General features: G+C 39.3%; 98 protein-coding genes and 1 riboswitch (2 of these 99 running past the window's edge). Of the genes, 38 read left to right on the top strand and 60 right to left on the bottom strand.

The window, feature by feature from the left end:
* A protein-coding gene (locus SanaruYs_RS12255) for an amidohydrolase family protein (protein ID WP_127122851.1) crosses the window boundary here: on the top strand, positions 1–6 show its end. It extends 1272 nt beyond the left edge of the window; only the last 6 of its 1278 coding nucleotides appear in the window; the start codon falls outside the window, past its left edge; the stop codon is at positions 4–6.
* 154 nt (positions 7–160) lie between these two features.
* On the opposite strand, the gene SanaruYs_RS12250 is transcribed toward SanaruYs_RS12255, so the two are convergent.
* The 3 genes from SanaruYs_RS12250 to murI all read right to left on the bottom strand — a co-directional run bounded on the left by SanaruYs_RS12250 (position 161) and on the right by murI (position 4195).
* Entirely contained in the window at positions 161–2158 is a 1998-nt protein-coding gene (locus SanaruYs_RS12250; RefSeq protein ID WP_160118651.1) for a tetratricopeptide repeat protein, read from the bottom strand.
* A gap of 11 nt (positions 2159–2169) precedes the next feature.
* Positions 2170–3246 (bottom strand): complex I subunit 1/NuoH family protein, encoded by a 1077-nt coding sequence (locus SanaruYs_RS12245; RefSeq protein ID WP_127122849.1) that lies wholly within the window; start codon positions 3244–3246, stop codon positions 2170–2172.
* Between the two features lie 145 nt (positions 3247–3391).
* A complete protein-coding gene (murI, locus tag SanaruYs_RS12240) occupies positions 3392–4195 on the bottom strand; it encodes a glutamate racemase (protein WP_127122848.1) in 804 nt (267 codons plus the stop codon).
* 140 nt (positions 4196–4335) lie between these two features.
* On the opposite strand from murI, the gene ispE reads away from it, so the two are divergent.
* Complete coding sequence (ispE, locus tag SanaruYs_RS12235; RefSeq protein WP_127122847.1) at positions 4336–5142, top strand: 4-(cytidine 5'-diphospho)-2-C-methyl-D-erythritol kinase; 807 nt, start codon at positions 4336–4338, stop codon at positions 5140–5142.
* On the opposite strand, the gene SanaruYs_RS12230 is transcribed toward ispE, so the two are convergent.
* The 3 genes from SanaruYs_RS12230 to tgt form a co-directional block, all read right to left on the bottom strand.
* Complete coding sequence (locus SanaruYs_RS12230; RefSeq protein WP_127122846.1) at positions 5131–6030, bottom strand: DMT family transporter; 900 nt, start codon at positions 6028–6030, stop codon at positions 5131–5133. The genes ispE and SanaruYs_RS12230 overlap by 12 nt on opposite strands.
* Entirely contained in the window at positions 6030–7166 is a 1137-nt protein-coding gene (locus SanaruYs_RS12225; protein ID WP_127122845.1) for an LptF/LptG family permease, read from the bottom strand. The genes SanaruYs_RS12230 and SanaruYs_RS12225 overlap by 1 nt, the downstream gene beginning before the upstream one ends.
* A gap of 192 nt (positions 7167–7358) precedes the next feature.
* Complete coding sequence (tgt, locus tag SanaruYs_RS12220; protein WP_127122844.1) at positions 7359–8489, bottom strand: tRNA guanosine(34) transglycosylase Tgt; 1131 nt, start codon at positions 8487–8489, stop codon at positions 7359–7361.
* Positions 8490–8804: 315 nt separating this feature from the next.
* Between tgt and SanaruYs_RS12215 the strand changes: the two genes are divergently transcribed.
* Positions 8805–9446, top strand: a complete 642-nt coding sequence (locus tag SanaruYs_RS12215; RefSeq protein ID WP_127122843.1) for a hypothetical protein — start codon at positions 8805–8807, stop codon at positions 9444–9446.
* A 97-nt stretch (positions 9447–9543) separates the two neighbouring features.
* Here the strand turns inward: SanaruYs_RS12215 and SanaruYs_RS12210 are convergent, their stop codons facing one another.
* Positions 9544–15129, bottom strand: coding sequence for an alpha-2-macroglobulin family protein (locus SanaruYs_RS12210; RefSeq protein WP_127122842.1), 5586 nt, complete (start codon positions 15127–15129; stop codon positions 9544–9546).
* Positions 15130–15352: 223 nt separating this feature from the next.
* On the opposite strand from SanaruYs_RS12210, the gene SanaruYs_RS12205 reads away from it, so the two are divergent.
* The 4 genes from SanaruYs_RS12205 to SanaruYs_RS12190 all read left to right on the top strand — a co-directional run bounded on the left by SanaruYs_RS12205 (position 15353) and on the right by SanaruYs_RS12190 (position 21428).
* A complete protein-coding gene (locus SanaruYs_RS12205; protein WP_160118650.1) occupies positions 15353–15745 on the top strand; it encodes an IPT/TIG domain-containing protein in 393 nt (130 codons plus the stop codon).
* 20 nt (positions 15746–15765) lie between these two features.
* Complete coding sequence (locus SanaruYs_RS12200) at positions 15766–17631, top strand: IPT/TIG domain-containing protein (RefSeq protein WP_127122840.1); 1866 nt, start codon at positions 15766–15768, stop codon at positions 17629–17631.
* 106 nt (positions 17632–17737) lie between these two features.
* Positions 17738–20659: a sensor histidine kinase gene (locus SanaruYs_RS12195; protein WP_127122839.1), complete on the top strand. Its 2922-nt coding sequence runs from the start codon at positions 17738–17740 to the stop codon at positions 20657–20659.
* On the top strand, positions 20652–21428 hold the full coding sequence (locus SanaruYs_RS12190; protein WP_127122838.1) for a LytR/AlgR family response regulator transcription factor: 777 nt from the start codon (positions 20652–20654) through the stop codon (positions 21426–21428). The genes SanaruYs_RS12195 and SanaruYs_RS12190 overlap by 8 nt, the downstream gene beginning before the upstream one ends.
* On the opposite strand, the gene SanaruYs_RS12185 is transcribed toward SanaruYs_RS12190, so the two are convergent.
* The gene (locus SanaruYs_RS12185) at positions 21425–22810 is read right to left on the bottom strand and encodes an MBL fold metallo-hydrolase (RefSeq protein ID WP_127122837.1); all 1386 of its coding nucleotides are present in this window, start codon (positions 22808–22810) and stop codon (positions 21425–21427) included. The genes SanaruYs_RS12190 and SanaruYs_RS12185 overlap by 4 nt on opposite strands.
* Positions 22811–22895: 85 nt before the next feature.
* Here SanaruYs_RS12185 and SanaruYs_RS12180 point away from each other — a divergent pair, with 85 nt between their 5' ends.
* Entirely contained in the window at positions 22896–24875 is a 1980-nt protein-coding gene (locus SanaruYs_RS12180; RefSeq protein WP_127122836.1) for a WG repeat-containing protein, read from the top strand.
* Between the two features lie 60 nt (positions 24876–24935).
* Here SanaruYs_RS12180 and SanaruYs_RS12175 read toward each other — a convergent pair whose 3' ends face one another.
* A complete protein-coding gene (locus SanaruYs_RS12175; protein WP_127122835.1) occupies positions 24936–25427 on the bottom strand; it encodes a putative outer membrane beta-barrel protein in 492 nt (163 codons plus the stop codon).
* Positions 25428–25667: 240 nt separating this feature from the next.
* Here SanaruYs_RS12175 and SanaruYs_RS12170 point away from each other — a divergent pair, with 240 nt between their 5' ends.
* A complete protein-coding gene (locus SanaruYs_RS12170) occupies positions 25668–26204 on the top strand; it encodes a DUF3575 domain-containing protein (RefSeq protein ID WP_127122834.1) in 537 nt (178 codons plus the stop codon).
* A gap of 181 nt (positions 26205–26385) precedes the next feature.
* Here SanaruYs_RS12170 and SanaruYs_RS12165 read toward each other — a convergent pair whose 3' ends face one another.
* The 14 genes from SanaruYs_RS12165 to SanaruYs_RS12100 all read right to left on the bottom strand — a co-directional run bounded on the left by SanaruYs_RS12165 (position 26386) and on the right by SanaruYs_RS12100 (position 40349).
* The gene (locus SanaruYs_RS12165; RefSeq protein ID WP_127122833.1) at positions 26386–26805 is read right to left on the bottom strand and encodes a TM2 domain-containing protein; all 420 of its coding nucleotides are present in this window, start codon (positions 26803–26805) and stop codon (positions 26386–26388) included.
* A 378-nt stretch (positions 26806–27183) separates the two neighbouring features.
* The gene (atpC, locus tag SanaruYs_RS12160; RefSeq protein ID WP_127122832.1) at positions 27184–27429 is read right to left on the bottom strand and encodes an ATP synthase F1 subunit epsilon; all 246 of its coding nucleotides are present in this window, start codon (positions 27427–27429) and stop codon (positions 27184–27186) included.
* Between the two features lie 82 nt (positions 27430–27511).
* Positions 27512–29020 carry a F0F1 ATP synthase subunit beta gene (gene atpD / locus SanaruYs_RS12155; RefSeq protein ID WP_127122831.1) on the bottom strand — a complete coding sequence of 503 codons (1509 nt, stop codon included), beginning with the start codon at positions 29018–29020 and terminating at the stop codon, positions 27512–27514.
* Between the two features lie 264 nt (positions 29021–29284).
* Entirely contained in the window at positions 29285–29977 is a 693-nt protein-coding gene (locus SanaruYs_RS12150; RefSeq protein WP_127122830.1) for an SDR family NAD(P)-dependent oxidoreductase, read from the bottom strand.
* Entirely contained in the window at positions 29977–31218 is a 1242-nt protein-coding gene (locus SanaruYs_RS12145; RefSeq protein WP_127122829.1) for a sensor histidine kinase, read from the bottom strand. Before SanaruYs_RS12145 ends, SanaruYs_RS12150 begins: the two co-directional genes overlap by 1 nt.
* 279 nt (positions 31219–31497) lie before the next feature.
* Entirely contained in the window at positions 31498–32826 is a 1329-nt protein-coding gene (locus SanaruYs_RS12140) for an ABC transporter permease (RefSeq protein WP_127122828.1), read from the bottom strand.
* Positions 32827–32852: 26 nt separating this feature from the next.
* The gene (locus SanaruYs_RS12135; protein WP_246011904.1) at positions 32853–33764 is read right to left on the bottom strand and encodes an ABC transporter ATP-binding protein; all 912 of its coding nucleotides are present in this window, start codon (positions 33762–33764) and stop codon (positions 32853–32855) included.
* Between the two features lie 97 nt (positions 33765–33861).
* Positions 33862–34767 (bottom strand): toast rack family protein, encoded by a 906-nt coding sequence (locus SanaruYs_RS12130; protein ID WP_127122826.1) that lies wholly within the window; start codon positions 34765–34767, stop codon positions 33862–33864.
* A 233-nt stretch (positions 34768–35000) separates the two neighbouring features.
* Positions 35001–36125 (bottom strand): molecular chaperone DnaJ, encoded by a 1125-nt coding sequence (dnaJ, locus tag SanaruYs_RS12125; RefSeq protein WP_127122825.1) that lies wholly within the window; start codon positions 36123–36125, stop codon positions 35001–35003.
* A gap of 87 nt (positions 36126–36212) precedes the next feature.
* Complete coding sequence (locus SanaruYs_RS12120; RefSeq protein ID WP_127122824.1) at positions 36213–36746, bottom strand: nucleotide exchange factor GrpE; 534 nt, start codon at positions 36744–36746, stop codon at positions 36213–36215.
* A 122-nt stretch (positions 36747–36868) separates the two neighbouring features.
* A complete protein-coding gene (obgE, locus tag SanaruYs_RS12115; protein ID WP_127122823.1) occupies positions 36869–37858 on the bottom strand; it encodes a GTPase ObgE in 990 nt (329 codons plus the stop codon).
* Between the two features lie 214 nt (positions 37859–38072).
* The gene (locus tag SanaruYs_RS12110; RefSeq protein WP_127122822.1) at positions 38073–38639 is read right to left on the bottom strand and encodes an adenylate kinase; all 567 of its coding nucleotides are present in this window, start codon (positions 38637–38639) and stop codon (positions 38073–38075) included.
* A gap of 70 nt (positions 38640–38709) precedes the next feature.
* Positions 38710–39237, bottom strand: coding sequence for a hypoxanthine phosphoribosyltransferase (gene hpt, locus SanaruYs_RS12105; RefSeq protein ID WP_127122821.1), 528 nt, complete (start codon positions 39235–39237; stop codon positions 38710–38712).
* 155 nt (positions 39238–39392) lie between these two features.
* Positions 39393–40349: a M20/M25/M40 family metallo-hydrolase gene (locus SanaruYs_RS12100; protein ID WP_127122820.1), complete on the bottom strand. Its 957-nt coding sequence runs from the start codon at positions 40347–40349 to the stop codon at positions 39393–39395.
* 42 nt (positions 40350–40391) lie between these two features.
* On the opposite strand from SanaruYs_RS12100, the gene upp reads away from it, so the two are divergent.
* Together upp and SanaruYs_RS12090 are read left to right on the top strand one after the other, a co-directional pair.
* A complete protein-coding gene (gene upp, locus SanaruYs_RS12095; protein WP_127123043.1) occupies positions 40392–41033 on the top strand; it encodes a uracil phosphoribosyltransferase in 642 nt (213 codons plus the stop codon).
* Between the two features lie 5 nt (positions 41034–41038).
* Positions 41039–41494 (top strand): hypothetical protein, encoded by a 456-nt coding sequence (locus SanaruYs_RS12090; RefSeq protein ID WP_127122819.1) that lies wholly within the window; start codon positions 41039–41041, stop codon positions 41492–41494.
* A 59-nt stretch (positions 41495–41553) separates the two neighbouring features.
* Here SanaruYs_RS12090 and sdaAA read toward each other — a convergent pair whose 3' ends face one another.
* The gene (gene sdaAA, locus SanaruYs_RS12085) at positions 41554–42456 is read right to left on the bottom strand and encodes an L-serine ammonia-lyase, iron-sulfur-dependent, subunit alpha (protein WP_127122818.1); all 903 of its coding nucleotides are present in this window, start codon (positions 42454–42456) and stop codon (positions 41554–41556) included.
* Positions 42457–42632: 176 nt separating this feature from the next.
* On the opposite strand from sdaAA, the gene SanaruYs_RS12080 reads away from it, so the two are divergent.
* Entirely contained in the window at positions 42633–43064 is a 432-nt protein-coding gene (locus SanaruYs_RS12080; RefSeq protein ID WP_127122817.1) for a hypothetical protein, read from the top strand.
* Positions 43065–43066: 2 nt separating this feature from the next.
* Positions 43067–44446: a M28 family peptidase gene (locus SanaruYs_RS12075; RefSeq protein ID WP_127122816.1), complete on the top strand. Its 1380-nt coding sequence runs from the start codon at positions 43067–43069 to the stop codon at positions 44444–44446.
* 55 nt (positions 44447–44501) lie between these two features.
* Here the strand turns inward: SanaruYs_RS12075 and SanaruYs_RS12070 are convergent, their stop codons facing one another.
* From SanaruYs_RS12070 to gcvP, 5 genes are all read right to left on the bottom strand, one after another.
* On the bottom strand, positions 44502–45353 hold the full coding sequence (locus tag SanaruYs_RS12070; protein WP_127122815.1) for a DUF4440 domain-containing protein: 852 nt from the start codon (positions 45351–45353) through the stop codon (positions 44502–44504).
* A 10-nt stretch (positions 45354–45363) separates the two neighbouring features.
* Positions 45364–47388: an OmpA family protein gene (locus SanaruYs_RS12065; protein ID WP_127122814.1), complete on the bottom strand. Its 2025-nt coding sequence runs from the start codon at positions 47386–47388 to the stop codon at positions 45364–45366.
* 95 nt (positions 47389–47483) lie between these two features.
* Positions 47484–51260, bottom strand: a complete 3777-nt coding sequence (locus tag SanaruYs_RS12060) for a CHAT domain-containing tetratricopeptide repeat protein (protein WP_127122813.1) — start codon at positions 51258–51260, stop codon at positions 47484–47486.
* Between the two features lie 114 nt (positions 51261–51374).
* Positions 51375–51887, bottom strand: coding sequence for a hypothetical protein (locus SanaruYs_RS12055; RefSeq protein WP_127122812.1), 513 nt, complete (start codon positions 51885–51887; stop codon positions 51375–51377).
* A gap of 1 nt (position 51888) precedes the next feature.
* Positions 51889–54765 (bottom strand): aminomethyl-transferring glycine dehydrogenase, encoded by a 2877-nt coding sequence (gene gcvP, locus SanaruYs_RS12050; RefSeq protein ID WP_127122811.1) that lies wholly within the window; start codon positions 54763–54765, stop codon positions 51889–51891.
* Positions 54766–54979: 214 nt separating this feature from the next.
* On the opposite strand from gcvP, the gene SanaruYs_RS12045 reads away from it, so the two are divergent.
* Positions 54980–56464 carry a M28 family peptidase gene (locus tag SanaruYs_RS12045; protein ID WP_127122810.1) on the top strand — a complete coding sequence of 495 codons (1485 nt, stop codon included), beginning with the start codon at positions 54980–54982 and terminating at the stop codon, positions 56462–56464.
* Between the two features lie 241 nt (positions 56465–56705).
* Here SanaruYs_RS12045 and SanaruYs_RS12040 read toward each other — a convergent pair whose 3' ends face one another.
* The 5 genes from SanaruYs_RS12040 to proS all read right to left on the bottom strand — a co-directional run bounded on the left by SanaruYs_RS12040 (position 56706) and on the right by proS (position 60764).
* Positions 56706–57308 (bottom strand): hypothetical protein, encoded by a 603-nt coding sequence (locus SanaruYs_RS12040; RefSeq protein WP_127122809.1) that lies wholly within the window; start codon positions 57306–57308, stop codon positions 56706–56708.
* Positions 57286–57795: an RNA polymerase sigma factor gene (locus SanaruYs_RS12035; protein WP_127122808.1), complete on the bottom strand. Its 510-nt coding sequence runs from the start codon at positions 57793–57795 to the stop codon at positions 57286–57288. Before SanaruYs_RS12035 ends, SanaruYs_RS12040 begins: the two co-directional genes overlap by 23 nt.
* Positions 57792–58625, bottom strand: a complete 834-nt coding sequence (locus SanaruYs_RS12030) for an alpha/beta fold hydrolase (protein ID WP_127122807.1) — start codon at positions 58623–58625, stop codon at positions 57792–57794. The genes SanaruYs_RS12035 and SanaruYs_RS12030 overlap by 4 nt, the downstream gene beginning before the upstream one ends.
* A 248-nt stretch (positions 58626–58873) precedes the next feature.
* Positions 58874–59281 carry a DoxX family protein gene (locus SanaruYs_RS12025; RefSeq protein WP_127122806.1) on the bottom strand — a complete coding sequence of 136 codons (408 nt, stop codon included), beginning with the start codon at positions 59279–59281 and terminating at the stop codon, positions 58874–58876.
* 4 nt (positions 59282–59285) lie between these two features.
* Positions 59286–60764 carry a proline--tRNA ligase gene (gene proS / locus SanaruYs_RS12020; RefSeq protein ID WP_127122805.1) on the bottom strand — a complete coding sequence of 493 codons (1479 nt, stop codon included), beginning with the start codon at positions 60762–60764 and terminating at the stop codon, positions 59286–59288.
* Positions 60765–60919: 155 nt separating this feature from the next.
* Between proS and SanaruYs_RS12015 the strand changes: the two genes are divergently transcribed.
* Together SanaruYs_RS12015 and SanaruYs_RS12010 are read left to right on the top strand one after the other, a co-directional pair.
* Positions 60920–61990 carry a hypothetical protein gene (locus SanaruYs_RS12015; RefSeq protein ID WP_127122804.1) on the top strand — a complete coding sequence of 357 codons (1071 nt, stop codon included), beginning with the start codon at positions 60920–60922 and terminating at the stop codon, positions 61988–61990.
* 24 nt (positions 61991–62014) lie between these two features.
* Positions 62015–63541, top strand: a complete 1527-nt coding sequence (locus SanaruYs_RS12010) for an OmpP1/FadL family transporter (protein ID WP_127122803.1) — start codon at positions 62015–62017, stop codon at positions 63539–63541.
* Here SanaruYs_RS12010 and SanaruYs_RS12005 read toward each other — a convergent pair.
* From SanaruYs_RS12005 to SanaruYs_RS11995, 3 genes are read right to left on the bottom strand one after another with little or no spacing between them, the layout of a single operon-like run.
* Positions 63519–64034: a shikimate kinase gene (locus SanaruYs_RS12005; RefSeq protein WP_127122802.1), complete on the bottom strand. Its 516-nt coding sequence runs from the start codon at positions 64032–64034 to the stop codon at positions 63519–63521. The genes SanaruYs_RS12010 and SanaruYs_RS12005 overlap by 23 nt on opposite strands.
* Positions 64031–65137 carry a BT_3928 family protein gene (locus SanaruYs_RS12000; RefSeq protein WP_127122801.1) on the bottom strand — a complete coding sequence of 369 codons (1107 nt, stop codon included), beginning with the start codon at positions 65135–65137 and terminating at the stop codon, positions 64031–64033. The genes SanaruYs_RS12005 and SanaruYs_RS12000 overlap by 4 nt, the downstream gene beginning before the upstream one ends.
* A 10-nt stretch (positions 65138–65147) precedes the next feature.
* Complete coding sequence (locus SanaruYs_RS11995) at positions 65148–65693, bottom strand: DUF1599 domain-containing protein (RefSeq protein WP_127122800.1); 546 nt, start codon at positions 65691–65693, stop codon at positions 65148–65150.
* Positions 65694–65746: 53 nt separating this feature from the next.
* Here SanaruYs_RS11995 and folP point away from each other — a divergent pair, with 53 nt between their 5' ends.
* The 6 genes from folP (at position 65747) to SanaruYs_RS11965 (ending at position 72005) form a co-directional block, all read left to right on the top strand.
* Positions 65747–66604, top strand: a complete 858-nt coding sequence (gene folP, locus SanaruYs_RS11990) for a dihydropteroate synthase (RefSeq protein ID WP_127122799.1) — start codon at positions 65747–65749, stop codon at positions 66602–66604.
* Positions 66605–66717: 113 nt separating this feature from the next.
* Positions 66718–67575, top strand: coding sequence for a diadenylate cyclase CdaA (gene cdaA / locus SanaruYs_RS11985; RefSeq protein ID WP_127122798.1), 858 nt, complete (start codon positions 66718–66720; stop codon positions 67573–67575).
* A gap of 65 nt (positions 67576–67640) precedes the next feature.
* Positions 67641–68081: a hypothetical protein gene (locus SanaruYs_RS11980; RefSeq protein WP_127122797.1), complete on the top strand. Its 441-nt coding sequence runs from the start codon at positions 67641–67643 to the stop codon at positions 68079–68081.
* Between the two features lie 380 nt (positions 68082–68461).
* Entirely contained in the window at positions 68462–69559 is a 1098-nt protein-coding gene (locus SanaruYs_RS11975; protein WP_127122796.1) for a vWA domain-containing protein, read from the top strand.
* A 33-nt stretch (positions 69560–69592) separates the two neighbouring features.
* Complete coding sequence (locus tag SanaruYs_RS11970; RefSeq protein ID WP_127122795.1) at positions 69593–71104, top strand: P-loop NTPase family protein; 1512 nt, start codon at positions 69593–69595, stop codon at positions 71102–71104.
* Between the two features lie 235 nt (positions 71105–71339).
* On the top strand, positions 71340–72005 hold the full coding sequence (locus SanaruYs_RS11965) for an AlbA family DNA-binding domain-containing protein (RefSeq protein WP_127122794.1): 666 nt from the start codon (positions 71340–71342) through the stop codon (positions 72003–72005).
* Here SanaruYs_RS11965 and SanaruYs_RS11960 read toward each other — a convergent pair whose 3' ends face one another.
* Positions 72006–72722, bottom strand: a complete 717-nt coding sequence (locus SanaruYs_RS11960; RefSeq protein ID WP_127122793.1) for a DUF547 domain-containing protein — start codon at positions 72720–72722, stop codon at positions 72006–72008. It abuts the gene before it with no gap.
* A 367-nt stretch (positions 72723–73089) separates the two neighbouring features.
* On the opposite strand from SanaruYs_RS11960, the gene SanaruYs_RS11955 reads away from it, so the two are divergent.
* The 5 genes from SanaruYs_RS11955 (at position 73090) to SanaruYs_RS11935 (ending at position 79580) form a co-directional block, all read left to right on the top strand.
* Positions 73090–74394 carry an NAD(P)/FAD-dependent oxidoreductase gene (locus SanaruYs_RS11955; RefSeq protein WP_127122792.1) on the top strand — a complete coding sequence of 435 codons (1305 nt, stop codon included), beginning with the start codon at positions 73090–73092 and terminating at the stop codon, positions 74392–74394.
* Between the two features lie 6 nt (positions 74395–74400).
* Positions 74401–75954 (top strand): 4Fe-4S binding protein, encoded by a 1554-nt coding sequence (locus tag SanaruYs_RS11950; protein WP_127122791.1) that lies wholly within the window; start codon positions 74401–74403, stop codon positions 75952–75954.
* 68 nt (positions 75955–76022) lie between these two features.
* Entirely contained in the window at positions 76023–76712 is a 690-nt protein-coding gene (locus SanaruYs_RS11945) for a glycosyltransferase family 2 protein (protein WP_127122790.1), read from the top strand.
* Positions 76713–76758: 46 nt separating this feature from the next.
* Positions 76759–78228, top strand: a complete 1470-nt coding sequence (locus SanaruYs_RS11940) for a cellulose synthase family protein (protein ID WP_127122789.1) — start codon at positions 76759–76761, stop codon at positions 78226–78228.
* Positions 78225–79580 carry an MptA/MptB family glycosyltransferase gene (locus tag SanaruYs_RS11935; protein WP_127122788.1) on the top strand — a complete coding sequence of 452 codons (1356 nt, stop codon included), beginning with the start codon at positions 78225–78227 and terminating at the stop codon, positions 79578–79580. Before SanaruYs_RS11940 ends, SanaruYs_RS11935 begins: the two co-directional genes overlap by 4 nt.
* On the opposite strand, the gene recO is transcribed toward SanaruYs_RS11935, so the two are convergent.
* From recO to SanaruYs_RS11915, 4 genes are read right to left on the bottom strand one after another with little or no spacing between them, the layout of a single operon-like run.
* Positions 79548–80213 (bottom strand): DNA repair protein RecO, encoded by a 666-nt coding sequence (gene recO, locus SanaruYs_RS11930; RefSeq protein ID WP_127122787.1) that lies wholly within the window; start codon positions 80211–80213, stop codon positions 79548–79550. The two genes, SanaruYs_RS11935 and recO, sit on opposite strands and share 33 nt — an antisense overlap.
* 9 nt (positions 80214–80222) lie before the next feature.
* Positions 80223–82409 carry a type IX secretion system anionic LPS delivery protein PorZ gene (porZ, locus tag SanaruYs_RS11925; RefSeq protein WP_127122786.1) on the bottom strand — a complete coding sequence of 729 codons (2187 nt, stop codon included), beginning with the start codon at positions 82407–82409 and terminating at the stop codon, positions 80223–80225.
* A gap of 42 nt (positions 82410–82451) precedes the next feature.
* Positions 82452–83039, bottom strand: coding sequence for a thymidine kinase (locus SanaruYs_RS11920; protein ID WP_127122785.1), 588 nt, complete (start codon positions 83037–83039; stop codon positions 82452–82454).
* Positions 83040–83093: 54 nt separating this feature from the next.
* Positions 83094–83417 carry a 2Fe-2S iron-sulfur cluster-binding protein gene (locus tag SanaruYs_RS11915; protein ID WP_160118649.1) on the bottom strand — a complete coding sequence of 108 codons (324 nt, stop codon included), beginning with the start codon at positions 83415–83417 and terminating at the stop codon, positions 83094–83096.
* Positions 83418–83465: 48 nt separating this feature from the next.
* Here SanaruYs_RS11915 and SanaruYs_RS11910 point away from each other — a divergent pair, with 48 nt between their 5' ends.
* The 4 genes from SanaruYs_RS11910 (at position 83466) to SanaruYs_RS11895 (ending at position 86871) form a co-directional block, all read left to right on the top strand.
* On the top strand, positions 83466–84416 hold the full coding sequence (locus tag SanaruYs_RS11910) for a DUF8457 domain-containing protein (protein ID WP_127122783.1): 951 nt from the start codon (positions 83466–83468) through the stop codon (positions 84414–84416).
* Between the two features lie 11 nt (positions 84417–84427).
* Positions 84428–84895, top strand: a complete 468-nt coding sequence (locus SanaruYs_RS11905) for a hypothetical protein (RefSeq protein WP_127122782.1) — start codon at positions 84428–84430, stop codon at positions 84893–84895.
* Between the two features lie 84 nt (positions 84896–84979).
* A complete protein-coding gene (locus SanaruYs_RS11900) occupies positions 84980–86317 on the top strand; it encodes a PhoH family protein (RefSeq protein ID WP_127122781.1) in 1338 nt (445 codons plus the stop codon).
* Between the two features lie 296 nt (positions 86318–86613).
* Positions 86614–86871 carry a hypothetical protein gene (locus tag SanaruYs_RS11895; RefSeq protein ID WP_127122780.1) on the top strand — a complete coding sequence of 86 codons (258 nt, stop codon included), beginning with the start codon at positions 86614–86616 and terminating at the stop codon, positions 86869–86871.
* On the opposite strand, the gene sucD is transcribed toward SanaruYs_RS11895, so the two are convergent.
* The 3 genes from sucD to SanaruYs_RS11880 all read right to left on the bottom strand — a co-directional run bounded on the left by sucD (position 86872) and on the right by SanaruYs_RS11880 (position 90133).
* Positions 86872–87750 (bottom strand): succinate--CoA ligase subunit alpha, encoded by an 879-nt coding sequence (gene sucD / locus SanaruYs_RS11890; protein WP_127122779.1) that lies wholly within the window; start codon positions 87748–87750, stop codon positions 86872–86874. It lies immediately after the preceding gene.
* Positions 87751–87848: 98 nt separating this feature from the next.
* A complete protein-coding gene (locus SanaruYs_RS11885) occupies positions 87849–88757 on the bottom strand; it encodes a hypothetical protein (RefSeq protein ID WP_127122778.1) in 909 nt (302 codons plus the stop codon).
* Between the two features lie 11 nt (positions 88758–88768).
* A complete protein-coding gene (locus SanaruYs_RS11880; RefSeq protein ID WP_127122777.1) occupies positions 88769–90133 on the bottom strand; it encodes a CHASE2 domain-containing protein in 1365 nt (454 codons plus the stop codon).
* 54 nt (positions 90134–90187) lie between these two features.
* Between SanaruYs_RS11880 and meaB the strand changes: the two genes are divergently transcribed.
* Entirely contained in the window at positions 90188–91174 is a 987-nt protein-coding gene (gene meaB / locus SanaruYs_RS11875; protein ID WP_127122776.1) for a methylmalonyl Co-A mutase-associated GTPase MeaB, read from the top strand.
* Here meaB and SanaruYs_RS20105 read toward each other — a convergent pair.
* From SanaruYs_RS20105 to SanaruYs_RS11865, 3 genes are all read right to left on the bottom strand, one after another.
* Entirely contained in the window at positions 91161–91283 is a 123-nt protein-coding gene (locus SanaruYs_RS20105; RefSeq protein WP_160118661.1) for a C1orf53 family protein, read from the bottom strand. The genes meaB and SanaruYs_RS20105 overlap by 14 nt on opposite strands.
* 151 nt (positions 91284–91434) lie before the next feature.
* The gene (locus tag SanaruYs_RS11870; RefSeq protein ID WP_127122775.1) at positions 91435–92475 is read right to left on the bottom strand and encodes a YncE family protein; all 1041 of its coding nucleotides are present in this window, start codon (positions 92473–92475) and stop codon (positions 91435–91437) included.
* Positions 92472–94364: a TonB-dependent receptor plug domain-containing protein gene (locus SanaruYs_RS11865; RefSeq protein ID WP_127122774.1), complete on the bottom strand. Its 1893-nt coding sequence runs from the start codon at positions 94362–94364 to the stop codon at positions 92472–92474. The genes SanaruYs_RS11870 and SanaruYs_RS11865 overlap by 4 nt, the downstream gene beginning before the upstream one ends.
* Before the next feature lie 87 nt (positions 94365–94451).
* Positions 94452–94676, bottom strand: a riboswitch (cobalamin riboswitch).
* A 77-nt stretch (positions 94677–94753) separates the two neighbouring features.
* Here SanaruYs_RS11865 and SanaruYs_RS11860 point away from each other — a divergent pair.
* Both SanaruYs_RS11860 and SanaruYs_RS11855 read left to right on the top strand, forming a co-directional pair.
* Entirely contained in the window at positions 94754–95884 is a 1131-nt protein-coding gene (locus tag SanaruYs_RS11860; protein WP_127122773.1) for an ABC transporter substrate-binding protein, read from the top strand.
* Between the two features lie 136 nt (positions 95885–96020).
* Positions 96021–98975, top strand: coding sequence for a glycosyltransferase family 117 protein (locus SanaruYs_RS11855; protein WP_127122772.1), 2955 nt, complete (start codon positions 96021–96023; stop codon positions 98973–98975).
* A 54-nt stretch (positions 98976–99029) separates the two neighbouring features.
* On the opposite strand, the gene SanaruYs_RS11850 is transcribed toward SanaruYs_RS11855, so the two are convergent.
* Entirely contained in the window at positions 99030–99806 is a 777-nt protein-coding gene (locus tag SanaruYs_RS11850; protein WP_127122771.1) for a class I SAM-dependent methyltransferase, read from the bottom strand.
* 79 nt (positions 99807–99885) lie between these two features.
* Between SanaruYs_RS11850 and SanaruYs_RS11845 the strand changes: the two genes are divergently transcribed.
* Positions 99886–101049, top strand: a complete 1164-nt coding sequence (locus SanaruYs_RS11845; RefSeq protein ID WP_127122770.1) for a GWxTD domain-containing protein — start codon at positions 99886–99888, stop codon at positions 101047–101049.
* Between the two features lie 47 nt (positions 101050–101096).
* Positions 101097–101831, top strand: a complete 735-nt coding sequence (gene rlmB / locus SanaruYs_RS11840) for a 23S rRNA (guanosine(2251)-2'-O)-methyltransferase RlmB (protein ID WP_127122769.1) — start codon at positions 101097–101099, stop codon at positions 101829–101831.
* Here rlmB and SanaruYs_RS11835 read toward each other — a convergent pair whose 3' ends face one another.
* A complete protein-coding gene (locus SanaruYs_RS11835) occupies positions 101832–102974 on the bottom strand; it encodes a tetratricopeptide repeat protein (protein WP_246011903.1) in 1143 nt (380 codons plus the stop codon).
* 96 nt (positions 102975–103070) lie between these two features.
* Here SanaruYs_RS11835 and SanaruYs_RS11830 point away from each other — a divergent pair, with 96 nt between their 5' ends.
* On the top strand, positions 103071–103706 hold the full coding sequence (locus SanaruYs_RS11830; RefSeq protein ID WP_127122768.1) for a hypothetical protein: 636 nt from the start codon (positions 103071–103073) through the stop codon (positions 103704–103706).
* Between the two features lie 237 nt (positions 103707–103943).
* Here SanaruYs_RS11830 and rpsJ read toward each other — a convergent pair whose 3' ends face one another.
* The 10 genes from rpsJ to SanaruYs_RS11780 form a co-directional block, all read right to left on the bottom strand.
* Positions 103944–104249, bottom strand: coding sequence for a 30S ribosomal protein S10 (rpsJ, locus tag SanaruYs_RS11825; RefSeq protein WP_127122767.1), 306 nt, complete (start codon positions 104247–104249; stop codon positions 103944–103946).
* Between the two features lie 37 nt (positions 104250–104286).
* A complete protein-coding gene (gene fusA / locus SanaruYs_RS11820) occupies positions 104287–106401 on the bottom strand; it encodes an elongation factor G (protein WP_127122766.1) in 2115 nt (704 codons plus the stop codon).
* A gap of 18 nt (positions 106402–106419) precedes the next feature.
* A complete protein-coding gene (gene rpsG / locus SanaruYs_RS11815; protein WP_127122765.1) occupies positions 106420–106887 on the bottom strand; it encodes a 30S ribosomal protein S7 in 468 nt (155 codons plus the stop codon).
* Positions 106888–106899: 12 nt separating this feature from the next.
* The gene (gene rpsL / locus SanaruYs_RS11810; RefSeq protein ID WP_127122764.1) at positions 106900–107316 is read right to left on the bottom strand and encodes a 30S ribosomal protein S12; all 417 of its coding nucleotides are present in this window, start codon (positions 107314–107316) and stop codon (positions 106900–106902) included.
* A gap of 282 nt (positions 107317–107598) precedes the next feature.
* Positions 107599–108312: a purine-nucleoside phosphorylase gene (deoD, locus tag SanaruYs_RS11805; RefSeq protein WP_127122763.1), complete on the bottom strand. Its 714-nt coding sequence runs from the start codon at positions 108310–108312 to the stop codon at positions 107599–107601.
* A 236-nt stretch (positions 108313–108548) separates the two neighbouring features.
* Positions 108549–109802, bottom strand: coding sequence for a 7TM diverse intracellular signaling domain-containing protein (locus tag SanaruYs_RS11800; protein ID WP_127122762.1), 1254 nt, complete (start codon positions 109800–109802; stop codon positions 108549–108551).
* A gap of 358 nt (positions 109803–110160) precedes the next feature.
* Positions 110161–110943 carry a DUF2490 domain-containing protein gene (locus tag SanaruYs_RS11795; RefSeq protein ID WP_127122761.1) on the bottom strand — a complete coding sequence of 261 codons (783 nt, stop codon included), beginning with the start codon at positions 110941–110943 and terminating at the stop codon, positions 110161–110163.
* 12 nt (positions 110944–110955) lie between these two features.
* The gene (locus SanaruYs_RS11790; RefSeq protein WP_127122760.1) at positions 110956–111441 is read right to left on the bottom strand and encodes a response regulator; all 486 of its coding nucleotides are present in this window, start codon (positions 111439–111441) and stop codon (positions 110956–110958) included.
* Positions 111442–111445: 4 nt separating this feature from the next.
* Complete coding sequence (locus SanaruYs_RS11785) at positions 111446–112783, bottom strand: ATP-binding protein (RefSeq protein WP_127122759.1); 1338 nt, start codon at positions 112781–112783, stop codon at positions 111446–111448.
* The gene (locus tag SanaruYs_RS11780; protein WP_127122758.1) at positions 112780–114219 is read right to left on the bottom strand and encodes an SLC13 family permease; all 1440 of its coding nucleotides are present in this window, start codon (positions 114217–114219) and stop codon (positions 112780–112782) included. The genes SanaruYs_RS11785 and SanaruYs_RS11780 overlap by 4 nt, the downstream gene beginning before the upstream one ends.
* Before the next feature lie 263 nt (positions 114220–114482).
* Between SanaruYs_RS11780 and SanaruYs_RS11775 the strand changes: the two genes are divergently transcribed.
* On the top strand, positions 114483–115343 hold the 5' portion of the coding sequence (locus tag SanaruYs_RS11775; RefSeq protein ID WP_127122757.1) for a phosphoenolpyruvate carboxykinase (GTP). Its footprint extends 966 nt past the window's final position; only the first 861 of its 1827 coding nucleotides appear in the window; its start codon is at positions 114483–114485; its stop codon lies beyond the right edge, outside the window.

Genomic DNA, 115343 nt, shown 5'->3' with positions numbered 1-115343 from the left:
CAGTAAGTGCTATTAATTTATCTGAAATCAAGGTAAAAAATTAAATATCATATAAGAAACGGACACAATCTTATCCAAAAATAAAGCAATCTGATTACTCAGATTGCTTTATTTTTGGATAGCATTACGATTTAATTTTAAGCAGATATTCAATTGCTGATTAAGCTTTAGGTACAGTGAAGGTAAATGTGCTGCCTTTTCCTTCAATACTTACCACAGAAATCTCACCACCATTTTTCTCCACAAATTCTTTACATAAGATCAGACCAAGCCCCGTACCTTTTTCATTAGCGGTACCTCGTGTACTATAGGGTGAAGTTTTATCAAACAACATTTTTAAAACCTCAGGCTTCATGCCTATACCATCATCTTTAACACTAATACTCCAGAATTTACCTCTGTCTTCTGCAAACAATTGTATATGACCACCTTCGTTTGTGAATTTTATGGCATTGGTAACCAAGTTTCTAATCACTAGATTAATCGTGTTAGAATCAGCAAAGGCAAAAGTACTCTCTGGTATATCATTGCTGAATGTTATCTTTTTATTTTGAACAGAACCAAGCATTTGGATATTCTCAGCACCAACTTTAGCCATATCTATTTTTGCAGGCTGTAAACTCAATTTATCCATTTGCAATAATGTCCAATCAAGCAGGTTATTAAGCAAGGTTCTTGTATGATTAAACCTTGCCTTCAGCTCTTGAATATTCTTATTCATGTCTTCAGGTGAAAGCGCACCTCTATCCATTAAATCAAGTAACCCTGCTAAAGCATTGATAGGAGAACGAAGATCGTGTGAAATAATTGAGAAAAATTTATCTTTGACCTGATTCAACTTCTCTAACTCCTCACTTCGTTTTTCAGTTTCTTCCTGATGCTGCAATAATAGTTTATTAATTCTTTTTCTTCGTTGACCACTGCGGTAGATGGTTACTAGGAGTACACCAGCTAAAGCACCTACAATAACAAAAATATTCAAGATAAACTCTTGTCTTTTAATCTCCGATTTTTGAACCTCCTCAAGTCTGCTCAATTGTGCTATGCGCGTGTCTTTGGATTCAGTTTCAAACCGCATCTGATCACGAAACATTTTCTCGTTCATCTCCTGACTGAAGAGAGAATCTTCTAGTAATTTAAATGATTTATAATACTCCAATGACTTTTTAAAGTCACCCATGCTTTCCCAAAGTCTTGATAAATTATTATAGCAACGTATTTCTAAAGTTCTTGCATTAAGACCCTGCGCAATAGCAAGACTTTTCTCAAAAGCTATTTTTGCGTCCTCAAACTTATTCTGCTGTGCATAAATTTGTCCTCGCCCCAATTCTACCTCTGCCGTACCTAGTTTGTTATTAGTTTTAATATAGGAGATGAGTGCTGAATCATAATAATTGAAAGCGAGCGCAAAATCACCTTTGCGCATATATACATTTGCAATGCGCGACATTGTGCGAGGCTCTAAAATTTGATCCTGTATTGTTCTTAAGCTTACTAAAGATTGATTGAAGTAGATAAGAGATGAATCATATTTACCCTGCCGAAATAGCACATCACCAAGTTCGTCTAATGAGTAGGGCTCTCCAAGTTGATCACCAGCAGCAGCGCTCATTTTTCTGGATAGCTCCAAATGGCTATTTGCTCTCTCATATTGGCCAAGTACTTTAAACACTCTGCCTACATTGTGCAATGCAATTGCCATTCGAGTTGAGTCTGGTTGTGCATTGGCAATTCTATAACTCTGTGTAAAATAGAAATAAGCCTCATCGTACTCACCCAGGTCAAAATAATGATCGCCTATCATATTATAAGCGGTAGCCATTTGTACACTATCATTTATACTGATACTGTTTTGAAGGTATTGCGTGCTGTACCGGAGCGCAGTTGAATAATCGCCTAGTAATATCTGCGTAATACCCATATTGCGATAAGCCAGATTAAGTGCCCATGGCTCCTTCAGTCGTTCTGCTAGAACCACTGCTTCTTCTGCATACTTTAAGCTTTTAGCAAAATCAATATTTTCATAAGCAACAGATAGTTCTACAAGCAGTTTCATCTTAACAGAATCATCAAGGCTTCGCTGCAGGGCAGTCTCAAGACTATCAGTCTTACTATTCTGCGCATATGTCCATGTGCCAATCATGGTGATTGCGACCATTATAAAATACCTCAGACGAGTAAAATTTTCCATACAGCAGCAAGTAGTAAAAAGAGTAACGCAAATGGCACTAAATATGTCCAGCAAACTTTCATTAACTGGTCAATTCTTAAACGTGGGAAGGTCCATCTTACCCACATTTGAATAATTACAAAGAAAATTGCCTTCCCCATCAACCAAAAAATGCCCCACGCTGTGGAAGTCCAGTTTCCATTTATCCCGTTAGTCCAATCAGCTAGCCTGATTACTCCCAGGTTGGGCAAGGGCGAATACCAACTACCAAAGAACAAAATAGCACCAATTATGCTAACGAGCAACATCATAGCGTATTCAGTAAGCATTATAGTTGCCCATCGAAAGCCTGAATACTCCGTTTGTATACCCGCAACCAGTTCAGATTCTGCCTCAGGCAAATCGAAAGGTGCTCTGTTACTCTCCGCTAAAGAGGCAATAAAAAAGATAAGCCAAACAGGTACAAGAATTGGATATCGAAACACGTTCCAGGTAAAAAAACCACCCCATGCAGAAGTGTCTCCAAGCGGTTTAATTCCAAGCAAATAACTGTTTCCATTTTCGTTTACACCTTGTTGGATGGAAATAGCGTGCAGATCTAAGGTGCCCGCCAGCAGGCAAACGGTTAGAATGGTTAACCCCAATGGCACTTCGTACGATAAAAGTTGAGCAGCAGTACGAAAAGCCCCGAGTGTACTGTATTTATTGTTAGAACTCCAGCCTGTCATCACCAGTGCCATTACATCTAATGAAACAATTGCCAACATAAAAAAAACACCGGAATGGATAGCAGCACCTTGCCAGGATTGACCAATGGGTAATACACTAAATCCCGCAAAAACAGCTGTAAAAGCAAGTAAGGGAGCTACAAGAAAAATTAAGCGTTGTGCAGCACTTGGAACAATGTCTTCTTTTTGAATCAACTTCAATAAATCTGCCACTGTTTGCAGAAGGCCATAAGGGCCGGTTTCCATTGGACCTAAACGATCCTGGATAAAGGCAGACACCTTGCGTTCAGCATAGATAGCGAACACAACATAAGCAAGTAAAACAGGTAAGTAGAATAAAAAACTCAATTGATTCTAAATTGACGAAAGATAAAAACTGAAGCGCAGGAATCAATCTATAGTTTATGTTAATTTAGAGGCTTATCTCTTCATTTTCCTTCGTAAAACAATTGGCACAAGCCCAAAAGGCACATTTACCTGACTGTATCAACACTTACTCCCATAAACGATGCTTCTCTAAATGTACCACTTCACCAAAAAATAGTTTAGTACTTGCTTCAAAAGATTCGGTATAATCTGACACCAGAAATTTATGCTGAGGTTTATTCTTACTTAAAAGATTATTTGTAGCCAGATATGCTCTCAATGATTCAGCTACCTCTTCTGATGAGTCTAAAACTGCTATTCGTTGGTTGTAGAAGTCACCAATCTCTTTCTTAATTAAAGGATAGTGCGTACACGCTAAAATTAGTGCATCAATGCCCTCTAGCACCGGATCATTTAAATACTGCGCTATAATATCGTGACTGATGCGGTTATCAAAAAAACCTTCCTCTATCATGTGCACTAATAATGGTGTTGCAAGCTGTTGTAAGGTAATACTGTTGTCTAGTGCGTACAGCTTTTGTGCATACACGTTCGACTGCACTGTGCGCTTGGTACCTATTAAACCAACCTGCTTACCGCTAAACTTGTTAACTACCAACGAAACCATTGGATCGATCACATTGATGATGTGGGCACGCTTGCCTACATATTCCTTCAACAACTCAGTTGCTGCTGAACTGGCCGAGTTACAGGCTATCACAATCACTTTGCAATTCATTTTCAACAATACATCAGCAATCTTAATTGAATAAGCTTGAATTGCTGCCGCAGATTTATCGCCATAAGGCAAGTGAGCAGTATCACCAAAGTAAATCATACTCTCGTTTGGCAACGCCTTTTGGATAGCATAAGCTACCGTCAAACCTCCAATACCGCTGTCGAAAATGCCTATAGGCTGATCCTGATTCATAAAAATATAACAATGCGAATTTCAGTATTTTATTGATTAACCATTGCATTCATCTGTTGTATTGCAATAAAAAATTTATAGAATCGAAGACTTATTCCGTATTTCGTTGTTAAACTCAGACATTTGGCATAATAAGCATTATGGTAAGCTTTCCTCCCTGTAAAATAAACCTTGGGCTTAACGTTATCGAAAAGCGCAGCGATGGTTATCATAACCTTGAAACTGTATTTTACCCGATTCCGCTAAACGACATTGTCGAAATAATACCGGCAAACACTACTCAATTTATTGCCAGTGGAATTGCAATACCTGGAGAAAACAGTACTAATCTATGCCTGAAAGCTTATGAGCTATTAAGATCAACATATAATCTGCCTGCTGTTGAAATAAGGCTGCACAAAGTAATACCCATAGGAGCAGGACTTGGCGGTGGTTCATCTGATGCTGCGCACACACTTCGCTTACTTAATCAGCTTTTCAACCTACAGTTATCTATCGTACAACTCGAAGGCTATGCGCAACAACTGGGTAGCGACTGTGCTTTTTTTATTGAAGACAAACCTATGCTGGGTTTAGGTAGGGGTGAAATTCTGGAGCCCATACAGCTTTCTTTAAAGGGAAAGTTTCTAGTGCTTTTGAAACCTAACGTCCATGTTTCCACTGCAGAAGCATACAAGGGCGTAAAGCCAAGCACAGCAAAACCACGGGTTAAAGACATTATAGAAAACATCCCTTTACAGGAATGGAAACATGTATTGGAAAATGATTTTGAGACATCAGTTTTTCAATCACACTCCATCATTCGAAAATATAAAGAGGAGCTTTATGCAACTGGTGCCATTTATGCATGCATGAGTGGATCAGGATCTTCTGTATTCGGAATCTATGAGAAGCCATTCGATTTTAAAGGAAACGATTTGATCTGGAGTGGTTTGCTAACCCAATAAAGGATCTGGATTAAACTTGCGTTTCAATACAGGATAACCTGCAACGGCCATCAGAATAATAAGGGTGCCCAAGTAAAATTGAATATTCATCTTTTCTGTACTACCAAAAATCAATACTGCCAGTATGATTCCGTAAACCGGTTCAAGGTTTAGTGATAACTGCATAAAAAAAACCGACAATCTTTTCATCAGATCAACTGAAACGGAGAAGGCATAAACCGTGCATACTATTCCTAAAATCAGGATACATATCCAATCAACCCAGTCGGCATTAAAATTAACAGCATAAGCAGTGTCGACCACCGCAGTGTGAAAGCCCAGATAAATAACAGAACCAATGCAAGCACCAAACATTTCAAAAAATGTAATTTGATATGTGCCCACTGATCTACCAAGACGCTGATTCAGTGCGAAAAATAAAGCCGATAAAAAGCCTGAGAGTACTCCAAGGGCCAAACCAAGCGGATAATTAAAATCGAATGAAAAAATAACATAGAGACCGACAATCACTAGGGAGCCAAGCAATACTTCATAACCTCTTACTTTTCTTTTTGTAAATAATGGATCAAGTACAGATGCCCAGAGCGAACCTGTGGCTATCCCCACCAGACTTACCGAGGCGTTAGATACACGGGCTGAGGCAAAAAAGGTGATCCAATGAGCAGCCACCACAAAACCTACCAGAATAAGTTTAGGTAAATAACCGGCAGGCACTTTAAAATTCTGCTTCAGCAACACAATCAACAGTCCCATACCCACGGCTGCAGTTAAAGTACGCAACACCACTAACTCAATGGCTGGTATCTTAATGAACAAACCCAATATGGCCGTAAAGCCCCAAAGGAAAATAATAAAATGAAGTTTAACGTAATCTACTGTTGAGGCCATTAGCGTGGTACGTACTTATACATTAAACCTGAAATAACAGCAAAGATGATATTAGGAATCCAAACGGAAATTTGTGGTGGTGTTGATCCTGCCTCCGCAAAAGTTCTGAACAACATAAAGAATAAAATATACAAAAAGGACAAGCCGAAGCCCAATGCAATTTGCAGACCTGTCCCTCCCCTGCTTTTACGAGCCGAAACAATTACGCCCATAAATGTTAAAATAAAAATAGTAAAGGGTGAAGAGAAACGCGTATGCAACTCAACTTCATAGGCCTCCACACCAGTAGATCCGCGAGCCTTCAGTGTAGTAATATACGATTCCAGTTCGGTAATGGTCATACCATCAAATTTTCTGTAATCGTTTTCAAATTCTTTAGGCGTAATTATTAAAGTTGTATCCAATGCCGTTCCGCCTATTACAGCGTCATTCAGTTTTGCTTTGCGGTTGGTTTCAAAACCTTCTATAGCCTCTGGCGTTAGCGAAGTTTCAAAAATGCCATCAATCTTACGAAGTTGCCAATCATGCATGGTCCATTTGTTCTTTGTCGAATCCCACGCAATGCGATTAGCCGTCAGTTTCTCAACCAGACGTAAACCCTCAAACTTTTCCATTGAAAAGTTATATCCTGTATTCACAGAGTTATTGTAATTCTGAATATACAGATACACATCAGGCGCTACCTGAATGTGTACATTCCGCTTATCGAAATAGAATTTATTTTTTAGATACTCTAATTCAAAAGCCAGACGATCCTTATTTGAGTTTGGTATTACCCATCCATTAAACCAAAAACTCAATCCGGCTATTAATGCCGCTCCAACAAAGTACGGCATCAGCATTCTTTTAAAGCTAACGCCACTACTTAGTATAGCAATCACTTCGGTATGGCCAGCCATACGGGCGCATACATACACTGTTGCAATAAAAACCGTAATAGGTGTTACCAGACCACCAACCCATGGCAGAAAGTCCAGGTAGTAACTAAAAATTTGAGAAGCACTTAAGGCATTTTTGGTATACTTGTCCATCTTCTCTGTAAGGTCAATTACACAGATAATGGAAAGTAGTATAAGCACCACAAAAAAGAAAGTGCTCAGAAAACGCTTTAAAATATACTTATCAATTAATTTCATTTCTATTATTTATCAAGGCGTAAGTAGTTAGTAGTAAGACATAAGAGGGTTACAATTGTTGTAATTAATAAATCTTAAATCTTAAATCTTAAATCTTAAATCTTAAATCTTAAATCTTAAATCTTAAATCTTAAATCTTAAATCTTAAATCTTAAATCTTAAATCTTAAATCTTATGTCTTATGTCTTATGTCTAAAGTCTACTACTAACCTTCTTCACCATCACATCTTTCCATGCAGCAAAAGTGCCTGTTAATATCTGTTTACGGGCCTCCTTAACCAACCAAAGGTAGAAAGTAAGGTTATGAATAGAAGCAATTTGTGCGCCTAAAATTTCTTTATTGATAATTAAGTGCCTCAAATAAGCTTTCGAGTGAAAAGTGCTCACATAACCTCCCAGCTCTTCATCAATAGAAGACAAGTCATCCTTCCACTTTTCATTGCGAATGTTAATAATACCCTGCGTTGTAAAAAGCATACCATTTCTCGCATTACGCGTAGGCATCACGCAATCAAACATATCAATCCCCAAAGCAATACATTCCAAAATATTTTCAGGTGTACCTACTCCCATCAGGTAGCGCGGTTTGTCCTTTGGCAAAATACCACAAACCAAACTCGTCATTGCGTACATGTCTTCGTGCGGCTCCCCCACCGATAGGCCACCAATCGCATTACCCCATTGATTTTGTGAAGCTATAAACTCAGCTGACTGCTCACGCAAATCTTTGTACACACTTCCCTGAATAATAGGGAAAAGCGCCTGCTCATAGCCGTATAGAGGCTCCGTTGTATTCACCCTCTCTACACACCTTTTCAGCCAACGGTGCGTCATGTGCATCGACTCCTTCGCATAACTATAATCACATGGATAAGGAGTGCACTCATCAAAAGCCATAATAATGTCAGCACCAATGCTACGCTCAATATCCATTACTCGCTCAGGTGTAAAAGTGTGCTTTGAGCCATCGATGTGCGATTTAAAAATCACACCCTCCTCCGTAATTTTTCTATTATGCCCCAGCGAATAAACCTGATAGCCACCACTATCTGTTAAAATAGGTTTTTGCCAGCCATTAAACTTATGCAAACCACCCGCACGCTCCAGCAACTCCGTGCCCGGCCTTAAGTACAGATGATAAGTATTGCCCAGAATAATCTGAGCGTGAATATCGTTTTCCAGTTCGCGTTGGTGCACAGCTTTTACCGAGCCAGCCGTACCCACAGGCATAAAAATAGGCGTCTCAATATCACCATGTGCAGTGTGCAAAACACCAGCACGGGCGGAAGACTGTACGTCATTAGCAGCAAGTGTAAATTTCATAGTCGGTGCAAAAGTAGAAAAGTAAAAGCACAAATAAGGCAGGCGGCCCCTTCGCTTTGGCTACGGTCGGGCTATTCGCTGCAATCTTTTTGCCCCACCCCTAAGCCCCAGCTGCAAAAAGGATTTCCGCTACTATCCCTGGCCGAAATGCGGGTTTAAAAAAGAGGTGTTTTTTTAAAATGACATCAATTGGCCTAATCCAACGATTCTATCAGTTAGAAATAAAATTTATTTACAACCTCGCTAAACCTTCGAGGTCTTTGAATACCGCATCCAAGACCTCGAAGGTTGTGCGAGGTTTAAAAAATAATAAAAATGGAACCGAACAAACTATACCACATCTATACCCACGCTAACGCCTTCGATAATCTATTCAATAGCCAGGAGAACTATCGGTATTTTCTACAGCGCTACCAATACTTCATACCCTCTGTGGCAGAAACCCTTGCCTGGTGTTTGATGCCCAACCACCTACACCTGCTGATTAAAATAAAAAGCGAAGAAGAAATACGAAAGGCGTTTCCCCAAACCTCCACACAAACCTTAACCTTCGAGGGCGTCAACTCCCGCATTCAAAACCTCGAAGGTTTGGGGCCGGTAGAAAAAAGAATCTCCAAACAATTTAGCAACTTGTTTAACGCGTATACCAAAGCTTATAACATCAGGTATAAAAGACGTGGCACTTTATTTATTCCAAACTTTAAAAGAAAAGAAATTATTGATAACAGCTATTTAACTAATGTTATCTGCTACATACATAATAATCCGATAAACCATGGTTTTGTATCTAATCTGCAAGACTGGAATTGGAGTTCTTATCACGATTTATCATTAAATAATCCAAGTTTAATCCACACCAACTTTGTTATCAACTGGTTTGGTAACGTACAGGCATTTCAACAAGCGCATCAAAAAGTCAATAAAATTCCACCTGAAGAACGGATCGAAAACTTATAAGCTTGTTAAACCTCGAAGGTTCAACACGTAAACCTCCGAGGATTTAAATTCGGTCTTCAAATACCTCGGAGGAAGGTAAAATAAACTTACTCAATTATTATTGAACTCCCGCTGCCTTAACAACTTGCACTTCCATACCTTTCTTTCTTGCATAAATACCATTATCGTACATCGCTTCACAATTCACAGCTGGTAAGTAATAAGTTCCTGTGTAAGAGGCAGTGAGTAATACTTTAAAGGTTTTTCGTTCACCTCTGTATAAATTGAAGTAAGTGTAAACCCTGTCGTCACGAATGTCCTGATAAGTGAAAGCACTTGATTTAACAGTTTGTTGCGCCTCCTGCAATCTTAAATTATTTATCTCCCAGCCTGAAGGGAATACTTGTGCTAAGGCAAGATTTTCATAATTATTTTTAATTCCGTTATGAAACACACTCACTTCTGCAATAAACTCAGTGCCTTGCTCTAAGGTCGCAGGGTCAATATCAGCTCCTTCCGCTGTGGTATAGCGTACACTCAAGGAAAGGTTCTGTTGTTCATCTACTTCATTACCACGCGCTGGTGTACCTGTGCTAATAATGCGGGAAAACAGCATAGCACCACTTTCATTTTCAACGTGCACACTTTGTTTAGTGGTTCCGCTTATTGGAATTATAATTTGTTCCATTGGCAATTCAGAACTGGCTGTTACTTCTTTACCATTTATTTTATAAGTAAACTTCAGTGTTCCGCGTTTCTCCATACCAACAAAAGAGCCAATTGCCTTTAATGCAAATGCTACTTCTTGCGTACTCAACCAATACCCTTCATTACTCAACACTTTAGAAAGCTCTTTTAACATTTCAAAAGCTTTTGGTTTATCTCCTAATGCCACCATGGTTTCCATAATTAAAGCTTTATCTCGCACTTCAGAACCATAGCTATAGCTCAACTCACGGTAAGGCTTAACTACATAAGAAAGATTCTCAGCAATCTTTTTAGCAGCTTCTGGTTGTCCCGCTTTTGCGTAGGCCGCTGCTAACATCCATGAGGCTGTTTGTGGCAAGTCACCATATTCACGCAGACGGTTCATAGCACCTAATTCAGGTGAGCCAGCCAACGCCAAGGTATACAAACGATAAGCCTGCATTAATTCCGAATTATAATATCCGGTATTTCTTCTCCACTCTTGTGCTTTATTTTTTTGAAAATTTTTCCAACGCTTCATCATATCGGATGAAACAAAATAGCCTTTTGCCTCTGCTTCTATCAGGAAATGACCAGCATATGTAGTGCCCCAAGGGTCAGAGTTTTCTGCTGAGCCCGGCCAATAGCCAAAGCCTCCATCAGATTGTGTGAATGATTTCAACCTGTTTATACCAACTGTTACATTACGTTGTATCGTATTTTTTTCATTCTCACTTAATGTTTTCACATTGTCAAGGAATAACTGCGGAAACACTGATGAGGTTGTTTGCTCAATACAACCATGTGGGTACTGAATTAAATAACGCAAACGAGAACCAAGGTTAATAGGAGGCATGTTCGATACTTCCAGAATGGCTGTGTTTGTGCCACTTAATCCAAAAGGCGCAACTTCTGCTGACCAGCTCTTTCCGGCTTCCAATATAGCATCCGTTGTGCGGGTAATAGGTGAATTAGAGTTGCGTACATCGATCTCAATTTTATCAACAGCTTTAAAGCTACCGCTCGTGGCTATAACTTCAACCGTGCCAATACCAACTGCCGCCTTAACATCCAGATCAAATTCCACTGTCATATCACCAGCACTGCTCATCACAATATTTTGTGTAGCGCTTCCAGCAATAGCTAAGGGTCCGCCTGTTTTTACTTCTACCTTAACGTTCTTAATTGACTTCTCTTGTGTAAATAATGTAATGGGCAATTTCAATTTTTCTTGTGGACCAAGTACGCGTGGCATTGTTGCCAAAACCATTAATGGCTTACGTACTGGTACAGCTTTTTCCGCATTGCCATACGCACCTTCATAAGCAGCCACTACCATGGTTTTAACTGAGCCTATGTATTGTGGCATTATAAAAGTATGCTCATCTTCATCACCTGCACCTAAAGTGAATGGCCCCAGGTATTTAACTACAGGCTTAAATCTATTGGCGCGTGCATCATCATCTTTTGCACTACCCTCCTCATCACCACCAACAGCAATGAGCCGTTCAAGGTGTGAACCGTAGGATCCTATTACATAATCATACAAGTCCCAGGTGCGTACACCTAAGGATTCTCTGGCATAAAAGCGATTCCATGGATCAGGGGTTTTGAATCTTGTAATATCAAGTAATCCCTCATCAACCATAGCAATAGTGTATGACATCCTTCGCTTTTCTTTTTCAGAAATTTTAATGGTTACTTTTTCTCCAGGCTCTAACACTTCCGGCATTTCAATAACCGGTGTTAAATGTGTTTGCGGATCTTCAACTCTTACGGGCACTACACCATATAAGCGTATAGGTAAATCGTTGGTGGTTTGAGCATGTGGTTGTAAGAGAGAAACATGCACATATACATTCGGTGCCATTTCGGGTTTAACATCAAAAGTGAATTTGGTTTCGCCTGCTTGCGTTTCTACCCAATATGTTTGAAGAACTTTACTTCCATTCTCAATACTTACTAATGCTCTTCCGTTAGCGCTTCCTGGAATTGTGAGTGTAGCTTTTTCTCCAGTATTATAGTTTCCTTTATCTGTTGTGAATGACAGTATGGTAGCTCCACCACTGCCGCCAGTATTTCGTGCACGACTTCCCCAACCTGGTTCATCTACATAAACAATTTTACCGGTGCAATGCCCTGAAACCGGGTCGCAGGCTCTGACAAAATAACGTCCCCAATCCGGAGATTTGATTTCAAAATCCCAAGTACTCTTGCCATTAACTGTATTAATCACTTCTCGCTTTATCAATTTTGAGTAAGAACCCTCAACATAGTTTGCCAGATACTCTGAAGAATTATCCCACCACCAGCGCCAGTCTAATTTGTAAACTGTCATCTCAACTCCATTTCGAGAAACGCCTACGCCATCTTCATTTACTGTCACCACCTCAATCGCATGCTTTTTATCCAAATACAAAATACCAGTATACTTCTCGCCCTCGGGCACCTTCATACCCACATACGATTCATATGGAGAGAAAGGAATACTGAATCTATCTATACTGAAGTTACCACTTTCTTCAAAAACTTTACCCCTGAAGATGGCATTGAGGAAACCAGGTACCTGATCTGAAGTAGACAATGTTCCGTTAAAGCTTGCTTTACCTTCTCCATCTGTTGAACCTTCGAACAAAGTTTGTGTCTCACTAGAGAATGTCCGCGAGGGATCTTCAAATACAAAATCTTTGTATTTGGCAAAAGTAGTTGGCGCCTTCACCAACAAAACTTCAAAAATCGATTTCAGATTACGGCCTGGTGCACCATGTAACCACTTTACTTCCAGATCAGCTGTTACGTCAGGAGACGTAATACGTTCTACACCTAAATCCAAATTAATTTTAAGTCGGTTAGGTTTTACTGTTTCAATTTTTACTTGTTGTGCAAATTCTGAGCCACCAACTTTTACTTTTGCCTGCCAATTTCCAGTAGGTGCATCTACAGCAGTGGATGTGGCAAATTTATAGAAACCATTTTCTGCTGTTGACCGAACCAAGCGATTAACTACTTGCCCTTGAGGGTTACTTAGCTCTAACACGACTGGGTGTGTTGGTGGCAACAGCTTATTTTTATCTTCCAGAAGGAATGTAAGGTAAAGTGAATCCCCTGGCCTCCATACACCACGCTCCCCGTATAAGAATCCTTTTAACCCATTCTGTACTACCTCACCAGAAATGTCGAAGCTGCTTAAAGATAGAGACTCACCATTTGCAATACGAAGATATCCTCGCTGTGTTCCATTTTTAGCTACCACTACAAATGGGTTTGCTTTAAACGATACTTTACCGTCTTTATCCGTATTAGCTTTACCAATTACTTGTTGTTGGTAACTATACCATTCAACTTCAATACCAGAAAGCGGTTCGGCTGTTTTTAAATCAGTTACAAAAACAGTTGTTTCACCATCTGCACCTTGTTTGGCTGTTAAACCTAAGTCGGATGCCAGTAGATTTTTTCTAATAGAACGATCTGATCGGTAAAAAGTAGAATGACAAGGATTGTTTCTTTGCTCCCAATCGTATTCTTCATCATAGTAATCATAATATTCATCTTCATAGTATTCACCATCTTCATAATAACCACCGCCTTCGTAACTACTTTCTGTACTAAATTGATCTGTAGTTTCAGTCGTACCTTCCTGACCTTCGCAATTATAAACAGAATGGCTTCTATTAAAATTAAGTTTAACTTGATAAATAGCTCCAGGCTCAGTTTTAATGAGATCAGCTAGATTTAGTGTAAAGCGATTCCATTTTCCAAAATCGGTAACTCCCATATTATCAAGTTGAATAGTTTTCTTGAGTATGCGCGTACCAACTCTGTTTAGTTCATAATTGCCACTTATGTTATTTGACTGTAAAAACTGTAAGATGTTATTCTCAAATATTTTCAAAATGTCAACTTCAACAGCACGTAGGTTAACTGCTTCGAATGGAAGCACTAAACCATTTGTACTCGGAAGAATTGTGCCCTTACCTGTAAACCGAATTGCTGGCGTTAACTGCTCGAACACAACTTCAGCACTCGCAGCAGCTTTCATTCGATAGTCTAATATGTTACGAATACCCGCTTCAATAAATATTGTTTTTGTACCTGCTTGTCGAGCGGGCGGATATACCCACACTTCGTTATCATGTATATCAAAATCTAAATCAGAAAGATTACTAATGCGTATTAAACCATCTAAATTCTGTTTTTCTTTTAGTGGATCTGAGAACTGAAGTATAATATGTTGATTAGGCGATTGAACCACCTTCGCATTCATCAATTTAAAATCACTTAACGAGGGTACTTCAACTTCCTTTTCATCAACCTTGGCAACTCTTAATACTGTTCCGTTGGCCAATACTTTTACTTTACTGGATTGCTCACCCCTAACAACGTCTTCAATAACAAAACTGTGTAATTTTCCGTCAGCTGCATGCGACCATGTCACCGCGAGCTTCTTGCTTTCTTGTGTTGCTTCCAACAGTTTCTCTACCTCAGCAGCTTCAGCCAAATCGGCTGTATAAACTGTTCCTTCTATTTTTTGTCTTTTTAAATCTGTTTTAGCATAAGGTTTAAGGTTATCAATACTTAATTCATAGTTTTGACCGATTACCTGAAAATCGAAACTAAAAGTGCTTAGTGCCGGAGGAACGGAAGTTAGCTTCGACAAAAAGAAATCTGCTTTATAGACTTGTCCCGAATTCATTTTCTCACTCGGGGTAAACTCAATAGTTCTTGTGTCCACCCAAATGGTTTTTCCCTTTACAGTTGGATTAAAATCAAATAACTTGGCTGAAACCTCTTGCCCAATGTCTGAAGAGTCACCTAATGGCTTTGCCAGCAAAATAATAATACGGGCATTGGAAGATATAACCCCTGATGTATACGAAGATATGTGCTCTCCAAATGCCGGATCGATTTCAGTGCGTTCTAAGTTTTGTTTCTTATCTGACTTGAAGTAGAAAAAAGCAGCTACCACTAGTGTCAGCAGCACTATGGCCAGGCCGATCTTTTTAAAAATGGGGTTCATAGGAGTTGATTGAGGATTATTTCGAAAGATCAGTAAAATCCTTAAAAGGTTTACTAAAAAACCCTGGAATAACTATTCATTAAGCTAAAGCTACCATTCGTTGAGCCAAATGGCTTTCGAATCAATTATCAAAATTGATAATCTTCAATAATGCAGTTTTGGGCAAAAAATAACTATGCCTTACCTAAGCCCCCCATTTAAAAGACTAAGGATTAGTCTTTTAATGACATTTATTATTGTTTCACTATTCTCATCCTGCGCTGAAGACAAGGATCCGGCAGTACAGCTTCCTCCGATTATCTCAACATATGAACCTGAATCTGCCTTTGCAAATGAATCCATCATTATCAGAGGAGAAAACTTTGGGACATCTATCAATGATGTTGAAGTGTCATTCTTTGAAGATGAAATAGCTACAGTTACTGCGATTACAAACACATCTCTTACGGTAACCATTCCTGACAATGCCTACGTTGGCAATGTAAGTGTTAAAGTAAAAAATTTAGAAGCAGAAGGTGGGGAATTTACCGTATTAACAATATGCTCTGTTTACATAGGTGACAGATTCGCTCCTGTGCCATGCCCTCGCATAAAACCAAGTGGGTCAACATTATAAACTAAACATAAAAAATAACTATGAATGCCCTTAAATTTATCCTCATACTCTGCATCGTCTATTTTACATTCACCTCATGCGATGACGAAAAAGAAGCTCAACCACAACCCACCATTACTGCCTTAAGTATTACCGAAGGTGAAGTTGGTACAAATATTATCATTACCGGAACCAATTTTGGCACTGTAGCTTCAGACATAGAAGTTACCTTCAACAACACAGAAGCTTCTATCACTACTGCCACCACAACAACCATTACTACGACAGTACCAACAGGAGCAACATCAGGTATAGTGAAGGTGAAAGTGAAATCATTAGAAGCCAATGGACCAAGCTTTACAGTATTGGCTCCTATCACTGTAAGCGTTTCTGCCTTTACCAAAATGATGCAGGAAAACCCTGTTGGCATTGAAGGCCCCATTTCATTAGGCAACATCACTGCCACTACCAACCGAGGCACCCTTACCTATTCTCTGAGTTCACAAACACCAGAAGGTGCGATAACACTTAACACCAGTACCGGTCAGCTATTTGTGGCCAATGCAGCTGCTTTTGATTTTGAAGTGAATCCTAGTATAATAGGAGCGGTTACAGTGGCTAACGGAGAAGAGATCGCCACTGCGAACATAACCATTACTATCACCAACGTAGAAGAAGTGACCATTAATAACCTGGCGTTTTCAATAGCTGAAAATCCGGATGCGGAGAATTTAGGTATTGGAAGTGTTACGTGTTGCTGGATCGAAGGCTCACCATCCTTTGTGATCAATTCACAAAATCCAGAAGGTGCAGTAGCTATCAATGCTGGCAACGGTCAATTTACTGTGGCAAACATTGACGCTTTCGACTTCGAAACCAATCCTACAATTACAGGTACCTACAGCGTAATCAGCCAATCAGAAACAAAGACTGCTAATTTTACTATTTCATTAACAGATGTAGTAGAGATCATTGAAAACGTTATACCAACAACCTATAGCGTGTTTTCAGGTGCTGAATCAGTAGCTGACTGTACCGATGGAAGTGGAAGCAACATTCGATTTACAAATCCCCATTTTGGTTACACGTATGTGCCTGATGGTTATCCATGGTCTTTGTTTGTGTCTGATCTAACATGCGGTGTAAAAAGAATTGATGTGAATGCTGACGGCTCTCAAACTTCTACAACCGTATTTACAAATTCAGCTCCCCAGACTTGGGAATATACTGACATGGTATACTCCGCAGATGGCAGTTATTTATTAATGGTGTACCGTGGCAGTAACAATGGGAATGGGAATGTATTAAGTCATACCATCGTTAATGTTGACGGTAATGGAGGAACTCTTACCAACAATTTCTCCAACGTTACATTAATAAATCCGGAAGGCTTGGCACGCGATGCAGATGGAAAAATTTGGGTAACGGAACCACGAACAATTAAGAAATTCAATGTTGCCACTTTTGGTCTGGGCACTTTGCAAGCTACTTATGGCGATGCTAGTATTGCAGAAAGCATTGATGGAACGCTATCAGAAGCCAGATTTCTTCGGATACGTGATGTCCAAGCGGCCACTGACGGGATCATCTATGTTGCCGATCAAAACGCTGTTCGTAAAATTAACGAAGCAACAAACACAGTGTCCACTGTAGCCTCCGGCTTTGATAACCCACGCGCTATCGGTGTTTTGCCGAATGGAAACATTATTGTTGCTGACACAGGCAACGGTAAGGTACGGTTGATCGATGTAAGCACGGGAGAAAAATCGACCTTAATAGAAAATTTGGGGGATTACCCGCCCTCAGGCATAATGGTACAAACCAATGATGTGTTTTATTTTACCCGTGCTGGACTGTCAGCTGTCTACAAGGCAAACATTTCCTACGGTTGTGCACAATGCCGATAACAAAGAAACTAAACAGGCATACAAAACTTGGAGATTGTACGTTGAGTGGGGCTGCCTGTAATGGGCAGCCTTTTTTATACCTTTAAAGATCAATTGTAATTTAGTAATGCGAAGGCTTCAGTATTTGTTAGTTGTTCTGTATCCCCTCTTGAGTTTAGGCCAGGAAGTTCCTTCCTTCAATATTACTGAACAGGATGGTCTTCCCTCTAACACTATATACAACCTGTTTCAGGATAATAAAGGTTTTTTGTGGATTGCCACGGAAAATGGATTAGCTCGATATAATGGATTTCAATTTTATACTTATGACAACTCCAGTGTTCGGTCAAGAGCAGTGAGTGGGATTCTTGAAGATGATAAACAACGGCTTTGGCTTCATAACTTTTTTGGTGAAGTCCTTTATCTAGAAAACGATTCGCTCAAAAAACTTACCTCTTGGGAGACACACTATACCAGTGGTTTCCCTACCATTTCATCTTATAAAAATGATTTACTTATCACTGTTCCCTCCCATTTTTATCAATATTCGCCTGCTGACCAGAACTGGGAAATACTGAAAGTTGACTTATCTCAGAACACAAAATCTGTACATTATAACCATCACATTGTTACCAGCCAAAATGAAATAGTTGTCTGTTACACATCAGAAGAAACAACATATGTTAAAAATTTATCAACACAAGAAACAATTACTATTGATAAAAAAGATTATGTATTAAGCATAAATGTTATACGGCTTATCGAATACAGAAATAAAATACTCCTGTTCGATTATGCGTTTGGGAAATTGTTTGATCTTAAAAGCAATAAAGCGGATGATATTTCGGAGGCTTATAAATCACTTTTAGAAAATACAACGCAGGTGAGTTGCATTAATGATACGTTGCTCGCATTCATGGGTAATGATGGTATTAAATTAACAGGTCAACATGGCTACCAAAAACACCTGCTGCCTGGAAAACAAGTGAGCAGCGCTGTGTTTGATAAAGAAGGTGGACTATGGCTGGGAACATTAACAGAAGGGTTATTCTATTTATCTTCACTTTCGTCTGTTATCTATAAAAAGGAATTTTACAGAGATTTCAATAAGCTTGCTTTTGACCCAACCACCGGAAATATTTTTGCCGGAAACCTTAATGGGAATATAACGCAACTGAATGAACAAGGGGAAGTTATCCGACAACAAGCTTCTGATAACAAGAGTACCGTGCAAAGTTTATTTGTAGATACATTGGCTAAACGTTTACTTGTTTTCTCTGATAAACTATACATTTATCAACTACCAACTTTTAACCTACTGAAGACCATTAATATCACAGCCACCAAAAAAATATTACGTTTCAATAACAAATATCTTTTAGCAACATCAGGAGGACTGACCTCAATAAATGCTGAAACTTTTTTGCCTGAGGGTTATATTACAAATCTTAGAACCAGCACTATAGCTTATAATAAAGAAAATAATACTCTTTGGATAGGGTCGCAAAAAGGAATATCGACTTATGATTTATTAACCACTAAAGAAAACAGCTGGATCATTCCAGAAACAAATTATTCACCTGGAGCATCCGACATATTACTTTATAATGAAAGTGTTATCCTGGGCACTTATAACAATGGTGTTATCATCATTGATAAATCAAAAAAATATAAACAAATTTCAATCACCGAAGGGCTTCCTTCTTCCCATGTCACAGCGCTTGATCTGATTGGAAATAAACTCTGGATTGGTACCGATAACGGTATTGCCTTACTTGATTTAAAAACCTATAAACTACTATCCATTGATGCATCAAAAGGGTTAGCTTCTAAAGAAGTATACGATCTGGTGGCTCATAAAAACCGTCTTTACATAACCCATCCACAAGGCTTGCAGATATTGCCCACTGATATTGATCTTAATTTACAAAAACCTTTTTTGCTTGTTCAATCTGTTACATCTGATAATCAGAACCAAGTAAAACCCTTGAAAGGCATTATTTTAAAACCAGGATCACAACAGTTAACCTTTCATTTTGATGTTGCCAATAATCTGAGAAGCCACGGTGCTACGCGTATTTTGTATAGAATAAAAGAATTGGAGAACGATCGATGGAATGAAACAAGCTTGCGTTTTCCTATTGCCAACTACCTCTCATTGCCCTCTGGCAAATTTACTTTCGAAGCTTATGCACTTAATGAAGATGACGTACAATCTGAAAAATCCGTTTCAATTCCAATAGAAGTGCTTAGCCCCTTCTGGAGGCAAATGTGGTTTATTGTGGTTTCCTTTATTATCCTCACTTCAATAATCATTCTGTTTGTGTACTTAAGAATGCGGAGTGTTAACAGAAGAAACCGTGAAAAACTTGAACAACAAAACCAGGCACAGTCACTTCGTATTGCACAGCTCACCTCCATACGCGCTCAGATGAATCCTCATTTTATTTTTAATACTATGTCTCTTATACAAGGAAAGGTACTGAATGGATTAAAAGAAGAGGCCAACGATCAAATTCAATATTTTTCATCTCTTCTTCGCAAAGTTCTAGATTTTTCAGGCAAGGAAACGATATTACTCAACGATGAAATTGAAGTATTGCAGAAATATTTATTAATTGAAAAAAGTCGGTTTGACGGAGAATTAGATTACAGCATAACTATAAATGATACTGCTAAACAAGAAATGATACGCATACCCTCTTTATTAACACAACCCTTTGTTGAAAATGCGTTACGACATGGTCTCATGCACAAAGTCGGTGATAAAGTTTTAAAAATAGATTTTTCTTTGCGAGACGATACCCTAATCATCACTATTAAAGATAATGGCATAGGCAGAAAAGCTTCAGGAGAATTTAATAAAGCGCGCAGAAAGGAGCATCAGTCTTTTGCTGTAGAAGCCAATCAAAAGCGTATTGATTTACTTAATGCATCAAGACAACACCATATTAGTTTAGAAATACTAGATCATTATAACGAACACAACATAGCCTCTGGTACTTCTGTAATTATACAAGTACCTTTAGATCTTGAAGTAAATGGATAAGCAAAATAGTATAAAAATATTATTAGTCGATGATGAAAAGCCAGTGCGTTCTGCCTTACGTGAATTGCTCACTAGAAATTTCCCATCAATTATAGTAGTTGGTGAAGCTGGGAGTGTACCTGAGGCTGTGCGTGAAATTCATCAGCACAATCCTGATCTTATATTTTTAGATATTGAAATGCCTGGTTATTCCGGTCTGCAGTTGCTTGAATTTTTTAATCCACAACAAGTCACTTTTGATATTATTTTTGTTACTGCCTTCAACGAATATGCCATTCAGGCTTTTAAAATATCTGCTTTTGATTACTTACTTAAGCCAGTAAATACCGAAGAATTAAAGAAGACACTGGAACGTTATGAAGTGATGCAGCATAAACAAAAACTTATTGAAAGAATAGGACTTTTGAAAGAATCCTTTGTAAACGAAAAAGCCCCAACGCAAATTGCCATAAGCTCATTACAAGGAATGGACTTTATTCAGCTTAGCAATATTATTACTTTGGAAGCATCTGGAAATTATACAACAATAATATTGGCCAAAGGTGATAACATAGTTTCCAGTAAACCATTAGGTGAGTTTGAAGAACTGCTCAAAAATAATATCGATTTTTTTCGAGCGCACAGATCTCACATCATTAATCTAAATCATGTAAGAAAGCTATCCAGTAAAGAGGGTGATGTAATAATACTTATCAGAGAAATTGAAGTTCCTTTATCGCGTTACCGAAAAAAAGAATTTGAGTCAGCCATTGCTAACTACAAAATCTAAGACGCGCAGGCTGTAACAGCATTTACAATTTCCAAATCTGTTTTCTGTATAGCACCAAAGCCCCCATAAATATTTGTAAGCTCTCCTGTAAAGCCTTGTCTGCGCATAATCGAAATGGCTATCATTGATCTATAGCCACCTGCGCAATGCACCAGGTAGGGGCTTTGTTTTTCTAATCTTTCTAGTACATTTGGAAAATTACCTAGCGGAATAAAATCCGCTCCATTAACATGGCTAGCTTCCCATTCTCCAGGTCTACGCACATCAAGCACTGCTTTTCCTGCTCTCATCTCAATAGCCATATCTTCGGCCGCGATGGATCGAACAGTGTCTAATTTACCATCCCAGGTTTTAACACCACCTGCCAAATAACCAAGCACATTTTCATATCCAACACGGGCAAGTCGAAGTACAGCTTCCTCCTCTTTTCCATCTTCAGCAATTAAAACTAAAGGTTGTTTTATGTCTATCAATGTACCAACCCACACTGCATATTGTCCACTCAAGCCAATGCTTAATGAAGACGGAATATAGCCGGTTTCAAAATCGTCTGGTTTGCGTGTATCTAAAATTAAAGCCCCTGCTACTACAGCTTCTTTAAATGCTGTAAGATTCAAAGGCTTACTGTTTTGTTTCATTACACTGTCAATGGAAGTGTAGCCCTCACGGTTAATGCGAGCATCTTCAAAGAAATAAGAAGGTGGTGGCAAAATACCGTCAGTAACTTTCTCTATAAATTCTTCACGTGTTTGTTCCTGTAAAGCATAGTTCAATTTCTTTTGCTCACCAATGGTCGAGAAAGTTTCTTTACCAATATTTTTTCCACATGCTGAACCAGCACCATGTGCAGGATAAACTATTACGGAATCAGGCAAAGTTTTAATTTTTTTATTGAGTGAATCATAAAGCATACTTGCCAATGCTTCGCGCGTCATCACACCATCTAGTAAATCAGGTCTGCCAACATCACCTACAAACAAAGTGTCACCTGTAAATACCGCATGTTCTTTTCCGTTCTCGTCCAGCAATAAAAAACAAGAAGACTCGGGTGTATGCCCTGGAGTATGAAGCACACGAAATGCAATTTTACCCAATTTGAACTCTTGTCCGTCTATGGCGTTAATAACTTCGTAAGCCGTATTGGCTTGGGGCCCATATACTATAGAAGCACCTACTTTCTTTGCCAAATCGATATGTCCGGAAACGAAATCCGCATGAAAATGTGTTTCAAAAACATACTTGATTTTGGAATTACGCTGTTTAGCCAATGCGATGTATGGTTCTGTTTCCCGAAGCGGATCGATAATAACAGCTTCGCCTTCAGATTCAATATAATAAGCAGCCTCGGCCAGGCAGGTGGTATATAATTGTTCTATGTACATCGTTATAGTCTTAAGGTTATACGCTTAAACCGGTTAAAGTTCTTAAAAATTCTTTAAATCACAGAAGCTTAGTATTTTGCCAGACATGATTCGCCTCATTTTTTTGTTTATCTCCCTCTTAGGGTTCATTCAATCGGTTGCACAAGAAGCACGACTTTACCAGGAAAACCAAAAATGGGGCCTATTAAGCCCTGAAAAAGAACCGATCACCAAAGCCATTTACGATCAGATCATACCTGGCATACCGTATTCCATTGTAAAAAAATATGATCCCACTACGGCACGCTATGCGGCTGGTTGTATTAATGCCGCTGGCGAGTTCGTAATACCCATGAATTATACTGATTTACGCTTAGAGGGTATGCGTTTAATCGCTTGCCAGAAAAATGGTGGTGGTTTTGTTTATGGTGTCATTTCATTAAATAACGAGCTAGTTATTCCAATCGTTTACAAAAGCATTCAATCGTTAGGAACCCTTCGTTTCGCAGCGGAAAATGCTTCTGGTAAGTTCGCACTATTTACAGAAAATGGAAAGGCGCTTACCAATTTTGACATTGATAAGATCGCTGATTTTCAGCGTGGTGTGAGCATTTTTGAACAACAAGGTTTATTAGGACTTTTAAATAGAAATGGTGAAGTAATTGCTGAGGCAAAATACAATAGTTTTGAAGTAAATGAGCGTGGTGAAATATTGGGACTGCTACCCAACGAGTGGGAATGGGTAGATGCCACGGATGGCAAAATCAAACAAACTTTGCCTGCAGACAAAGTAATACCACTGGACAACGAATCACTATTAATTAAAAACAGAAAAGGAACAGCTTTATTCAGCAAGGATTTAAAGCAACTGACTGATTTTTATAAAAACCTTCATCAAAGTGACTTGCACGAATTTTTCATAGCTCGAAATTCCAAAGCAGGATTAATCAATGAAAACGGAAAAATAATATTACCCTTAACTTTTGATTCTGTTATAGTTGATAAACGTTTTGTATTTGCCAGTAACCAAAACAATTGGCAAATCTATTCGCTGGAAGGTAAACGCTTAAGCGAACGTAGTTATCAGCAAATTGATAACCGCAATGAGTTAGTACATGTTAAAAGAAAATCGTTTTGGGGAGCTCTGAAAGAGAATGGGAAAGAGTTGATCGCCTGCGTGTATGATTCTATTCTCGATAGTAATGCAACGCATTTATCAATCAAGTTCAAAGGTGGTTACGGAATCATTGATTCGCAGGAGCAATGGCTTGTCAGTCCACAAAATTTTCCGTTGATGTTAGTGAATCAAGAAAGATACATTGTAAAGGATGGTGCATTGCTTACTTTAAAAGATTTCAATCACCTTGTATATTATTTTACCAATAATCCAATAACCATTACCCATGAAGGCTTGCTTGAGAAAACTTCTATAGGAGAGTTATGGCAAGTTACATTTACAGGTATTGTCACCAAACTGCAACAAGTAGGAACAAACCAGGTTAGCGAGGTGGAAGAAGAACACGAGGGTTATCGTGCAATACGTAAAGATGGTAAATGGGGCTTCGTAGATGCGCTGGGTAGGCTGCGTATACCCAATCGTTATGATAAAGTACAATACTTTGCAGAGGGCCTGGCACCATTTTCGTTACGCTCAAAATGGGGTTTTTTAAATAAAGAAGATGAGATTATTATTCACCCAACCTATGAAGATGCAAAACCTTTTGTAAATGGATTTAGTGTGGTGATGCTCAAGAAAAAATATGGATTAATCAATAAAAACAATGAGTTGGTATTACCATGTCGCTATGACGCTGTACATCAACTTGAAAGTGGCTCTTTTGAATTAGTAAATAATGGTTTAGTCGGGTTAGCTGATAAAACAGCCAATATTATTTATGACCCTAAATACACATCGCAGCAGTTTTTTAACAATAGAATAATAGTTCAACGTCAGGGCAAGTTTGGTGTTTTAGATTTAAATGGTGCTGATATTATTCCTACCATGCATGATGCTATTACCATTAATCAGAAAAATCAATACTTAATACTTAAACTTGGAAAGAAGGAGTTAATAGAAGTTTTCTAATGTCAAAAAAAATGGCTTCCGAAAGAGGAAGCCATTTAATAATAATTTCTAAGGTAGGTATTACAGCTTATAAGTGATTCCGAATAAACCACCTGTACCGGTACCACCACCAAATTCAAGATTCAAACCAAATCGGTCAGAAAAGAAATAACGCGCTCCGATTTGGCCATCAAGACCAACACCTGAAGCCTGACCTCCAAAGTCTGCAGATGACCAGATATAATATCCAATTGTTAATCCAGCATATAAATCCCATTCACTTGGCAACTCAATAAGTTTATTAAAGTGATAATTACCATTAAATGAAATCACCATTAAGCTTTGGCTATATCTGCTACCTCCAAAATTGTATCCATAATTTCTATAAGAAAAACGAGGACCAACTGTAAAACTCTCTCCAACACCAAAGTCTACCCCAAGATAAACTGGTGTTCCGTAGTTTGAAAATCCAAAGCCTGCGTTTAACTGTTTTCCGCCTTTAGCTAAAGAACCTTGCGCGTATGATGCAATACTTGCCAATAAAAATGCTGCAAAAAAAATGCCCTTCTTCATATTAATAAATGTTTTAGAGGTGCAAATTATCAAATTATCAGCAAAATAAATAATATCCCTTAAGCTTTGCCAGGTGAACCAGCGAAACTCATCGATAGAATTGAGGATTACTGTACTCAAGTAACATTCTTGAAATACAATCATAACTAACAATTACAAACACTAAGTTATAGCAATCAGGATTATGAAAATCCCTTAAGTTTCTCTATCTTGATTACAGTTTAACCAAACCATTAATTCATGAAAAAACGATTTGCACTCCCCGTATTATTGTCGCTATTTCTAATTCCGACATTAATGTCTGCACAGGAAAACACATTTAAAATAAACATCCTAAGCCCGATTTTTAAAACACTCAACTTACAATACGAACACAAGATTAAAGAAAACTCAAGTGTACAACTTGGTTTCTTTTACACTGGCTATTCAGTTGGTGAGACCAGTTTCTCTGGCTTTGGAATTACGCCCGAATACAGATTCTATTTGTCTTCAACAGAAGCTCCACAGGGTGTTTATGTAGCGCCATTTTTACGCTATCAGAGCTTCAATTTATCTGAAGAGTCAACTGATTCAGAAGCCACTTTTACAACAATTGGTGGTGGGGCTATTATCGGTAAGCAATGGATTTTCAAAGAAAAGGTAGTGCTTGATCTTTTTATTGGCCCTGCTTACAATTCAGGATCAGTGGATGTTAAATCTGGAACAGATAGTTTTGATGTTGGTACATTTGACGGATTTGGACTACGTACTGGTTTCTGCTTAGGCATTGCTTTTTAATAGCCTAGAAACTTAATCTAATTATGCTGTTAATTTTTTTATAGAAGTTAATAGTTGTTTAAAAAGAGGAGATACTAAATGTCTCCTCTTTTTTGTGTCTATCGGTCATTAATTCAAAATACCTACAGCATAGTGTTAAAAACACTCCCTTGATTTAAAAAAATACCCTTTAGATATTCCCTTAAAATGTCGTTTCATAATCAGCACCCTTAGGTTTTAATCTGCCTATAATGATTCTAATGATATCTATTAATAACCATATTAAAAGTGCTATACCTGGAACAATAAGGAAACTTGTCACGGCCAACACAAAAAACACAATGCCAGATCCAATTTTTCCAAGATAAAAACGGTGAATGCCTAAGGCTCCAAAGAATAGTGCGAATAATAATACTACGAGTTGATTTCTGACAAAACCCTTCGTAGCATTTACACCATCGGCCTTTTTTATGGCTTTAAACGATGCGGTAGCTTTTTTAAGTTCAGCTTTCGCCTGCTTGCGGTCGGCCTTAGTATTAAATGAAGCAGACTTAGAGGTAATGTTCTGTTTAGCCTTTGTGTATGCATGTTTTGTATCCAAATTGGCTACAACTGCTTTCATTTTTTCAGCATCATTACTTGCGTATGCGACTGGCGCATCATGAATAGGCGAAGTAGTTATTTCATCTTCATTTGTTGATCTAAATTCTTCAACTGTTTTGTTTTCAATTGTAACGGCACCAGCTTGATAATTGTGCTTGCCGAAATGATAACTATACTTTGGAGTAGCGCACGCACCTAACAGTACTGTGCTAAGTACAACGAGTGTCTTTTTGTTAACATAAGTTCTGGTTTTAGTGAACCCGAAAATAGATGCCTCGCGCGTGCATCAATGTTCTGTCACAACCATTGTATATCAACTCCTGATCATGGATAAACTTTTTAACAAAAAAAGGGAGCCGTCACCGCCTCCCTTTTTTTATAAAATCTAATAAACCACTCAGGCACTTACGCCATCGGCTAATAAAATAACTTTATTGTTTACTACCTCTACAACACCACCAGTAATTATCACTTGTTGAGCGGCTCCTTTTACTTTGTATTCCACTACGCCTTCTTTCAATAATGAGATAAGAGGTGCGTGGCTGTTTAATATCTGAAAAGAACCATCAGCGCCAGGAAACGTTGCTGAATCTGCATCTCCTTCAAATACTTTCTTCTCGGGTGTTACTATCTCTAAGAACATAATTCAAAATTTCAAATTCAAAATTTCAGATTTCAAATCTCAGACCCACAATCTTGAATCTGAAATTTGAAATTTCAAATTATTAGCCTTTTGCTTCCGCGATCATCTTCTCGCCTTTCGCTGCAGCATCTTCAATGGTACCTACAAGGTTGAAGGCCATTTCAGGCAGGTGATCGTACTCACCATCCATAATTGCATTGAAACCTTTGATCGTATCTTTGATATCAACCAATACGCCTTTCAAACCAGTAAAGGCTTCTGCTACGTGGAAAGGTTGTGACAAGAAACGTTGTACACGTCTTGCACGGTGCACTATCTGCTTATCTTCATCGCTCAATTCATCCATACCAAGGATGGCGATAATATCTTGCAATTCTTTGTAACGCTGTAAAATGCTCTTCACACGTTGTGCGCAATCATAGTGTTCTGCTCCAACTATATCCTGACGAAGAATACGTGATGTTGAATCCAATGGATCTACCGCAGGGTAAATACCCAATTCAGAAATCTTACGGCTTAATACTGTAGTAGCATCCAAGTGAGCAAATGTTGTAGCAGGCGCAGGGTCAGTCAAGTCATCGGCAGGAACGTAAACGGCCTGTACCGAAGTGATTGAACCATTCTTAGTTGAAGTGATACGCTCTTGCATCAAACCCATTTCAGAAGCTAATGTAGGCTGGTAACCTACTGCTGATGGCATTCGGCCTAAAAGAGCCGATACTTCAGAACCTGCTTGTGTAAAACGGAAGATGTTATCTACGAAGAAAAGGATATCACGTCCTTTACCTGTTCCATCACCATCGCGGAAATACTCAGCAACAGTAAGACCAGACAAAGCCACACGCGCACGGGCTCCAGGAGGTTCGTTCATTTGTCCGAACACAAAGGTTGCCTTCGATTCTTCAAGACCTTTAATATCTACTTTTGATAAATCCCAACCACCTGCGTGGAGTGATTTCATAAATTCTTCACCATAATTAACGATACCTGCTTCAATCATTTCTCGAAGCAAGTCATTACCCTCACGTGTTCTTTCACCCACACCAGCAAATACTGAAAGACCAGAATATGCTTTTGCAATGTTGTTGATCAATTCCTGAATCAATACGGTTTTACCTACACCGGCACCACCGAACAATCCAATTTTACCACCCTTTGCATAAGGCTCGATCAAGTCGATAACCTTAATACCTGTAAACAATACTTCCGTAGATGTTGACAAATCTTCGTAAGCAGGTGCATGGCGGTGAATCGGTAATGTCTTGTCACCTTTAGGTTGCTGGATACCGTCAATGGCTTCACCCACTACGTTGAACAAGCGGCCTTTAATATCTTCTCCGATAGGCATTTGAATGGGCATACCGTGATCTTTCACTTTCATGCCGCGAACAAGACCTTCTGTACCTTCCATAGAGATGGCACGTACACGATCTTCGCCCAAGTGTTGCTGTGTTTCTAATACCACGCGAGTACCATCAGTTTTGGTTACTTCGAGTGAATCTAGAATGTTCGGAAGTTTGGAACCTGGTTCGTCAAAGGCTACGTCCACTACCGGACCGATAACCTGCGTAATCCTACCAAAGTTTGCCATCGGAGTTTATTGAGTTTTAGTACTAGTTAAGTTATTGATTTTCAATGATTTTAAGCCAAATGACCCATAAATCGTGCGCAAAAGTAGGCTTTCTTTGCTGCTTTGGCAAATACTTATTCAGTAATAGTTATCTACAATGCAATGTCATTTAATTAAGCCTTTTTATGATCTCACCTCCAATCCTCTCTTGGGGAGAGGACGAACATGGAAGCTTAACTAAATGACATTGATCTACTCAGTTGAGCTTATTTAAAATCCTGATTTTCAGTTGAAAACTTTAAGGAAAAACCCCGCTAAACGCCAACGTTTGGTAATGTAGGCCACGGCCGCCTTTCGACTAATGGCTGAAGCAATTTGTTTGGCAGCCTTTTCTGGGGAGGCCACCCAAAATTTACCCGCTGCCTTGGCCATTGGGGTGTCGACAAAACCTGTTCTCAAATCGGTAAAGCTGATAGGCACTTTTAACCGTTTCGCCTTTTGTCTTAACCCAATCAGGTAATTAATCTGATAGGCTTTTGAAGCATTATAAGCGGGTGCGTGCCTGCTGCCCATCATGCCTGCAACGGAGGTGATAGACGCAAAACTGCCTTTACCTTGCTTTTGGAAGTAATTGAATGACCAATCGGCTATCTGGGTAAAAGCGGTAACATTGGTGTCGATCATTTTCTTTTCAATACTGAAGTCCAGGTACTTATTAAATTCACCCACACCAGAACTGTAAACGATTATATCAACACCACCAAATTCTTTAACTAACTGATCCAACTGGCTATCGTTTTGCAATGCGTTTACATCGAAAGTACTTATGCTTACCTTATCAGGATATTGTTGCTGAATTTCTTGCAGCAATGGAAGCCGCCTGCCCGTAATACAAACTTGATTACCCTGTGCTGCATAAAGTAGTGCAAGTGATTTACCTATACCTGAAGATGCTCCGATGATTATAATTTTTTTCATTACGCTTTATTATCTGGTTGTGAATAACCCAGTGATGCGTTCAGTATAATTCTGAATGTAGTTCCTTGATTTTCCTCAGAAGACTTAACAAATATTTTACCCTTATGATAAATTTCGATGATACGTTTTGCTAATGTTAAGCCCAGTCCCCAGCCACGTTTTTTAGTAGTAAAGCCTGGATTAAACACCATCGCTATTTTTGAACGTGGTATGCCTTTGCCGGTATCGGAAATATCTATTAGCACTTTACCTTCGCTGCCCCTTAATATTTTAATGGCTATGTTACCCGATGAGCTCATGGCATCAACCGCATTTTTACAAAGATTCTCCAACACCCATTCAAACAAAGGTGCATGTACGTAAGCATTAATATTATCTGATAAGGTGTAAACATCAATGCGAACTTTTGATGATAAGCGCGGACGTAAATAATTAACCACATTATTTATCAGGGTTACGACATTTTCCTGCTTGAGTACTGGTACTGAACCAATACTTGAGAAGCGCTCGGTTACGATAGTTAGCTTGCGAATATCTTTCTCTAATTCTTCCGCAATATTTCTATTCTTCAAATCAGGATCTTCGCGCATTACCTCCACCCATGCCATTAAAGAAGAAAGTGGTGTACCCAATTGATGCGCAGTTTCTTTAGCCAGGCCCACCCATAACCTGTTTTGTTCTGCTTCCTTTGAGTAATTAAAGGCGAGGTAAGAGATGAAAGCAAAAATAGCAATGACTGAAAGTTGTATGTACGGATAGGCAATGAGTTGTGCCAGTAGGAAGGAGTTTTTATAATACACGTATTGAACCGCAAACTCCTCACCATTGTCTTTGAGCGAAATACGAATTGGTTCATAAGTGCCCTTCATCACCTCAATTTCATTAATGAGGTAACGCTCCTTCTGCACTGCCGGCCATTGATCTTTAAGTTTCAGATTTCTATAATCAATCACTTTTTCTCTTTCATCGGTAATGATGATGGGGATGGAATTATTCTGAAAAAGGATTTCCTGTGTTATAAAGTTGATGTTCTCGCTAGAGGCATCGTTCTGGTTTACAGTAAACTCCAGTGTTTTAGCATAAAGCTGAATTTGTTGCTTCTCTTGCTCCTTCAGCTGATTCACTAAAATATTAGTATAGTAGATAGAACCTATGCTGATAAAAACAGAAGCGGCCAGTACAAACCATTTCCAGCGTGCATTGCTGCTGTATAAATTCATTGTGGGAAGTAGTCTGGCCATGCTTTTGCGCTAGTATCTCAACTCTCCACGGGTAACGCGTGAATGGCAGCTTTCGTATCCGAAAAGCTTTGCCTCGGTTGGCGTGCTGAAAATAAGAAGACCCCGATGCTTTTCAAAACATCGGGGTCTTTACCTTGCTAGGCATTTGTATTCAATGTCGTTTAAATACAATTAGTTTCAAAAAGGCTGAAATTCCATAAAAGTAACAATCCGTCAGACCGCTCTATTGCAAAGCAAACAGCGGTCAGACGGATTTATGTAAAGATGCGGTTTAGCAGATTAATTCTTAATCATGAACCACTTAGCCAATACCTTGTAGTTTACTTTACTACCAGTCATTAAAATACCTACACGATAAATTCTACCTGCTACCCAAGTGGTAAAGATGAAACCAGCCACCAATAGCACCATAGAGAGTATTAATTCCCAAGTAGGTACGTCATAAGCTATACGCGCCACCATTACTACAGGAGAAGTTAATGGTATAATGGATAGCCAGAAACTTAATGAACCGTGTGGATTAATTGGAACCACTGTGAACACACTCATGTAACTAATCATTAAAGGCAACATTAATGGCATCTGAAACTGTTGCGATTCCTGAATACTATCCACCGCAGAACCTACAGCCGCGAACAAAGCGCCATACATTAGGTAGCCACCTAAGAAGTAGAACAAAAATACAAGGGCTATTTTAGTAAAAGGAATTTGGTCGATGCTGTTCAACACTTCGTTCATCTTGTCGCTTTGCACTTTCTGAATTTCTTCTTTTTGCTCCGGATCCACCTGACTCATTACCTGCTCCTGCATTTGCTCCTGGGGCATCTTTAACCCAAAGTAACTCAATACTGTGCTTGAAAGAACGGTGATCAATACTATCCAGATAGTGAACTGTACCAACCCGACAGAAGCAATACCAATAATTTTACCAAGCATCAACTGAATTGGTTTTACTGATGAGACTATTACCTCCACGATTTTGGAAGTCTTCTCATCTATAACTCCTTGCATGATTTGCATGCCATAAGACAATACAAACACGAACAAAACTATACCTAATAAGAACCCAAGAATTTTTAGAATCATTGAGTTACTACTCTTCTCTTCTCCAGTGTCCGATATATTAACTTGTTTAAAATCAATACTCGTTTTTAATCCTGCAAGTGTTTCTTTATCAATCTGGTATTGCTCCAGTTTAAGATCCCGGATACGGTCCTCTAAAATGCGTTCAAGCCCGGATATCTTCTCATCGCTTTGATTTTCTTTCATATAGATGGTAAAGCCATCTGGTTTGGAAAGATCAAAACTGGGAATATATAATAGCGCGAAATCTTTGGTTGCGCTGTAGGTTTTTTTTGCACTATCAATAACACCTTTCTCTTCAATAAAAATAAATCGTTTGGTGTTTGTGAAAGTGAACTTACCGCTTTCATCCAATACATGAACTACCTCAGGCTTGGCTGTTTCAACTTCTCTGATCATAAACCAGAACAAGCCCGCTATAATTGTTGGAAAAATCAGAGGTACTAAAATAGTAGCGATCAGGAAAGATTTTTTCTGTACGCGATTCAAAAATTCACGCTGTACAATTAACCATATTTTATTCATAAGATATTGTCTTTATCAATTAGGAATTATTCGTCAGATTTACCGTTTACCAGGTTAATAAATATCTCACTCATAGTTGGCACTTTCTCAATAAAAGAATGTACCTCCGTAAGGTTGATCAGTTCGGCAATCAACTTGTTAGGACTATGCTCTGTGCCTACCTGCAATACAGTTTGATAGAAGTTATCTTCTAATGGCTTCTGCGATACAATACTTGCACTGCCATTGATAGTGAAGGAGCCCTTATGGTCTACTACAAATGTATTCGACTTATAAGTATCTTTAATTTGCTTCTTAGTGCCTTCCACAACCTTCTTCGATTTATTGATCAATGCAACGTGATCACATAAATCTTCTACCGTTTCCATACGGTGGGTTGAAAAGATAATGGTAGAACCATTATCCCGTAATTCGAAAATATTCTCAGTGATTAATTGTGCATTTACAGGATCGAAACCAGAGAAGGGCTCATCCAAAATAATCAGTTTAGGCTCGTGCATAACCGTGCTGATGAACTGCACCTTTTGTGCCATACCCTTACTGAGGTCTTCAACCTTTTTATCCCACCAATCTTTAATCTCAAATTTGTTAATCCATTTCTTGCTACGATCCAACGCTTCTTTTTTACTCAGCCCCTTCAATTGGGCTAAATATAAAAGTTGCTCGCCTACCTTCAGTTTTTTGTAAAGTCCACGTTCTTCAGGCAGATAACCGATCATACCAATGTGACGCTCGCTCAGCTTTTCTCCGAAAATGCTGATCTCGCCTGCATCAGAGTTAATAATCTGGTTTACAATGCGAATGAAGGTCGTCTTACCGGCTCCGTTAGGGCCCAACAGACCATAAATACTTTTTGAGGGGATGGTTAGGCTTACGTCATCGAGGGCTGTATGGCTGGCATAGCGCTTCGTGACACCTTTTGCTACAAGTGCTTCCACAGATTTCAGGTTTTTTTTACACAGCATTAGTGCAAAAAAACAGCTAAGAATTACAGAGATTCTTGAAATAATAGGATGGATGACAGCCTCTTCTTGGTTATTTAAAAGTGATGCTGCCCATTGACACGTCCAGATCGAAAGTGAGGGCTACTTTTGAGTCTTGTGTGTAGCTGGTTGAGACAAATGTGTTCTCGGCTATTTTTTTAAAGCCGGAAGGCATTTTTACGCTACATAACCAGCTATCATGAATCTTAACCAAGACAGGAGTATCGTTTTTAGGCAACGTAATTATCAAATTACCTGCTCCTACACTTCCTTTAATAGTATTTGAAACGGTTGGACTCTCGCTAAAATCGAGTGCCATATTACCGAAACCAACATCAGCTAATAAATATCTTGTTTTTGCCAGGCTTAGATTCTTTACATTAACAGAGCCCAAATCGACCTTTACATAAAAGGTATCCATTTCTACCTGGTTCTCAATGCCTGATAAATACCCTACATTCACATCGGCACTACCTGAATTGATTTTCAATTTTTTTATTGATAGACCTGAAAGATCCACGTTGGCATTTCCAAAACCATAATTCATTTCCAAGGCATATGTTTTGGCATCGCTCAAATACATTTTCCAGAATTTATGGCCACTATTAGTATTAACTCTCACGCTGGTTTCTGAGGCATTGAAAACACGAGAGGAAATGCTTTGGCCAAAACCCTCCTGATTCAACTCTTCTAGTGAAAGCTTAACATCACACACTTTACCGTTAATGGTTTTGATGAAATTGTGGGAAAAAGCCTCTTCACTCTGATTACTGAAAACATTCAGAATATCGGTATTCTGGCTTGGTTTAATATAACAGTTGCCACTATTGGCTTTAATCTGAAGTTTAATAGACTCGCATGCATCAGTATTTTCTACTGCGAATTGCTTCTTCACCTGCCCCGTGGCCATCCCTGCTAGCAATACCCCCAAAAGGGTTAAGAAATAGTTTTTGTGCATAAAGTATGGTTACGCGTATATGAAGCTAAGGTTACATTGTGTAAGTTTTTAGCCAAAATAGTGCAAAAATGAAGGCGGGTAAAGTGAGCTAAACTGTAAGACAATTCCTCTTTTTAGCTACACGCTGCAGGCTGCAAGCCACAAGCTAAGTGTAAAATGGGTTGTTGGGTAAATCCGATGCTGTTGATGTAAGTGTGCCGGTTTAAGGCCGGCACGATTGATTTTTTGTCTTTTTAGTTGAAATACTCCTTCATTCGCTCGAAAAAGCCTTTTTCGCTGGCGTCTGGGTGGGGCTGAAAATTAACGGAATCCTTAAGACTTTCTAGTTTAGTTTTTTCATCAGTGGAAAGCTTCTTAGGTGTCCATACATTAACATAAATAAGTTGGTCTCCTGTTTCGTACCCATTTACATCGCGCAAGCCTTTGCCTTTCAGACGTAGAATTTTACCACTCTGTGTGCCTGGCTCAATTTTGATGCGCACCTTACCACCAACAGAGGGTACTTCTACATGTGTACCCAGCGCTGCATCAATAAAACTGATGTGCAAATCGTAAATCAGGTTATTGCCATCACGTTTAAGGTTCTTATCCTCTGTTTCTTCAATCAGAATTAGTAGATCACCTGGCACTCCACCACCGGGTGCATCATTTCCTTTGCCTGACATAGACAGCTGCATACCATCTGCCACACCAGCGGGAATTTTTACTGATATAATTTCTTCTTTGGTCGTAAGACCTGAACTATCTACTCCAGCAGGACGCTTGTCTATTGACTGACCAGCACCACCACAAGTATTACAAGCGGAGGTTGATACCATTTGCCCTAACATGGTGTTTACCACTTTACGCATTTGCCCTGTGCCCTGACAAGTAGGACAGGTTTTAAACGTAACACCTTCGGCACGTACCAAGCGGTTTACTTTTATTTTTTTCTCAACACCATTGGCAATTTCTTCAAGGTTCAGCTTTAGTTTAATACGCAGGTTTGAACCTTTGCGCTGACGCTGACGGCCACCGCCTCCACCGCCAAAAAAACTATCAAAAGGACTTCCGCCTCCACCGCCAAATATATCTCCAAATTGACTGAAGATATCATCCATGTTCATATGACCACCTCCGTAGCCGCCATTGCCACCTGAACGGGCATGACCAAAACGATCGTATTGCGCACGCTTTTCCTGATTGCTCAGTACTTCATATGCTTCAGCTGCTTCTTTGAATTTTTCTTCTGCTTCTTTATTGCCCGGATTTTTATCAGGGTGAAACTGAATAGCCACTTTACGATAAGCTTTCTTTACCTCATCAGCGGTGGCATTCTTGGCAACGCCTAATATTTCGTAATAATCTCTTTTGCTCATTCTTTTTCAATGTTAGAGGCTCGAAATCCGAGCATTCTCTTATCTGCTTTTTCCTTCCCGATTTTTAGAGCCACGAACATCGTGGCTCTAGCTGCCAACAACAACTTTTGCAAAACGAATAACTTTTTCGTTCAACGTATAGCCTTTCTCTACAACATCTACCACTTTACCTTTTAATTCTTCTGATGGTGCAGGAATTTGGGTTATGGCTTCTTGCGTATCGGCATTAAAATCATCACCAACTTTTAAATCCAACACCTTAGCACCGGATTGTTCCAATATTTTTTTGTATTTATTAAAAATCAGCAAAAAACCTTCTGCTTCTTTTGTATTCAAATCTTTGAAGGCTTTCTCAGCTCTTTCAAAATCATCCATCACTGGCAGAAGGTTTTTCAGTAGCCCTTCGTTGGCTGACTGAATCATGTCTATCTTTTCCTTGGCTGTACGTCTGCGGAAATTTTCGAACTCAGAATATAGGCGCAAATATTTGTCTTTAGCTTCTGCCAGTTCGTCCTGTGCTTTTTTCAATTCATCCACCTGACCGGCTTCTGTAACAGGGCTTTCAGCTGTAGCTGCCTCATTTTTCTCAACTTCCTTCTCGATATCGTTCGTGTTTTCCATGTCTATAGATCAATCAAAGCGCAAATGTCAACAATTCTGCCAAATACGTATAAATGACACATTGACATAGTCTGAACAGCAATTTTAAATTTCAAATTTTAAATTTGAAATTGGCCTGCGGATTAATGGAGATTTCTCCAGATCACGTCTTTTAATTCGGTGATGCCTTGTTGAGTAGCAGCTGAAATAAATACAGTTGGGATGTCTGTCGGTACTTCGCGCTTCATCTCAGTAAGCAATTCCTCATCAAGCATGTCTGATTTAGAAATAGCTAGGATTCTTTTTTTATCCAGCAATTCGGGATTGTATTTTCTCAACTCATTGAGTAGAATTTCATATTCTTTTTTGATGTCTTTAGCATCAGCAGGAATCATGAATAGCAACAGTGAATTGCGTTCGATATGTCTCAGGAAACGGATTCCGAGACCTCTGCCTTCTGCTGCTCCTTCAATAATTCCTGGAATATCGGCCATCACAAACGACTTATCATCGCGATAAGCCACTACACCTAAATTGGGTGTTAATGTGGTAAAAGCGTAGTCAGCAATTTTAGGTTTAGCTGCAGAAACTACCGATAAAAGTGTTGATTTACCTGCATTGGGAAAGCCTACTAAACCCACATCTGCAAGTAGTTTTAATTCGAGTATAATCCACTCCTCAATACTCGGTTCACCTGGTTGCGCATATTCTGGAGCCCGATTGGTGGACGTTGCAAAAAAGGCGTTACCTTTTCCTCCTCTTCCCCCAGGTGTTAAAATAACCTCCTGTCCATCTTCAGTGATTTCACAAACAATTTCACCGGTGTCTGCCTTTCTCGCCACTGTGCCCAAAGGCACTTCTAAAATTTCATCTTTACCTGAAGCGCCTGTGCAATCCTGCATACCTCCACGTTCACCTGCTTCGGCAATAATATGCTTGCGGTATTTCAAGTGAAGCAAAGTCCATACGTTAGAGGAGCCCTTTAAAATGACATGCCCGCCTCTTCCACCATCTCCCCCATCGGGGCCGCCATTTTGCAAATGCTTTTCGCGGTTAAAGTGTAAATAACCAGCACCACCTGCCCCTGAACGTGAGCAGAATTTTACGTAGTCAATAAAGTTTGGTGCGGCCATTTAATAATTTAAGATTTTAGGATTAAGATTTACGATTTGAAGTAATTCAACAATACCTATGTATCTGACAGATTGCTAAAGAGTACATCAGTCGGACGCAGGGTTCATTTTATAAAGTTACAAAACAGGTTACCGTTAAACCTAGCCTACGTTTCAAATTCAAAATTTTGAATGCAACATCTCAAATTTTGAATTTGAAATATTGAATCTGAAACTACTTATCAATGACCTTACAAATGCTGTTGAATATTTCATCAATATCACCAATACCATTTACTGTAACCAAACGGTTTTGGTTTTTATAATAAGGAAGTACGTGCACTGTTTTGTTGAAGTACTCATCAATACGTTTGTTGAGTTTTTCTTCTTCGTCATCTGCACGGTTGTCAACTAATTTGCGTTTAGCAATACGTGTGCGTACTTCTTGTTCTGTTACATCAAGTGCTACCACATGATGTATAGCAGTGTTGTTATCTTTCATAAAGCGATCCAAGGCTTCAGCTTGTGCTACCGTTCTTGGAAAGCCATCAAACAAAAATCCTTTTGCATCAGGATTTTTATCAAGTTCTTCTTTCAGCATCGAGATGGTGATCTCGTCCGGCACCAAGGCACCGCTGTTCATGATCTCTTTAACACGTTTACCAAGAGCGGTATCATTCTTTGTGTGCCAACGAAATAAATCCCCTGTTGAAATGTGAACAAAGCCATATTGTTTAATAAGCTTTTCGCTCTGAGTTCCTTTACCGGCCCCGGGAGGGCCAAAGATTACCATGTTGATCATGCCTAGAATATGTTAAAGGGATGCAATGTAAGGATCAATTTGAAAAATAGCCAATGTCTCTAATCTGATATTAGTTGTCCAATTGATATATCTGCTTCGTGTTGCGCCCAAAACCATCGTAATCGAGGCCATAACCCAACACAAATTCTTCATCAATATCAAAGCCCACATACTTTACATCGATGTTTTTTTCGCGTGCTGGTGTCTTTCTTAACAAAGCCACTACTTCTACTGACTTGGTGCCAAGTCCACGTAATTCATCTAATATTTTTTTTAGTGTGAGCCCTGTATCAACAATATCTTCAATTATTAGAATATGCTGATTAAATAAACTCTCCTCCAAGCCAATGAGTGTTTTAAGTTGGCCAGTACTCTGGGTACCACTATAAGAGCTCACCTTTACAAAAGACACTCTGCAAGGAATGCTGAGCTCTTTTACAAGATCTGACGCAAAAATAAATGAGCCATTCAGTATTGGGAGTATCAAGGGTGTTTTGTCCTGATAATCTTCGTTTACTTTGGCAGCCAGCGCTTTAACCTTCTCTTCAACGGCTTGAGCTGATATAAATTCTCTGAATTCTAAGTCTTTTACCTTCATCGCAATTTCAGAAATTAGGGCGCAAATATAGCAGAAAATAGATACGCGTGGCGCTACACTCGAAACTCGAAGCTAGAGGCTGAAAGTTAGAAGATAAAATCTGGTATAGAGAAGAAATCGGCTGAACCACCAGTATAAATAACTTAGCTATCGTATTAAAGTTGTTGCATTAAAACTGAATACAATGCTATCATACTGGCAATATCATCTTTATGTACTCTTTCATGCGGTGTGTGCGGATGTTGCTCTGGTACACCTACAAAACACCAATCGAAAGGATAGGGTGATACTTGTAACTCTCGGCCATCACTTGAGCCAACACCTTCTACTTCTAATTGATGCGCTACTTTATGTTTTTGAGCCAGACTAATAATCTTGTTGACAAAAATTTTCCTTGGAATATTTCTATCGCGCATAGATATAGCAACTCCTTTTCCTAATGCTACACCATCTGTAGCCCAGGTAATATCAGAGACAAGTGCTTGTTTTACCTTCCATTTCTCGTAGATAAATTTAGCCAGATAAGGAACAGATCCGCCTCCGTGTTCTTCCCAACAACTGAAAACGATTACGCCATCTTTAAGTGTTTCGGCTACTTTAAGTGCGTTATAGACACCCAATCGGTTATCGAGATATGGTGTTTGGATAGTTGAGGCTGTTTCTTTAAAATCAATTTTATAAGTAAGAGAAGTACCACGATCAATCGCTCTACCAAATTTATACAAGGCGTGTTGTTCGTGATCAAACATCAACTCACACTCAATCTTGCCCAGGCTGTCTTCGCCCACTAATTTAGTTCCAGCCTCTGCATCTGGGCTACCAATAGGGAGGAGTTGGTTAAAATACCGCACTGTAAACCCAATACTGTCCATGTGCGCAAAAATGGCTGTTCGCGGCTTACCAAATTTTAATATAATGCAGTCCTGAAACGCTTCTCCATGAAAAATTTGAGGTTTTCCTTCCCAATTTTTCTTTTCCTTTTTGATATAAGACAATAAAAAGCTGGTCATCGCTGATTCTTCGCCAGACGGTGCTTGCACATGACACAATTGCTTAAGTAACGAGAAGTCTAAAAGAGACTTCTTTTTATTTTTTTGGTTCTTCGCTGTCATTCGGCAACTTTATCCTAAATTTTGGAGAGAAAAAAATTCTTCATGCTTTTTAACTTAGGTTCTGCCAATTCTATCGCAAATCACTTCCTGCGCGCTTTGCGCGATCCTGTATTACAAAAGGATAGAACCAGATTCCGTAAAAATGTAGAGCGACTTGGGGAGATCATGGCTTACGAGATTTCCAAGAAGTTGGATTATGAACCTGCACTGGTGCAAACGCCTTTGGGCAAGACCTCTTCTCACTTTCTGAAGCAAAAACCAGTGTTGATTACTGTTTTAAGAGCAGGACTTCCTTATTTTCACGGTTTTCAGAACTATTTCGAAGACAGCGATTGTGGTTTTATAGGTGCCTATCGAAAGGAAGAGGATGAGATTAGTGTACAACTTGATTACCTTGCCACACCAGGTTTACAAGATCGTATTGTTATTTTGATTGATCCTATGCTTGCAACAGGCAAATCCTTTGTAAGAAGTGTTGATGCGTTGCTTAAACATGGAAAGCCTTCACATATTCATATTGCTTCTTTAGTATCGTCACCCCAGGGCATACAATTTGTAGCAGATCATTTAAAAGTGAATTATTCAATCTGGACTTTTGCCCAAGACGAAACGCTTAACCAACAATCGTACATTGTGCCTGGCCTCGGTGATGCCGGAGATCTTTGCTTCGGAGAAAAATTATAAAGATTATGTGGGAAGAAATTCTGAAGGCTTTTACGGGCGTATACCTGCCCAGTATGTTGAAATTTTTTTTCGGGCCGCTTGGCGGATACGCTTTGAAACTCAATATATTCACTACCATCATCGCCACCATTGCCGGTATGATGACCGTTGTAACCGCATTTGCCTTTGCAGGTGACTGGATTCGCATCAACATTATCAATCGCTTATCGCCTAACAGAAAAAGATTTTCGGATCGCAACAAGCGTTTTATTATGATTTGGAGAAAGTATGGCATAGCAGGTACTGCATTTTTAACACCTTTAATCCTCACACCCATTGGTGGTTCTATTGTTGCGATCAGTTTTGGTAGTCCAAAAGATAAACTCCTCTTGTATATGTTTATTAGCGCCTGCTTTTGGTCGAGTGTTTTTACTGTAGGTGTATACTATTTTTTTGATTTGGTAAAGGACTGGTTGATGTAAAAGATTGGTTGTTCGTTGTTGGTTGATCGCTATTCGTTGGCGAGCTTTCGATTTGGATGTTAACTTTTTTCGTCAGGTAAAATTTCAATATCTCTGATCAGTACACGTTTAGCAATAGCTTGCCCTGTTTTTGTAGCGGCTAAGCCACCCAGCGCTGTTTCTTTATAACGTGTTTCCATGCTTGCGCCAATTTCACCCATCGCTTCTATTACTTCATCAACCGGAATAACGCTGCTTACATTTGCTAAACCAATTTGTGCTGAGCTGTTAGCAATGGCCGCAGCACTGGCATTGCGTACCACACAAGGTATTTCTACCAACCCGGCAACAGGATCGCACACAAGACCTAGCATACATTGCACAGTAATGGCAACTGCATTAAAGATCTGATCAGTATTTCCTCCCAGGCAATAAACTATTGCGCCAGAACCCATGGCAGCGGCTGTGCCTGTCTCCGCCTGGCAGCCGCCAACAGCACCGGATATTGATGCTCGTTGTTCCATGATTAAAGCAATACCTGCAGCCAACAACATGGCCTCTAAAATTTTTTGATCATCTATTTTATGAATTTCCTGCAGGGTAACAAGTACACCCGGCATAATGCCACTGGCTCCTGCTGTAGGTGCGGCTACAACCCTGCCCATACAAGAATTAACTTCCTTGGCTGCGAGGGCACGCGAAATCAGGTTTTGAAATTCTTTTGATAATACGGGAGTTGGATAATTATAAACTTTTTTTGCGCCATTGTTAATCATGCCTGAGCGTGAAGTCATTTCTTCAGTAAGGCCAGTATGGACAGCATCTTTCATTACCTCCCAGGCACGGGCAAGTCCTTCCATAATCTGTTCTTTATTTCTCCCCTTCTGTTCGCGTTCATATTCCAACACCACTTCGTGTAAGGAAATGTTCTTCTCTTCCGCGTGTTTTTTCCAATCTGCAAATGATTCAAATAAGAATGACATGGCTTTACATGGTTTATTGTTCATGTCGGTTAGTTTAGCCTAAGCGACATTGGATTTCTGGTTCAAAGTTCACTGATCGTGTACTCATTTCAAACGTTTGAAAGCACTTTATTAGTTCATTTCCCCTTTTATCAAAAAACTAAAGTCAATCAGAATTTTCTGCCTAATTTTCGATCATGCGCGTGCTTCTGTTCTTTTTAGTCTTTTTTGCTAGTGAATCGGTTTATGCTCAAACGGAAAACTTCTGGCATACGCTGGCGCAAGTGAGTTTTAAGAACTCTAAAGACCAGCACGGATATGATGTTGAGTTCCCCATTTTTAGTAAGTATCTAAAAAGTTTTAATGGTAAGAAAGTAAGCATTAAGGGATATGTGATTCCTTTGGAGGAGGTGGGAGGTACCGGCAAATTCATGCTGTCATCTTTACCCTTTAATCTGTGTTACTTCTGCGGGGCTGCCGGACCAGAAACGGTAGTGGAGGTTGAAACCACAGAGAAAGTGAAGTTCAGTACGAAGCAAATTGTAATGGAGGGAATTATTGTTTTAAATGAAACCGATCCTGACCATCATATTTATATTTTGAAAAACGCCAAACTCATCAATAATTAGACATGAAAAAAATCTACTTTCTGCTACTTGTTTTCACTTACACCTTTGCAGCTCATGCACAAAGCGCTGACGAAGCCACTATCAAAAAAATTTATGATGAAGCACTTTCCCGGGGGCAGTCTTACGAAATGCTTCGTGAATTAACAACGAAAGCACCTGCACGCTTAAGCGGATCGCCTAATGCAGCTGCCGCTGTAGAATGGAGCAGACATACCATGAAAGAATTAGGTTTTGATTCAGTATGGTTACAGCCTGTAATGGTACCGCATTGGATAAGAGGTAAAAAAGAAGTTGCAAAAATACTTACTAAAAAAAGAGGTGTTGTTGATGTAAACATATTAGCCCTCGGTGGATCGATAGGAACAGGTGGCCAGGGAATTGCTGCTTCAATAGTAGAAGTCAAAGATTTTGAAGAATTAAAAACTCTGGGTGAAAAAGGTGTAAAGGGAAAAATTGTATTTTTTAACAGACCAATGGATCCAACACTCATCCAGACTTTTGCTGCGTATGGTGGTGCGGTGAACCAACGGGGTGCAGGCCCAAGTGAAGCTGCGAAGTATGGGGCTGTTGCTGCCATTGTTCGCTCAATGGGTTCTAACCCCGAAGATTATGCCCACACAGGCGGTTTGCGTTATGCACCCAATGTTGGTAAAATTCCGGGAGTGGCAATCAGTACAAACCATGCAGATTTATTAAGTCAGTTGTTAAAGGAAGAAAAAGACTTACAAGTCTACATTGAAACTAATTGCGAAATATTGCCAGATGCTCCTTCTTTTAATGTGATTGGTGAGTTGCGTGGAACAGAAAGTCCTAATGAAATAATAGTTGTCAGCGGACACCTTGACTCATGGGATGTAGGTGAAGGTGCGCATGATGATGGCAGTGGTTGTGTACAAGCCATTGAAGTGTTGCGCATTTTTAAAGCAATGAATTACAAACCGAAGAAAACCATTCGCGCGGTAATGTACATGAATGAAGAGAATGGATTGCGTGGTGGAATTGAATACGCCAAACAAGTTGAGCTAAGAAAGAATACAAAAGAGAAACATGTGGCGGCTATGGAAAGCGATCGCGGTGGTTTTACACCAAGAGGTTTTACCATGAGTGCTACAGAAGAGATAGAAAACAAAGTAAAAAGCTGGAAACCATTGTTGGAACCTTATGGACTAACTGATTTCAATGGCAAAGGTGGTGGCGCTGATATCGGGCCTCTGGCACCACTAGGTGTTCCGCTGTTTGGTTATCTGCCTGACTCACAACGTTACTTCGATTATCATCACACTCAAGAAGATACTTTCGATAAAGTAAGCAAGCGTGAATTGGAATTGGGAGCAGCGGCTATGGCAGCGCTTACTTTCTTAATAGATGCTAAAGGACTTTAGTATCGTTGTTGGTGGTAATACAAGTAACGAACAACCAACAACCAATAACGAACAACTACTTATACGTTACAAGGTCAAGCACTAATTTCCAGCCATTATCTTCTTCGTGTTTCCAAACATGTATGTAGTTAGCTGCTTTTGTTTGATTACCTGTAAGTTGTACGACTGCGGTCCCGTATATATAGCCTAAGTCACCACTGGACGCCAATTGTTGTCCGGCTTTAGTAAATGTGATTGGCAACTCTGTATTAATGTGTTTAAGAATAGCTTCGTTGTCTGTAACCGGTTCTTTACCAGGCCTGTAAAGTCTTGCTTCACGCGATAGCATCTTTTGATAAACTGGTGACTTGGCAAAGGCAAGTGCTTCTGTAAAATTGTGTTCAACTTTTTCAAGTTGTTTTACATTTTTCAAATCAGCCGGTACTTTTCCAAAACCTATGCTTGATGATTTCCAAGTATTTATTAGAGTGGGTTGACCATGTTCAATACCTATATCAATCAACAGCTTCCATGTTCCATCTGTTTGTTTCTTCCAGAAGGAAATGAAGTCACCATAGGTTACGGCCTTCGCGTCAGTTTTACTCACTCTGTATTCCCATGGGCCAGTGTTGTAACCAAAATCACCTGACCGCGCCAAATCAGAAAATACTGGTTCCCATTTTAGCCAACCATTATTTGGTTGCTGATTTTCGTACACTCTTTTTGCTATAACAGGGCCTTCACCAAAAACAATACTCTCGTCTATGAACTGCGCTAAAAATGCATCGCGTGTGTTGGTTTCTTTAGCAAGATTTATAAAATTCCATTCTGCTTGTACCAATTCTTTAAGCGCCATTTCATTTTGCGCATGAGCAGAAAGTAAAACAAGAGAAAGTGATAGAATTAAGATTGTTTTTACAGCGTTCATTAAAAAATACTTAAGAAATTTTCAAAATCTTTAGTTCAACTCTTCGGTTTTCCATACGATTCTCTTCACTAGTATTAGCGAGTTTGGGTACGCTTTCTCCCAATCCTATTGGCTTGAGTCTGCCCGCACTTGCTCCTTTAGTCGATAAATAACGAAGCACTGTATACGCCCTCCGTTCAGATAGTCTTAGATTATACTCATCAGCACCAACATCATCAGTATGCGCAGCTATCTCAATGCTGATATTGGGATTTACTTTTAAAAAATCTACCACCCGATCAAGTTCTACGTAAGATGAATTATCAAGTTCAGCTGAATTGGAAGCAAAAGTTATATTCTTCAATGTTAATTGCGCTCCAACTTCAACAGGAATAACCTGCATAGCCAATCTATAACCGCCCATGCCGTCTGATTCGCCCTCGCCTGCTATTATAGATACTGAGGAAAAGAAAAAGCCTTTATCACTGCTGGTTACAACCTGATAACGATCACCCTTTCTTAGTAAAACTGTCTCTCCGGCTTCTGCAATAATTACCTCATCAACATTAGCGTTATTATAGTAAATCGTTTTCTTCACTTTCTGTTTTGTAGTAATACTGCTCACATCGGTGGTCATCTTAATCTTTTCATAACTCAGGTTCATGACTTGCTCCATGAGTGGCTTAGTGGTTCTTGAACTAAACTTCCAGGTTACCTTAGATGATTCCGGATATTTTTTTCCGGTAGCCGTAATTACATAATCAAATGGTGCTTTAAGGTTAAGCAACACTTTACCAGGAACTTTACGAAGTGTATCTGCAAAAACAGATTCACCTTTACTGCTTACAACACTGACATATGCGTCTACACCTGATTTTATATCACTATCATACACTGAAAGATCAAGTTGATACGTATTCTGTAAATCAATGTTTCGTTTAAAGGTTGCGAACTTCTCCTGTTTCGTTAAATCAAAATCAATAACCTGTGCGAGATAATTTTCATTAAAAAATTCAACGGTATATGCCTGACCACCATTCAACACCAAATTGTATTCACCATTCACTGCGTTGCTAAAAGATGAAAACTGTTCACCTGTATTCTGATTTTTTACAATTACCTCCGCCACTATAGATTGGCCTGTTAAGGCATCTTTAATTATACCATGAACAGTAACGTTGATTGATTGCCTGTACTCAATCGGAATACCTATGGAATAAATATCTTTTTGACTATAGAAATACATAACATCTCCCGAAGCTGCAATACAAGGAGATTGGTCATTATCTGTTGAGTTAATAAAATCTAAAGGAACCGCTTCCGACCATGTACCGTCTGCTTGTTTGCGCGATTGGAATAAATCGTACTTCCCCTTTCCGCCAAGGCGTACCGAAGAAAAAATAAGTGTGCGATTATCTGCCATAATCCTAGGATCTCGTTCACAACCGCTGTTGATAGCCGCGGGCAAAGCCTCAGGTTCTCCCCAGGTATCATCCATGTTTTTGGTAGATGCATAAATGGTAAAACAATTCTCCTTCGATTTTTTATCATAAGGATTTTCATTGTTTAATCGAATAAAATAAAGTGTGTTTCCATCTGCAGCAATGGAAGGAAACCCTTCATACTCTTCATCTGTGTTAACAGGTCCTTCAAGCCGAATGGGTTCACCCCATTCTTTTTCGTTAATTCTTTTTGAGTAGTAAATATCTTCACTCTGTGAAATACCTTCAATAAAAGCAGTGTAGTACAAGGTGTTACCATCATAACTAATGCTTGGACCTGCCAGAAAAGCACACTTTTCATTAATAGATTTAATAGGAGCAGGTGTACTCCAGTTGCCAACACTATCCAGAACACTCTCCATTAGCTCCCATCCCTTCTTTGCATTTTGATCGGACTCAAAAATCAAAGTGCGTCCATCTGCGCTAATGGTCGGAGCAAACTCCATATACTTATCCGAACTGACCACGGGAATCACTTTCCGCTCCTGAATGGTTTGAGAATATGAATACTGTGCAAAAAATAAAAGAGTAACAAGCAATAGCTTATTTTTCATGTGTTTATAATTTTTAGTTACGGTCGCATGGAATGGCTCAAATAATCATTTGCGTTGGCCGCAAAGTATTTAATTGCCATTTCATAGATCAAAGTTTAAATACCAACCATTACAAAACCTGCCCAATATTGGGGCATTTCGTATTTCTTTTTAATTAACAACTGTGCATTGCGAAAAGACTGAATCATATCATTGCTTTGCATCCATTGTTTATAAAATTCTTCCATTAGCTCTTGTGTTGCATTGTCATCTACCTTCCACAAACTCATTAATAGATGATTTGCGCCCGCCAGCATAATTGCCCTTTGTAATCCATATACCCCTTCTCCGTTTCTTATTTCGCCTTGACCGGTCTCACATGCAGATAAAATTACTATATCGGTCTTATCCAGTGGTAAAGTCATGGCCTCATAAGCAGTGAGTATACCATCTTCTGTAGCGCCAGTGGTATTGGCGACTTTACCCGCACCAGTCAATATTAATCCGGAACGTAGCAATGGATTGCTTGAGGCATTAGCAGGATTGCCTGTAAACATTACCTCTTCATCTTGCTCTCCGTCTGCCACAAAAAAGCCATGAGTTGCGATATGCAAAACACCAACATGTTTGATACTTTTCAGTTTTTCCTCGGTGGCCTCTTGCGCCAACAATTGCTTTACATTCCACTGCTGTGCGTTGAGTAGGGTTGCGATTCTCTCAACCTCTACTTTTGTGCCCGGTAACTCCTGAAATTCCATACCCACCATGGCGCGAAACTTGGATGCTCCATTTGTATCATCTTTACCTGCCGCACCAAAATCGGGAGCTCCAAGAAGTGTTGCTTGTTTCGCTAATGTTTTTACCTGATCCCTACCTCCTAACTCTTTTAAATTACTAAGCAGTGCAAATGAATATTGATCTATCAAATATTGCTGTTTATCTGTATTGTAAAGCGAGGCCAGGTTGATTTTATTATAAACACCATCAGCCGAAAAATAAATATTGGTTGCTCCTGTCAATGCTTTCTCGACCGGCTGCCAAAACATTTTATAAGAGCGCTGATTTAATAAGTTAAATCGAATGGCGTTTCTGTAGTATTTAAATTCTTTATCCTCCATCTGTAATCCGTTGGGGAAAAGCACTAGCTTAGGTTCTTGCAATCCGGGCCTTATAACCAACGCTGCGTATATAACTGAGTCGTTTTTATAATTGAGGCGCAAACGTATCATTTCAATGGCTGCTTCATTTGGTTGAAGCTTGGCATTTATCTGTTGCCATGTACTTATCTCATTGGTTGAGGAATTTAAAAACAAGGAAGACCTGTTGCCCATTTGTTTCTCTAGTTCATTCGCACGTTGCTGCAAATTTTCGATCAATGTTTTGTTAAGACTTCTCGCATCCAAATTTTGAGTGTACCATTTGCCGAGTGCCTCCTTTGTTTGCAACCACTCAGTAAATTGCTGTTTCAATATTTGATCGTCCCCGGCCAATATCTGTTGCCTTATTTTGGTTGACGAATTGAGTAGCAAAGCTTTTGTAGCCAACCTGAAATTAAGCAGATCGGAAAGCAGAGCGGCACTTGGCTGTTGCTGATCCAATACAAAATCAAGGTAGGCATGAATCACTTCACTTATTTTATTATAGTAAGCAGTCTTCTCCTTTTCACTTAAAGCAGGGAATAACTCTTTTATCTGATTAATGTAGAACTTTGACACATGATTATATAAGGGCAATGCGAGCTCATTCTTTTGCTGCCGTTGATACAAAACAGCGATGTTGTATTCATTAAAAACGTAATCAGGGTGTTCATTGCCCAAAATACGTTCACGAATAGATAGCGCTGTTTGAAGATTTTGCAATGCCTTATCCATAAGACCAATCTCCATCTGCACTACACCCAGATTTGCCGCTTTTGTGGCATACGATAATGATTCTTTGCCTACTGATTTAGCATCTATGGCTAAGGCTTTAGCATATAAATCCGCTGCCTTTTGGGTTTCGCCTGTTCGTTGGTAAACAGTGGCCAGGTTTTGTAGTGATAGTGCGTAGTCTGGGTCATTCTCCCCTAAGCGACTCGCATCTTCTCTTACAACCTGTTCTAATAAGGTCTGCGCCTGATCAAAACGTAATGTTTGTTGGTAGATGGTGGCAAGGTTTTGAAAAACAGTAACGCGGAATTCTTCATCAAGCGATTTATCTGCCAGCAATTCCTCACATAATTTTTCAGCCGCTTCATAATTGCCAATGGTGGTAAAATAGGTAGCCAATGAATTGTTTATCTGGTGCAACAGATTAATATCGCCTGCTAACTTACTGTGCTGTACTGCTAATCGATAAGCTTGTTCTGCTTCCCGGTATTGTCCAAGTAACTGATAGAGTCGCGCCTTTTGAAACTCAACTTCACCAGAAAACCGAATTGACTCTTTTGGAATTTGAATGGCCTTTAGCGTAGATAAGGCATCATTCCACAAACCGGATCTTCTTTGAATTTCAGCCAACTGAATCTGAGATGTAGTTGCTACATTGTTAGCAGGTGTTTGTATCAATTTTTTTAAATAGAGCATGGCATCTTGCGCTCGGCCATTTTGCTGCAGTGCTTCGCTGTACAAAATGCTGATTGAGATCAAGTTTTTCTCTTGCAGGTCTTTGGCAGTTGTTAATGGAAAAATTAACTGTTGTGCCAATGCAGGCTGATGTGCATTAAGTAATTGCTTTGCTGAATTAAGTAAGAGACCAGGTGGCGGCAAACTTGTTGCCTGCTTTAAGTTATTTATTATATCAGTATAAGATCTGATCGCTTCATTTGTTTGGGATGTTTCCAGCAAATAATCTGCTTCTGTAAGATTAGCAACACAATACTCAACATCTGTAGCACTGAATAATTTAGAACTCAACGCTTTTATTTTTGCAATATCTTGCTGCGCATCATCGAATATGCTTTTCTCCAGCGCATACCTTCCTGCATTTAAATAAATCGAAAAGGCTAGTTTATCTTCGAGGCCGCCATCAGTAACTGCTTTTTTTGCCATCGTATAATTTTCAATTGCTTTAGATGCATCACCTTTTTGTTGAAAATCGATGGCCAGCTTTAAATGCGCTTGCGCCAATAATCTGGCATCCTGAGAACCGTCAGACACAACCGAAGAAATGCCGTTTGTGTTAGTACCAGCCACCATCAACTGATTAAGATTTGTTTTTGCCTGCTGATAACGAGGATCTTCTTTAAGGTCATTTTGCTCCAGCATGGCTAAAACCTTTTTATATTTCTGTTCAGCTGGTTGCGGTGCACCACCTGCTCTGTCAAGATCGGCTGAAAAAAGTAACACTGTAATTAAATCATCACCACCTTCAGGTATTTTCTCCAGCAAGATTATCGCCTGATTAAAATGTCCCTGTGCTTGCACAAAATCTTTTTTAGATGCGCTGATCTGTCCGACTAGCGTTAGTAATACAGCGTATTCATAGCTTGAAGTACCGTAAACGATTTCTATTGTTTTTAAGGTGAGTATACTTTTGGCATAAGCCTCCTCTGTTTTATTGGCTGTGAACAGAAAAGAAATTTGTTTTTGTAAAGCCTCCGCGTAATTCTTGCTTTGCTCACCTTCCAATTGTAAAAAAGCCGCCACTTCTTCCTCAGCATAATTTAACGCCTCCTTTGCATTGCCCAATGCTGAATAATTTGCCGTAATCAGTTGGAGTGTGTAGGCCGTATTTTTAGCATCTTTTCCTTTTACCAGCTCATATGCTTTAATTGAGAAGTTAAGGGAGTTTTGGTAATCCTCGTTATTATAGGCTTGAAGTGCCGAATTGTAACTTGACTGCCAGTCTTGAGCAAATACAGTAGTTGCAAAAAGTGCAAAACAGAAAATAGATAGTATGTAGAGATACCTCATATTGATTAAAGCATAATGAATCTTCTTCAGATTCGTTAATCATCTAAGGTCGGCAATAAAAAATAGCAATGCAATACCTGATTTGCTGTAGCGTAACTTACCCTACGTAAGGTATTACTCAATTTCGCCCAAAAATTCAGCACTGGTCAGTACGTAAATCATCTGACCGGGGTTTTTATCATTTAAAAATAACTTGCCTTTAAACTCTACAGGTTTCTCTGTGTAATTAATCTGATTTATAGAAAAAATTTCTATTACCGTCTCCGGTCCACCGCCACCACAAAAAAAACAAACATTGATTGGTAGCGAGGATAACATAAAATGATTTGACTTAAGTACACCACCTTCAAAAGGCACCATGTAGCCAGGCAGTGTAATTTCTTTACCATTTAATGCCTTTACTACATCATTAAAAACCGGTTTATCCAGACCTTCAAAATCTTCGGCACTCGGTATAAATTGAATATTATAGAGTTTAGGCCAAACCAAAGAAGGGAAACCCTGATAAACAGCTTGCTTGCGGGGTTGCGAGTAGCCTACCGTTGATAATAACGCAGTCAGAAAAAAGAACAAGAGCCATCTCCCAAAAGGAAATGGCTCTGTCTTATTTATTGTTGAATTTATCATGTTATGCTTCTGCATTAGCATATTCTTCAATTGGCAAACAGCTACATACTAAGTTTCTGTCACCGTAAGCATTATCTACACGACTTACACTTGGCCAGAACTTCATATCTTTTACAAACGCAAGCGGGTAAGCTGCCTTTTGTCTGCTGTAAGGTCTTGTCCACTCATCGGCTGTAATTACTGCGGCAGTATGAGGAGCGTGTTTCAATACATTTTCTTCTTTAGAGTATTTGCCTTCTTCGATTTCACTAATTTCATTTCTGATTTCGATCAAGGCATCCACAAAACGATCCAGCTCTTCTTTAGGCTCACTCTCTGTTGGTTCTATCATTAACGTACCTGCTACCGGAAAAGATACCGTTGGTGCATGGAATCCATAATCCATCAAACGCTTGGCAATATCCTCAACCTCTACACCTGCTTTTTTGAAGTCGCGGCAGTCCACAATCATTTCGTGTGCTGCACGACCGTTCGTACCTGTGTATAAAATTTTATAATGGCCATTTAAACGCTCTTTAATATAGTTTGCATTTAAAATCGCATACTTGGTTGCATTGGTTAAGCCATCACCACCCATCATGGCAATGTAAGCATATGATATGGTCAGAATGCTGGCACTACCCCAGGGTGCTGCAGACACAGCGCTGATGGCTTGTGAGCCGCCAGTCTTCACCACTGCATGACCTGGTAAAAAATCCTTTAGTTTATCGTTGCAGCAGATAGGGCCCATGCCAGGTCCACCCCCACCATGAGGAATACAGAATGTCTTATGAAGATTCAGGTGACAAACATCGGCACCGATGTTGGCCGGTGATGTTAAGCCTACCTGCGCATTCATGTTGGCGCCATCCATATAAACAAGACCACCGCACTGATGAATGATCTCACAAATTTCTGTAATCGCTTCTTCGAATACCCCATGCGTTGATGGATACGTTACCATCAAACATGACAAACGATCTTTGTATTGTTCAGCCTTTGCTTTTAAATCGGCTACATCTACTTTACCTTCCTCATCAGATTTTGTTACCACTACTTCCATACCAGCCATTACTGCACTGGCAGGGTTAGTGCCGTGAGCAGATGAAGGTATCAAAGCTATATTTCTGTGGTGATCACCACGATTTTGGTGATAGGCACGAATAACCATTAAACCGGCATACTCACCTTGCGCACCGCTGTTAGGCTGAAGGGATACGCCCGTAAAACCAGTGATTTCTTTCAACCAGTTTTCAAGATTGTTTGTCAACTCCTGATACCCTAAAGTTTGGTCAGCTGGTGCAAAGGGATGAATGTTACCAAACTCAGGCCAGGTAACTGGAATCATTTCTGTAGTAGCGTTCAACTTCATTGTGCAAGAGCCTAATGAAATCATAGAATGCACCATTGACAAATCCTTATTCTCCAGGCGCTTGATGTAACGCAACATTTCGTGTTCTGAATGATGCGAAGAGAACACAGGGTGAGTCATGAAGGCAGAAGTACGCACTAAAGATGCCGGCCAGGCCAGCGTTCCTGCTGTATTTTTTGTGCTTACAGTTTTACCTGCAATTGTTGCAAAAATCTGAAGTAAGGTTTCAACATCACTTTGCGAAGTAGTTTCGTCAATAGAAATGCCTACAAAATTATCAGCATGGTAACGAAGGTTAACTTCATGCTTAACAGCTTCCTTCTCTATTACTTTTTTATCAACAACAGCAATTTTTAAAGTATCGAAATAATTTTCGTTCACTTGCTTGTAACCAAGTGCTTCAACACCTGCTGCCAAATTTTTAGTCAGACCATGGACACGTCCTGCAATTTTCTTCAACCCTTCCGGGCCGTGGTAAACACCATACATACCAGCCATTACCGAAAGCAATACTTGTGCAGTACAAATATTTGAAGTTGCCTTCTCTCTGCGAATGTGTTGTTCGCGTGTTTGCAACGCCATGCGATAACCTGGATTACCGGATGCATCAATTGATGCGCCAATAATACGACCCGGCATCTGACGTTTGAAATCATCTTTAGTAGCGAAGTACGCAGCATGCGGACCACCAAAGCCCATCGGAACACCAAAGCGCTGTGTTGAGCCTACTACAACATCCGCACCCATTTCACCGGGTGATTTCATAAGTACCAGACTTAAAATATCAGCAGCCATTACTACAAATACATCTTTCTCATGCGCAGCGGCATTAAATGATGTGTAGTCGTGAATGGCACCATCACTGTTCGGGTTTTGTACAAATACAGCAAACAAATTAGCATCTGTGACGTCCAAAGTATTAATGTCACCTACTACGAGTTCAACACCAATGGGTGCTGAACGTGTTTTTAATAAATCAATAGTTTGTGGAAAACTGTTTTGATCAACAAAAAACTTATGGGCATTTTTCTTTGAAGCTTTACGTGAAGCATACATCAAGTGCATAGCTTCAGCGGCTGCTGTTGCTTCATCTAATAAAGAAGCATTTGCTATTTGCATACCAGTCAAATCAATAACCATCGTCTGGTAATTGATCAACGCCTCTAAACGACCCTGAGCAATTTCTGCCTGATAAGGTGTATAGGCGGTATACCATCCTGGATTCTCCAAAATATTGCGGAGAATAACACCAGGGGTAATTGTGTTATAATACCCTGTACCGATATATGATTTAAAAACCTTGTTTTTTGAAGCAAGTGTTTTAAAGCTTTTCAAAAATTCAAATTCCGACTGTGCGGCAGGTAAGGCCAATGGATTTTTCAGCCTGATATTAGCCGGCACGGTTTGAGCAATCAGTTCGTCTAAAGAAGCTGCCTTCACAACTTTCAGCATTTCAGCTGTTTGTGTGGCATCTGGGGCAATATGACGCCCTTCAAATTTTTCGGAATACGTTGAATCTATTTTCATTTTGTTAGGTAGTTCTTAAGTTATCCACTTTCACCAACCCACAAGGGTCAGTAAAAGTGCCGCAAAGGTAATTTCTAAAACCTTATTCTGTTAGGAGAGTTCATACGATTTAAGTCATAATTTTAAAAGATTTTGCCAGTCGTATAAAAAACGATTGATCAACCTAAAAAAATGTAAAACCTGAGCATCTTTGAACCTTAACCGACTATTAAACATGAAAAGAACCTATCTGTTGGGACTTGGCCTTATTTTAAGCCTTGGCTTACAAGCCCAAGACCCTGTTGCACAAAAATATGGTGCACTGATTACTACCGTTGACCTTAAAGAAAACCTTACTATTCTGGCCTCAGACGCCATGGAAGGTCGCGAAACAGGTAAAAGAGGCCAAAAAATGGCTGCAGCCTTTATCAGCGCTCACTTTGAAGAATTAGGACTTGTTGCGCCTGTAAATGGTGGATACCAACAACCGGTAGAACTATACACTACAGGAGCACCTAAAATTATGGTGAAAAGTCAGGCAGGTGAATTGAAGGAATTTGAAGATTACACCTACTATGGTTCTGGCGAATCTAAAGGTATTGAAACACTTGACCTTGTTTTTGCTGGCAAGGGTTCTGAAGAGGACCTTAAAGGCCTAGACATAAAAGGTAAAGCAGTGGCTATTTTACTAGACGCTAATGCTTCTTTGCGCAGCAACACCACCATTACAAGCCTTCGTGAAAAGGGAGTGACTCTAGTAGTGGCGTTTTCAGATAAACAAGAAGAATTCAACCAGCTATCGGGTATGTTAAAACGATTCTCCAGTGGACGTTTGAGTATATCTAACAAAGCATCGGCTAACATGGGTATGTTCATTGCGTCACCAGCTACTAGTGAAAAGTTATTTAAAACTTCTGCTGATAAGTTGAAAAAAGCTATTGCTGACAAGAAAGTTGCCAAGGTAAAACCGTCTAGCATTTCCTTCTCAATTGCTCAAACTTTCAATCCTTTAAAGACTTCTAATGTTTTAGGTTATTTAGAGGGAACAGATAAGAAAGATGAGATCGTTGTTATCACTTCTCACTACGATCACATTGGTATGTTACCTTCCGGTGATGGTGATCGCATTAACAATGGTGCAGATGACGATGGATCAGGAACTGTTGCCGTTATGCAATTGGCGAAAGCTTTTACAGAAGCCAAGAAAGATGGTAAGGGCCCACGCAGAAGTATCTTGTTTATGACTGTAACTGGTGAAGAGAAAGGTTTATTAGGTTCTGATTATTACACTAAAAATCCTATTTATCCTTTAGCCAACACTGTTGTTAACTTAAACATTGACATGATCGGTCGTTCAGATCCACAACACAAGGACAGCGCACCTTATGTTTATATGATCGGTTCTGATCGCCTATCTACTGAACTACATAATTTGAGTGAGAGCACTAACAAGACCTACACTAAATTGGCTTTCGATTACACTTACAATGCAGAAGATCACCCTGATAGAATTTACTACCGCAGCGACCATTGGAACTTTGCTAAAAACAATATTCCAATCATTTTCTATTTTGATGGTATACACGAAGACTACCACAAGCCTAGCGATGAAGTAGATAAAATTGAATTCGATTTACTTAAGCAGCGGGCAGAATTAGTTTTCTACACTGCCTGGGAAATTGCCAACCGCGATAATAGACTAGTAGTTGATAAAAAATAGTAACTCGTTACATATCAATAATAAAACAGGCTGCCGGATGGTGGCCTGTTTTGTTATGTAGTAATACAGTTAAAACAATGATGAAAGTTAATCCTAAAAATATTCGATTTAGAAACACAGTGTGTGCAAAACACTTAATAGTGATCAGATAACTCTTTTTAAAATCATCGAATATTTCTTGCAATTCAAACGACTGAGACAAGAACATAAATATATCATAGTCACTTCGAAATATTTTCTACTAATCTTTATTAACCAAATTCCTGTGTATGCTTATCATATTTTCCAGGTGTTCCATCTCCTGCCTTATTCCCCTGCGGATAAAATACATCAGCATTACAGCAATAAATAAGGCTGACACATCGAATATCACTAACCACTTAAGAGAGATATATCGGCTAAACTCTGGGGTAAGTATGTAGAAACCTATAAAGTACGCTATGAATATTGCGATGGTAACAGGTCCATGAATACGTTTTCTGAATTCAAGAAAGGATAATAAATATTGAAGGGAAGTTGTTGTTGTATCTGAAAACTTAATTTTAGTAGAACGCCACACACTAAAAAACTCAATAATGATTCTCAGTACTAAGCCTCCAATCATCAGGTTATAGCCAATGATGCTAAGTGTATCCTGAAAATTATACAGATAGTAGAAAAAAAACACAAGCACGGCTACCGTTCCTGAAAGCACAGCAGCGTTACCATAGTGTGCAAGCAGGGTGCTTTTTTTTCGCGACTCTCCTGCCTTGCGGACAGCAGTAACATCTAACGAGCTTTGTCTGGCATTGGTCTTAGCCTTTTGCCAGAGTGCAGTAAGCTCATCCAAGTCTTTTTCTTTCATTTTCAATTAATGTTTTCAGTTTCCCTTTAATCCGATGAATTCTTACCCGCAGGTTATTTTCAGTAACACCAATAATTCTCGCTATCTCCTCGTATTCTTCCTCTTCTAATACCATTATGATAATCAGTCTTTCTACCTCCTCAAGCTGACCGATAGCGGAATAAAGTATCTTTTCATGCTCGTTGGTTTGGTTAGTATTATCAGCTTCAACTATATGCGTGACTTTCTCTAAGGGTAATCGTTGTTTGTTTTTATCCCTGCGTATCTGCAGTAGACAAGTGTTTACTGTGATGCGATAGATCCAGGTTTTGTAAGAAGCCTCTCCCCTGTATTCAGGTAAGGCATTCCAAATATTGATAAAAATATCTTGAACAAGATCGTGAGCCAGCGCTAAATCGCCCTTCATAAAACCCCTGCACAAAGTCAACACCATGGCATGGTACTGACTGTGCAGGTTATGAAATGTTGACTCACGCGTGCTACTCATTGTGCTAAGAAAGTGTTCATCTGGATATAAAGCCACTCCGGTTGATCATACATGATGTAGTGTCTTCCGCCAGGTGCAATCTCAAGTTTTTTATTGGCAAGGTTTGCATATTGCTTTTCATAATTTGGCAACACTATTTCTTTTGTGGGGAATGGTGCACCTAAAATAAGCACTGGCACTTTAACCTGTGTAAGTGTAGGACGAAGATCAAGTTTTAATAAATCGGTGTAACCAAAAACATAAGTTTTACGGTCTGCTTCCAAAATCCACGATTTAATTAACTCCTGCTTTTCTGTTACAGACGTCATGCCTTGTCCCATCATAGTGGCTGTTTGTGCAAACGCATCAGCACCCATTTCTAACATTTGCTTATTGTATGGGCTCTCGTATTGTAATGATTCTGCAGGTACACCGGGCATCATTACTTCACGCATACAGGCAAGGGCGTCAACTATAATTACCTTTTCTACCACATCACCTAACTCAGCCGCCAAATCCACTGCAAGGTTACCGCCCATGCTGTGCCCAATCAAAATCAATCGCTTAAGCTTATTGACTTTTATGTATTCTACTAATTCTTTTTTAATGGTGCTGTACCACGGCATGGCTATGGGCGCAATACCATTAAATCCGGCATACGAAACAAAGTGTGTTTCATATTTACCCTTCAGGTTGTTGGCTGTTTCGGTCCACATCGAACCGGGGGTTATAAAACCAGGAAGAAACAAAACAGGCGTTCCTTTACCGGATTTTTCAATCTTAATAGCTGGATTTTGGGCAAAGGCTGAAACAGAACAGAGCAATAACAGGCAAATCACTAATTTTTTCATGGCTTTCTAATTTTTTAACACTCAGATACAGATTGGCTCGAATTATTACACCTGAATTCAAAAAAAAATTATTGCCGTACAGCACTTGGGCTATAATATCGTTGAAATTATGCTGCTCAACCTGTTAGCGCTGCCCCAGTTAAATCTTCATATAATGGATTTCTAATCCGTCTTTTCGTCTGATAGGCTAAAAACAGAAACAGGCCGCCCTGGGGTAGCCTGTTTCGATTCTTTATTAAAATCTCGTTTTACTTTTTTAACAATAGTTTATCCGCACTGTATTTACCTGGCCCTGTTATAAAGATCGCCACATAACTAACCAGGTAAAGAAAACCTGTTTCGGCATCACCAAAAATTTCGCCACCATGTGCTTTAAAAACAATAACAAGTGCAGTTACAATAAGTGGCATCAACACCAGGCGTGTAAGTAAGCCCGCTGCCAGTAAAGCCGAGCAAAAGAATTCAGCAAAGATCACCAGCGCCAATGAAAAGGCACTGCCCAGCCCCATAAAATTCATGAACTTATCCTTGCGTTCTGCATAGTGCATAAGCTTGCCATAGCCATGCGGCATCATGAGTATACCCGTTGAAAGTCTTAGCAACAACAAGGCAAAGTGAACAGCATTATCTTTTATTTGTGTCGAAAACAATCCCATATAATTAGTAAGCGATAGCAAACAAAACTCTTCTGTTTGAAGGTTTGCCTGAATAAATACATTTACCTTCTTCAACCGCTGCATCTAAAGGTATGCATCGTATAGTAGCTTTAGTTTCCCCTTTAATTTTTTGTTCTGTCTCTGCAGTACCATCCCAATGGGCAGCAACAAAACCACCTTTCTCATCTAAAACTTTTTTAAATTCATCGTAAGTATCTACACGCGTTGTCATTTCAGTTTTGAATTTTAATGCCCGCTGATAAATATTCTTTTGAATATCATCAAGCAGTGTAGGGATTGATGAAGTAATATCATCCATCTTCATCACCTGCTTCTCTTTCGTATCGCGTCTGGCTACTTCAACTGTTCCATTTTCTAAGTCGCGTGGGCCGATGGCTATGCGCACAGGCACACCTTTCAATTCCCATTCTGCAAACTTAAAGCCTGGCTTTTGTGTATCGCGGTTGTCATACTTAACTGAGAAGCCTTGCTTACGCAATTCTTTGGCAATGCCTTCGGCTTTCTCGCTGATGCGTGCAAACTCTTCATCGCTCTTAAAAATCGGCACAATCACAACATGTATTGGTGCCAACTTAGGTGGAATAATTAAACCGTCATCATCTGAATGCGCCATAATAAGTGCACCCATCAAGCGTGTGCTAACACCCCAACTGGTGCCCCACACTTCTTCCAGCTTACCTTCTTTGTTAGAAAACTTTACATCAAATGCTTTCGCAAAATTCTGACCCAAAAAATGAGAGGTTCCTGCCTGCAACGCTTTTCCGTCTTGCATCATGGCTTCAATACAATAGGTATCTAAAGCACCAGGGAAACGCTCATTCTCTGATTTTTTTCCTTTTACTACGGGCATGGCCATAAACTCTTCTGCAAAAGTGGCGTAGACATCCAGCATTTGCTCTGTTTCTTTAATGGCCTCCTGTTTAGTAGCGTGTGCAGTGTGTCCTTCCTGCCATAAAAATTCTGCTGTACGTAAGAATAACCTGGTGCGCATTTCCCAACGCACAACGTTAGCCCACTGGTTTATTAAAATGGGTAAATCGCGGTACGACTGAATCCATTTTTTATAGGTACTCCAGATAATCGCTTCACTAGTAGGACGAACTACCAATTCTTCCTCGAGCTTTGCATTTGGATCTACAATGAGTTTGCCTTTGTTATCAGGATCAGCCTTTAAGCGGTAATGTGTTACGATAGCACATTCCTTAGCAAAGCCCTCTGCATTTTTCTCCTCAGCCTCAAACATGCTCTTGGGTACAAAAAGAGGGAAGTAAGCATTTACGTGACCAGTGTCTTTAAACATTTTGTCAAGTGCCTGTTGCATTTTCTCCCAAATACTGTACCCGTAGGGCTTAATTACCATACAACCTCGAACATCAGAATTTTCGGCCAAATCTGCTTGTTTAACCAATTCAATGTACCATTGTGAGTAATCTTCGCTGCGTGTTGGAATTCCTTTTGCCATATTTTTGTTATAAAAGAGCTGCAAATATAAGTTTTGCACACCTACTTTACTGAACCGAGGTTAAACAATAAGGCATTAAAATGCCATTAAAATTTCGTAACTTCGGAACACTTTTGTACTTGTTTTTCGTTTAAATAGTATAAACCTCGCGACATATGAAAACATATATAATTTTTGCTGGCTTAATGATCTGCTCTACTGGCATATTCGCACAGGTTGAGCATGACGATATGTATTTCAGAAAGAATGATCGTGCTAAACTTAATAAGCAGAAGGAGAATGCTGCGCAAGAACAAAACGCACAGGCTGTAGCACGTGGAGAAAAGCAATTACGATTTGACTATCCTATCAATACAAAACAAGCAGTACCTAGTCAATCAAACATAACTAATCCTGAGTTTATCGCAAGGTCGCAGTCAGAAATGGTAGCTGCCGAGGAGCAAGATTATTTCATTGAGAATTATCAGTACGCCCCTGCCAATAATTTTGACAATTTTAATAATAATTTCAATGCTTGGAATGCTGCTCCTCTTTATCATAATAGTTTCTTTTCACCTCAGATTAATGGATGGAACAGTCCTTACTATTCACCGTTCAACGATCCCTTTTTAATGGGTTATAATCCAAATCCATGGTGTAATCCTGCTTTCCGTTCTGGCTGGTCAGTTTCCTTTAACTATGCATGGGGCAATAACTGGAACTATGGTTGGGGTAATCCTTACAACAACATGATGTGGGGCAATTCAATGTGGGGTTGGGGCGGCAATCCCTACTACGGAAATAGTTTCTATAGTAACCGTGTTATCATTATTGACAATGGAAACAGAGGTGCTGTATATGGCAAGCGTAGTTCTAGAGGACAAAACACAGCCATTACTTCTGATAACCAAAGAAGCACACGTGTTGCTTCTTATTCTCGCGACAATAATTCCAATGTGACATCAGGTGGCAATTTTAGACAATCAACCAGGTCAACACAAACAGAGTATTACACACCACAATGGAGACGCGTTACACAACAACCTGCTGGAACTAATGCGCATAACACACCTCAAAACAGAGTTTATAACGGAGGAAATAGAGACTATAATAATACAGCACCAGCGCAGCAACGTCAAACATATTCTGCGCCAGCGCAACGTTCAAGCAGTCCTTCTTATAGCGCTCCTTCTAGGAGTTCTTCAGGGGGTGGCAGTCCTTCTAGATCATCAAGGGGAGGTAACTAAATTTAGACATCAACTCAATTTATTATGAAGAAAATATTCTTCACAGTCACACTATTGGCTATACTTAAGCTAGGTCATACACAGAGCTTTGTAGATAATGCTCTGCTCTTTAGTAGAACACCAACACCAGGGAGTGCCCGTATTCAGGCACTTGGCGGTGCTCAGACGGCTTTAGGTGGAGACTATAGCTCTGCTTTATCCAATCCTGCTGGTCTTGGCATGTACAACAGATCCGAAATCACTATCTCATTAGGCAATGCCACTAACACCACTGACATCAACTATGGTGGCAGCCAGACAAGTGATAGCCGAAATAAATTCTCAATTCCAGGCTTCAGCTACATTCAGAGACAGTCATATTCTAAAGGCAAATTCCTTGGTGGAGCTTTTGCATTCACCTTTTCAAGAACCAATAATTTGAACACAAGATTTGCCTATGAAGGTGATTACACGGAGAGTTCTTTAATTGATAATTTTATTGACTATGCAAACGGCAATGCCCTTACACCACAGGATCTTGACGGAGATTACTATTATACACTGACAGGTTTAGGCTATGGAAGCTATTTGCTGCAGGACTATGATGATAATGGATCTATCTTTTATGGTTCAGTGCTATCTCCTTTGCAAGGCGAAACCCGAACCATACAACAACGCGAAGACGTGACCAGAAAAGGATCACAAAGTCAACTCTCCTTTTCATATGGTGGTAATTATGACGATGTTCTCTTCTTTGGTGCTACGCTGGGTATTTCCAGTATTCGTTTTTTACAAGATCAGCTTTACACTGAATCAAATTTTAGATTTAGTGATGATCCAACGTATGATCCGCTCACGAATCTTCAATTAGATGAGAATTTCGATATACAAGGTTCTGGTGTGAATTTTACATTAGGCGCCATCTATAGACCAATTGATTTTGTACAAGTAGGCTTGTCGTATGTAACACCAACTGTTTATGATATCTCTGACGCGTATACTGCGCGCTTGGACGCCCGTTGGAATAACTTCGATTACTTCGGGGATCAAAGCCTTTATTTGAACAATACATTTGCCGAGTTTGATGTACCCTTCATTTCAGAGTATTCACTTAACACACCGGGTAAACTAACCGCAGGCGCTGCTTTTATACAGGAGTATGGTTTTATTACAGCCGATGTTGAATTTGTAAATTATGGTAAAGCTAAGTATAGCTCGAATATTCAGGGAGAATCATACGACTATGAAAACGACATCATTAACAACCAATATCGTAATGTTGTAAACATAAGAACAGGTGCTGAATTCAGGAAAGACATTTTCAGATTAAGATTGGGATACAGCCTGCAACCTAACCCCTATCGTTTCGAAGATAATATTGATCGTGCAATACAAACCATTAGCGGTGGAGTGGGTATTCGTCAGGAGAAATTTTTTATCGACTTAACTTTTGTACAGGCAAGTACCGAGGGAAGAAGAATTCCCTATACTGTGCCAGGATTGGCTTCGCCAGAGGCTACACTAAAAATTAAAAACACAAATATTATGGCTACTGTGGGCTTTCCTTTCTAAGTAATAAATCCATCACATAAGAAAAAGTCAAGTCTTTTTCTTCTATTATCGAATGAGCTTTGTTGTAGACTGATAAGCGTTCTTCACGGATTTTGCCAAGGCGTTCCAATAAAGCCTCACTGCTTTGTAATGCAAGCAATGGCCTGTCTGTAGAATTCTGAACACGCTCAAAAATTGTTTCCAAGCTTATATCCAAAAACAAAACTTTCCCCTCAGCTAGCATAAAGTCCATTGACTGATGGAAGCATGGAGCACCACCACCCGTAGCCATAATAAAAGAATGGTTTTGCTGGGTAATCTCACGCAATATTTCCTGTTCCCTTATTCTGAAATACTCCTCCCCTTTCTCATGAAAAATTTCCTGTACAGGCAAACTTTCCCTTCTCTCGATTTCCTTATCGAGATCGAAAAAGTCCATCATTAGTTTGTCTGCCAAGGTCTTGCCAAATGTACTCTTGCCTGACCCCGGCATGCCGATCAGGAATATCTTCATTGTGCTAATTCAAGTATTGTACTTGCTTCTGGTGTATCGTTATGATGCCACATATCCACTACAGTTCCATTCTTCCAAAGGGTAATTCCTGGATTGGAACGAATAATCGTTTTTAAAACAGTGGCATCTGTAAAGAAGTACGGAACAGCCAGCTGATGTTCATGGCGGAATGCTTCAAACTGCTCTGATGTTGAAGAAGTCAGCACCATCATGTTTACTTTCCCCTCCAACTCTTTAACTAATTTTTGTATGGCCTCAATATTTGCTGTGCTTGCCTTGTTTACATCCCCAATAATGAACAACAACTTTACACCTTCAAATGTCAACTGCGTTACATCATTCCCATCTACATCAGTCACAGCATAATCAGTAATTTTTGCCATGGTCTTGTCCTCATTCAACACTCGGGAGCTCTTATACGTATAACCTTCGGTTGCTGGTAAAAACTTTTGTGAGGCTACCTCTTCACCATCCTTCTCAAAAACATATTCGATAATGGGTTGCTCCTGTGGCTGCATCTGCTCAGGAATATTATTACCAATTCTATAGGCACGAAAATCGATAAATGGTAAATGTCGAATAGCGTAAACGCCTAAAAATAAAAATAAAGCAGTGAAAGACGCGATGATGATGTGCCCTTCCTTGGAATAGAAAACAGACTGGTACTTTTTTCTGTACCAAAATAAATGCAGAACAGGAAACATCAGAATTACATCTTTAGTAAATGACTCCCAAGGTGTAAGCTTAATGGCATCTCCAAAACATCCGCAATCTGTTACCTTGTTAAAATAGGCTGAGTAAAAAGTAAGGAAGGTAAAGAAGACCATGAGCAGAAGCAGCATAATGCTTGTGAGGTTCATTCTATAATAAATTAATACTGCAACACCGAGCACTAGTTCCAGCACAATCAGGAACATGGCAATTTCTAATGAGTACGGTATAAACCAATGGAAGAACGAACCAAAATCACTGGCAAATACCTCAAAGTATTCTTCCAATTTAATTTTAGTGCCTACCGGATCATTGAGTTTGATAAGGCCTGAAAATATAAAAAGACCTCCGACAAAAAAACGAGAAAGCTGATCTGCAATTTTTTGAAACATAATATTCTATTTATTCTCCGGTTGTTAGTTTAATCATACAAAACACGGCATAATTAATCATGTCTTGATAGTTTGCTTTAATCCCTTCGCTCACCAGCGTTTTGCCATGGTTATCTTCAATTTGTTTTACCCTGAGCAGTTTCATCAGAATAATATCGGTTATAGAAGTAACACGCATTTCGCGCCAGGCTTCTCCGTAGTCGTGATTCTTGTTTTGAAGCAGATCGAAAGTTTCTTGTACTGCTTTGTCATAATATGGTTTTAGCTCATCGTAGCTCATTTCCAACTTGGAGTCATCATTAAGCTGAAGTTGAATTAATGCAATAACACAGTAGTTGATAATACCAATAAACTCATCCCTTATCGGATCATCTACTTTCTGCATACCCTTTTCCTGAATACTCCTGATGCGTTGCGCTTTAATATAAATTTGATCGGTAATAGAAGGCAAGCGCAAAACACGCCATGCTGTACCATAATCTTTTGTTTTCTTGGCGAACAACTCTTGGCAAGTGCTGATTACCTGTTTATATTCGATGGCGGTTTTCTCTATCATAAAAAGGGATTGTTTCGCTTAGAAAAGCTGAAACAGCGGGTAAAGATTCTTATATGCAAAGTAAAGGAATTATAACAAACAAAACACTGAATGTACGGGGACTGGTATTGGACCTTAGCGAACCGGTAGTAATGGGCATACTCAATGTTACGAGCGATAGCTTTTATGAAGGAAGTCGTGTGGCGACAGAAAAAGATTGGCTAAAAAAGGCCGAGAAAATGTTAAACGATGGTGCCAGTATTTTAGATGTTGGCGCAAGCTCATCAAGACCCGGAGCGAGCGATGTGCCCGAAGAAATTGAGATTGAGCGCATTAGGCAAAGCATTGGCAGTCTGCTAAAAGAATTTCCAAATGCGGTTATATCTGTGGACACTTTTAGAAGTAAGGTTGCCAACGTGGCGGTACAGGAAGGTGCTGCGCTTATCAACGACATTTCAGGCGGCTCGTTGGACACGAATATGTTCGAAACAGTGGCAAGATTACAGGTGCCTTACATACTTATGCACATGAAAGGAACACCTCAAAACATGGGTACATTAACAAATTATAACAATTTATTGAGGGAGTTGATCAGCTATTTTCAGGAAAAAATAGTGCGACTGACTTCTCTTGGAGCCAAGGATATTATCATCGATCCCGGTTTTGGTTTTGCGAAAAACATAGAGCAAAACTATCACCTGCTGCACCATCTGGAACAATTCCATCGCCTTGATAAGCCAATCCTAGTGGGTGTATCCAGAAAATCAATGATTTATAAAACGCTTGGTAATAGTGTGGAAAATTCGCTCAATGGAAGTACCGTCCTTCATACAATCGCCCTCACTAAAGGTGCCACCCTATTGCGCGTACACGATGTGATGGAAGCCAAAGAAGCGATAACCTTATATAAACAAATGCTCCAAGCTGGCTAAACTTTTGTTAGTATAACCACGGTGATATATTTGATTTAAATCATTTCTATATTCCTGATGTTACTGTCAGGATTTGTCAGGGTTTAAGCTGTCATTTATGTATCTTTGTCTACATGATTTTTCTTTTCAAAATAGGTTTTTTGGATGTTAGCTGGGTAGACTTGGTTGATATAGGATTAGTCAGTATTTTACTGTTCCAGGTTTATAAATTAATAAGGGGCAGTATTGCCGTAAATATCTTCCTCGGCATTTTGGCATTGTACCTAATGTACCTGATCGTGCTTGCAGCACAGATGGAATTACTTGCAACCATACTGGGTCAGTTTATGGGGGTTGGCGTTATTGCCATGATCGTGCTTTTTCAACCTGAGATCAGAAAATTTCTATTGGTGATTGGCCGCGGTACAGAGTTTCGCGAGAACTTTTTAAAAACTATAGGTAATTGGAAAAGTGATTACAACGATGATTTTGATGTTCAACAGATAATTGATGCCAGTAAAACGCTTAAGGCATCAAAAACGGGAGCACTCATAGTTTTTTCTCGAGATACTGAGTTAAAGTTTTATGCGGAAACAGGAGACCCTGTAGATGCTGAGGTTAGCAAACGACTTCTATTAACCATTTTTAATAAGACAACTCCACTACATGATGGGGCTGTGATTATTTACAAGGGTAGGATTAAAGCCGCTCGCTGCGTATTACCCGTTAGCGAGAATGATCACTTACCAGCACACTTTGGTTTAAGACATAGGGCAGCTGTGGGTATGAGTGAAAACACAGATACTCTTGTACTTGCTATCTCGGAGGAAACCGGGAGATTGATTTTAGCACGCAACGGAAAATACCTACGGGCGTTAAAACTAAAACAAGTGGAACACAAGATCCTGCAATACCTACACAATCAGGAACCTGCTAACTGGGAAGAGGTAGAAGAGGAGGAAGAAGTGAGCGACCTTACTCCAGCCAAATAGCAGACACTTGCAGAAACTTATTTTTTTTATTGTAACTTCATTGTCGAAAGAACCCTTTGTAAATAATGATTGAGGCAAACCCCGTAAAGTATTTTGTAGCACGCTATTTCTTTTTAGCGCTCTGCCTTATGCAATGGTTGATTGCCACTGTTATTTACTTTTCCTACCCTGCCACTTTAAAAAATCAATATACAGCACTTGTCTTTTTTACTTTGGGTGCATTACTACTGGTTGTTTACCTCATCATCAAAGAAAAAATAAGGCGAGTAGCCATCAGCAAAAAGAAGATTGTAGTAATTGAGGGGGGTAAAAAACAGAAAATAGATTGGAATGATGTCCGCTCTCTCAACCTTGTGCCTTTTCTAAATATGTACAGGTTAAAAATTAAGGGAAAGAAGAAGGGTATTTACTTCTTCCCCTCAAAAAATATTGACCCTGCCTATGGCTTAATAGGCAAAGACACTTCCAAAATGGGTGAGATTCTTAAAAGATTAAACACGGACTGATTTCTTCTCAGCTGCAGGCTTCTTCGAGTAGGTAGGGCAAGTGTATTCTGAGCATGAGGCCAACAATACAACCATTAGTAACATTAGGGCAGTAATTTTTTTCATAAATTTTTAGTTCTTACAAAATTATAACGCCAATTACGAATAAAAATTCCTTTAACCTCGAAAATCATACACTCATCAGATTCAAAGTCAGGTCAGTTTAGCCTGATGATTGGTTTAATATAATTCTTGTCAGGTGCAATCACTTTCAACTGGCTGACTTTCCAATTCCATGCTATCTTTGAAAATAGACTGACTGGTTATCAGATACTTGGCCTGAATGGAAACACAAAGGTGTTTTTTTTGGTTATTAGTCCACGTACAACTCATCAAACACTATGCTCGGTTATCGTTTCAGTAATTATCAGCCTCCTGCTTCCAAAAAAGGCAACGATTTCGAAAAGCTGCTTAAGATTTTTATGCAGCTGGTATTGATAACGGCTGGCAATGTAGGTGAGGCATTACAATGGCTCACAGAACTTGATAAACAATACAAGCTTACCGATGGCAAGTATGGTATTGGTGATTTTATTGACCAGCTGAAACGCGATGGCTACATTACCGATGAGGGACCCAAAGGTGAATTTAAACTCAATGCCAAAAGCGAGCAACGATTAAGGCAAAATGCATTAGAGGAAATTTTTGGTAAGCTTAAGAAAAGCAAGGGAGGCGAACACAATACAGTGCATAGCGGAAGGGGTGATGAACAAACCACCGAAAGGCGCAATTACGAATTTGGCGATAGTCCTGAGCAAATAGCCATGACAGATTCAATTCGCAATGCACAGATTAATCATGGATTCGAGGATTTTAGATTGACAGAAGGTGATCTGGAAGTAATGGAAAGTGAATTCAAAACGCAGACTTCCACGGTACTGATGATTGATATTTCTCACTCTATGATTCTATATGGTGAAGATCGAATCACCCCTGCCAAGCAAGTGGCCATGGCATTAGCCGAACTCATCACCAAAAAATATCCAAAAGACACACTGGACATTCTTGTGTTTGGTGACGATGCTTGGCAAATTGAAATTAAAGACCTCCCTTATTTACAAGTTGGTCCTTACCATACCAATACGGTAGCCGGTCTGGAACTGGCCATGGATATTTTAAGAAGAAGAAAAAATCCGAATAAACAGGTTTTCATGATTACAGACGGAAAACCTACTTGTATTAAAGAGGGTATAAAGTATTATAAAAATGCTTTTGGGCTCGATCACAAAATTTTGAATAAAACCTTAACCCTGGCTGCTCAACTTAAAAAACTGAAAGTTCCGGTAACTACCTTCATGATTGCAACAGATCCCTACTTGAAACAATTTGTGAGACAGTTTACCGAAGCCAATGGCGGCAATGCTTACTACAGCGGCTTACAGGGTTTGGGCAACCTGGTATTTGAAGATTTTAAAAAGAACCGAAGAAAAAAATTATAAAAACTAACAAGCCACTACTAATACAGCACTTAAATGAAGAACCTGCAAATCACTACGCTCGCACAATTAAAATCATCAGGTTATAAAAGCAAAAGCATTAAACAGGAGTTAAGAGACAACTTAATCGACAAGCTCCGCAAAAAGGAAAATGTATTCGAAGGCATCTGGGGTTATGAAGAAACGGTAATACCTGACTTGGAAAGAGCCATACTTTCCGGCCATGACATCAACTTGTTAGGATTAAGAGGCCAGGCGAAAACAAGACTAGCGCGCCTTATGGTTAATCTTTTAGATGAATATGTTCCGGTAATTGAAGGTTCTGAGCTAAATGATGACCCGCTCAATCCGCTTTCACGCTTTGGTCATGATTTAGTAAAGGAAATGGGAGACAATACGCCCATCCGCTGGTTGCACCGCAACGACCGTTATACTGAAAAGCTGGCCACACCCGATGTATCTATTGCCGATTTAATTGGCGATGTGGATCCGATTAAAGCAGCGACCTTAAAATTACCTTACTCCGATGAGCGTGTGCTTCACTTCGGATTGATACCACGTTCGCATCGCTGTTTGTTTGTCATCAACGAATTGCCGGATTTACAACCCCGTATTCAGGTATCGCTATTTAATATTTTACAGGAAGGCGATATTCAAATAAGAGGATTTAAACTACGTCTGCCGTTGGACATACAATTTATCTTTACCGCCAATCCGGAAGATTATACCAACCGTGGTAGCATTGTTACGCCACTGAAGGATCGTATCGACAGCCAGATTATAACCCATTATCCTAAATCACTGGATATTGGTAAACGCATTACACAACAAGAGGCAAGAATTAAACCAGAGCAAAAGCATGTTGGTGTACTTGAGCTTGCCAAAGATTTAGTTGAACAGATTGCCTTCGAAGCGCGCAAGAGCGAGTATGTAGATGCCAAGAGCGGTGTTTCGGCTCGCTTAACCATTTCGGCTTATGAAAATCTCGTAGCAGCTGCTGAAAGACGTTCACTCATCAACAACGAAAAACAAGTACACATACGCGTTGGCGATTTCATTGGTGTGATTCCTTCTATTACCGGTAAGGTTGAGCTTGTGTATGAAGGTGAACAAGAAGGCCCAATGATTGTAGCACAAAGTCTTATCGGAAAAGCCATACGTTCGCAGTTTGTCAATTACTTTCCTGACCCTGACAAATTCAGAAAGCAAAAAGATAAAAATCCTTACAAAAAAATAACAGATTGGTTTGGAGATGGTAACACAGCTGACTTACTAAACGACATGCCACAAGCTGAATTTGAAAGTTTCCTGAAAAATATTCCTGGTCTCAAAGAATTAGTTGATGAATTTCATAAAGGACAGGAAGCGGGCACTAAACTTTTTATGATGGAGTTCGCCTTGCACGGCATGGCTGAATTCAGTTTATTGAGTAAAGGTTTCTTAACGCAAGGTCATCAGTTCAAAGATATTTTAGGTGGAATGTTCAATATGCCTCAACCCGGAGCTGAAGATGAAGAAGATTTTGATGATGAAGATGACAAACGTTAAAAAAAGAATAACTGAACCACTACCACTATAGACTGAAAGTCCATAGGTTTGATAGAAAGAATAAAATTCCAAAAAAGACAAGCCACAGATTACACTGATTTTCACAGATTATCTGTGTTCATTTGTGAAATCTGTGGCAGGTTAAAATTTGTAGAAACTGAAAGACTTGCGCTGGGAGTGCATAGTTTTAACTGACGGTTGAGACCAATAAAAAATACTTCAAGCTGATCCGATCATGTTTAAACTGCAAGAAGCACAAACGTACGATCCGCAAGAGATAAAAAATCTCAAGAAGTTGGTTTCGCGGGGAGAGGGTCTGCAACTTGAGTTTAAACGCAAGGCTAACCATCCACTTGAAATTGTAAAAGAATTTATTGCCTTTGCCAATACGCAAGGAGGCTCCTTGATTGTTGGTGTCGAAGATGATGGTGTAATCTATGGCGTAAAACATGCTGAAGGCGATGTTCACGCCATAGCTGAAGCACTTAAACTCTGTAAACCTGCCTTAGACATAAGCCAGACCTTTATCAATCTATCGGATAGCCGAATTGTTATTCGCTATGACATTCCTGAAAGCAAACAAAAGCCTCATTACCTGAAAAACAATGAAGCGTCAATTGCTTATGTAAGGGTAATCGACAAGTGTATGAAGGCCAGTAGCCAGATGTGTGAAGTGTTGAAGCGAGGACAAAAAGCAACAGGCATTAAATTCACTTATGGCGATCAGGAAAAATTACTGATGCAATACCTGGAGTTGCATCACAAAATCACGTTAAAAGAATGTGCCCAACTCTTGAAAATTAATAATTGGAAAGCCTCACGCAAACTGGTGCTGCTCACATTGGGTGATGTCTTGCAAATAATCCCGACTGATAAAGGCGATCTATATATGCGTAAATAATCAACCCTCGTTCAAACTCCAATTGTATTCGTAGTACTCAATTACATAATCAGTAGGTATTTTCATTTTCCTGTACTGATTAATCCACTCGATTGCAGAACCCTTTTGCGTAAAGTCCCCTTTGTACCAATCAAAAATCTTCGACAAGGCAACTTTCTTATCTGCAGTCACTACACGAAGCCATTCTCCATTGTTTAATGCCATTGTTGTTCTTTCATTCAACTGTTCTTCTAATTTTTCAGGATGGATAGCGAAACTAGCTAGAGGCGGACAACTTTTAGCAGCACAAGCCAATACAAAGTGAAAACGTCCATCCTTATAAGGAAGTAAAAGTTTTTTAATTTCAAGTGCATTTAGGGATAAGTCCTCTCCCGCCACTTTATGTTTCACCTTATCAAAGAAACCACTTTTGTCTAAAGGCGATTTTAAAGGATAGTATTCGGCAACCCAATAAATCACAATGATGTTATAGGCATTGATGTAGAAAGCCTTCTTCTCATTAACACTAAAGGATGACAAGTTCATCTTTCCAATTTCCTTGTAGAGTGAAGTGATTTCTGCTTTATCTAAATTAATAGCCTTATAGGCAACTGAACCATTCTTAACGTATTTCTTAAAAAAAGCATCAGCTTTTTCTGTAAAAGCCTTGCTTGAGTTTGCGAAAGTGCTTAGCGTGGTAATAAATACAAGTAATAGGGTGTAAGACGTACGTTTCATAATGTCTGGGTTTATGCTCATAGCAGCTTTAACTTAAAAGTAAACGGTAAAATTCAGCGAGATAAGTATTCAATAGGACTTTGTCGTTGGCAAGACAAAATCCATGACTGCACGTAGCTTATTGAAAGAGTCAACGTTCATTGTTTAACAAAAGACTAAATTTTTTGAACTAAGAAACTGTCTTATTGCAGACAACATTTGGACTTTTGCTAGAGTAGCTTTGCAATTGCATAAACACTAAAAAGAAGATAATTCTTTTTAATGAACTATAAACAACAATACGTATATTCATGTGCTTAACCAATGAATTCAAATCCATCTACTCCAGCAAGTTGAATTGAAAATAAGTCGGTAAAGAAAACTCACTATGAGCAAAATAGTCATCATTGGAAATGGAATAGCTGGTGTTACTGCCGCACGTCACATCAGGAAGTCCAGTAACGATTCCATTACTATCGTTTCTTCTGAAACTGAACACTTTTTTTCAAGAACTGCACTCATGTACATTTTCATGGGGCATATGAAGTTTGAAAATACCAAGCCTTACGAAGACTGGTTTTGGAAGAAAAACAAAATAGACCTTGTCTATGATCATGTTAATGCGGTCGAAACCCAAAACAATACCTTGATTTGTCGGTCGGGTAAAAAAATTACCTTCGATACACTAATACTGGCTACTGGTTCACAACCTAATAAGTTTGGCTGGCCGGGGCAAGATTTACAATGTGTGCAGGGTTTATACAGTTATCAGGATCTGCAATTGATGGAACAGAACAGTAAGGGCATCAAAAAAGCAGTTATTGTGGGCGGTGGACTGATTGGCATTGAAATGGCAGAGATGCTGCTGTCCAGAAACATTGAAGTCACTTTTCTGGTGCGGGAGAAGGAATTCTGGAGTAACGTACTCCCTATGCAAGAGGCAAAGTTGATATCGGATCATGTGCGCAGCCACCATGTAGATTTAAGACTGGAGACAGAATTACTAAACATTCAGGATAATGGTGAAGGCAAAGTAAAAGGTATTGTTACTTCTAAAAATGAAAGTATAGAATGTCAACTGGTTGGTTTAACGGTTGGCGTTTCACCTTCCATTTCTTTTTTAAAAGATTCTGGTATTAAAATCAACAGAGGAGTGCTCGTAAATGAACTCATGCAAACAAATATTGCTAACGTATATGCTATTGGCGATTGTGTAGAACGCACTTATGAATTGAGCGGGAGAAGAAACATAGAACAGGTCTGGTACACGGGGCGTATGATGGGCGAGGTAGTAGCCCAAACCATTTGTGGATCGCCAACAAAATACGAACCAGGGCCATGGTTTAACTCAGCTAAATTCTTAGACATCGAATACCAAACTTACGGAAATGTAAGCCCTCAATTAAAAGCAAACGAATCAGAATTTTACTGGGAGCATTCTGGCAAAAAGAAAGCCATGCATTTTATCTGGGACACATCTAGTCAAGTATTTATCGGCATCAATTCATTTGGCATAAGACTAAGGCATGAAAAGTTTGACGCATGGCTTCGCGCTAAGCAAAGTATTTCTTATGTGCTGGAACATTTAGCTGAAGCTAATTTCGATCCTGAATTTTTCCGCAGACACGAACCTGAAATTATCCAGGCTTTTGAAAAGCAGTTCCCTCACTTACTTTCTTTATCTTTAAAATAAGCAGCTATGCAAGTGGCAAGAATAATTGGTTTGAATATCTTTTTGGCAGCGCTGTTTCTCTTCCTCAGCTTACTGTTTTTTTCAGATTACACCTTAACAAAAGAAATCTTTCAATCAAAAGTTAAGCAGGAGCACCAGCAACGACTACTGCCTGTCTTTGAAAAAATATTTGATAAGACTTATCCTAACACGTTCGTCTTCGCGAATGAAATTAAAAATACCGTTGAGGATCTTAATGTAGAAGCAAGGAATCAACAGCAGTGGGATCAGGTTATTTATGATGACTATGCAGGTACGCTTACCAAGGCATCAACACAGGGAATTATAGTTGAGTATACTTTACTATTATTCATACTGATTTTTGGGGGAGGAACTTTAGGCGCTTTGCTTTTTATATTACCTAAAATAAGTATTGAAGCACCGGGCATCAAGAACAACAATATCTTTCATCATGCCCTGAACAACCGTGGATGGATTGGCATACTCTTAGGCACATTACTGATTTCATTCTATATTTTATTGTACTTCTATGATGCTTACGTCACCAACTGGATCATTTTAGTAGAACCGCTAAAAAAACTAATCAATCCCAATGGCGATTCGAGCCAATGGTTTTTATATGGGTTCTTGTACACCTTTGCCGTGATCGTCATGGGCATACGCATGCTTATTAAGTACCGTCACTCAAATTATCAGATGGTAAGAACAGCATCCGTGATGTTTTTTCAATTAGCCATTGCATTTCTGCTTCCAGAAATTTTAGTAAGACTTAATCAACCTTATTTTGATTTCAAAAATATGTGGCCCCTCGATTATGATTTTTTTGATGCCTGGCACATTAATATGCTTACGGAATCGGGTGGAAGTGTAGGCTTGTTCATGTTTGTCTGGGGCATTACACTTTTCGTTGTTGGCGTTCCTGTCTTTGTTTACTTCTTTGGTAAGCGCTGGTACTGTAGTTGGGTTTGTGGTTGTGGGGGTTTAGCCGAAACAGCAGGTGATCCTTTCCGACAACTTTCAGACAAATCATTAAAAGCCTGGAAAGTTGAGCGTTGGATGGTTCATGCTGTACTCATCTTCGCAATAGTGATGACGGGGGCAGTACTCTACAATTTCATCACCGGCACAAATAGTATTTTTGGTATTGATACCTACACCCATTTGAGAAAGCCATATGGTTTTTTTGTTGGTGCCATTTTTTCTGGTGTTGTAGGTACAGGCTTTTATCCATTGATGGGCAACCGTGTGTGGTGTCGTTTTGGTTGTCCGCTGGCGGCTTACCTTGGTTTTGTTCAGCGATTCAAATCGCGTTTTCGCATTACAACTAACGGTGGTCAATGTATTTCATGTGGCAATTGTTCTACCTACTGCGAAATGGGCATTGATGTGCGTTGGTATGCACAACGTGGTCAAAATATTGTAAGAAGCTCTTGTGTAGGTTGTGGTGTTTGCTCATCGGTTTGTCCAAGAGGTGTGTTGAACCTTGAAGTAAAGGAAGAAGAAGGCAGATTCGGAAAACCTATCCTTATCGGGAACAACGGTATTAAGCTACAGGATTAAGAAAGTCTGACTGCCAAACTACCTCATAAAGCGATGGCAGAATTTTTTTATTAGGTTTACGCTTAGAAATGAATAAAATAGTACGCGTAATTATCCCAGCCTTTAATGAGGAGAACGGTGTTGGCCAGGTTGTAAACGAAATTCCCAAACAGCTTGTTACCGAAGTTATTGTTGTAAACAATAACTCCAACGATAAAACCAGCGAAGTAGCGCAAGCTGCGGGAGCCACTGTATTGGATGAACCTAAAGCTGGGTATGGAAGAGCTTGTCTGAAGGGAATGGACTATCTAAAAAAAATTGATGGCAAAACTGACATTGTCGTTTTTCTGGATGCTGATCATTCCGACTATCCAGAAGAAATGGCCATGCTCATCCAACCCATACTTGACGACAGGGCAGATTTAGTCATCGGGTCGAGGGCATTGGGTAACAAAGAGAGAGGTTCCATGACACCACAACAGATTTTTGGCAACTGGCTGGCTACGCGTTTACTGAAGTTGTTTTACAATGTAACATTCACTGATTTAGGTCCTTTTCGAGCCATTCGTTATGACAAATTGCTGGCACTTAACATGCAGGACAAAACCTATGGTTGGACGGTAGAGATGCAGGTAAAGGCAGCTAAACAAAAAATGCGCTGCACTGAACTACCTGTTCGCTACAGAAAAAGAATTGGGTATTCTAAAGTATCGGGTACTGTAAAAGGAACAGTCTTGGCAGGTTACAAGATTATCACCACTATCTTTAAATACATCTAAAATTACGACCTTTGTGTTGGATTCAATTTGTTGCTGATTATAAGTCATGTATATAGTAATTATTATCTTATACGCCTTATCACTACTCTACATATTTCTGTTTAGTCTTAGCCAGCTACACCTTACCTGGATCTACCTGAAACATAAAAAGAAAACAAACTTAGCCAAGTGGTCAGAAGATTTTATTCCTCATGTAACTGTTCAACTTCCCGTATACAACGAAAAGTATGTAGTCAAGCGCTTGTTAAAAGCAGTAGGTGAATTGGATTACCCCAAGGAGAAACTTGAGATTCAGGTACTCGATGATTCAACTGACGAAACAACCTCAATCATCAAAGAAGAAATAACTTCGTTACAAAAGCGAGGGCTTGATATCACTTTAGTTCATCGTGAAAACAGAAAAGGATTTAAAGCTGGTGCCTTGGCGCATGCCACAATAAAAGCCAAAGGTGATTTCATTGCCATATTTGATGCGGACTTTATTCCACAACAAGATTTTCTTCGTCAAACCATTCCCCACTTTGTCAATAGTAAAATTGGTGTAGTTCAAACCCGGTGGGAACATCTTAATAAAAATTATTCTTTATTAACACAGTTACAAGCCTTCGGCCTTGACGCCCATTTTTCTATTGAACAAAGTGCCCGCAATCGCGTTGGGAGTTTTATCAATTTTAATGGTACCTGTGGCGTTTGGCGAAAACAAACAATAGCTGAAGCTGGCGGTTGGCATGATGATACTTTGACAGAAGACCTTGACCTTAGCTATAGAGCGCAACTGAAAGGGTGGCAGTTTTTATACTTAGAAGATGTTAGCACACCTGGAGAATTACCTGTAGTAATGCCCGCTATAAAATCGCAGCAATACCGATGGAATAAAGGCGGAGCAGAAACCGCCAGAAAGATTTTCTTTAAAGTACTCCAATCAAAGAAATCTTTTATCACCAAGCTTCACGCTTTCTTTCACTTATTCAACAGTTCAGTTTTTAGTACTTTACTTATTGCTGCTGTTTTAAGTGTACCTATGCTTTACATAAAAGACCAGCACCCTGAATTGAGCTGGTTATTTAATACAGGCATTATTTTTTTACTGGGCTTCTTTTCAATTGCCGCCTTTTACTGGGTGTCAAACAAACAATTTTCAAAGAAGCATACCACATCGTTCTTTAAGTTGTTTCCTCCTTTTTTAATTATCTCCATGGGCTTGTCATTGCACAATGGACTTGCAGTAATCGAAGGTCTGGTAGGTCGTAAAACACCATTTATCAGGACACCAAAATTTAATATTACCAAAAAGGAAGATGGCTGGTCAAACAATACTTATCTGCACTCCTCATTAAATTTTGTGACGATCCTCGAAGGAATTTTATGTTTTTATTTTATCTATGGTTGTTTTGTTGGCATTCAACTTAAAGATTCAGGACTTCTCTTCTTTCATATTATGCTCGCACTTGGTTTTGGTTCAATATTCATATATTCGATCAAACCATTATTCACACGGAAAATTAATGTTACATGAAGGAAGGAAAATGGCCGTTCGTTTTTCTATCCATTTTTGTAAGCACTTGCTACATCGCACTCAACTATTTTACTAAGCGACACGAAACTACTTATTTGCTTTCCCTTTATACGATCCTATTCTTCGCTTACCTATACATCAACTTAAAAGCAAAAGAAGAAGATACACAACACTACATTTGGCTTAGCGTATTTATTAATGTAATCATTCTGTTTGGCATCCCTCCACTTTCAGATGATTTTTATCGGTTCATCTGGGATGGCCGACTTCTGCAAGCTGGTATCCATCCTTTTGCAGCTATCCCTTCACACTATGCGCAAAGTAATTTTCAAGTTGAAGGATTAACACCTGATTTGTATAATGCTCTGAATTCTAAAGAATATTTTACCATCTATCCACCTGTTGCTCAAGGTATTTTCTGGCTGGCAACCTTTTTTAATAAATCTGTTATAGGTAGTTTGTTGGCTATGAAGGCATTGGTTTTAATGTCGCAGATCGTTTCCATCATTTTGATTCAAAAAATATTGCTACAATTAAAGTTGCCAGCAAAGTATGTTTTAATGTATTGTCTCAATCCATTAGTCATCCTTGAATTAACCGGCAATGTGCATTTCGAAGCATTCGTTGTTGTCTTTGTGTTAGCTTCATTTTATTATCTACAAAAAAAAAGTATTACCTTATCTGCATTTTTTTTCTCACTGGCTATTTGTACCAAGCTTTTACCACTAATATTTCTTCCCTCGCTGCTTTTCTATATCGGATGGAAAAAATCAATCCAATATTACGTTGTTGTTGGCGTTGTCTGCGTATTACTATTTATTCCCTTGTTAAATCAAGAAATCATAACAGGTTTATCAACAAGTTTGGCTTACTATTTTAAAAAATTTGAATTTAACGCCAGCATTTATTACCTCGTCAGGGAATGGGGTTTTTGGAACTACGGTTATAATATTATTCAGACTGTTGGCTGGAAATTAGGACTCATTAGTGCTTTACTTATCCTTTCGCTTACATTTTATCGATTGAGTGTTCGACAGAAAAGTATATCTAAGAATCTGATTTTTACAGACTGGGCAATCGTACTTTTTATTTATCTGCTTTTTACCACCACTGTTCATCCCTGGTACATAATACCACTTATTGCCTTTTCAGTATTCAATAATTTAAAGTTCCCGATAGTGTGGTCCTTTTTCATTTTTCTAACCTATACAGGTTATTCAGAAAATTCCTTCTTTGAAAACTACTGGATAATAGGCTTGGAGTATATAGTGGTCATTACAACTGCACTCATAGAACTGATCCCACGATTTAAACAATCATTAGCTAAGCAACTCACGCACAATTTCCAGTGATCTAAGATCACCAAAAGAATCAACATGTGAAGCATAAAACCTGATGATGGAATCAAGTGCCAGTCTGCGTTGCTGGTAATTCAAAGTAAGCTGTGTGGTGTACTCAGCTGTAAGCAGAGCGCTTAGTGTATCGTCTTGTGTTGTATGTATCAGACTATCGATCAATACTTCATCCGACCTGTTAGCACCAAAACCCAGGTACCGACTTAGTTTTAACAAAAAAATAAGATGAAAGTTTTCGATGTTGTTGGTAAGGTGATCTAAGGTGATGAAGGAATTTTGAATAAACTCAAATACTTGTTGTGGGTGACTTTCATCCTTCAGGCACTTGTTAAGCACTTCACTCAGAAACATGGCAATGCTTGACTTACGGATATCCGTTGAAAAACTTTGATACGCGTAAATACATTTCAATTCCTTGATTCTGGCAATCTGTTGATTGGGTTTATGATACACAACCAGATCAAGCAAAGTAAGCGGCTGGTACAACGCCATTCTCGCAGACTTCTGTGATCTTACATTATTAACGATATATGCATGCGTGCCGAAACTTTCAGTAAAAATGGTAACGATAATTGAAGTTTCTTTAAAGCGTGTAAATCTCAATACCAAACCTCTGGTTTTCTGTAACATGAGTTATTGTCAGTCAAGCACAATTAATTTACCAGCAAAACTTTCACTGCCATCTGGCAATACACAAATCAATATATAGACACCTGTACTAACACGCTTGCCTGCATAGTCTGCAAGATTCCATGACGCAGCACCGCCATTTCCCTCAATCTGATTAATCAGTCTTCCGCTCACATCTACAATTTTAACTACTGCATTTGCCATTAAGTTGCTAATACCCACCAGTCCACTAAAAGATGGGACTACGGGATTTGGGAAAATTTTAACTGCTCCAAAATCCAACAGCGACTCCGTTGCGTCTGACCTGAATGACACTAAGCCCTTATCAGTAGTAATAAACAACTCGCCACTTTGTTGGTTCAATTCCAAATCAGTAATAATGTTAGAAGGCAAAGGAGAATTTTTCGTAGTAAAATTATAAATGGCTTCTTCGCCTGTATCGCTGAATAACCACAGCCCTCTTTCTGTACCAATCCATTTCCTATTACCCGCATCAACCTCAATTGCAGTGATTCGTTCTTCACTTAGCAAAAAACGACCTTCAACAAGTGGCTTAATACCATCCTCGCTATAAAAAGTATAATAGGCCACACCCCTTGCTGTACCAATCCACACATAATCATTTTTGTCAACAGCAATAGATAACACTTCTCTGCTGGGTAACAATCCTCCACCGGGTTGGTCGGAGAGGATTCGCAAATCGGTGCCGTCATTTTTTACGATGCGCACTCCTCCTCCACCTGCTTGTCCTAATAACATCCAAACATTGCCTGAGCGATCAACCTCCATGTCTACTGGATAGCGCCCTGCTAAATTTGGTGATGCAAAAGAAGAGATAGTATTATCAGCTTTCAGAAGATGTAATGACAATACGCTGTTATAAGAGCTTACCCATAAACCTTCAGTTGAATTTTTTAAGGCAGTGATTCTTAACAAAGGGTAATCATTCGAACTAAAAAGTGTTGACACACCATCTGCACTAACTTTTTCTATGCCATCAGAAAATGATGACAGATAAAAATCACCACTACTTCCCGCTGCAGCATCTGTTATAAATTCGAAAGATGTATTGCGCAGACTCCATATTCCATCTTTAAAAATGCTGATTTGTTTAATTGAATTATCCGGCAAAAACTGTTGCGTGAAACCTCCATGAACAGTAAATATTTCATTATTGATGGCTCTGGCCTTAAAGGTAAAGGGTGAGGCAGGACCATTGGGTATAGTCAGTTGCCAGCCATCTCCTTGTTGTTTTAAAAGCCCACCACCTGAATCAGCCAACCAAATCTCAGTGCCGATTATTAGCGCATCCGCTAGCGTAACAAACTGATTACTTATTTTTTCTTCAACGCCTATTAAATCTTGTGTTAGTAATAAGCGATTTTGATCGCCATAGAATAAAGTATTGCCACTGGCATTAAACAACGTATAGCTGTTCAGTAACGGCAAGGCATTTAGAATCTCCCAGGTATTTCCATTAAACTTATAAATTCCCTTTGTACCAACACCAACTACTACCCTATTGGCAATAACTTCAATTTTCTTAACGTCCACATTGAAATCACCACTTTCATAACGCTGCCATTGATTAAAGTCCAGTAAATTATTATTCAACCTCCCCTTAATCACACCCTTTGTGGTAGCCAGGTAAATGCTGTCATTTAATAATGCTGATTGATTGATCGCCAAAGCCTGTCCACTAGACCCCAAGTTGCGCCATGTTTCGCGCACTTCATTAGCGACCAAATCAAACACTACCACACCGTAAGTTGTGCTTAAGTATGCACTTGCGCCTGCCAGCAGCATATGTCGTATAGAAGAAGATCCAGTAACATCTGAAGGATTGACCAATCTGGTGTAAGTACGCGTCTGTTCTGCCGTTATAAAATCAATCGCTCCGTTTTCATAACCAACAATGAGCTGATCGCGTTGATCGTCATATGCCATTGCCGTTATGCCTGTTGTTGAAAGGGCATTTAAATTCGAGTAAACCGAAAAACTTTGGTCAGTCAAATCTAGTTGAAGTACTGCGTTCTCAGATGCCGCAAATATTTTCGAGTCGCCACTTACCAAAAATTTAACGGAATTAAATGATACATGTGCACGCCATGTGCCAAGGGGTATATCTTGCTGCCCGTGTACCTGAGTGTAGTCAGCAACAAAAAATAAAATAATCAGAACACAAAATCTTACCATCTGCTTAAAGTCTTCAATCTAATTTCAATCCACTGTTACTGACTATCTTCTGTTCTTCATGCCTTCTTCAAATGCCGTTCGACTTCTTGCTTCATAAATATTCTTCTCTCCAACCACCACTTGTCTTTCATCGTCATTTAAACGATAACTATACGAAGCCAATTCACCAGTTTGTGCACAAATGGCATGCACTTTAGTTACAAACTCAGCCACTGCCATTAAGAAAGGCATGGAACCAAAGGGCTTGCCTTCAAAATCCATATCAAGTCCGGCTACAATTACACGTTTACCACTATTGGCGAGTTTATTACAGACCTCTACGATGGCCTCGTCAAAAAATTGTGCCTCATCAATACCTACTACATCACAATCACCAGCAAGTAGTAAAATATCGCTTGCAAAATTTACTGTAGTAGATCTTATTGAATTTTGATTGTGCGAAACCACATCTGTATTATGGTAACGATTATCAGTTACTGGTTTAAAAATCTCAACATGTTGCTTAGCGATCAGTGCACGATTAAGTCTGCGGATAAGCTCTTCGGTTTTACCCGAAAACATACAACCACAGACCACCTCGATCCAACCGGCATGCTGCTTCTTTCTTCCTAAATGGGGTTCAATAAACATGAGGCAAAGGTAAAAATTTCAAGATTCCGGCTCGGCACAATTATACTAAAAGCCTTATTTCGAATAAGTAATATGAGGTAATTGGCTCTCTTTAGGAACATGAAGAACAACATCTCCCTTAACAATCAATTGGCAGCTTAGGCGTTCATCGTTATTCAATTGCTGCTGCTGGCGGTATTTGAGCTCAGCATGCGAGAAGGGGCTGAGTTGCTCCATTCCTTCAATTATCTGAACTTTACATGTAGTACAACGGCCCTTGCCTCCGCATGCGTGCATCCAGTCAAGCCCGCTCTCCAATAAACAGTGTAAAAGAGAGCGGCTGCAGGACGATAAATCCACTGCTTTATCGTTTAAATTTTTGATGATGACTTTAGCCATAAAATACATATTTTACTGAAAGCGTTTAACTTTGATTATTCTTACACCATGGAAGACAAAATCAGTCAACAAGCCATCAGTCGTTACAGTCAGGTATATGCGCACAAGATACTAGACCGTTTCTACGCACAAAAGCAGTTTATTGGAGGTCAGGAGATTCTGACCCTTTCTGAGGTTGAACAAATTAACCTTTTTGTGATTCAATCACTTTTTAAGACCTGGAAAAGTGAAATCCAGAACTCAAGAAGCGTATATTTTGACTATGAAGCCCAGGCTGTTTTAGAAGCGCAGCAAAATCTGATGAATGTACTGTCGCGCCATATTCATGTAAGACGTGAACACTTAGAGCCTTTGGTTTTACAATCCGTTGTTAAAACGCTTAATGATGTGCTTAATCCCTACGATTTTTTCTCAAAACTGATTACCAGTAATAATAACGAGCTACATCTGCAGGATTTTAAAGAAGAGTTAAAATACCTGAAACTCAATAAAGCCCCTCTGCTGCGCCTATCTCAAATGCTGGAGGAAAAGAAAATCCAAACCATCTCAGGTAATGAAGCCTTCGGCATTCTTGATAAAATTTTAGAAGATCTCAATTTTACACCTGAAGATATTGAACCTTTATTGCAATTACTCAGTAAGGTAGAACCTGTTACCATGGAGGAATTTTATGAGAAAAAGTCTAAGCCACAGGTAAAAGCAGCTGAAGTAAACAAAGAGTTGAATCAAAATACTAACAAAGAGTTTAAGACCCTGGCTGATGATTTTCAGAAAATTAATGTGATCCGCGAAAGCCTCACCATCAACCAGAAGTTTATGTTTACCAAAGCATTATTCGGAGGAGATTTTGAGCAATTCAGTGAAACGATTAATAACCTGGATAAAAAAAACTCTTTTGATGCCGCCATGCAATACCTGGAGGAACACCTTTCAAACTGGGATCAGGAGAGTGAAGAGTTTCATGAGTTCATGGAACTTATTGAAAAACGTTTTAATTAGGCAAGAAAAATATGCGCTTTATCCTTTCATTTTCATTACTCATGGCTTGCACTATCTGCGCCACACTACAGGCACAAGATATTGTGATGTACAAAACTTTTGGCGGTGTGCGCTTTGAGCGCGATTCGATGGTGATAAGCCCCCGTCAGGTACAATCAATATTATGGGAGGATGCTCTTGCTTCCGAAAAATTTAGAAAGGCGAGGGTCAATTCCTCAGTTTCAGCTGTGCTCGGTTTTGCTGGCGGTGTACTTATTGGTATACCTGTTGGCGCTGCCCTCATCGGTAGCGATCCAGAATGGGGTTTTGCCTTGGGCGGAGCTGGCCTTATTGGTCTAAGCATCCCTTTTAACCGCGTGTTTCAGCGTAAGGCGCAAGAAGCACTTGATATCCACAACCAAAAGAAAAGCTCTCGAAGAAGTTTTAGTCCGGAACTCTACTGGACGGGAAGCCAGGTAGGCCTTCGTTTGAAGATATAAATTCTTTAACAAAAAAATATTCTCTAAAAAGCAGTATACGTACTTGGGTTTTTATACATTTAGTAAACCAAGTCTGCGCACGGTATGGCGAAAGCTAAAAAGGAGAAGAAAATTTTTGTACTCGACACTTCAGTCATTCTTTACGAACACAACTCCATCCTCAACTTTGATGAACATGACATCGGAATTCCGATAACCGTTTTAGAGGAGCTTGATAATTTCAAGAAGGGAAACGACACTAAAAATTTTGAAGCACGAGAGTTTATCAGGTTGATTGACAAGTTAGCCAAAGATCAAAGTCTTGGGCAGTGGAATCCCATCAATGGAAAGGGTAAAGGCGACTTTAAAGTATTAATGGATACTAAAAGCTCTGTTGATGCCAATAAAGTTTTTAACGAACATAAGGCGGATCATCACATATTAAACTCCGCCTTGCAACTCCAACAGGAGGAAAAAAGCAAGAAAGTAATTCTTGTTTCTAAAGACATTAATTTACGTCTAAAGGCCAAGTCACTCGGGCTTACAGCAGAAGATTATACAACGGGTAAAGTTCAAAACATCTCGTCACTTCACGCAGGTAAATCTGTTATTGAAAATGTAGACTCAGATATGATCAATCTCCTTTACGAGAAAGGTTATGTAGAACCCAAAGAGCTTTTAGGTGATACATCTACGTTAAAAAACAACTACTACATTTTAAGAAGCGGTAAGAAGTCGGCACTGGCTTACTTCAATCCATTTAACGGAATGTTAGAGCATGTAGAAAAGCGAACCATATTTGGTATTAAACCCAGAAATGCTGAGCAGGCTTTTGCGATACATGCCCTGATGAAACCTGATATCAGACTTGTGTCTATTCAGGGAATAGCGGGTACGGGTAAAACACTTATTGCTTTGGCTGCTGCTTTAGAGCAGAAGCGCGACTACAAACAAATTTTTCTGGCTAGGCCCATTGTTCCGTTGAGCAATAAAGACATAGGCTACTTACCAGGTGATATTAAGTCGAAGCTGAATCCGTACATGGAGCCCTTATGGGATAACTTGAAATTTATTCAGAATCAATATAACGAAACAGATAAAGAATATACCAAGATTACCGAGTTGGTTAACCAGGAAAAACTCTTGATTCAACCACTAGCTTATATACGCGGACGAAGCTTATCTAACATTTTCTTCATCGTAGATGAAGCACAAAACCTGACACCACATGAAGTAAAAACTATTATTACCCGTGCAGGCGAAGGCACTAAAATTATTTTTACTGGCGATATCTATCAGATTGACACTCCTTACCTGGATTCGCAAAGCAACGGACTATCTACACTTATTGATCGATTAAAGGATCATGAATTGTACGCACATATTACGCTAGAGAAAGGTGAGCGTTCAGAACTGGCTAACCTTGCTAACGAGCTGTTGTAAGATTTAACATATCGTGACGATACTTGAAAAGAGGATTTTACTCAATCCTCGATGTGTCCTGCACCTCGGTCTTTGTCCTCACAGACCGAGATATTTAAACAAACTTATTGATTCAAAATTGCAGTACTACTGGTCTGTGAAGACACAGACCAGGGAGTTTGACACAGACCAGGGAGGTTGGGGGTTAAGGATTTTTGATCTCAAAACGAGACAATCGATTTAAAATTCTTTGTTTTTAATCAAATTTTGAAGTGGTCTGTACTTTGCTTTACTCATGCAGATAAAGCAAGAGGCGTATGTTAGTAAAATTCATTCTAGACAGATTATCATTAAAGCGTCAGGTAGAATACATAAAAAATCAGGCTATCTACCTCGGAACGCGAAGAAACAAAAACAGGGAATTCCACCTGTACATGCTGGGGAAACAAATTGCAGAAATTTTATTCGAGGGCGATGACGAAAATAAAAAACCCGAGAGCTTGATTTGGCTCCCGGGTCTTCAACAATTAGAAAATCATATTGAGAGGGATTTTAAATCCTCTACTTTTAATTGACTATTTTTTCTTTAATACTTTAAGCATGGTCTCACCAATTTCAGCAGGTGATTCTACCACGTGAATACCACACTCACGCATGATGGCCATTTTAGCAGCGGCCGTGTCTTCAGCACCACCAATAATAGCACCTGCGTGACCCATGCGTCTTCCCGCAGGAGCTGTTTGACCTGCAATAAATCCAACTACTGGTTTCTTATTACCATTTTCTTTAATCCAACGTGCCGCTACTGGTTCGTAGTTTCCACCAATCTCACCGATCATTACAATCGCTTCTGTTTCAGGATCATTCATTAGCATTTCAACAGCATCTTTTGTTGGTGTTCCGATAATCGGGTCACCACCAATACCAATCGCTGTAGTAATTCCAAGGCCCGCTTTTACAATCTGGTCAGCCGCTTCATAAGTAAGTGTACCTGACTTAGAAACAATACCAATGGTTCCTTTCTTGAAAACAAAACCAGGCATAATACCCACCTTTGCTTCACCTGGGGTAATAACACCAGGACAGTTAGGTCCAACCAATGTTACGTTTTTACTCTTAATATATTTTTTAGCCAACATCATATCCTTTACAGGAATACCTTCGGTGATGGCAATAATTACCTTTATACCTGCATCGGCAGCCTCCATAATGGCATCCGCTGCAAAAGCAGGGGGCACAAATATGATGGTTACATCAGCACCGGTTTTGGTCACAGCATCTTTCACAGTGTCAAATACAGGTTTTCCAAGGTGCTCAGATCCACCTTTTCCAGGTGTTACACCGCCAACTACATTTGTACCATATTCTATCATTTGACCGGCATGGAAGGTACCCTCAGTGCCAGTAAAACCCTGAACAATTACACGTGAATTTTTATTAACCAAAACGCTCATAATGCTGATTTTAAGTGTCCACAAAAATAGAAGATTCTGTGGGCAGAGCAAGAAGGATAAAAATCAAAAAGGCTCCTTTCGGAGCCTTTTTATTGATTTTAATTCTGTTTCGGTTGTTTCAGATTCTTTCTGTACATGAACTCTTCAAATTCTGCTTCAAAAGAAGGCTCTAATGCAATTGCCTGCTTGTAGGCGGTGATGGCATCGACCAATAGATTGTTCTTTTCGAAGAAATTAGCTAAAAAGTACTTATTTATAGCTGTTTCGTCCAATACCGGGCCAAGCTCAGTTAAATCTGACTTAACCTTATTATAATCTTCGCTTGAAAGTTTCTGAATCATTTTAACAGAGGAAGTCTGTTTAGGATCATTCTTTGAACTTACGCGAACCATAATGGCATTCAAATCTTTATCAGATAGATTTGGCTCAGTAAGGTCAATGGTATAAAATTTAGCATCTGTTTCGTATTTGGCCAATACGTCTTCAAACATGTTTTGAAGCTCAATTACATAAGGACCTTGTACTTTTTCAGATTCCCAGTTAATAATTACCTGATCGCCATATACTCTTGAGAATTGATTCTCAGGTAAAAGCAGATCGATTACATCACCAGCACCACGTGTACGGTGTACAGCTCCAGTTGCACTTAATCTGTTCTTTTTTGCTTCAGCTGAATTGCTGCTCAGGATAAAGTCTGTGTACTTATTCATTACACTGGAACCAGTACCTACATTTTTAGCTAAGTCAGCTACTTTATGGGTACCCTGGCTTTTTAGCTCAAGCATTTTTCCCGTTGTGTGACGTAAACCCAGGTAAGCATTTGGCTCGAGTTTAATTTCATCTGTAGCCTTCAGTGTTGCACCGGTCTTAACTGGTTGCCAGGTATCTCCTGTTTTCACCTCGTTATTACCCTTATTAATCATTACCTGAAAAGCATAATCCTGAGCCATTGCAAAATGGCTGAAGATTATCATAACAAGTAGGAGAGTCCATTTTCTGTTTTTCATGGTGTTGTTTGTTAGTCTTTGTGTCGTTTTATACTGATTTCCCTGCTAAGGGAACCCAATAAGTTTAAATAGCGGTCTAAATATTTTCCCAAATATAGTGTCCAAATTTGTTTTACAAGCGAATTATAGAGCTCAAATCCTGTGCCAACTACCGCCAAAGCACCCAAAGTAGCTGTTAAATTGACTTTAATATGGAACCAATGGAAAAAATATACCATCAGCAATGACAAAATAATAATTTGAATCAACTGCATGATTATACTGAGTCCATCAAACCAAAGCGGAATTTTTTCAGTGATGTAAAAGAATACAGCAACGTTAAGCATACATAGAATAAAGGCCACTGCATATTCAATCCAATCTGGTGCTTCGGTAATATAATCTTCATTAAGAATCATTGAGATAATATTGGCGTGAACTACCAAACCGTACATATCGGGTCTGGATTTACCCGCAAATTTCTTGTTAAGCGGAGTGAAGAATTTATCATCCCATGAGGTGTCATCAAAGTTTTCACCCAAAAAGCCCATTAGTACAATTTTGTCTTTGATAAGTCCGGAAACAAATTGATTGGTATCTAATGCCTGATACCAGTCTAATGTAAAATATCGACCTGCATATTCTGAGGCACCATGCATATCGATGATGTTACCACGGTAATTAATAACCTCCACAGGATTATTTCTTTCCAAAAATCTTTTTGTTTTTACAGAGTCAAAAATCATAGCAGTACGTACTGAAAAGGCTAACTCCTCCTTACCGTTTACCATTACACTTGGGTTAAATCTTCTGCAAGATTTTAAATCTTCCTGATGTTCTGCATCTGTTTCCAGATTAGCGTAACCCTCATAAGCACCAGGCCGGAGTATGTCCATCGTATGTTCGAGTGAATCAAAAATATTAATATCACCACCGTACTTATTGTAAAGCGAATCTGATTGCAAAAGTTTAGTTACCATCACCACGTTACCTGCGTTGGCAATGGCTTCCCCCAAAGGACGCTCGCGTAGCGTGTCGTAAGCAATAGGGCAGTTAATAGAATCAGTAAAACCTACAGGACAATTGTAGAAAACATCAATCGCAATTACCTTAGGCTTAAACCTGCTTATGTTCCGGATCTGCTCTCCAACCTCTTCACTTGAAAGCAAGCCTGTATTGATAATTAATATGTTTGTATCAATCTCAGGATCTTCCCTGAGTTTTGAAAAGGTAATGTCAGTTAACTCTGTATCACCAAGAGCTTGCCCAATTGGGTCAAACACATCTAAAATGCCAAGTTGAAGTATGTTTGCTATACCATAAAGCACAGTAAAAACAAATGTTGAGCAGAGGACGACTTCGAGCCAAAAGTTTCTTACCTTTTTTTCTTTTATCATAGAGCCAGGGTTTTAGTAAATTTAAAGATTTGAATGAAACTAGCATACTAACCTTTGAAAAAGCGTTTAACTCTTAAGGAATTAACCAGTGGTATTTTAGCAGGCAACAGGGTTACACTGAGTAAGGCTATTACTTTGGTTGAAAGCGTTTTGCCGGAAGATGAAGAAATGGCAGCTGCCCTTTTAGAAGCAATATTACCACACACTGGCAAAGCACTACGCATTGGCATTACAGGAGTGCCCGGTGTTGGTAAGAGTACTTTTATTGAAGCCTTTGGCAATTATTTAACTTCTAACGACAAAAAACTGGCAGTATTAACCATAGATCCGAGCAGTCAGCTTACTCATGGCAGCATCTTGGGAGACAAAACAAGAATGGAGTCTCTTTCAAAAAATCCAAATGCCTACATCAGACCAAGTGCATCGGGTAGTACGCTGGGAGGTGTTGCGCACAAAACACGTGAAGCTGCTTTGCTTTGTGAAGCAGCAGGCTTTGATATTATTATTATTGAAACAGTTGGTACTGGTCAGTCAGAAACTGCAGTTAAAAACATGGTGGATTTTTTCCTTTTACTGATGTTAGCAGGCGCGGGTGACGAACTGCAAGGCATCAAAAAAGGTATTATGGAAATGGCTGATGTATTGGTAATTACTAAGGCGGATGGAGAGAATAAAAAGAAAGCAGCTATGGCAGTTGCAGACTATACACATGCATTGCATTTGTTTCAGCCACCAGCCAGCGGCTGGACAGCCAAGGTCATGACTTGTTCCGCACTAGAAAATGAAGGTATCGCTGAAGTGTGGAATGCAATTGTACAATTTGAAACACACACTAAACTGAATGGCTTCTTTCTACAAAATAGAAAAGAACAGAACAAAACCTGGCTATATGAATGCTTCAACCATTTGCTGCAACAGGAGATAAAAAGCTCGCAAGCACTTGGTGAACTAATAAATGCTCTCGAGAAAAAAGTCGAGTCAGGATCTATGTCAGCTTACCAAGCGGCTAAAGACATGCTGAAAAATTTCAAGAAGATTTAGTCTTAACTTCTTTGTAAGGGCAATGCCTGCAACCATTCTTGCAGCAATAGCCTCTTTTTAAGTGATAGGCTTCCGTAAATACCATAAGTCCATTCTCCCAATAGAACATGGCAGTTTTAGACTCATTCGGTTTGTTACTATTATCCTTTTTACTCACAATCAAAAACAAAGGTATGCCAAATTCAGCAGCTTCCGATTCACAACGAGAATCAGCATTCGGGGAGCTGAACCGGCATACCTGTTTAGTTATTCAATGTCCTTTAGTTAAATACAAATCCATTAGGCCCTCTGCCCGATGAGAAGCTGTCGATAAAGCTACCATCAAGATTATAACGATACACTTCTCCATCACTTGCAAAACCTTTGGCATCACCTAGATAAATGATATTGGTGTTTTGATCTATGTCTAGTCCGTAAAAACCTGTCGCGCTGGCTCTTGTAAATAATGGTTCAGCAGGTGCAACGATGGCAGATGTTGCCAACTTATACACCGATTTTCCTGAATAATAGTAGAGCGCATTTTTTGTTTTGTCTGTAACTAATTTTGAAGGAACATTACGATTAAGTTCAATTGTCTTCACTACTGCCTCTGTAGACGGATCTATCTGCACCAAGGCACTATTATTCTCCTGGTAATCACCTCCGCAAACTACCCAAAGTTTGTTTTGAGCATCAAGCACAAATTCTCCTGGTGATGAACCTACTTCTATTGTCTTCACAACGGCATCAGTTGTGGTGCTGATTACCGAAATGGTATTAGTAAAATTATTGGATACAAAAATTTTATTGCCTACAGCAATAACATGCTCAGCACCAAAGTCAGTTGTAATGGTTTTGGTTACGCTATATGTTGTTAAATCTACTACTGAGACGCGACCCGATTCTGAAAAACTTACCCATTCTGTTAAATAACCCTTGCCACTGGCTGTAGCAAAATACCTTGGCAGTTTAACATTGTTTATGGTATGGAGTGCTTCAAAAGTGTTGACGTTTACAACTTCAACTTTATTATCGTTGTTCACAACAATGTACGCTTCATCACCCACCACAGTCATGGACTGAACAACATCGCCTAAAGCAAGACCATCATTGACAAGACCAAAGATATCTTCAGTGGTTATTTTCGTGTTTGGATCAAAGAAGGAAACGGATCCGTCACCCGCCATAAAATTCCCTTCATTAATAACAAGCACACCATTATCAAAATCGCCTTTGGGTCCATTCTCGCTTTCATCGCAGCTTGCTAATAAAAAAATGCCCGCCAGCAGTATTACAAAAAAATTCAGTTGTGTTTTTTTCATTTTAATTGATTGTTTACTTGAATTGAGATACTCATTGAAAAATTGCGACCCGGCATCGCATGCTTTGCAAAATTTTCGTAGTACAGATTGGAGAAATTATTCACCTGCACACGTGATGTCAGTAAAACTTTATTCCAATGCCATTCTTTAAAAAGTTCAGCATCCATGAGGAAGTAGGCATCTAAAGCCTGTCTTTCGCTATTCTCCAGTGAGATGAAGCGCATACTGGTGTAGTTATTACGCAGCATAATTGTCCATCCGGAATGGCTCGCACTTAGCATTAATCTACCTGAATGAATAGGCACATAGGGAAGCTGCTTACCAATGCTTGATCCATCTATGCCTCTTTCATTGATCGATTTTGTAAAACTGTACGAGAGTTTTGCGTTCAATTGGCCTTTGCCCTGTTGTGTGTTTGCTGTCAGATTACTTTCCAGACCATTAATATTTACTTCCTGAAGATTGATCGGAGCCCAGTTGCTATTTTCATTGGGCAGCCATACGATCATATTAGTCGTTTGGGTTTTGTAATAACTAAGCTCAACATCTACTTTAGTATACTTAGTTTGCTTTTTCCAATTAATACCAGTTTCAATTTGCCAGGCATCTTCTGCCTTCAAGTTTTGATTGCCAACAGGTAACCAATACCTATCGTTAAGTGTGGGGATACGAAAAGCCCTTGCGGCTTGCCCCCGCCAAGTCAGCTTATTTAACTTTGTTTCAAATAATTTAAGCTCTGTTCCGAGTGAAGGCGCAAAGGGAGCATAACGTACATCATAGAAGGCCTGACGTAAATTGATGCTTAATAACCAAAACGAATTAATACTGTATCGAATAGAAGAATATACATCATAACGACTTTCAACAAGATCAGAAGGATAGTTATCTCCAAAAGCTTCATATCGATTAGCACTTCCGCCCCAACGAATGTTTATTTGTCTTGATAGCTGCTTGTCTACATTAATCAAAGCTGACCATTGATTGGTGCTGACTAAACTGTTTGCATCATCTGTGTATTCCTGCTCATCACGAATGTGAGCTACTGTTGCTCGCATTACACCAAGATCTGAAGCAAGATCATAATGCAAAGCAAGCCTCACTTGTTTGTTATCCAGGGTTTCATTAGCACCAAAATTGGTGACTGTAGGTTGGTTATGGCGAAAGTTATGAGCGTAAATTCCTTCAAGCAAAACTTGTTGTGTTTCACTTATTTTATAAGCAATCTGTTGACGAACACCTTCATTTTTTACAGCTGCATTTTCTTGCCTTCTTATATAACCAACAGCAGGAGAGTTATAAGGAAAATCGTTTTTGATTTTAAAACCATAAAGGCTGGTAGAAAAATTCCATTTGTGATTACCCCCATTAAATTTAATCCCGCTTGCAATACGACCAAAGCTACCCACCTGTTGGTGGAATAATGCGTTAAAGCCTCTCGAGAAAATTACATTTTCATTTTTTAAGGATACACTTCCTCCAATAGCATCTGTACCAACTAAAGCACTACCCGCTCCATATTGTATCAGTACCTCATCAAATAAAAACATGGGCACAATAGAAAAATCAGTTTGCCCCAAAGTAGGTGCGTTAACATTGATGCCGTTCCAAAGCACTGCTGTCTGCGAAGCTGTGGTGCCTCTGAAACTGATCGTGCTTAATTGTTCGCTACCATAATTTTTAAAGTATAGCGATGACTCAGCAGCCAAGCTGGCAGCTAATGTCTGCACAGTATTGCCTTGCGACAAAGTATTTACTTTAGCACCAACCGCATACGTTGTTATACGGATTCCGTAAATTTCTACAGGCGCGAGCACAGTTGTATCGCTTTGTGCCAACAAATGCGCAGCACAAAGTACAAGCGTAAAAAGCATACCCAATCGCAAAACCATAATCGTTTAGTTGCGACAGGTGGATAACCAGAAAAGTCTGAAAGCATAGCCTTCGAACAACCCTGACCTTTCACCCGAAAGTCAAAAAATTTTTTAATGATTACGGCAGGTCTCCTGGCTCGCCTACTACTAACGCCTTCCCATGTTAATGTTGCCATCAACACAGTGGCTTGGTTGTCAGTAGCATTTACCAGACTAAACAATGTCTGATATTGGCTTACAGTTGCGGGGACAGCTTTCGTTTTACACGAAATTCCCTTTTAATCTTCAGAGCCTGTAACAGGATGAAGAACCGCGAATCGGTTGCAAATATAGAAAGCTGCAATTCAAAACAAAAAGAAGTCAAATACTTATTAAGGTTCTAAGCTTAACAAGCTTTAATATTGCACATGCGTTTATATAGTCTTTTTGTTTTTGCTTTAATAGTCGCTTCCTGCGGCAGCAAGAAAAACCACAGCAATAATTTTCTTATTGATTCAACTTATACTAAGTATGCAAAAGGTTTTCGGGTTTCTTACAAAGAAAACATTACTCAGGTTGAGGTTATGAAACCTTATCAGGGATCAGAAGAGGTTTTAACCTATTGGCTAATTGATGCTGCGACTGAAATACCAGCTCACGACAGCCATATTAAAATTATCAGGACACCTATTAAAAGTATTGTCTGTACATCCACCACACACATTCCTTTATTAGATTACTTAAATGAAAGTGCTGCATTAGTTGGTTTTCCTACAACCGATTATATCAGTTCTGAAAAAATGCGGATGAGAATTGACAGTGGTTATGTTATTGATCTGGGTGTTGATAAAGGACTTAATATCGAAAAGCTTGCTGCACTATCTCCTGATGTGGTGATGGCTTATACCATGACTGGTGATTACGGACAATTTAAAAGTATAGAAGATTTAGGAACACCAGTAGTCATCAATGCCGAATACCTTGAAGAACATCCACTGGGAAGAGCTGAGTGGATTAAATACATGGCGCTTTTCTTTGATAAAAAAATAATGGCCGACTCGGTATTCTTTGCTATTGAGCAAAATTACTTACAAATAAAACATAAAGTAGATTCACTAACCAACCCTAAACCAACAGTTATGAGCGGCATCGTATATGGCGATGCATGGTTTATGCCTGCTGGTCAAAATTATGCTGCCAAGCTTTTGCGAGATGCAGGCTTCAATTATTTATGGAGTGATGATTCTACCGCGGGTTACTTACAATTACCTTTTGAACTCGTTTATGATAAAGCCAATATGGCAGAATATTGGATTGGCGTGGGCTCTTTTAAATCATTAGGAGAAATTGGCACCAGCGATAACCGCTACACTAAATTTAATGCTTACCAAAGCGGAAAGGTTTACACCTACAATGCCCGCATCGGAGCTACTGGCGGAAGTGAATTTCTGGAGCTAGGCTACCTAAGACCTGATATCATTTTGCAGGATCTTGTAATGATTGCCCACCCCCATCTTTTTACCGAACCATCATTGTATTTTCATAAACAGCTGAATTAGACTGTTCGTTAATAAAAGTTAATCCAATATTTTAACAAGGAGTAGATCTTTTAAGCGCTACTTTATTAGCCAAAGAATACTCTACCTAACAAAGAATTTTACCTATTTTAGCACGTTTATTTTGTAAAAATCTATCATGAAGTTTCAGAAAATCAACAACATTACCGGTTGGCTAGTATTTGCTGTAGCACTCGCTACCTATTGGCTAACTATGGAGCGCACCGCCAGTTATTGGGATTGTGGCGAATTCATAGCCGTATCGTACAAATTAGAAGTGCCTCACCCTCCGGGAGCACCCTTGTTTCTATTGATTGGCCGACTGTTCTCGTTTCTGGCCATGGGCGATGTAACCAAAGTTGCTTATTGGATTAACTTCTCAAGCGTATTGGCTAGTGCCTTTACTATCATATTCTTGTTCTGGTCGATTGTTCTTTTCGGTAAAAAACTTTTAAAACTTAATAACAATGATGAGTTAACAGACTCAAACACATGGTTGTTGATGGGGGCTGGTTTGGTCGGCTCTCTTGCTTATACTTTCTCCGATACTTTTTGGTTTTCAGCGGTAGAAGCTGAAGTGTACGCAATGTCATCGTTCTTCACAGCTCTGGTGGTTTGGGCCATGCTTAAGTGGGATGTTATTGAAGATGAGTCGAAAGCAAATCGTTGGCTCATTTTGATTTTTTACATGATGGGGCTTTCCATCGGTGTCCACTTATTGAACTTGGTAACCATACCTGCGCTTTCACTGATTTACTACTTTAAAAAATACAAGCCTACATTTTGGGGTATTGCGTCAACGCTGGCTGTCAGCTTAGTTATTATTTTCTTTATCAATTCCATAGTTATCCCGGGCCTTCCTTCTTTTGCAGGTAGCCTTGAGATCTTCTTTGTAAACTCATTACGCTTGCCTTTCAATTCGGGCATTATCTTTTTTATTGTTGCGCTATTTGGAAGTCTGATTTACGGTATCTACTATTCACAAAAGAAAGTAATGCCTATACTTAACACCTTCTTACTTTCTTTTGCATTTATTCTGATTGGCTACAGCTGCTATACCATGGTTGTTATCCGTTCAAACTACAACCCTCCAATCAATCAAAATGATCCTTCAGACCCGATTGGTTTTGTTAGTTACTTGAAACGCGAACAATATGGTAGCAGACCTTTATTAAAAGGTCAGTACTACGATGCACAACCTATTGAAGTTGTAGAAGGAGAGCCCGTTTATAAAAAAGGCAAAGACCGTTATGAACTTGTAGATCGTAAAATCTCTTACAAATATGATCCGAATCGTACAACCATACTTCCACGTATTTGGGTAAGCGATGCAAAAAAAGAATACGAACAGATTCTAGGTTTACGAGAAAATCAAAAACCAACGTTTGGTGATAACCTGCGTTTCATGTTTAACCATCAGATCAGTTGGATGTACATGCGTTATTTCATGTGGAATTTTGCAGGACGTGAAAGCGACATACAAGGTGCAGATTGGTTAAGACCAACAGATTGGTTCGAAGAATTGCCGCAAGCACTAAAAGAAAATAAGGGTCGCAATAACCTGTTCATGATTCCTTTCATCTTAGGATTGATCGGTATGTTCTACCAATTTATTCACGACCAAAAAAATCTTGCTGTAGTTGGCTTGCTGTTTATACTGCTAGGGGTTGCGTTGGTTATCTATCTGAACGGTCCTCCAAGCGAACCACGCGAACGCGATTACATTTATGCGGGTTCGTATTATGCTTTTTGTTTCTGGATTGGTTTCGCTGTTATTGCCATTGCCAAAACATTTGAAAAACTATTTAAGAACCTAACTGTGGCGACAATAGTGGCCACATTCCTCTGTTTAAGTGCACCTACAATTATGCTGGCTCAAAACTGGGATGATCACAACAGGAATCACCGCTATTTCTCAGTTGACTCTGCTTACAACTATTTACAGTCTTGTGAACCCAACGCTGTACTCTATACTGGTGGCGATAACGATACTTTCCCTCTGTGGTATAATCAGGAGGTTGAAGGTGTTAGAACAGATATGCGTGTAATTGTATTGAGCTACTATAACACAGATTGGTATGTCGGGCAATCTATGCGCCAGACTTACGAATCTGAACCGCTACCATACACGCTAACGCTTGATAACTATAGACAAGGTGGCCCGAACGACTATCTCCCTTATCAGGATCTGGGTATTAAAGAAATGGACCTTCATCAGTTTTTGGGTCTGTTGAAAAAAGATTACAAAGGATTACGTTTATACCCAACAGCCAACGTAGTGCCTACCAAAGAAATAGTGCTGAAGGTAGATGTAGCACACGTAAGATCGCTTGGTATTGTACCGGAAGGTTTTGATAGCTTGATTGTGCCTGAAATGAGATTTAAACTCAAAGGCGGTGGACTGGAAAAGAAAGATCTGGCTATGTTAGACTTTTTAGCAACCAGCAATTGGGAGCGTCCTATTTATGTAAACATGACTTCCCTTGATCAATTTAATGTTGATTTAAGTCGTTATGTTATTCAGGAAGGAAATGCTTACAGAATTCTGCCAATCTTCAATCCTAATCCTCGAATAGAGTTAGTAAACACTGAGGCTAGCATGGAAAACATGCTCAAGAAATTCCGCTACCGCGGACTTGATGATACACGTGCTTACTACAATCAGGATTATAGAAACTTTGTACTCAACCACAGAAGTTCTTTCGCATCACTTATAGATGGTCTGTTACTTGAAGGTAAAACTGAACAGGCACGTGAAGCAGTTATGTTCTGCTTCGAAAAAATGCCAGACAAAACCATTCAGTATGATCATGTAAATGCACGTTTGGTTGATGTACTGTTTGAAGTTGGCGAAAAAGAGAAAGCCCTGGAGGTTGTAAATATCATGTGGCCTAAAGCTGAAGCCATGACTATGCACCTAGCTGGTGAACAGGATTTCTCGAGAGAGTTTCAGATCAGCTATGCTGTACTAAACGAACTACAACGTGTACTCTATAAATATAACGAAGCAGAGTTAGGCAAAAAAGTTGAAGAGTCACTTGAGCGTTTAAACACTGTACTTAACATTCGCGACAGCGACCGATCAAATTTCTAAGATATTAATAGTGATAAATTCCAGATTCAAAAGTTCGATTTGAATCTGGAATTTTTATTTGCGACAAATCATAAATAAATCCAACGCTTCATCAGCTTTGTCTGTTTCAATATAATCACTGTGGTGTATATCCTTCACCAGCCCCTGATCCTGATGTTGAAGTCTATTTCTGTTCCAGCGATTCATTAATTCATACGGAATTCTTAATAGTGAAGCGGGTAAACGGTGTTGCAGATTTAAAACATCTAAGCGCGTAATACGCTCAACCGATTTTTTGTTTTCCTGATAATAAGTCATCACCTTTTCATTTCCGGTAATACCTTTCATTTCCACGTTAGTGAAATATTTTTTAGCAAGCATTTTTAGTTCATCTGCCAAATATTCACGCACATGCCAGGGGTTTCTGGTCAGTGACATTTTTCTGTTGGGTGTTGTGACCAGTGCTACTCCCCCAGGTTTTAAAACCCGATGCAATTCTTTTAAGAAAAGCTCATCATCTTCAATATGTTCAATCACCTGAAAAGTGATTAACACATCATAGGCGTTGTCTTTCAGCTCTCCCAACGGTGGAATGTTCATTGCCAGGAATTTACCCGATGGATACTTTACCCGAAGTTTACCTAAAGCACTTTCAATTTTATCCACTGCCGTGAATGAGGCAGATTGAGGCAACATCAGGTCTATCCCCCGGCCTTCACCGCACCCTACCTCCAGTACATCGCCATTCACAAAGGGTTGGGCGGCAACATAAGCCTTAAATAAGCGTTGATGTATAGGGTTATCGGATAAGAGATTATCAGAGGTAATTTCTGTAGTGAAAATCTTAGCCATTGCCCTTTTATTTAGTTAAAGTGTGCAAAATTAATCGAAGCACTGATCATATTTAACTGATTTGACCTTAATTTGCTATATGATGCGAGTACTGCTATTTCTGCTCTTGTGCGGCTACTATATGCAGGCACAACCCCTTCAAAACATCAACTACAATTATCTATACGACCCAGAAATGGGTTTTAGCTTTTCTTTGGATGTAATTAACAGCTCAGAAGATAGCGTGAGCATTGTTTATCAACTGAATCTAATTGATACTACAGATACCATCAATAACTACCTGATCACTTGGGAAACCTATAGTTCGGTGAGCGCTAAAGAAGCACAGGCAATCTATCCAGTTCACCAATATGTCACAGATGTATATCATATTAATGGTGTATTTCGGCTGCCCAAATCCAGCAATATCATAGCTGCTAAAGTCATTAATACTAACCTAAAGATTGCCTGGTTCTATTTTAAGCCGCTGGATCTTACAAAACACCAAGATGGTTTTTTAACGAGCAGCGCAAAGGTTATTCTAGACAAGGTTACGCCTACCGGAGAGCTTGTATCAATTACTCGCCCCTCCAATGTAGACAAGTCGCTAATTTACTTCTACGATGAAAACTTTCCTGCGGCCATACCCCCATTTGCCGAAGAGCAAATGTCGGTAAGTGCTGTTTTGCAAATTGATTCAACAATTGTTTTAAGGGGTAATTCTTTTACCCCATTTGCCAACGGATTATACCTTATCCAAGCTGATTCACTTTCTAAGCTTGGCATATCAATTATGGCTAGTGATGATTACCCGAAATTCCGAAAGCTTGAAAATCTGGTTGGGCCGCTAACCTACATCACAACAAAAAATGAATACGACAGACTTAAAAATAGTATAGGAGATAAAAAGGCTTTTGATCGGATTATTATTGGCATAACTGGCAACACCGAACGTGCTAAAGTATTTATGAGAAACTATTATAAGCGAGTAGAGTTAGCCAATCGATATTTCAGTTCTTACAAAGAGGGGTGGAAAACAGACCGGGGTATGATTTACATTACGTTTGGATTGCCAAATGCTGTTTATAAATTTTATGACCGTGAGGTGTGGGAGTATAATAATGCCATTGCTCCAAAAATAAGTTTTACTTTTGTACAGTCCTCTTCAGTTTTCGATCCTGACAACTTTGTATTGGTTCGGAAAAAAAGTTATCTGGATACCTGGCTACAGGTAGTCGATCTTATTAGAAGTGCACGTTTTTAATCCTGAGTTTTCATTTATAAGGCTAATTAATATTTAAAAAAACCAGCATGGATAAAAAAGATATGATTTACGGAACCCGGGCAGTTATTGAAGCTATCCGTGCTGGTCGTGAAGTTGAAAAGATAATGATTCAAACGGGTCTCTCTAACGACCTGATCAAGGAATTAATGGCACTCGCCAAGCAGCACAATGTGCCAATATTGTCAACACATGCCGATAAGCTTAAGCGTCTATCAACAAAAAACCATCAAGGTGTTATCAGCATACTTTCTGCTGTAAGTTTCGCTTCACTCGATAATATTATTCATAAAGCCTACGAAGAAGGTCGTGATCCTTTTTTACTATTATTAGATCGTGTTACGGATGTTCGCAATTTTGGTGCTATTGTAAGAACGGCAGAATGCGCGGGTGTTGATGCTATCGTTATTGCCGAAAAAGGAAGTGCACCTATTACCAGTGATGCGGTAAAAACATCAGCAGGTGCTTTAAATCACATGCCTATTTGCCGTGAGAAAGACTTGAAACATACACTCAAGTTTCTAAGAGAGAATGGTATAAAACTCATTGCTTGTACTGAGAAGGCTGCTAATACTTTTTATCAGCTGGCACTTACCGGCCCCATTGCTATCATTATGGGCTCTGAAGAAGATGGTATTTCTGATGCATTGTTGCGCGATGCCGATGACTTGGCCGCAATTCCTTTGAAGGGAGAAATTGGCTCGCTTAACGTTTCAGTGGCAGCCGGTGTAGCCATGTATGAAGTTGTGAGACAAAGAAACTAATCACTCCTCCTTCTCTAATTTCCGCAGTCGTTTTTTTGCATCTTTAAATGCCTCATCCTTTCTACCGGATTTTTTCTTAACCTCTTTAAAATAGTAACGCGCTTCTGTTTTCTTTCCTTCCCTTTCAGCTATTTCTCCAAGACTGATTAATGAATAGAGATAATAGCCAGACTCGGTTGCACCTACTTTCTCCGAAAACATTTTAGAGAGCAGATAGTATTTCTTTGCTTCAGTCAGATTATTCCGCGCTTCATAAATCTGTCCTAAAAAGAAGGAGGCGTAACGCCCACTGGTAGCTTCATAACCCAACATGCCACTATCAATACGTTCCAGAATATTTTTACACACCGGCTCAGCTTGTATAAAGCGTCCTGCGCTGTACAAGGCTCTTGCATTATAGCGATGAAAAAATGGATTATCAGGGTACGTTTTATTCAAGTAGTCACTTAAGTGCAACGCCTCTTGTTTATTATTCTCATAGCTATTTTGAATCCGCATTAACCAAACCATTGCTTCTGTTCTGGTATAAAACGCATTGTAAGAAACTTCGCGCAGCTGTTTAAGTCCTAGTGCCTTATCTCCTTTAGGGAAAAACCACATAATCGGTTTGAGCGATGAGTAGTTCTCGGGCACCCATACAGAAAAGTAATTATAGAGTGCATCACCAAAAAGTAATTCGGGACTAAGAGAATGGTACCCCTTACTCATTTCGAGATAATTTAAGGCTTGCTTACCGGCAGCGGCAGCTTTAGTCCAATTTTTTCTCTCTTCTTCCGAGTACAATCGTCCTTTAAATCCATATGCCGCAGCTAAAAAAAACATGGATTCTACTTTATAGGCTGGGTGCTTTTTAAACAAGTTTTCCGAAATCAAAATTGTTGTATCCATATATGCCAGAAAACTTTCATCATACGATTTGTTAGTCAGGTCTGGCATTATTTTCCACCACTCAATCAGGCCCATTAAAAAATAGGGCAAAGGATGCCATTTATACTTTTGCTTAAGCCATAGAAAACGCTTTTCAGCCTGATCAAACTTGAAGTTATAGAGGTCATCCAGGGCCTGCGCACAATACAATTGCACAGTTAAATCCGACAAAAGAATAATTGTTGTATCTTTTTTTACTAGTTCTTGTGCCTGCACCTTATTTATTGCGACCCATAGGCAACAACAAGTAGTTAAGACCAGGAATGCTTTGTTTATAACGCCATTTTTCATGTTACATTCTGCTGAAAAGATATGAATTCAACTTCAACAAGCGAAAACCCTTTTTACGCAGCCGATAAGCGGGTTTTGTTTCTCTTGCTTTGCGCCCTTACGCTCTTGTTACTTTACATCAAGAAAGCCTTTATAGAAAACGAAACTGCAGCCTTTGAGTTCCTTCAAGATCGTCCGGAAGGTACGGTTTTACAAATTATTAGTGGATTACAATACCTTTCTATTCCCCTGATCTACTTATGGAAGTTCACTGTAATTGGTTTTGTTTTATGGGTGGGCTGTTTTATGTTCGGTTACCGTATTACTTATTCCCAATGTTGGGGTATAGTAATGGCTGCTGAGTTTGTTTTCCTTATTCCCGAACTGATAAAAATAGGCTGGTTTATGTTTGTCGATACTGACCCTGACTATTTCTCCATAAGAGGGTTTTACCCATTATCGCTCATCCATTTTTTCGATTACACCAGTATGGACAAACGCTGGGCTTATCCGCTGCGAGCGCTTAACGTTTTCGAAATTGTATATTGGTTTGCCCTGGCAAATGGGGTTCATTATTTTGCACGAAAAGAAAAGAGGATTGTTTGGTGGATAGTGGCTTGTGGTTACATATTGATCTTCCTCTTGTGGCTAGTCTTTTATGTGATCGTTTATAAGTAGGGCTCTAGTATTAAGTTACTAGCTGTGAGCTTCGAGCTACTAGCCCATGAGAAAATAGAGCATCTTAACAAATAGCGGAGGCTTATTCAAACTTTCTCTAATCCTCGGTCTCTGTCTAACGGAATGAAAACCATAAATGGAGGGAAGAAGTGGTTTGTGAGGACACAAACCACGGTAGTTAAAACAAAAAAGCCCTTTCAGTTTCCTGAAAGGGCTTTTTTAATAAGTGCGTTCAAACTACACTTTAATTTCTACATCAACACCGCTAGGCAATTCAAGCTTCATTAATGCATCTACAGTTTTAGCGCTATTAGAGTAGATATCTACTAAACGCTTGTAGGTACACAATTGAAACTGCTCACGTGCCTTCTTGTTTACGTGTGGCGACTTCAATACTGTGAATTTTTCTTTCTCAGTAGGAAGTGGAATAGGACCGCTTACTACAGCGCCTGTTGCCTTTACCGCTCTTACAATCTTCTCAGAAGATTTATCAACCAGGTTATGATCGTAAGACTTTAGTTTGATTCTAATTTTTTGGTTCATAATGTTCTTGTTCAGGAAATCGTCTAAATCCTATTTATTATTTCGCCATTGCGGCACCTTTTACTTCTTCAATTACCTTATCAGCTAAGTTCTTAGGAACCTGAGCATAATGAGAGAATGTTAACGTTGCAGAAGCACGACCTGATGTGATGGTACGTAAATCTGTAATGTAACCGAACAATTCCTTCAACGGAACGTCAGCCTTCAACACCTGTGCATTACCACGGTTGTCCATACCCTTCATAACGCCACGTCTTCTGTTCAAGTCACCTGTTACAGAACCTGTGTATTCGTCAGGTGTTACTACTTCTACACCCATAATCGGCTCCAACAAGATTGGACCCGCTTTGCGTCCAGCTTCTCTGAAACCACCACGAGCAGCTAATTCGAAAGACAAAGCATCCGAGTCAACATCGTGGAATGATCCGTGGAACAAACGCACTTTCATGTTGTCGATCTGATATCCGGCTAAAGGTCCGTTTACCATTGCTTGTTCAAAGCCTTTTTGAATCGCAGGAATGAATTCGCGAGGGATAACACCACCCACAATATCATTTACGAATTCAAGACCTGGCTTATCACCTTCCTGCATGTCGCGTGGACCGATTTCGAATACGATATCGGCAAATTTACCACGTCCACCAGTCTGCTTCTTGTAAACTTCTTTATGTTCAACCGTAGTAGTAAGCGCTTCTTTGTAAGCAACCTGAGGAGCACCCTGGTTGATCTCTACTTTGAACTCGCGCTTCAAACGATCGATAATAATTTCAAGGTGAAGTTCACCCATACCGCGAAGGATAGTTTGACCTGTTTCGTGATCTGTGTTAACACGAAGTGTAGGATCTTCTTCTACCAATTTCGCAATTGCCATACCTAACTTATCAGCATCTACCTGCTTCTTAGGCTCGATAGCGTAACCAATTACTGGCTCAGGGAAGTTCATAGACTCGAGAACTACCTTGTTCTTTTCATCACAAAGTGTATCTCCTGTCTTAATATCTTTAAATCCAACAACAGCACCAATATCTCCAGCTTCTAAGCGCTCAATTTGGTTTTGCTTATTCGCATGCATTTGGAATACACGAGAAATACGTTCCTTTTGCTCAGAACGTGTATTATATACATAAGAGCCAGATTCCAGCACACCTGAGTAGGCGCGAATGAAACACAAGCGTCCTACGAATGGATCGGTTGCAATTTTGAAAGCAAGTGCTACGAATGGACCTTTTGTATCAGGCTTAACGGGCACTTCAGCATCTGTGTCAGGATTTGTACCAACAATTGTATCCTTATCCATCGGTGAAGGAAGTAACTCCATCACATAGTCAAGCATAGTTTGTACACCCTTATTTTTGAAAGAAGAACCGCACACCATTGGAACGATCTTCATATCGATAGTTGCAGCACGAAGCGCCTTTAAAATCTCAGCCTCTGTAATAGAGCTAGGATCATTAAAGAACTTCTCCATGAGTGTTTCATCATAGTCAGCTACTGCTTCCAGTAATTTTTCTCTGTATTCATTGGCTTCATCAACCATGTCAGCAGGAATAGGAATCTCAGTGAAGGTCATTCCCTTATCCTCTTCATTCCAGATGATACCACGGTTGTTTACCAAATCAACAACACCTTTAAAGTTTTCTTCAGAACCAATAGGTAATTGAAGAGCAACTGCAGTGCTGCCTAATTTCTCTTTAACTTGCTTTACAACACCAAGGAAATCTGAACCAGAACGGTCCATTTTGTTTACGAAACCAATACGTGCAACCTTGTAGTTATCAGCAAGGCGCCAGTTTGTTTCAGATTGAGGCTCAACACCATCAACCGCACTAAACAAAAATACAAGACCATCCAATACACGCAAAGAACGGTTTACCTCTACAGTAAAATCTACGTGACCAGGTGTATCAATGATGTTTACGTGATAATCGTTATTTCTGTACTTCCAGAATACGGTAGTAGCAGCAGAAGTAATAGTAATACCACGCTCCTGCTCCTGAGCCATCCAGTCCATGGTAGCTGCACCATCGTGTACTTCACCAATTTTGTGGTTTACACCAGCATAGTAAAGAATACGCTCTGTGGTAGTTGTTTTACCCGCATCGATGTGAGCGGCAATACCAATATTTCTTGTGTATTTAAGATCTCTTGACATGAACTTCTGCCTCTCTTATTAGAATCTGAAATGTGAAAACGCCTTGTTAGCTTCTGCCATGCGGTGCGTATCATCTTTTTTCTTGATCGCAGCACCTTCACCTTTAGAAGCAGCTACTATTTCAGCAGCCAACTTATCGGTCATGGTTTTTTCACCACGCAATCTAGAATAGTCGATCAACCACTTAATGCAAAGGTTCATTTTACGCTCAGGTCTGATTTCTACAGGCACCTGGAATGTAGCACCACCCACACGTCTTGACTTCACCTCTACAGATGGAGTAAGATTTGCCATGGCACGCTTCCATACCTCAAGACCACTTTCGCTGGTCTTTTTTTCTACTAATTCAAGTGCATCGTAGAAAGTGTTGTACGAAATACTCTTCTTACCATCGTACATTAGGTAGTTAACAAACTTAGTTACAAGTGTATCCTGAAATTTAGGATCAGGAAGAAGATATCTTTTCTTTGGTTTTGATTTTCTCATGACTCGCTAAGATTATTTTTTCTTTGCCGCACCTTTTGCCGCTGGAGCAGCTGCACCTGGCTTAGGACGTTTTGCACCATATTTAGAACGGCTCTGTTTACGACCATTAACACCCGCAGTATCTAAAGCACCGCGAACGATATGGTAACGAACACCTGGTAGATCTTTTACACGACCACCGCGCACTAGCACAATTGAGTGCTCTTGCAGGTTGTGTCCTTCACCCATGATGTAAGCGTTAACCTCCTTTTGGTTGGTTAGGCGCACACGAGCTACTTTACGCATCGCAGAATTTGGCTTCTTAGGCGTTGTTGTGTACACACGTGTACATACCCCTCTGCGTTGAGGGTTTGAATCAAGGGCGGGTGACTTTGACTTGAAAGTCAGCTTTGTCCGTCCTTTTCTCACAAGTTGCTGAATGGTAGGCATTTATCCTTTGTTTTTATAGACCTGTTCAAAAATAGGACTGCAAAGGTACCAAGAACCTTTTAAGACGCAAACAGGGGATTGAGAAATTTCAGTTAAATCATTGAAAAACAGACGATAAAATTAATTTTTTTAAGATTTATCTCCCTTACCTAAGCCTTTGACTACTAATTTCTTCAAAAGTAGTGGTTAAAATTGAGGTGGAATATTCCCGATGAGCATCATTCTTACTTTTTAGAGCTAAAAAGGCAAAGGTTTTATTCTGTTTTTCGATAGGTGTCTTCTTTATTTATGCTCATTCCTTAATGCTACCTCTAGCGCCAGGGTCAACATCTCTGTAGTCTTCAATTCCCTTTCTTCAGCTGCAAGGGCTTCGCCAGACAAAATGTGGTCGCTTATTGTTAAAAGGGACAGTGCCTTTACTGAAAAATATTTGGCCATAGCATATACCATACTTGTTTCCATTTCAATGGCCAGCACCCCCTTAGATACCATAGTTTGGTAGCGGTTGGACTCTTCTGCATAGAAAAGGTCGGTACTGAAAATAGTGCCTTCATGTAGCACAATGCCTGATTCCTTTGAACAAACCCTGGCCTGTTGTAATAAGTCTTGGTTTGCTTCGGGATAATCTCCTGTTGTTTTATGGTAATGTTGAACTACTCCTGAATCAGTCATGGCCTGATGCGCAAGAACAATTTGTCCGAGCTTTAATGTAGGCTGTAGAGCACCAGCAGTACCCACACGGATCACACACTTAATATTATAATCACAAATTAACTCATGCAAATACAGCGCGGTGCTAGGAATACCCATTCCTGTTCCTTGAATTGAAATTCTTTTTCCTTTATAGAGGCCGGTATAGCCCTCCATACCCCGTATATGATTATAACAAAAAGCGTTTTGCAAATGCTTAGCGAAATGTCTGGCACGTAATGGGTCTCCGGTAATCAGTACAGTCTCTGCAATTTCTCCAAGTTTTGCTTCCAGATGTAAACTCATAGGCGCTCAAATCTTTTTCTGATTAAAGATTATGTCACAACATTACCATTACAATCATCAAAACAAGATGAGAAAAGTCACAGCAATACCTGTTTTACATGCTTGCTACTAAAATGAATACTCAGGAAAAACGTTAAGCCATCATAATCAACTCTTCCTTTATTAATGAAAAAGTGAGGGTGGGTAACTGTACATTGTGCTCACAATCATTCATTAAAGTGTCAACCCAGATCATATTATCTAACTTTTGTCATCGTTCCATCAAAAGTCATTTTCCCATAATCTCGATCAGAACCCATTTTTTGAATTCGTTCGCTAACTGCCATCAGCGTGAGAATAAACATCAACAAAAAGCCGATGTTGAAAAACATATCATTTAACGAGAACAGACCCTGATAAGCCATAATTACATAACCAAACATAGCCACTGCTAGAGCGGCAGCGGCCAATATAAGTGTTACACCCTCCCGGCTTTCACTATAAGCCCGAGCAACTATAACTATAATGGATAATAATAGAATTGAACTGAGACCAAGATAGAGCTGAATGTAAGTTGTAAACAGCATTGGTGAGAACACTAATGTAAACACAGTGAAGCTAAAACAAGCGATAATGTAAATTATACGAAACACTTTACTGACCTCCTTTGGAAAAAGACTGCCTACTAAAAGGGACCCGAATAAAGTAGACAAATACAAACTGATATACTCTGTTCTTACTACAAAATGCCAATTAATATTTTCGAACCATTGAACAATTTGGTAATGATTTGAAAAAGCTGCTCGCACTACCCATGAAAAACATAACAAAGAATACAACACATACTGAATGGAACTACGCATGAAGTAAAGTACAATTCCTATTAATCCCAAAACAGTTAAGCCAGATAGCAAAATGACATTAGAAACTTCTGTTCGGTGTTGATTTTGTTTCAATTGCTCTGCCGTGCCTAACACTAACGGATTATTAATGCCAGTCCTGTAATGGTAGAAGTTAGATAGTTTGACTACTATTTCAAGTGTGTCTTTATTCTGTTCAAAAAAATAAGTATCTGGTTTCCATTGTGGTTTACTGGTTTCTTTAGCTCTGCCCACAATACCATTTTGGCCAATCAATTCGCCATTCAACCATAGTTCATATGCACAATAGACATCAGGCATTTTTAAAGCCAAGGATTGTTGACGATCAGAGGAGGCCATCAATACCTTTAAACGATACGTTCCATATTGTACGGATGATTTTCCTTCTTCTTCAGCCCACCATGATGGTACTACAACAAAAGTTTGATTTGATCTATCCAGAAAGCCATTGGATTCTGTTAATTCATTGGGGTAAAACTCCCATATACCTTTAAGGTCAATGGGCTGCTTTGAAAGTTGCCCTTGTGGAACAATAAATAATGCTTCTTGATTTGAAGTTTGCCTGGGTGTTTCATCCTTAATGGATAGCAACAGCGAGGCCATGATGATAAGTATGCTTGGGGAAAACACATGAGTAGGGTTTAGTCTGATTAAATCAAAAACCACAATTTGTGCCAATATCCCAGTTAGGGAATAGAGTTGACCATTTTAGGAAAAACGAAGTTTATAACGTTTGCAATTTTCTGTTACAGTAAAATTGTTTTCATTTTGGGAAGAAAAAGTCTCGATTTGGTATTCAATACTATGTACCCTTTTCTAGTTCACTTTCTAAATCTATAAAATATCGATATCTCTTCAGAAATAGTAACAATGGTGTGATAACAGCCAACAAAGACGATAATGAAGAAGACTAAATCGTGTTTAACAATTGCGGACAAGTCTATTAAATTCATTAAAGACAAATCTGCATTTCATGAAAATCATAAGCTTAATCATCATAACTTAAGTCCTTGGAATGGTGAGCTGAAACAATTTTACTTAAGCTCAACTTATGAATAACCCAAAAAAGCACGGTGTGATTGAGTGTGTACTGCGCATTTCCTGTTTGAACAAATCGATTCATATACCCTATCTGATATTGAACTGACTTCTTTTGCAACCCAAGTGAAAGTTGAATTCGATTTTGATCGAAGGTATTGTTAACCACTTCTTTTCCAAAATTCAGTAACACTTCATTAGATAAGGCTACGAAAGGAATATTTTTTTCAATACCAGCCATTGGAATATTCATCCTTAACCCAGTTAAAAATCTAATCCTGTTTGTAAAACCATAACCAGACTGAAGCTCTTCTGCAGTAACTACTTGTTTAAATCTTGCATCATATCGTACACGGTTTACAAAACTCAATGATTTTGAGAAGGATGAAGATGAAAGAAGTTGAGCCCATGGTCGGTGTTCTCTCCTGGTTAGTTGTGTTTGTGTAGTTGACAGCGGTAAGAGTAAAAAACCATATCCAGTTGTAATACTAAAATTTTTTGTTTGATGCGTAAGTCCGGTACGAGCAACAAAAAAACTTTCAGGCACAAAGTGAAAATCATTCCAGAGTGAAAACCGCTGACTAATTACAACCGAACTCATGTATCCGAACCAAACCTGATTTTTATCCACAACAGTCTTTTCCTGAGAAAATAATTTTAAGCTAATTAGAAGTAAGCAAATAGTATAAAAATGTACTCTTACTCGGTTTGGAATTGAGTTAAAAAGTTTCATAATCTAAAAAAATCAAGTTGTTCTTCTTAGCCGTTCAAATAACACTGCTTGATCGAGATAGGTCATCAGGTAAGGTTGATAATCAATACCTTTTGCCAGAATAAACTCCGTTACCATTTTTTTAACAGTTTCTTTTAAAACTCCAGACTTCCAGGGTTTCTCCAAATAGTGATTAATGGCAGCACTGTTAATAGCTCGAATGGTGTCTTGATGCGTAGCAAGCCCTGTCAATAAAACTTTACGTGTATCAATAAATCGATCATCACTATTCACATCGATTAAAAAATCTATACCACTTTTATCGGGCATTACATGATCAGCTATTATTAATGCAACATAGTCTCCATTTTTATAAATGGTTTCCATAATTGTCTTTGCTTCAGCAGCCGATTCACATTCTTCAATCACGAAGGCATCTTCAAAAAAGGATAGATCCTTTGCCACCGCTTGAAGTACTTCGCGCTGATCTTCAACTAGCAGAATATAAATTTTTTCCATTTTCTTAGAGTTTAGGTAATAGAACTATAAAAGATGTTTCTCCGGGAACGCTGGTAAAAGACACAGATCCCTTATAACTATCAATTATTTTTTTTACAATCGATAGACCAAGACCCAAGCCAAATGACAACCCGTTAATTTTGGTGGTAAAATTAGGTTCAAAAATCTTTTTCATCATTTCTGAATTTATTCCTGGTCCATTATCAGTAATCACAACCTTATATTCATTCCCCCCTTCTTCAATCAAAATATTAAGTGTTGGTTTTTCCGCACCAGACTGTAGCATGCTTTCACATGCATTTTTAATCAGGTTAACCCAAACTTGTACAAGATCGCCTGAGCTTGCCCATATTTTTCCATCAGTTTTTTTATCAATTTTGATACTAATATTTTTGCTCAGGTTTTTTGTTAAGATTAATGCCTTTGTCACAGTTTCATATAGTGAAGTTTCAACTGGCATTGCATTTCTGTTACTTCCTAGCTCACGAACAGACATTACTACATGCGTAGCATGCTCAGCGGCTACCCTCATATCGTGCAGTACAATAGCTGTTTCAGTAATTTGATTCAGGTCTTCAAATTTATCGAGTCCATTTTCAATCAGCCTTTCTAACTCAGCAATTGAAAGGGTTGTCTTGGCAAGTTGTTTAGCTAATTTTGTATTAATGCTGAATTTATTCTCGAGATAGAGCCGCCTCTCGCGTACTTGTGCAGTGCTCTGCTGCTGGCCACCTTCAAGTGCCCGAACAAAAACATCTTTCAAATCTTTACTCTTCAAAAAATCATTAAGTGTACTAATAAGCCATTCTGTATTGCGTTCCAAAATGCCTACTGCATTATTTAACTCATGAGCCAGTCCTGCAGCCAATTGCCCGAGAAGAATAATCTTTTCGGACTCATATAATTTCTTAATTGCCGCCTGACGTTCTTTATTTAATTCCTGGGTTAATACCTGGCGTTGATAAATCTCATTAACGATAACGGGCAGAAAATCTCTTGCAAACTTTTCCGTATTTACAAAAGAATCAGTTCGTTCCAGATAAGCAAGGTGAGTATCGGCTGCAGCAACCACCGTCAGGTAACTTTTTTGCTCGTAGCTGAAAAAACTATAAACACCTAAAAACATGTTACGCACACTCTCCATCATTTTATATTCCTTGCCGCTCTCATCCTTCAAATAACACATAAGCGAACCCTCCAATACCAAATACAATCTATTATTCTCGGTGTTTTCTGTTAACAATGTTTCACCCTTACGAACCACTATCTTTCGTGATTCATCAGAAAAATAATCTTTCTTAAGTTCAGCTAGTTTTCTGGAGGTGTTAAACTTGTGACTCATTTCAAAAAGTTTAATGCGTTCAGAATAGTCATCATCCCGATTACTACAATCAATCCAATTAAGCCAATCAATATACCAACTCTCGCTAGGTCCTTTGTCTTTATTTCCCCAGTAGCGTATGCAAGCGCATTTGGCGGAGTACTTATCGGCAGAGACATTGCACATGAAATACTTAGCGTAGTACCTACAATAATCAATTCACTTCCACCAACCAATTCAAGCCCTGAAACTGCTGTGCCGATACTTGCTATCAATGGTAAAAGAAGGTTTGCGGTAGCCGTATTAGACATAAAATTAGCCATGAACAATCCTATAAAAGCGGCCATTGCAAACAAGCTATACGGATTTAAGGATTCAAATGGAATAGCATTGATCAATGTTTTTGCCAACCCGGTTTTGTCAAGTGCCAAACCCAAAGCGATACCGCCTGATACAAGCCATAACACATCCCAACTAATTTGTTTCAAATCCTCTTTGTTAATAATACCCGTACTTAGAAACACAGTAACTGGAACCATTGCTACTACATAGGAATTCATACCATGAACAAAATCGAATAGCCACAGAAGAATGGTAAGAATAAAAGTAACATAAACAAGTACAGCTTTAGGGTTTGTCTGAAAGTCCACAGGCAGCGATACTTTAATCTGTTTGGTGTCAGATCGATAAAAAAACATTAAGAGCAACCATGCAATCGTGAGCATAATAATTACGACAGGCAAACCAAAAGCCATCCACTTCCCGAAAGCAAGATCGGATTGAGACAAAAATTTTAATGCAATGGCATTGGGTGGAGTTCCAATGGGGGTTCCAATACCACCAAGGTTAGCAGCTATGGGAATGCCTAACACAAATGCTGTGCGAGCTTTGTCTTGTGCAGGGAAAAATTTTAGCACAGGAATCAAAATAGAAAGCATCATAGCTGTTGTAGCTGTGTTACTCATAAACATGGAGAACACAGCAGTGATACACATCAATCCCAGCAAAACCCATTTTGGCTTATCTCCGAAATTTTTAAGTAATACACCCGCTATATTCTGATCAAGTCTATATTTTGTAGCCGCAGTAGCCAGAAAAAACCCACCAAGAAACAATAAGATAACTGGTGACGCGAAGGTGCCCATGATTTCCTGATGTGACATAGAAGCTCCAAAATTTCCATCTCCATGATTTTTAAAAAAAATGAATGCACTATCAGAAATCAGAAGTAGCTCAAGTGTAATTAATAAAATAGAGGTTGCATATATAGGTATCGGTTCTAACACCCAGAATAAAGCAGCTAAAAAAAATAGAACTAATACTCTGTGTTGGATAATCGTAAGGCCCTCCATGGGCAGCCAGCTTGTAGGCATAAGGGCTAACATTGTAGGAATCAAAATAGCGAAAGAAAGCTTAATCCATTTTTTATCTTTAGAGATTTTCGTTAGAGAAAACATACATCAAATTGCTTGATACATATCAAAACTACCTCTGAAGAAGTTAATAATAGATAATTAATATCAAGTGTTCGCTTGATCTTTCTCAACCACTTCCAAAACCAAAATTTACGCAAACGATGTAAACATCGTTTTTGATAAAATTTTGTTAGCATAAAAAATCACAGATCTCAACTCATTTTGGCGCCCTGAAGTGATATGACAAAACTCATCCAATTCTGTCACTTTACGATTTAGGTTTGATTTAACAAACAGCAACAACTATGAAACAGATAAATCCAACACTGCAAAAATGGGTTGATGAAGTTCAAGCCCTTGTGACACCTGATCAAGTACAATGGTGCAATGGTTCACAAAAAGAATATGATGAGATGTGCTCCTTGTTAGTGCAAAAAGGAACCTTTATAAAATTAAACGAAACTAAACGTCCTAACTCATTTGCATGCTTCTCTGATCCAAGTGATGTGGCGCGTGTTGAAGACAGAACTTTTATTTGTAGCCGAAAGAAAGAAAATGCTGGCCCAACAAATAACTGGATGGATCCTGCGGAGATGAAAGCAGAACTTAATGGTGTGCTGCAAGGCTGCATGAAAGGAAGAACCATGTACGTAATTCCGTTTAGCATGGGACCGATTGGTTCACCTATGTCCCAAATAGGTGTAGAAATAACCGACTCTGAATATGTGGTGGCCAACATGCATATTATGACGCGAGTAGGTACACGTATATTAGAAGTACTAGGTGAAACCGGAAGTTTTGTGAAATGCTTACACACAGTAGGAGCTCCGTTGGAGAAAGGCCAGGCTGATGCTAAGTGGCCATGTAACCCAACGCTGAAATATATCGTGCATTATCCTGAAGAAAGGTCTATCGTTAGTTATGGTTCAGGATATGGTGGCAATGCCTTGTTGGGTAAGAAGTGTTTTGCTTTGCGCATTGCTTCTACTATGGCACAAGAAGATGGCTGGTTGGCAGAACATATGCTTATCATGGGAGTGCAAAATCCTGCAGGAGAAAAAACCTACCTCGCTGCTGCTTTTCCTAGTGCTTGCGGAAAAACCAACTTTGCTATGCTCATCCCACCTCCAGAATTCAGTGACTGGAAAATAACAACAGTAGGAGAT

The sequence above is a fragment of the Chryseotalea sanaruensis genome (genome assembly GCF_003990915.1).
In the GTDB taxonomy this organism is placed as follows: Bacteria; Bacteroidota; Bacteroidia; order Cytophagales; family Cyclobacteriaceae; genus Chryseotalea; species Chryseotalea sanaruensis.
Note: the sequence above shows the minus strand (reverse complement) of the source record. Positions and strands in the feature narration are given on the sequence as shown.

Excerpts from the sequence above, each read along its gene's own strand:
- SanaruYs_RS12250 (WP_160118651.1), bottom strand. The coding sequence starts at position 2,158 with ATGGTCGCAATCACCATGATTGGCACATGGACATATGCGCAGAATAGT.
- murI (WP_127122848.1), bottom strand. The coding sequence starts at position 4,195 with ATGAATCAGGATCAGCCTATAGGCATTTTCGACAGCGGTATTGGAGGT.
- ispE (WP_127122847.1), top strand. The coding sequence starts at position 4,336 with ATGGTAAGCTTTCCTCCCTGTAAAATAAACCTTGGGCTTAACGTTATC.
- SanaruYs_RS12230 (WP_127122846.1), bottom strand. The coding sequence starts at position 6,030 with ATGGCCTCAACAGTAGATTACGTTAAACTTCATTTTATTATTTTCCTT.
- SanaruYs_RS12225 (WP_127122845.1), bottom strand. The coding sequence starts at position 7,166 with ATGAAATTAATTGATAAGTATATTTTAAAGCGTTTTCTGAGCACTTTC.
- tgt (WP_127122844.1), bottom strand. The coding sequence starts at position 8,489 with ATGAAATTTACACTTGCTGCTAATGACGTACAGTCTTCCGCCCGTGCT.
- SanaruYs_RS12215 (WP_127122843.1), top strand. The coding sequence starts at position 8,805 with ATGGAACCGAACAAACTATACCACATCTATACCCACGCTAACGCCTTC.
- SanaruYs_RS12210 (WP_127122842.1), bottom strand. The coding sequence starts at position 15,129 with ATGAACCCCATTTTTAAAAAGATCGGCCTGGCCATAGTGCTGCTGACA.
- SanaruYs_RS12205 (WP_160118650.1), top strand. The coding sequence starts at position 15,353 with ATGACATTTATTATTGTTTCACTATTCTCATCCTGCGCTGAAGACAAG.
- SanaruYs_RS12200 (WP_127122840.1), top strand. The coding sequence starts at position 15,766 with ATGAATGCCCTTAAATTTATCCTCATACTCTGCATCGTCTATTTTACA.
- SanaruYs_RS12195 (WP_127122839.1), top strand. The coding sequence starts at position 17,738 with ATGCGAAGGCTTCAGTATTTGTTAGTTGTTCTGTATCCCCTCTTGAGT.
- SanaruYs_RS12190 (WP_127122838.1), top strand. The coding sequence starts at position 20,652 with ATGGATAAGCAAAATAGTATAAAAATATTATTAGTCGATGATGAAAAG.
- SanaruYs_RS12185 (WP_127122837.1), bottom strand. The coding sequence starts at position 22,810 with ATGTACATAGAACAATTATATACCACCTGCCTGGCCGAGGCTGCTTAT.
- SanaruYs_RS12180 (WP_127122836.1), top strand. The coding sequence starts at position 22,896 with ATGATTCGCCTCATTTTTTTGTTTATCTCCCTCTTAGGGTTCATTCAA.
- SanaruYs_RS12175 (WP_127122835.1), bottom strand. The coding sequence starts at position 25,427 with ATGAAGAAGGGCATTTTTTTTGCAGCATTTTTATTGGCAAGTATTGCA.
- SanaruYs_RS12170 (WP_127122834.1), top strand. The coding sequence starts at position 25,668 with ATGAAAAAACGATTTGCACTCCCCGTATTATTGTCGCTATTTCTAATT.
- SanaruYs_RS12165 (WP_127122833.1), bottom strand. The coding sequence starts at position 26,805 with ATGAAAGCAGTTGTAGCCAATTTGGATACAAAACATGCATACACAAAG.
- atpC (WP_127122832.1), bottom strand. The coding sequence starts at position 27,429 with ATGTTCTTAGAGATAGTAACACCCGAGAAGAAAGTATTTGAAGGAGAT.
- atpD (WP_127122831.1), bottom strand. The coding sequence starts at position 29,020 with ATGGCAAACTTTGGTAGGATTACGCAGGTTATCGGTCCGGTAGTGGAC.
- SanaruYs_RS12150 (WP_127122830.1), bottom strand. The coding sequence starts at position 29,977 with ATGAAAAAAATTATAATCATCGGAGCATCTTCAGGTATAGGTAAATCA.
- SanaruYs_RS12145 (WP_127122829.1), bottom strand. The coding sequence starts at position 31,218 with ATGGCCAGACTACTTCCCACAATGAATTTATACAGCAGCAATGCACGC.
- SanaruYs_RS12140 (WP_127122828.1), bottom strand. The coding sequence starts at position 32,826 with ATGAATAAAATATGGTTAATTGTACAGCGTGAATTTTTGAATCGCGTA.
- SanaruYs_RS12130 (WP_127122826.1), bottom strand. The coding sequence starts at position 34,767 with ATGCACAAAAACTATTTCTTAACCCTTTTGGGGGTATTGCTAGCAGGG.
- dnaJ (WP_127122825.1), bottom strand. The coding sequence starts at position 36,125 with ATGAGCAAAAGAGATTATTACGAAATATTAGGCGTTGCCAAGAATGCC.
- SanaruYs_RS12120 (WP_127122824.1), bottom strand. The coding sequence starts at position 36,746 with ATGGAAAACACGAACGATATCGAGAAGGAAGTTGAGAAAAATGAGGCA.
- obgE (WP_127122823.1), bottom strand. The coding sequence starts at position 37,858 with ATGGCCGCACCAAACTTTATTGACTACGTAAAATTCTGCTCACGTTCA.
- SanaruYs_RS12110 (WP_127122822.1), bottom strand. The coding sequence starts at position 38,639 with ATGATCAACATGGTAATCTTTGGCCCTCCCGGGGCCGGTAAAGGAACT.
- hpt (WP_127122821.1), bottom strand. The coding sequence starts at position 39,237 with ATGAAGGTAAAAGACTTAGAATTCAGAGAATTTATATCAGCTCAAGCC.
- SanaruYs_RS12100 (WP_127122820.1), bottom strand. The coding sequence starts at position 40,349 with ATGACAGCGAAGAACCAAAAAAATAAAAAGAAGTCTCTTTTAGACTTC.
- upp (WP_127123043.1), top strand. The coding sequence starts at position 40,392 with ATGCTTTTTAACTTAGGTTCTGCCAATTCTATCGCAAATCACTTCCTG.
- SanaruYs_RS12090 (WP_127122819.1), top strand. The coding sequence starts at position 41,039 with ATGTGGGAAGAAATTCTGAAGGCTTTTACGGGCGTATACCTGCCCAGT.
- sdaAA (WP_127122818.1), bottom strand. The coding sequence starts at position 42,456 with ATGTCATTCTTATTTGAATCATTTGCAGATTGGAAAAAACACGCGGAA.
- SanaruYs_RS12080 (WP_127122817.1), top strand. The coding sequence starts at position 42,633 with ATGCGCGTGCTTCTGTTCTTTTTAGTCTTTTTTGCTAGTGAATCGGTT.
- SanaruYs_RS12075 (WP_127122816.1), top strand. The coding sequence starts at position 43,067 with ATGAAAAAAATCTACTTTCTGCTACTTGTTTTCACTTACACCTTTGCA.
- SanaruYs_RS12070 (WP_127122815.1), bottom strand. The coding sequence starts at position 45,353 with ATGAACGCTGTAAAAACAATCTTAATTCTATCACTTTCTCTTGTTTTA.
- SanaruYs_RS12065 (WP_127122814.1), bottom strand. The coding sequence starts at position 47,388 with ATGAAAAATAAGCTATTGCTTGTTACTCTTTTATTTTTTGCACAGTAT.
- SanaruYs_RS12060 (WP_127122813.1), bottom strand. The coding sequence starts at position 51,260 with ATGAGGTATCTCTACATACTATCTATTTTCTGTTTTGCACTTTTTGCA.
- SanaruYs_RS12055 (WP_127122812.1), bottom strand. The coding sequence starts at position 51,887 with ATGATAAATTCAACAATAAATAAGACAGAGCCATTTCCTTTTGGGAGA.
- gcvP (WP_127122811.1), bottom strand. The coding sequence starts at position 54,765 with ATGAAAATAGATTCAACGTATTCCGAAAAATTTGAAGGGCGTCATATT.
- SanaruYs_RS12045 (WP_127122810.1), top strand. The coding sequence starts at position 54,980 with ATGAAAAGAACCTATCTGTTGGGACTTGGCCTTATTTTAAGCCTTGGC.
- SanaruYs_RS12040 (WP_127122809.1), bottom strand. The coding sequence starts at position 57,308 with ATGAAAGAAAAAGACTTGGATGAGCTTACTGCACTCTGGCAAAAGGCT.
- SanaruYs_RS12035 (WP_127122808.1), bottom strand. The coding sequence starts at position 57,795 with ATGAGTAGCACGCGTGAGTCAACATTTCATAACCTGCACAGTCAGTAC.
- SanaruYs_RS12030 (WP_127122807.1), bottom strand. The coding sequence starts at position 58,625 with ATGAAAAAATTAGTGATTTGCCTGTTATTGCTCTGTTCTGTTTCAGCC.
- SanaruYs_RS12025 (WP_127122806.1), bottom strand. The coding sequence starts at position 59,281 with ATGGGATTGTTTTCGACACAAATAAAAGATAATGCTGTTCACTTTGCC.
- proS (WP_127122805.1), bottom strand. The coding sequence starts at position 60,764 with ATGGCAAAAGGAATTCCAACACGCAGCGAAGATTACTCACAATGGTAC.
- SanaruYs_RS12015 (WP_127122804.1), top strand. The coding sequence starts at position 60,920 with ATGAAAACATATATAATTTTTGCTGGCTTAATGATCTGCTCTACTGGC.
- SanaruYs_RS12010 (WP_127122803.1), top strand. The coding sequence starts at position 62,015 with ATGAAGAAAATATTCTTCACAGTCACACTATTGGCTATACTTAAGCTA.
- SanaruYs_RS12005 (WP_127122802.1), bottom strand. The coding sequence starts at position 64,034 with ATGAAGATATTCCTGATCGGCATGCCGGGGTCAGGCAAGAGTACATTT.
- SanaruYs_RS12000 (WP_127122801.1), bottom strand. The coding sequence starts at position 65,137 with ATGTTTCAAAAAATTGCAGATCAGCTTTCTCGTTTTTTTGTCGGAGGT.
- SanaruYs_RS11995 (WP_127122800.1), bottom strand. The coding sequence starts at position 65,693 with ATGATAGAGAAAACCGCCATCGAATATAAACAGGTAATCAGCACTTGC.
- folP (WP_127122799.1), top strand. The coding sequence starts at position 65,747 with ATGCAAAGTAAAGGAATTATAACAAACAAAACACTGAATGTACGGGGA.
- cdaA (WP_127122798.1), top strand. The coding sequence starts at position 66,718 with ATGATTTTTCTTTTCAAAATAGGTTTTTTGGATGTTAGCTGGGTAGAC.
- SanaruYs_RS11980 (WP_127122797.1), top strand. The coding sequence starts at position 67,641 with ATGATTGAGGCAAACCCCGTAAAGTATTTTGTAGCACGCTATTTCTTT.
- SanaruYs_RS11975 (WP_127122796.1), top strand. The coding sequence starts at position 68,462 with ATGCTCGGTTATCGTTTCAGTAATTATCAGCCTCCTGCTTCCAAAAAA.
- SanaruYs_RS11970 (WP_127122795.1), top strand. The coding sequence starts at position 69,593 with ATGAAGAACCTGCAAATCACTACGCTCGCACAATTAAAATCATCAGGT.
- SanaruYs_RS11965 (WP_127122794.1), top strand. The coding sequence starts at position 71,340 with ATGTTTAAACTGCAAGAAGCACAAACGTACGATCCGCAAGAGATAAAA.
- SanaruYs_RS11960 (WP_127122793.1), bottom strand. The coding sequence starts at position 72,722 with ATGAAACGTACGTCTTACACCCTATTACTTGTATTTATTACCACGCTA.
- SanaruYs_RS11955 (WP_127122792.1), top strand. The coding sequence starts at position 73,090 with ATGAGCAAAATAGTCATCATTGGAAATGGAATAGCTGGTGTTACTGCC.
- SanaruYs_RS11950 (WP_127122791.1), top strand. The coding sequence starts at position 74,401 with ATGCAAGTGGCAAGAATAATTGGTTTGAATATCTTTTTGGCAGCGCTG.
- SanaruYs_RS11945 (WP_127122790.1), top strand. The coding sequence starts at position 76,023 with ATGAATAAAATAGTACGCGTAATTATCCCAGCCTTTAATGAGGAGAAC.
- SanaruYs_RS11940 (WP_127122789.1), top strand. The coding sequence starts at position 76,759 with ATGTATATAGTAATTATTATCTTATACGCCTTATCACTACTCTACATA.
- SanaruYs_RS11935 (WP_127122788.1), top strand. The coding sequence starts at position 78,225 with ATGAAGGAAGGAAAATGGCCGTTCGTTTTTCTATCCATTTTTGTAAGC.
- recO (WP_127122787.1), bottom strand. The coding sequence starts at position 80,213 with ATGTTACAGAAAACCAGAGGTTTGGTATTGAGATTTACACGCTTTAAA.
- porZ (WP_127122786.1), bottom strand. The coding sequence starts at position 82,409 with ATGGTAAGATTTTGTGTTCTGATTATTTTATTTTTTGTTGCTGACTAC.
- SanaruYs_RS11920 (WP_127122785.1), bottom strand. The coding sequence starts at position 83,039 with ATGTTTATTGAACCCCATTTAGGAAGAAAGAAGCAGCATGCCGGTTGG.
- SanaruYs_RS11915 (WP_160118649.1), bottom strand. The coding sequence starts at position 83,417 with ATGGCTAAAGTCATCATCAAAAATTTAAACGATAAAGCAGTGGATTTA.
- SanaruYs_RS11910 (WP_127122783.1), top strand. The coding sequence starts at position 83,466 with ATGGAAGACAAAATCAGTCAACAAGCCATCAGTCGTTACAGTCAGGTA.
- SanaruYs_RS11905 (WP_127122782.1), top strand. The coding sequence starts at position 84,428 with ATGCGCTTTATCCTTTCATTTTCATTACTCATGGCTTGCACTATCTGC.
- SanaruYs_RS11900 (WP_127122781.1), top strand. The coding sequence starts at position 84,980 with ATGGCGAAAGCTAAAAAGGAGAAGAAAATTTTTGTACTCGACACTTCA.
- SanaruYs_RS11895 (WP_127122780.1), top strand. The coding sequence starts at position 86,614 with ATGTTAGTAAAATTCATTCTAGACAGATTATCATTAAAGCGTCAGGTA.
- sucD (WP_127122779.1), bottom strand. The coding sequence starts at position 87,750 with ATGAGCGTTTTGGTTAATAAAAATTCACGTGTAATTGTTCAGGGTTTT.
- SanaruYs_RS11885 (WP_127122778.1), bottom strand. The coding sequence starts at position 88,757 with ATGAAAAACAGAAAATGGACTCTCCTACTTGTTATGATAATCTTCAGC.
- SanaruYs_RS11880 (WP_127122777.1), bottom strand. The coding sequence starts at position 90,133 with ATGATAAAAGAAAAAAAGGTAAGAAACTTTTGGCTCGAAGTCGTCCTC.
- SanaruYs_RS20105 (WP_160118661.1), bottom strand. The coding sequence starts at position 91,283 with ATGTTCTATTGGGAGAATGGACTTATGGTATTTACGGAAGCCTATCAC.
- SanaruYs_RS11870 (WP_127122775.1), bottom strand. The coding sequence starts at position 92,475 with ATGAAAAAAACACAACTGAATTTTTTTGTAATACTGCTGGCGGGCATT.
- SanaruYs_RS11865 (WP_127122774.1), bottom strand. The coding sequence starts at position 94,364 with ATGGTTTTGCGATTGGGTATGCTTTTTACGCTTGTACTTTGTGCTGCG.
- SanaruYs_RS11860 (WP_127122773.1), top strand. The coding sequence starts at position 94,754 with ATGCGTTTATATAGTCTTTTTGTTTTTGCTTTAATAGTCGCTTCCTGC.
- SanaruYs_RS11855 (WP_127122772.1), top strand. The coding sequence starts at position 96,021 with ATGAAGTTTCAGAAAATCAACAACATTACCGGTTGGCTAGTATTTGCT.
- SanaruYs_RS11850 (WP_127122771.1), bottom strand. The coding sequence starts at position 99,806 with ATGGCTAAGATTTTCACTACAGAAATTACCTCTGATAATCTCTTATCC.
- SanaruYs_RS11845 (WP_127122770.1), top strand. The coding sequence starts at position 99,886 with ATGATGCGAGTACTGCTATTTCTGCTCTTGTGCGGCTACTATATGCAG.
- rlmB (WP_127122769.1), top strand. The coding sequence starts at position 101,097 with ATGGATAAAAAAGATATGATTTACGGAACCCGGGCAGTTATTGAAGCT.
- SanaruYs_RS11830 (WP_127122768.1), top strand. The coding sequence starts at position 103,071 with ATGAATTCAACTTCAACAAGCGAAAACCCTTTTTACGCAGCCGATAAG.
- rpsJ (WP_127122767.1), bottom strand. The coding sequence starts at position 104,249 with ATGAACCAAAAAATTAGAATCAAACTAAAGTCTTACGATCATAACCTG.
- fusA (WP_127122766.1), bottom strand. The coding sequence starts at position 106,401 with ATGTCAAGAGATCTTAAATACACAAGAAATATTGGTATTGCCGCTCAC.
- rpsG (WP_127122765.1), bottom strand. The coding sequence starts at position 106,887 with ATGAGAAAATCAAAACCAAAGAAAAGATATCTTCTTCCTGATCCTAAA.
- rpsL (WP_127122764.1), bottom strand. The coding sequence starts at position 107,316 with ATGCCTACCATTCAGCAACTTGTGAGAAAAGGACGGACAAAGCTGACT.
- deoD (WP_127122763.1), bottom strand. The coding sequence starts at position 108,312 with ATGAGTTTACATCTGGAAGCAAAACTTGGAGAAATTGCAGAGACTGTA.
- SanaruYs_RS11795 (WP_127122761.1), bottom strand. The coding sequence starts at position 110,943 with ATGAAACTTTTTAACTCAATTCCAAACCGAGTAAGAGTACATTTTTAT.
- SanaruYs_RS11790 (WP_127122760.1), bottom strand. The coding sequence starts at position 111,441 with ATGGAAAAAATTTATATTCTGCTAGTTGAAGATCAGCGCGAAGTACTT.
- SanaruYs_RS11785 (WP_127122759.1), bottom strand. The coding sequence starts at position 112,783 with ATGAGTCACAAGTTTAACACCTCCAGAAAACTAGCTGAACTTAAGAAA.
- SanaruYs_RS11780 (WP_127122758.1), bottom strand. The coding sequence starts at position 114,219 with ATGTTTTCTCTAACGAAAATCTCTAAAGATAAAAAATGGATTAAGCTT.